This is a genomic window from Zhongshania sp., assembly GCF_047636175.1.
In the GTDB taxonomy this organism is placed as follows: domain Bacteria; phylum Pseudomonadota; class Gammaproteobacteria; order Pseudomonadales; family Spongiibacteraceae; genus Spongiibacter.
The window spans coordinates 57,672-142,964 of record NZ_JBLIKC010000010.1 but is presented as its reverse complement, the minus strand read 5'-3'; the positions used below and the strand labels follow the sequence as shown (position 1 = coordinate 142,964).

Here is an 85,293-nt window from a genome sequence, read left to right as displayed (position 1 = left end):
TAGTGGTCAAGTAAAACTGGCCACGTTTAGTGGCTAATCCAAAGCTTCCCCTCGGCGGTATTTGGGCTTAAGTCACGGTAATATTGATGCGGTCTTGTTTGGCTGTCATCACCAACAAGGTATTGCGAAATAGATTACTGGGTATTGATAATATGCCAATAACCCAACGCTTTGAACTACGCTGTTTTTAAGCGCCAAACATTGCGCCATCGGCGTATTGTTCCAACGTTTATCTCGACGACGTCTTACTTAATGAGTTAGGCGATAAAAGACCGCTCATCATTATAAAAAATATAAGTATAGTGGTCGGCCTTGTTGCTGAAAAACTAAATAAAAGATAATTAGAATCGCTAGAATATAGCTGCGCTTTTTTATGCTTCATTAAGTCACGAGCAAATTTTAGCGTTTATCTAGAGTGAGAAGTGCAGTGATAATACGCGAATTTATATTCCGTGTAGAACGCCGAATATCAAACTTCAGCAAGCATTGCGAAATGGACGGCCAGTCCCGCGTAGAGTAAAGCCAAGACCATTGTGCCCCAGCCGTAGGCCGCCTGACGCTGGGTGAAATTGGTTTGGCAGGTGCCAATCATTGCGGCGGTAAGCAGGCTTGCACCCAATGCAGCGAAGATTAGCTGCCAGAATCCGGCTAATAATAGTGGGGTGGCGATAAGCTTCAATGTGTCGGCAACGCGCATAAGCTAGGGGTAGCCAAAGTTATCGAATTCATCGCGCATGTGAGGGTGGCCGAATACTTTCATTGCGCCCGCAATACTAAAAAAAAAATAAATACGATCTGCATGATGCTTGCTGCGATATCCATTAGACAGCACCCTTATAGGCTGTTTTGCTAAGCGAGCGCCCGTGAGTTTGAACCCAAGTTCTATTTAAATATGTTAAGTGCGCCAATATGCGTGTGGCTCAAAAGTAAGATGGCGATGAAAATTCCAGTGAAAAGCTTGGCATCACTGGAGTAGGCGCCGGGGATATCTTCTTTAGTACAAATGCGGCCCTTTATTATTATTTTGAAGCGATCTTAAAGACTGACACTGAGCTCTGCGGTGATCATTCTGGGAGGCATTAAAAATCCCATATGTGAACCTTCGAAGATGGGTAGGTCAGCGGTGAATTGGCGGATGAGTTTATTTTCTAGGTTTTTAATATGAATCATAAAGCGCCAACGTTCCTGAGGATCGACCAAGCCAATATGTAAATTCACTAGCGAGTAGGCGGTTTGGGTATCGATGGGGTCGAGGTCTAGGTCAAAGAAAATATCGTCGCGCCAGCTGTAATCGGCGCCCAAGACCAGCGCTAATTTATTATCTATGAGCGGTACTGCAGTGTGGAAGCCAAAATTGGCGCTGTATTTTGGCGCTCTGGGTAGTTGCTTGCCGGTGAGGTCGCAGGTGTCATCTGATGATCCAGCCTAACAGGGGCCATCGGTATATTCATCAAATAAGGCATTGGTATAGCCAGCACTGGCGTAGATCATGGTGCCGCGCCAAGGTTGGAAGTTAATGTCGAACTCCAGCCCTTCGGTAGTTGCTTTGGCCGCGTTGCTGACTAGAAAGCCATTGCCAATGAATGCTTGAATCTGCATGTCGCTAAACAGGGTTTGAAAGGCTGCCGCATTGGCCGTTAGCGCGCCATCTAGGGCGGTAATTTTATAGCCAAGTTCGTAGGCGATGGCGGTCTCTTGATCAAAACCGGATTCGTCGGCAGTGCGGGCTAAAGGATTGTAACCGCCTGCTTTAAAGCCTTCGGAGTAAGACGCATAGATCATCCGATCGTCCCATGCGTACTTTAGCGACAACTTGGGGGCGACGTTGGATTCATTTCGCTTGTCGCGCAAGGTGTACTCGGTGACGCCAAAGGCGCTCTGTAGCAGCAGGCCGGTTTGCTCGTAGTCCTGTACCAGATCAACCGTTTTGATTTCTTTGGAGGCGCGCAGTCCGGCAATGGCGCTGAGTCGATCACTGATATTCCAGCTTAGTTGAGTGAATAGGGCCAGTGTGCTGGTGTCTTGCTGAAAGGTTTGGATTAAGGCGTCGGTGGTAGCGCTATAAAGCAGGGGGTCAAGAATATTGCCAAGTGGGCCGGTGATGGGTGCAAGCTGATCAGCCAGTGTCGACGATAGAGCATTTAACAGCACCGCGCTGACAGCGGGATTGGGTAGCATACGCAGATCACCATCTAGGTGATTGTCTGAACGAAAGCCAAAAGCGCCCACTATGTATTCTAGTTTTCCCGGTGCTGAGGTGAAGCGAATTTCCAGCATTTGTTGATCGTATTCGGTTTGCCGATCCCAGTCGGCAATGGGGGCAGGGCCGGTATCTGCGTCAACGTACAAAGATTCGGTCATTTGTGCATGACTGACGATGATCGTCAGTAATTGCTCACCGAAATCCCAGTTAGTATCTAGGTTAATAACCGTCGATTCGCTGCTGCTGGCGTTGTCGCTATTGCTGTGGCCAACATAATCAAAGCGATCTTCTAGGGTGGCGTCGAACAGTCCGTGGACGGTGGCCGCGTCTGGCTGTAACACAAAGGGTTCCCAGCCTTGGCCGTTGTCTTTAGCTTCACCGCGATACAGGGTTAGGACAAAATTAAGATCGTCGCTGGCGTCGAATAGTAGTTTGCCGCGAAGCCCCTGTTTATTGACTTGCTTCTCATCGACAGTACGGACTGAATTATAAACATAGCCATCTTTGGTATGGCTGGTGGCGGCTAAGCGAAGCGCGAGTTTGTCTTCGATGACAGGGGCATTCACGGTGGCGCTAATTTCCTGATTGCCAAACTCGCCGCCGGTGATTGTCGCCCCGGCCTGCCACTCGTGCTGCGGATTTACGCTGGTCACGCTTATGGCGCCTGCCACGGTGTTTTTGCCGAACAATGTGCCCTGCGGGCCCTTTAATAATTCGACGCGTGAGAGGTCAAGAAAGGCGTCTTGTAGAAAGGCGAGCTTGCCGTAGTAAATGCCATCTACATAGAAACCAACGGATTGCTCCATGCCATCATTTATCGGCGAATTCAGGCCGCGCATACCCACTTGTACATAGCCTGGGGTCATATTGATATCGGTGTTGGGGCTGGCGAGGGCGACGTCTTCAAAAGACTTTATAGCGGAGGCCTGCATGCGCTCCGCGCTTATTACCGATACCGAGAGTGGAACATCTTGTGCCGATTCAGCACGTTTTTGCGCAGTAACAATGACTTCTTCTATATAGTCTCTGCGTTTTTTTTCTTTGATGTCTGTCCAAGCGCTGCCGGACGCGATCAGAATAGCTAACAGTAGAATTATTTTCATTATTATGGTCCGCGTTAGTAGTTTTATTCTGCAGTTTGCTCGATTTTTTCTAACTCGATTTTCCCAAACTGGATGTTCTCAAACTGGGTGTTCTTAAACAAAGTCGCGCCATTTGCCAGTAGGCGTAGAGCGAAAACACAATGGCGGTGGCGGCAACGTATATTCCCCTTTGCAGTGAAAACGCCATTGGGTCGGCCGCCAATAACAGACGGCAGAGATCAAAGACGGGCCACATAATCAGCAAAATATATAAGCCCATCGCGATCGCAATAAGGCGAATTTGATATGAGCTTACTGCAAAGTGATGCGACAGGGCTTGTTTGTCATTAGTCATATTAGGTCTTATCTACATAGGTTTAACAATAGCGAGATACAGCACGGTCATACCGCCAATGGCGATGACTGGCGTAGTGATAATCAGGAACCACCAGTGGCGGTGAATGGCTAGCTCATAGCGCGGTGAATTAAAACTGTCGCCGTCAGGAAGGCTGCGGCGTATTTTGGCTTTATTGCCGCCAAAGTGAGAGAGCCAATAGTCAAAGCCTTCAATGGGTAAAAAAACCAGAACGACAATGGTGAGCTTCATAGCAAGCCAATAAGATTGTGGCCCCCAGCCACTAATAAGTAATAGCGCTAAACCTGAAATGAGTACCGCAGGGAAGGCGGTGTGCTCAAGTATCACGCCGTCATCGAAACGCTCCATTGCCCAATTTCGTTTCTTTATATGGTCTATATCGTCGGGGTTTGCCTGCCACGCGCGCAGCACAGGCACTAAATAATTTAAATACGCGACCGAGGTACTCCACAGCCAGAGTGTGGCAAAGCTGATATGTATAAATTTGATGTGTATATAGTGGCCAGCCAGCCATTGGCTCAGTGTATCCATGCTCGTATTAGCGTCCGGGTTTTTATTGTTATGGTATTTACTGTTAATCTTTAAGACCGTACCATACGGTATGGTGTGCAATATAGTCAAGAGTGTTGACAATTTTGAGGTCCGCATGAATACGAGTGTTACAAAGCCGTCAAACAGGCGTAAATCGATACAGGATTTTGTCACCGAGGCCTTTGAGATTCTTGCAGAGGGGGGAACGGCTGACGCCTTAACAATAGACGGCTTATGTTCGCGTCTGGGTGTTTCTAAGGGCAGTTTTTACTGGCACTTTAAAGGCCGTGGTCCGCTAATTGATGCCTTGGTCGACGCATGGTCAGGTAATTTCCACGTTGCCATTCACAGAGCGATTAAGGCGCAGACCGCCGGCAATGGACGCACGGTTATCGAGGAAATCAGTCATTATTGGCTAAGCAGCAATATGTCTAGGCTCGACCAAGTGATGCGCCATTGGGCGCAACACGATGAAGGTGTTTATAAGGCCGTATGTCGGGCTGATGAGCTGCTGCTTAATTTCTTAAAGAGCAATATTGAAACCCTTGCTTATAGTGAGGAGGAGGCGCATCGCCGGGCAAGATTGATGATGGCTATTGGGATTGCCGAACCCTTGCTTACCCATTTGCCCAAAGCGGGCGCCGACGACAAAGAGCTACAGTGGATACTTGATCGCGTACTTGGCTTAAAAAAATAGCAGGCGGGGCTTACGCAAGCACCGTATTAAGGCTGCGATGACTTTAAATAACTTAGGGCTTTTCAATGCAGATTGTGCGGAAGCTAGCTGATTTGACGGAATTAATTGAAGTGAGCCATCAACGCAATCGCCGTAGTTTTACGTAGTCGTTTTTTTGACCTGTGGTATGTGTGAGCACTTTGCCACCTTCTGAGTTATCAGAAAGTATCTACCAAGGTGGCGGCGCTGCAATTTGCTAGGGGTGTTACTTGTTTCTATCTATCCTAGGTCTTGATGCTAGGCCTTAGCACCAAGGTTTTAAACTACTAGGCCTTTTTTGCTTCAGGCTGTTTAGTCGGGGGAGGAACGATCTGGCCACTGACGCCTTTGACGACATATTGAACCGCGCCACCAGACTTTAAAAAGGCAGCCGTTTGTTCCTCAATAGTGGCAGTAGTAACGATATCTTTTGCGGGTGTCTTACTCATTCTATATTCCTTGTTAAATATTGGCTTGTTTACCCGCTTTGATAATCGCTACTATCTGAATTAGGGCAAATCTCGTTGTAGTGAATAATGAAGTTCTATTCCCGCTGTCACCATTACGAAAATACTGTGTGAACCTAGTTTGACCACAGCGAATGTAGCGATATTCGCTTCGATCGTTGTTATTTCGCGTATCGTTTATGCTGCCGATATGAGATGCATTGGTATATCTGGCGTGTATTAACGCTGTCCTTGTCATACTTCGTTGATACAGTATACAGTTTTTTCGGTGTCTCTATCGGGAAATTTTTAGTTGTCCCTTCTGTAATCGCCTTATGTCAACTGCCAACACGGCCTTCATTATTTTTTAATAATGTGCTCCGCAGCTCTATTCATGCGCTACGAGCGTCCTAGAATTGGATGGCTGCGATACCAATTTTGTGTGGTGAGTGTTTGCGACGATGCTGGGCTATTGCTGAAGAGGGAGAGATTAGATGACGGTTTTTCTCATCGGGCGGGATGTGATCCAAGCGCCACTGACACAATTCACCTATACAAATGTTTGGCGTCGCCTCCCTTTGTCGCTGCGGCTTATTTTGAGCTTGCCCGGCCGCCTAGCAGCGATACTATTAATTTGTGTCCAAATGCAGCTTGGCTTTTCCAGTAGCCATTAAACTTTGCTAGACCATCGTCAACGTCCGACACGCGACTGTTGTAGAACATATGCAGGGCCGGATCGACTACACAGTCTTGATGAAGAGTATTCGTTGGGATAATAATTAACTTAGCTAGCAGCGGAATTTGTAGGAATTCTACCGCCGGGCTTCCACAGGATTTGCACTTTCCTCGCTGTACCGCTGGCGGTGGCCGATAGGCTTTGTACTCTAAAGACTCGGGGCTCGGTAGAACCACATTTTTAGCCATGTAAATACTGATGTCGGCGAAGGCGGCTTGATTGAATTCTTGGCAAATAGTGCAGTGGCAGTAACAACGTAGTAGCGGCGAACCTTGAACCGAAAAGGTGGTTTCCCCACACGAGCACTGACAAACATACTTGTTTTCTGGCATGTACTACCTCCGTTATCTTTAACTTATGGCCACCACCGATTAGTTATTAACGCGGTTTAGACTCTGGGTAATTACCCGCAGTACAACGTCGCGGGTCTTCACGTTTAATTCCTTTACTCGCTTTATTCTTTAAGTATTAACTGGTTTTTTCAATATCTACAGATCAACTTTTTAAGGTGATTGCCGGCGACTTCTCTCACGGGTTTTGCTTTTTCTAGTGCTGCTGCTGTTTTTGCGGGTGAAACTCAAAGCCAGAAAGACGTGTGTTAGCAAATACTGACTGGCAACTTGCCCATATCGGCCCGCAGCAAAATCGTCAGCTCCGTTGATAGATCAAGCGCTGATGTGGTGACTCTTTCTTTGTCGCCAGCGACGCTTGGCGCTGGCGCGATGCAAAGGGCTATGATGGTCGCCAGCACCGCTAAGCCAGATTTTCGAAATATCGCGTCAGACGTCGCTTTCAGACGCTAACAAATAATACCTTATTGCAACGGCATTATATGTGGCCGGCGCTTATCTTGCTTAAATTAGTCGGGACCTTAAAAGTCCACAGCAATGACTTTTGAAAATATCGGGATCACTGCACTCTATCTTTAAATAATCGCAAAGCATACTGGCCGGCGCTATGCGCTCTGAATTTTTCCACATCGGCTCTAGCATCGACAGGCAGTTCTTCGAGGGTAGGTAATCTTATTCCGTATTCTGGCGGTAGCAGTATCGCGGCCGCCATACTCGCAAACGCAAGATCAGCGGCGGTGAATTGCGAGCCACATAAAAATGGCCGACCATCACTCAGTAATTTTTCGACCCTATCGAAGGCTTGCTCAATGATCTCGCGACCGGCAATAATATTGCGTTCAGATATTTTTCGATGCCTACTCAAGTAGATGCGTAATACCGGAAAATATAAGGTGCCAGTGCACGCTGCTAAGAGGGTGTCATTTGAGCCGCAGTGCGCAAGACGTCCTTGTTAGGTACTTTTAACCAGTGGAAGTACACCCATCTTCAAGACTCAATGCCCAGACTCTCGTTAAAAAAATGTTTTAAGGCGTCAGCCTCTGCAATGATTTCTGGCGGATATAGTTTTTGCTCTGGGGCAAGCCTCTGATCTAGGTATTTAAGAATGTCGGTGGAATCTGCGGTAACTTGGGAGCCACCGACTAATAATGGAACCATACCCTTTGATTTGAGGCCGCGCACCGCCCAGCAGTGAAAAACTTGTAGGTGTGCTTCTTCAGAATAGGCAATCTCAGCCGGCTCTAAACCCCATCGCGCTTTCTCGCAGTAATGGCTCATGGGAATAGCGATTAGGCGCATGGTTCAACTCCGCCAGAAGAATAATGTGATAAGGAAGATGCGGGTGGACGCTGCAGTCTTGCGCTATACCTCTACATTGCCGCTCCCTTTTGATATGCTTTTTATTAAGATTTTTACGGTGCTATCTTTGCGAATGCCGTTTCTAGTATCGCCTGGTAGCTCTTAGGACTGGTTTTATGCAAGCTGAGCTGCCTACAGTGATTGAATTGCATAAAGCTGGGTAATTTTCTGCACAGTGCGCGCGCGAGTCCGTCGATATTTTCCAGTGACGACTCCGCGGCGAGATGAAGAATATGTAAGTGTGACTCGCGTCTGTCCGCCTTGCAGTCCATTCGGGCCACAAGTTTTCCATTCCATAATATCGGTAGCGAGAAGTAACCGTACTGACGTTTATTCTCCGGCACATAGCATTCTATCAAGTAGTTAAAATTGAACAGTGTTTGCATACGCTTGCGCTGAATAAGCAAATTATCGAAGGGTGACAATATAGATAGTTTGTTGCGCGCTAGCGGTGTATTTAGCAGGGCTAGCGACTGGGGCAAAGCGACGTATTGATGGCCGCTGACGTCGAGCTGCACTAACTCACCGTCCGCCAGCATACTCTGCAGGGAAGTGGCGATAAGCGGTTTAGTGTTTTTTCTTAGGTAGCTTATTTCGGCAGGCTGGCCCAAGCCATTAGCCTGTAGATAGCGGCTAACCAGAAAACGGCCATATTCTTCTGAAGTGGGCGCCGTGGTGTTAACAGTGGGGCCTAATACGCGCTCGGTGAGATCGTATACTTTATGAAAACTCCGCCGCTCTGAGATCATCAGGTCACCGCGCATATAAAGACACTCGAGTGCACGTTTGGCGGGTTTACTTCGCCACTCACCTAGCTTCTCACCGCGATATTCGAAGTCCTTTGCCATCAGTGGGCCCTCGCTAGCAATACGTTTTAAGACTGCTTTCATCAGTGGCTTGTCAGGTTCGTACCAGTGGCCTTGCTCGCCACTCACGATGGCGTGCTTTCGCGGCAAACTGTAGCGATAGTCTCGCATTGGCAGGTATGCGGCCGCATGAGACCAGTATTCAAAGACCTGCTTGCTGGCGAGCAGCTGATCGAGTTGATTCGCATTGTAACGGGAGTTTCGGTTCCACAGCGTGTGGTGATGGGCGCGTTGAATGGCTGAAATAGTGTCGATCTGAATGTAGCCAAGATGTTCGATAGCCGACAAGGTAGCGGCGATTGCGCTGCCGCTTGGCGCAGCCGTCGCTAGTTGCTGAGAATGTAAAACCAGTTTTCTGGCCTGTTGAACAGAGAGTGAAGCGCTCATGCAGTAAGACTTTATAAGGGTGGTGAGTAGGGTGGATGTTTAGTCTGGATATAAAACCTCAGGGCTTAGGTCTACGTCGCCATTATTCGGCTGATATTTGCGATGCCGTTGTGCCCTCCAACGGGCGATAACTATACCCTGATAGCGCTTGTTATCAGATCTTATTTTTGGTGCTTGGTGGCGCTGTTTGGAGGTTATTGATGTCCGGTAATCATATTGTCTATGCACCGAGGAATGGTACTATGCGACTGAAATAATGTTTCTAGTGCGCGTTGCAGACGCCACCGTCGATATTGAGAATAGCTATTTATGCGTTTGCCCGCTTTTCTATTGCGCCGCTTACAGGCCAAAGCTGAACAAATTACCCATCGCATACCCAGTAAAATCATTGGTACTGATTACCTGACCCGCTGGTATGTGATGCCGCGTAATCGTCTGTTTAATGTCTACCTCCACCATGTGACAGGTGACGATCCAGATATTAATTTACACGACCACCCCTGGGTGTTTAATTCGTCGATAGTTTTGCGTGGGCGAATACTGGAAGAAATGCCAGGCAGAGATCGAGTATTAGAAACAGGCAGTTTTACGACGCGTCTGGGGCGTGCGCCACACCGTTTGTTGTTGGACACTCCAGATAGCTTGACCCTCTTTATTACCGGCCCCAAAATTCGCAAATGGGGTTTCTACACACCAACTGGCTGGACCAATAGCAAGGCGTATTTGCGAGCAGATGGCAACGGCCGAAATGTGACCGCATTGTTCGCGGTAGCGGGCACGCCGGCAGTGACGGTGCCGGCTTCTGGTGCTGAAAAACGTTCGGCCTAGCGTGTGGCAGCCACTCGGATTGAGTGGTTATAGGACTCCTTTTAATAATAAGCGTGGTGTATGAAAACACAACTCAAAGCCGCTGTGATACGCAGTGCAGTAAAAGTAGACACCCGATTACGCTGGCTTGGGAAAACTGCGAAACATATTGTGGTTAAAAAGTCGGATATCGAAACCGCCCACGGTCGCATTCGACTGCGTATATACCAGCCGCCGGGAGAGGGCCCATTTCCAGTGGTGGTTTACTACCATGGTGGCGGTTGGGTGATTGGCGATCTGGTTGTGTATGATCCTCTGTGCCGGGATTTGTGCGACCGCAGTGATTGTATTGTTGTCGCGGTGGATTATCGTCTGGCGCCTGAGCATCCCTTTCCAGCAGCGCCCGAAGATTGTCTAGCGGCTTTAAAATGGACCTACGAGCATATTTCGCTGTACCGCGGGCAGCCAAATGCCATTGCTGTGGCCGGTGATAGTGCGGGGGGTAATCTCGCAGCAGTCACCGCCCTGCAAGCGAGGCAGTGTTTGCCGGGTGTGGTGAAGGGGCAGGTATTAATTTATCCGGTAACAGATCATTACGAGCCGGGCACGCCATCTTATGAGGAGAATGCGAAAGGTCCGGTACTCACCCGCAAGTTAATGATGTGGTTTTGGGATACTTATCTTAAGGGCAGTCCTTTACTTGATGCTGGGCAAACCCGTCACCCCCGCGCCACACCGTTAATTCGTGATGATTTAGATAATTTACCACCGACCTTATTACTGACGGCGGAACGCGATCCCCTGCGGGATGATGGCGCGAGTTACGCTGAGCGTCTGCAGCGGCATGATAATCAGGTGCAATACAGCTTGTATGCAGGCGCCTGCCATGGTTTTGTCGGTTTGCAGGGGCCGAAGCCAGATCACAATAAGGCGATGGGCGAAATTAGTAGGTGGTTGGCCAAGCTATTTGCGGCCTAGCACCCGTCATGATTTTTACTGCTGTGATGAGTCTTTGCCAGCAGCTCAGAAATACCGCCGTTAATCTTCCATTCTTTATTCATTTAATATGCGGCACCCCAAGGTCTTCTTCAGAATTCTCCCAGGCGGCTTGCGGGGCCGGGCGTCGTAAATTTCCAAGCGCCGTCGCATTTTGAATCCAGTCAGTTTTTTCCGATACCAGGCCATTAACTCGTTGCGGCTGAGTGGGACTCCCCGCATAACCTTGTAGTTAGGGTGTGCACTCGATTATCTTGTCCTCAGCGGCGTGGACCAGAGTAAAGAATGAGAATCGCGGGCTGCCTTTTGCTTTTATGGCTTGAGGTGTGGCATGGGCTAATACTTGTTATGATTCCACCCGTAAGCTCTTTTGAGAAAGCGTATCAATGATCTAAATTGCGCTTTATTACGCTATTTTAAAGCTTAAATAAACGAGGTGGGATCTTGCGTACACCAACAGTGTGCTCTGAATATTTGGTTGATTTGCTGCAGTACATCGAAAATCGCGGTGTTGATGCGCAGAGCTTCATTGCGGCGGTGGGTTTTAATCCGGAGCAGCACCTAACCTTGCAGGGGCGCTTTCCTCTGCGTTTGTTTGAGGTCATTTTAGATGTCGCCAGTGCGATGCTGGACGATCCATTTTTGGGTGCCAATGCTGGCGCACATTCGTCGCCAGCAGCGTGGGGAATGGTGAGTTATCTCGGTATGAGTGCGCCAAACTCCCGCGCCGCCTTCGATGCGGTGGTGCATTTCTCGCGTTTGCTGATCGACCACGGTGACGTTATGTACAGTGAAACCGACGACGAATGGACGCACTTAACGTGGGTGGTGCCAGAGCGTAAACCGGTGTCGCGGCAGTTAACCGAGTTCTTTTTTACAAGTTGGTATCATGCCCATAAAATCATATTAGACCGTTGGTGTAATCAACGGGAAGTCTATTTTAGCCATGCGGGACCGGTGGACAAGAGCGAAATTGAGCGAATATTGGAATCGCCGGTCAAATACCAGTGCGACGCGAATGTGGTGAAATTTGATAGCCATTTTCTGGATCGGCCGACCCGCTTTCCCCATACCGGCATCTATAATTCGCTGTTGCAAACGGCGCGGTCGGAGCTGGCAAAATTGCAGATGGAAGATCGCATCGTGAAAGATGTGATTGCCTGCGTGGTAAGGCAATTGCCGGAGGGGGTTCCCAAACTTGATGATGTCGCGGCGGAGCTTGGCTTGGCGCCACGTACCTTGCAGCGTCGTCTGAACAATACTGATACCAATTTTAAATGTTTGGTGGACGACGCCCGCAAGCAGCGTTCAAAGCAGCTTGTGGATGATGGTGATATGCCCTTGCTGGATATTTCTGCTGAACTGGGGTTTAGCGACCAAAGCTCGTTTCAAAAAGCCTTTAAGCGCTGGTTTGGTTTGGCACCGGGTCGCTATCGCATGAGTCAGCAGTTATCAAATAACGCGAGCAATTAATGCTCCTGCGCCAATTTCATCGTAAATTCACGGAGCCAAAGTACCGCGGGATCGTGCTCCACGCTTTTATGCCAGAATAATTGCAGTTCTAGTTTTGGAGTATCGAAGGGCAGTGACTGCTTGGATAAATGCCAGTGACTTGCCATGGTGGCGGGTACAGCTGCTATAAGGTCAGATTCTGCGAGCAAGGTTGGCAGCGCCGCGTAGTGCTGCAAACGAAGGCCGATACGGCGTTTTTGGCCAATGGAGCGCAGCGCTAAATCAATATGCCCGGCTCCCTTTATACGACTAGAGATATGAATGTGCTCATGTTCTAGAAACGCCTCTAGCGTCATTGCCTTGTTGCACAGCGGGTGATTGGGGCGCATGACACAAACATAGTGATCAGTTTGCAGAGGTTGGCTAATAAGCTCAGGGTGACTTAGCAGCGGCGCATCAACTGCGAGGTGCACATTGCCACTGGCCATTTGATAGGCCACTTCTCGGCGATCAAAAAACACCACTTCCAAATTTACCTTGGGCGCATGCCGTTTAAGCTGTTTTAACAGCGCTGGCAATAATATGAGCTCGGCATTTTCGCTTGCATGTATACGGAAGGTGCGGCTTGCGGTGCTGGCCTCAAAGGGAATTCTGGCGGCAACGCAGCTATCCAGATTTTTTAAGGATTCTCTCACCGTGCCGACGAGTTGCCTCGCAAGAGGTGTTGGCACCATGCCGGCGCTGGTGCGCACAAACAGTGGGTCATCGAAAATACTGCGCAATTTAGCCAGTGAACCGCTAACGGCGGGCTGGCTAACGTGCAGTACGCCGGCCGCGCGGGTCAGGCTTTGCTGTGAGTAAATCGCATCAAAGACAATGAATAAATTTAAGTCTATCTTTATGGTGTTCATATATTCCGCTCGATGAACAAATGGCATTAAACAATAATAAGCTGTGCTTATTATGCTTGATAACAATAATAAATTTCAATAATGATTCTGCTGCCGTTACTATGGTCGGGAAATACCGTACTTGTCGAGTTATGGCATATGGTCTTGCGCGTAAATTTTACAGTTTAGAGCTTAGGGGGAGTAGTGGCAGAAGTCGTTGTAGTCAGGCATGGTCAGGCTGCCTTTGGGACGGATGATTATGATCGTTTGACCGATCTAGGCTGGCAGCAAGCTCGCCTATTGGGTGAACACTTTGCCGAAGCGGAACAATATTTTGACGCCGTGTATACCGGCACGCTGCGTCGTCACCGCGAAACCTTGACGGGAATTAGGGAGGGGGCAAGTGAAGCACGTATTGCCGCCCCCGACGCAATAGAGCTGCCGGGTTTGAATGAATACGACTCTGATATCTTGTTAGAGCGCTATATTGCGCTTAGCGGTGACATGCTTGATGGTGAGGCGATAGATCTTAGTAATTCACGGACCTTCTATCGCTTGCTGCGTTCGGCTTTGTTGGCTTGGAGTCGCAATGAGTTATCAGAGGTGACCGAGTCTTGGGGCGATTTTGAACAGCGAGTGCGTGACAGCTTAGCGACCTTGTCGGCGGCAAAGGGCCGGGTGCTAGTGGTCACCTCAGGCGGGCCAGTGAGCGCCATGTTGCGAGAGGTTCTAAGGCTGGATGTGGACACGATGGTGAATACTAATTTGCAGGCTAAAAATACGGGGGTGACCCGGTATTTTAGCCGTGGAATAAATTTTAATTTGAATATGTTTAATGCGCTGCCCCACCTTGAAAGTGCAGCGCATCGTCACTTAATTACTTATACCTGATCGAATGTCATTGTTTACATTGGCGCAACGTCGCCGCAAACCGCAATTGAGGATTGAATAATGGATCTTACTCCCAGCCTGAAAGCGCAAACCTTACTAAAGAAACTCAGTACGTTTATGGATGAGCATATCTACCCCAACGAAAAAGCCTATGCGGAACAATTGCACGCTGCCAAGGACCGTTTTGCTATTCTGCCTTTGATGAATGAACTTAAAGACAAGGCCAAGAAAGCGGGTTTGTGGAATTTATTTTGTCCAGAGGAGTTCCCACAGTATTGTGAACATGGCGGCTTGAGCTTTGTCGATTACGCGCCGCTAGCTGAACTGATGGGCCGGGTGTTGTGGGCGCCAGAGGTGTTTAATTGTAATGCGCCCGACACCGGCAATATGGAAGTGTTTATGAAGTACGCCACTGACGCCCAGCGTGACACATGGTTAACGCCGCTGTTAAGTGGCGATATTCGTTCTTCCTACGCTATGACTGAGCCGCAAGTGGCGTCTAGTGATGCGACTAATATTGAATTGAGTATTGTAAAAGACGGCGGCGACTGGGTATTGAATGGTCGCAAGTGGTTTATCACCGGTGCCATGAATGAGCGCACCAAGATCTTTATTGTGATGGGCAAGTCTGATCCAGAGAACGCCAGTCGTCACATGCAGCAAACGCAAGTATTGGTGCCCAAGGACACAGCGGGATTGTCAATTATTCGCCCACTGACAACCCTGGGTTACGATGATGCGCCGATTGGTCATGCCGAAATTGTATTTGAAAATGTACGAGTGCCTCTGGAAAACGTCTTGCTGGGCGAGGGGCGGGGTTTTGAAATTGCCCAAGGTCGCTTAGCTCCCGGCCGTATGCATCATTGCATGCGGCTGATTGGCGCTGCCCAGCGTTCACTGGAATTAGCCTGCAAGCGCGCGGTGTCTCGTACTACCTTCGGCAAACCGCTTAGCAAACATCAGTCAGTGCGTGAGGAGATTTCTCGCAGCTTCTCTGAAATTGAAATGGCGCGCTTGCTAGTGCTGAAAACCTGTAAACAAATTGATGAGCAGGGCCCGATGCAAACTACCGATATGATTGCGGCGACTAAAACCACCGTGCCCCTGCTGGTGCAAAATGTGATTGACCGCTGTATGCAATTACACGGCGCGGGTGGTTTGACCGAAGATTACTTTATGGCTGAAGCGTTTAACTATGCACGCTGGTGTCGTCAGGCCGACGGCCCAGACCAAGTGCATCAAATGGCGCTGGGTAAGCAAATCATTAATCGTTACGCTAGCTAAGGAGGCCTTATGGCAGATGCATTTGATCTAGATATTGCCGCTTTAACGGCGTATCTCGAAGCCCATATCGACGGCTTTAAAGGCCCGTTAACGGCAGAGAAGTTTGCTGGCGGGCAGTCTAATCCCACCTATTTGATTGCGGCCGCTAGTGGCAAATATGTGCTGCGACGCAAGCCGCCGGGTGAGTTACTTAAATCTGCTCATGCGGTAGATCGTGAATTTCGGGTCATGCAGGCCTTGGCGACTACTGAGGTGCCAGTGCCTAAAATGCGAGTCTTATGTGATGACAGCAGCGTTATCGGCTCAATGTTTTATGTGATGGACTACCTTGATGGCCGCATTTTTTGGGACGCGGCCCTGCCAGAGCAAACACCTGCAGAGCGCGGTGCAATTTACGATGCGATGAACAAGGTGTTAGCAGATTTACACAATGTAGATGTCGACAAAGTTGGCTTGAGCGATTACGGCAAACCCGGTAATTATTTTGAGCGCCAAATCGGTCGCTGGACCAAGCAGTACCGCGCCAGCGAGACTGAAACACTGCCCGCTATGGAAGAGCTAATAGTGTGGCTGAATGATAATTTGCCTGCTGACGATGGCTTGGTGTGTATCAATCATGGTGATTTTCGCTTGGACAATATGATGTTCTCTCACCACGGCAGTGAGGTCTTGGCATTGTTGGACTGGGAGCTTTCTACTCTTGGACATCCATATGCCGATTTGGCCTACCAGTGTATGCAGCTGCGCATTCCCAGCGGTGCGGCCATTCCGGGTTTGGGCGGTGCAGATCGCGGTGCTTTGGGTATCCCGACTGAGCAGGCCTATGTCAGACAATATTGTGAGCGCCGGGGTATTGCTGGCATCGATAATTGGGTGTTCTATTTGGCTTTTGCGTTTTTCCGCTTAAGCGCAATTTTGCAGGGCGTATACAAGCGTGCCTTAGATGGCAATGCCTCTAGTCAAAAAGCACTGGATTACGGTGGCTTAGCCGCACCGTTAGCTGAATTAGGTTTGGCCTTGATTGAGAAGGGCGAGTAAATGTTAAAGAGTCAAAAGATATGAACACAGCAATATTCAGTAGCCTAGATCTGTCTGGGGAAGTCGCTTTGGTGACTGGTGCGTCCAGTGGTTTGGGTGCCCATTTTGCGACGGTGTTGGCGCAGGCAGGGGCGACTGTAGTGGCGGCGGCGAGACGGGTAGACCGACTTGAGCGTCTGGTGGCAGACATTAGCGAGGCTGGGGGCAAGGCGATTGCGGTGGCTATGGATGTGAACGATGCTGGCTCAGTGGTAGCGGCGTTTGATCACGTAGAAGCTAGCGTTGGCACTGTGACAATTCTTGTTAACAATGCGGGTGTGGCCGATCCTAGCCGCTTTGTCGACAGTACCGAGCAAAAATGGGACTTCACCGTAGATACCAATTTGAAAGCGGTGTGGCGGGTGTCTCGAGATGCGTCTGAGCGGATGATCAAGGCTGGTGTCACCGGAAACATTATCAATATCGCGTCTATTCTCGGATTGCAGCCAAGTGCAAATAATGCGCTGTATGCAACGGCCAAAGCCGGGGTTATTCAACTGACTAAAAATAGTGCGCAAGAATTATGGCGGCACAATATTAGAGTTAACGCCCTGTGTCCCGGCTATTTTGAAACTGAAATTAATGCCGATTTTTTCCGCTCGGAAAAAGGTAGCCAGTATCTCAATAAAATTCCGCCACGGCGCTTAGGCAATATGGATGAATTAACAATGCCGCTGCTAATGTTGGCGAGCCAAGCGGGCTCGTTTATTACCGGTGTCGCCCTGCCAGTAGATGGTGGTCATCTGCTGCAGTCGCTATAGCGATACGCCCACGGCAACTCGGCGCCGTGGGTATTAACATATTCCTGATTATTTTTGCAGTTTAGCTGGATCCGGGCCGCAGGCATATACGGGATCCTTTGTTAGCAAGGCATATGCAATGTGTAAAGCTGAAGCAAACGCAAAGTATGGGTCGGGAGACGAGCTGGTGCTAACCAAATTTAAAGGCGTCACGGGCAGTCAAGTAAAGCTAACGATCTCGCTGCAGGTTTTCGCGCCCGCCGCCGATTCTTTTAAAGTTATGTGCAATATTGATGGGCGAGCGCGTCAGGTGGTGTCTATTGAAGGCAAGGACCGCTTAGGTAATATGCGTATTGTTGGCGCGCACAACAATAATATGGCGCCCTAGTGCTTGGAATACGGGCTGGCAGTCGGTCATAATTGGATCGGATGAAAAGTTAACGTTTACAGGTGTGGCATTAGCTTTGAGCTTGGCTCAAGGTTGATGCCAAACCTGTTTTTTCGTTTAAAGTGAACAATAATAGCAATATCATCAGCGCGCAATATCGATGACAAGAGGCTTAAAACGCGCTGCTCGACGATGTATTTAAGGCCGTTTCACACCTTAAGGGGCTGGCTGAGATACCATAGCACATGGTTTAGGCCGCCAATTCGCTTTGCGTGATTGAGCGCGACACCACCTATAAATAATGATTAATGAGGAAGCTTTGTGGCTAATACAACTCCAATTCTGATAGCGTCTGGGCAATATGTTTTTCGCGATGAAGTGACCGCGGAAACGGTAATGTCGCCACTTGATATTGCTGCCAAGGCAGCCAATGTGGCAATAGCGGCGGCCAACGCGCAAGGTGAATTGGCCTCTCAAATTGATACCATTGCCTTTGTTCGCGGTTTTACGGACTCAGTACCTGGCGGTCAGGGCCCGTTTGGCTCTAGTAATAATATGCCGCGCTCTCTAGCCAAACGCATTGGCGCCGATCCACAGCGCGCAATCTATGGCCGAGAAGGTGGTCATTCGCCGCAGCGCTTTGTGAACGAATTTGCCGAGAAAATTGCCGCTGGCGAAATGTCGCTAGGTTTAATTGCCGGAGCTGAAGCTATCGGTATTGTTAAGCAAGTCACTAAGGCAGGGCTGGCGGTAGACTGGAGTGAAACCGTTGACGGTGACCTTGATAACCGCGGCTGTCACTGGTTATTCACCGAGCATGAAATTGCCCATGGGATTACTTTTCCCACTCAGGTCTACCCTCTGTTTGAACACGCTTGGCGTGTGCGCCATAAACTTAGCGTCACCGAGCATCGCCAGCTCGCGTCTGAATTGTTTGCGAAGTTCTCGGGTGTTGCCGCCAATAATCCTTATTCCCAATTCCCTGTCGCACGTAGCGCTGAGTTTTTAAACACGGTCTCAGCTGATAATTACTGGGTGGCGTCTCCGTATACGAAATGGATGGTGGCGCAGGATGCTGTCAACCAGGGCGCGGCACTGCTGATGTGCTCGGTCGATAAGGCACTGGAGCTAGGTATTCCAGAGTCGCAGTGGATCTATTTGCATAGCTATGCCGACGTCGATGACCGCTGGGTGTCTTCACGCCCAGATTTGTCGCTTTCAGAATCTATGAATTTAACGCTTAGCGGCGTGCTTGCCGCAGCGGGTAAATCGATTAGCGACATTGATGTGATGGATATTTACAGCTGCTTTCCTGTCGCGGTGTTGGCAGCGTGCGAGGCCATGGGACTGGATTGGAATACTGATAAAGCGTTAACCGTTACCGGCGGATTGCCCTTCTTTGGTGGTGCAGGAAATAATTACAGCACCCACGCTATTGCCAGTCTGACTGATCAGTTGCGTGAGTCACCGTCGGCGTTTGGCTTGGTGACAGCGAACGGCGGATTTTTGTCTAAGCAATCAGTAGGCTTATATTCAGCACAGGCGCCGCAAACGCCCTGCAAGAATGCAGATCCTAGTATGCAGGCGCAGTTTAATAGTTTGCCGCTTGTTGAGGTGGTAGAGCAAGCCAACGGCCTTGGCACAGTGGAAACCTACACCGTTGTCTATAAACGCGACAAACCTAGTTTAGGTATTGTGATTGGTCGGCTGACTGATGGTCGACGTTTTCTGGCCAATACGGCGGCAGATGACGAAGGAGCGTTTGCAATACTAGCCGGCGATGAGGAAGTGATTGGTAGGCAAGTGGAGGTCAGTCACCAGGCACCGCAAAATATTGCGCGCTTTATATAAAAACGCATTTATATCGTCAACAGCGTGCTTGATGTGAGGCACGGTTATTCCTCATTACATCCGGCGCCGGTAGTGCTGTGGCGTCATACCTGTCCAACTTTTAAACGCGCGGGTAAATGCACTGGATTCTGAGAATCCCGTGCGCTGCGCGATGCTCTCTATAGAAAGATTTGAACGGCCGAGGTGGTATAGCGCGGTGTCGTGACGACACTGGGTTTTAAGCTCGTTAAAGGTCGACCCTTCCTGAGCCAGTCTTCTGCGCAAGGTTTGCGGGTGTAAATGCAATTGTTCTGCGATTTCTTCAATTCCCGGGGTATCAATCAGGCGTTTGTTTACAATCATTCTGACCTGTGCGGTCCAGCTCTTTTCTTGGTATTGCTGGATTAACATCACGAGGGTGGGGTGCTGCAAAAATCGCTGTAGAGATTGTTCTGTTTGTTCAATTGGCAATTCAGTCAGGCTGCGATGGAAGATAATTTCGCTGCGTGGTTTGTCAAAAAATACCGCCTGCCCTAAAAATAGATGCCGGTACTCCTCGGCGTGTGCGGGAGCGGAATATTCGAGATTGACGGCAATAAGAGGAAGATGTCGTCGTACCATCCAGCTGCAAAAGCGATGAAGATTGAACATAATCAGTTCAAAGCCATAGAGTCCAACAGCATGGTCGGTATTGCCGTGCTCAATAACGAATTTGGCTTCGTCACCGTTGATTTCAAACCGCGGTTGTAATCCCCATTCAAACATTTGATAAAAACGGCAGTATCTCGCCATCATGTGACCCAGGGTGGCGCAATGAATCACCGAGTGGCACATATTCGTCCACGTGCCGATGACATAGCGGGAGGGACCGTAACCTAAAAACTCATCCTCCATTTCACGCATCACAATCGACTGCAAACGACCGAAGTTAACCGCTGATACCCGGGCATTGGTTTTGCTTAATAGTTCTGGTGAAATTCCTGCTGCATTGAGTAGTTGGCTGCTATTTAGGCCCTGCGCCTCGGCATTGTGAAGCACTGCGTGAATAAAATAGTTGCCCACTGAAATATTGCGCATTGATGAAATGCTGCTCATGTGCTCGTTCGTTCCTTTATTAGCGGACTTTTTGATTCTCTATCGTTCACATAATGATATCAGGGGACCAGTATCAGGGATAAGGCTATATACGTAAAAGAAGCTATATTGTAGAAAGAGGAAATAGTCTAATGTCGCGTAAGAACAGGCTAGTTAGGTGATGAAATATAATAAGCGTTGATTGCCCCTGCGCGCTAATAACTGAGTTGAGAGAGTATGTCTAAGCATCTTTTTAAGGCCCTAGATACATTTTGTAAGAAACCCGCGCGAAGTGGTCTGTCTATTTTGGCGGTTTTTATTAGTGTCGTAAACAGTAGCTATGCAGCTAACTCCGAGCCTATATTACTGGCCAGTGCGGATGACTTGGCCGGTATGAGTCTAGAGTCATTGATGAATATTGATGTGGTGTCGGTGTCTAAGCGCAGTGAACCGCTACAGCAATCGCCCGCCGCCGTTTTTGTCTTGGACGGCCGCACGATTGTTCGTTCCGGGGTTAAGAGTATTCCTGAGGCCCTGCGCCTTGTCCCCGGCATTCAGGTTGCGCGACTGGATTCGCATAGCTGGGCAATAACCGCAAGGGGCTTTAATGCCACAACGGCTGACAAGCTAGAAGTGCTGATGGATGGTCGCAGTTTGTATACTCCACTGTATTCCGGCGTATTTTGGGATGCTCAAGACACTCTATTGGAAGATATAGCACGAATTGAAGTCATTCGAGGGCCTGGCGCTGCCCTGTGGGGTGCCAACGCGGTAAACGGTGTTGTGAATATTGTGACTAAATCTGCTGCCGAGACTCAAGGTAGTTTTCACCAAATTGGCGGAGGTAGCGAATTTTCGGGCTTTGCGGCATGGCGCTACGGTGGTGAAGTGGGTGATTTGGGCCACTATCGAGTTTATGCAAAAACCACTCACTATAATGCTCAGGAAACGCCTCGTAACGGCGATGCCCAAGATCCTGGTAAAAATAATCAACTGGGGTTTCGCAGTGATCTTAAGCTCTCTGATACCGACACATTAACGGTGCAGGGCGATTATTATACTGGCTCGATCCAAAGTCCGGCGACCAGCAAGGATGAACTTGCTTCTGGCTATAATGTCATTTCGCGCTGGACGCGTCGTTATGATGACAGTTCTGAAACTGAAATTCAGTTTATTTATGACCAGACTAGCCGTGATAACAGGGTCAATTTTGCCGAGGATCGCAATATCTATGACCTCGATATAAAACATCGCTTCGCTGTGGGAGAGCTGCAAAGTTTTGTAGTGGGTGCCGGTTACCACGTTACCGATGACGATATTGAAAATATTGATCCAGCGTTCATTGCATTTAATCCGCAGAAACGCCGAGATCAAACCTTGGGTATTTTTGTACAGGATCAGATCTCTCTAATTGCAGACACTTTGCATCTGACCTTAGGTGCAAAGTATGAAAGAAACGATTATACCGATGACGAGTTCCAGCCCAGTATTCGGCTTGGCTACATTTTAGATGATAGGAATACGTTATGGGGCGCGGTCTCACGGGCAGTGAGAATACCAAATCGTCTCGATCACACCGTAGAAATTTTCGGTGGTGTTATAGTCGGCGATGAGAATTTTAAGTCTGAAGAAGTGGTCGCTTACGAAATGGGCTATCGGGCTATTTTTAAGTCGACATTGTCGGCAGATATTGCCGTTTTTTATAATGAATATGATAATCTTCGGGCTGTGTCAGATGATATGTTGCAGCCACAAACATTGCCAATTCGTATTGTGAATGAGGGTTCTGGTACAAGCAAAGGATTGGAGTTGGTCATGCGTTGGGAGCCAAAGCCAGCGGTGAAAATACTGGCGAGCTTTATTTATTTTGATATGGATGTGGCTGCAGATGCAGGTAGCCGCGATACCAGTATTGCCGAGAATGATGAGAACGACCCCAATAGTCAGGTGTCTTTGCAGCTCGATTGGGATATCGCCGATAAGTGGTCGTTGCAGGCTAGGGCGCGCTGGGTAGACAGTCTTGATAGTGTCGGGGTGGATTCCTATTCGGCCTTAGATATAAGTGCTATTTGGCGATTGAGTCCAAAAGTGGATTTTGCAATTATTGGGAGTAACTTGTTAGACCCTCAGCATGCTGAGTTTAGTGGTGATATTGAAATAAGCCGCAGTCTGAATGGACAGTTTACATGGCACTTCTGATGCAAAGCTCCCAAAATTTGTGGCCAATATTGGGGCTAAAGCTCCGTATGTTGTTGGTCTTTTTGTTGCCGCTTATCTGTTCGACAACCTATGTCTACGCGGATAATATTGAGTTGGAGTACCGGGTTAAATCCGCTTTTTTATACAATTTTACTAAATTTATTGAGTGGCCCGTTCCGGAAGTAACTCGCAGTGATTTTGTTATGTGTGTGGCGGGAAATAGTCAATTCCATGCGAACTTAATGGATACGATAGGTAATAAGAAAAACCATAATCAGCAAATAATTTTTAATTTTATCCGGAACCCCAGTGAAGCTCGCAATTGCCAGTTGGTGTTTTTAGACTTCGCTAATCGCGAGAGCCTTAGAGGTTGGATTAGTTCTATGGCCGAGCTAGCAGTTCTGACGGTAAGCGATAAGCAAGAATTTATTACTATGGGGGGAATGATTCAGTTTGTTATTGTGGACGGTAAAATTCGCTTTGATATCAATCAGTCTGCAGCAAAAAGTTCAAACATAAAAGTGAGTTCAAAGTTATTGGGGTTGGCGCGTAATGTTAACTAGTAAGGAGTACTCTTGAGCTTATGATACGCGGCGCTGACATTCCTATTCGAGTAAAATTGTTGACTGCAATTGTAGGTACAACGTCGCTATGTTTAATTGTGACGGCCTCGGTATTTCTGGTGTCTAATTGGTTCAGCGTCCGCACTACCTTGGCCAATAACCTCACTGCTGTTGCAGAAGTTTTTACTATGAACACAACCGCCGCGCTGAGTTTTAATGACGCGCGAGCGGCGACTGAAATACTATCTTCACTACAAGCCAAGCGTGAAGTTTTGCAGGCCTGTATTTACAGAGTTGAAGCTGACGGGGAAGAAAAACTATTTGCGCGTTATCAGAGTTTGGAAAATAAGACCTTACGATGTCCGCAAGTTCCACCTACAGAAAACTTTTATACTAAAAAACATCTGGTTGTGGTGAGTCCGGTAAACTTGGGTGATGACAGGATAGGGAGCGTGTATATTGAGCGCGGACTCAATGATTTGTGGGACTCTATTCGGCTCGACGGGATGATTGTTGGGTTAATGGTTTTAGTAAGTATTGCCATAGCAACCATGCTGTCACTGCATGTACAAAAGCTGATTTCGAATCCTATTTTGGCGTTGCTGGGCGCCACCAAGGCGGTGTCTAATTCGAGTGACTATTCCATTCGGGCAATTCCGACAGGCAAAGACGAAATTGGCGGTTTGATTTCTGGTTTTAACAATATGTTGGCACAAATTGAAGGTCGGGATATTGATCTGGCGGCCACCAGAGCTGAATTAGAACTTAGGATTGAACAGGCAGATAAAGCCAATAACGAGCTTGAGAATGCTTTAGTGGAGCTCAGAGATACCCAAGACCAGCTGGTCAATAATGAAAAAATGGCTTCTCTTGGCGGCCTTGTTGCAGGTGTCGCCCATGAGATTAACACCCCAGTCGGTGTTGGGGTGACCGCAGCGAGTACATTGCGAGAAGATACCAAGGCGACTTTCGCACTCTATGAAACAGGAGAGCTGACAAATTCTTCATTGAAGCGTTATTTTTCTATTTGCATGCAGGCGTCAGAAATTATATTGGGAAATTTACAGCGAGCAGCCGACCTGATTCATAGTTTTAAACAGGTGGCGGTAGATCAGAGCAGTACCGAGTATCGCACTTTTGAGCTTAAACGCTATATTGAGGAGACCTTACTCAGCCTTAAACCTAAGTTGCGCCTCACTGAATTAAACGTTGTGGTGGAATGCGATCCTAATCTGATTATTAATTCTGCGCCCGGTGCGATGTCACAAATTATCACTAATCTGGTAATGAACTCGGTGCAACACGGCTATGAAGAAGGGGAGGCGGGCTGTTTGCGTATTATTGCTGAGGAACAGCTCGATGAGATACATATTAACTACAGTGACGATGGTAAAGGTATGTCTGCCGATGTCCTTAAAAAAGTGTTTGAGCCATTTTTCACCACGCGCCGCGGTTCCGGTGGGAGTGGCTTGGGTATGCATATTGTCTTCAATCTGGTGAATCAGCAGCTTAAAGGCGTAGTTACTCTACGCAGCACTTTGGGAGAGGGAAGTTCGGTAGATATTGTATTTCCAAAAAGGCTATGACCTGCGCAGTTGGTGATATTTCTAGCTCGCTCGATATGGTTTTTCTTAGACAAGCGGCTAGCTGAAATACTTTCCTGCGCACAATATGGAATCGTGAGCTAGCTCTTTACTCTCGACTTGATAACAAGCGCGTGAATGATGGTGTCCCCGATGCGATTCGAACGCATGACCTTTCACTTCATACCACTATGACTTTCATCACCAGCACAAGGCTGTTTGTGGTCTGGACTTTCTCTTCACCGTAGACACACCGCAAAAGGTGTTTGTCCGTAGGCGCTACCCGTCAAGTCTCTGCACGTTCCACCGGTTCAAGGGTGGCTTCGCTCAGGATTGCCACCGATGTCAATAAATGACTCGCTGAGGTTTCCCTGAGTTTGAGTAGATTCACTCCCAATGTTTCCAGCGGGGTGCCCAATTTTTATACAACTAGGAGGCGAATGCTCTATCCAGCTGAGCTACGAGGACGTATGCGTGAATGATACCATGTGATGAAATTAAATTGAACGCAGTCAACTAGTTGGCGCTGTCTGTTTGAGCAAATTTAAGAAAAAATCTTGGTGGCTTAGCTTTTCGCAGATCTTGATACTCAGCAAAAAATAACAGCATGAAAATGGCGCAAAGACCGCTTTTAAGAAACGGGCCGTCGGCAACGCTGGCGCCCAAGCAAAGATCCCCCGCTAATAATGGAATGGCAATAAGACGCGCTATTCAGGCGCCTGCCCCGCGCTGGGTGGCTATAGCTCGGACCATAAGGCTAATTTTGACAGCTATAAATTACACCATAAATCACCCCGTAATTTATCCATTAAGGGGCCTTAGCGCCACGGTTCGTCGCCTAGAGGGCTATTTTAAAAATATGGTCGATGGTGGCCGTTTCGCTGATGAAGACCGTCAAGCCATAGCGGCGCGTTTTCTTTGGGATATCAACGATGATCTTAAGCTTGATACTTTTTGATTTTAGAGTGCGCAGGATGAGGAGGGGCAGGCGAATAACTGCCAGGTGATTAATGCCGAGGCTGCGGCGGCCACATTTTTCGTCCCAGGCCAGCCTGATAATTATGCCCAGTGCTTAAGCAACAAGAAAACTTGGCGGAAAATCGCGAGGTCGCCATCAATACCGACGCCAGCTTTTACCGGTAGCAGTCGCAGTTGCACGGGGTAAAGCTAATCTGGGGATTGGCGCCGCTGGATTTGGAATCTATTACCGCTTATAGCCGCCAGTATGATTTGGGTAAACAGGAAGACGTCGACGGCAGTGATTTCAGTCTAGTACTCAATGGCGAGCGACTTGCCTTGCGGACGCTCGATGCCGCTGGTATCGAACATGATCAGGAGGAGCGCTACCAGATTAGTCAAGAGTTGAAGTTTAACGGTCGATTTCTGGATGACAAATTAGATCTAACCTTTGGCACGTTTTACGCCGCTGAACGAGTTGATGGCTTCGCCTATCCACAAATTATTGGTGCCAACGGCGTTCTCGGTATACCACCAAGTTTTCTTCTTGCTAGCACCGCGGGCATAAGCCTGCCGAGTGCGGATCTGGTGGCTGCCGCAGCCAATACCTTGGTCTTGCCCTTGCTCGCTGCGTCGGTCAATTTGAGTTTCATAGAGAACGATACCCGTGCAGTCTTTATTCAGGGAAGCTACGACTTAAGTCGGGATCTTCAGCTCACCTTAGGTATTCGATACACCGAGGACGACAAGCAGCGGGAGGTCGTCTTATACAATGCTGATTTCGATGCATTTGGGCAGCGTGAGGGCTTAATTCTTGCGCAGGGCGGAATCTATAATCCCGTGCCCAGGCCGGTCTTTGACAATATTAATTTCGCCTTGCCTATTCCGTTGTTGGCGCCGGTGAGCACAAAAGCTGAGCGCTCTTTCGATCAACTTTCTCCGGCATTTACCTTGAGTTATGACTGGGGCAGTCATGGTATCGATAGCGTGTCTGTGGACAGTTTGATGACCTATCTGACCATCAGCGAAGGTTATAAGTCGGGAGGTTTGGGGTTGCGCGGTCGCAGGCTTAACGAATTTGAGCCAGGGACTGTTGAGAATAGCGAAATCGGTTTCAAGCTCGAGGCGCTGTCCTCTCGGTTGCGGCTAATACCGTATGGATTACGACCACATTCAAGTGCAGCAGGCTGAAACGGGGCCTAAAAAGCACAAGGTCTGCCGCGCCCTTACGGCTTCGAAGTGTCGTATAGCTGGGATTGATTTATGGTCTTGCTACAAAAGGATGAGATCGCAGTCAGTGGTGCTGTTCAGGAGGCGCGGGCAAGCGCCCTTGAGCTGACGGCCATGGCAAAAATACATCGACATAACCATAGGGCCCTGGATCACTGCAGTATTGAACGCAGCTGGCTGGCCAGTGCGGGCATCTATATATATCACAGCCATATTGCCATCACCGAGCAATCAGTGGATCGTTTTACGTGGCTAACTAAGACGTTTTTTCATTCGGCCGCGCTGCCCACTCAGCCCTGGTATAGCGAATTTCAGGGCGGCCAATGTCTTGCCCTTTGCTTGCCACCGCAAGACGGGATTGATGATCATTAGCTGTGTTGGGGGCGAGTTGATGCAGACATGCCGGCTACTAGATATTATCGACAGCTGGTGCCTTTGCTGCGGCCGATAGCGAGCACTGCCGTCATTGTTGCTCGGTCGGTTAACGAAGGCCCACCGCTGCCTGATGGCGCTCGACTTGCCTACACAGTAAGTCCAAATGGCGAAGTGTTATTTTGGGAAAATAACTGTCTGCACTGGCACCATATTTGTTGTACACCTGGCGCCGGTATTCTTGCTGGGCGACTTGATAGCTACTTTATCAATATGCTTCGCTGCTTACGTCTGGATCAACTTGAGCGCAATACCTATCGAAGGGAAACAGAGCAATTGCGGGATTGGCTGCAATCACCAAACCCGCAATATGACTTAGGCTAGCTGGCCGGCGAGAGTTTGGTTTGAGAGGGGTGTGAAAAAGCTGAGGCGGGTATCGCTAGCTATGAGATTATTAGCAGTGCAATTTACGACGCATCTTATGATACTAGAGGCTGGCTATATGTGGGCTCTATATCCCAAGGGAAATGAATCCAAGTGTCTTGGCTAAACTCTCGCACAAAGTGTTCGGTCAGTGCCTTGGCCTGGGGTTTGGCGTAAATCGTCACAAAGCAGGCTTTGGGGAGTAATTCTTTGGCAATTTTAGCGGTGCCGCCGGTATCAACCAGGTCATCTACTAGTAGGTAGCCATCACCATCGCCGTCCACTGTCTTAAGGATGCTCATTTGGCCTTGCTGGTCGTGGTCGTAGCTGGCGATACACAGAGTATCCACAACGCGCAAATTTAATTCTCTGGCCAAGATGGCGCCGGGGACTAGACCACCGCGGGCAATACTAATAATGCCTTTCCAGCGCTGCGTGGTGAGCTTGCGGGCTAACTCGCGGGTGTCGCGGTGGAGTTCATCCCATGATAAATAATAAACGGGGGGCTTACCGTCTGACATGCTGCTAGCCTTCTACGGTGTCAAAGGTGGCAGATTGTGCCGCATGGATGCCGTTATCGCAAGGCTTTAGGGTAGTTGCTGTTGTGGCTCAAGATTAGTCTAGGAATTAGGTTTTATTGTGAGCTATATCTTCTTAGATCGCCGTGGTCAATATTTTGACTTGTTGCGATTTTTAGGGAGGCTGGCGTCCTTGCGTGGCCCCTGCCGAAAAATACAATCTCGCGCTTAGAAGCTGAGTGTCAAATCCATACCATAACTTTTGGGTTCGCCGAAGTATCCTGCCTGATAAGCGCCCAAGCTAATCGAGTGCACTTTATACTCCTCATCGGCTAAGTTGCGTCCCCACAGCGCAAGGCTTAGGTTGGTAAAACCAAGCGCAATATCAGATAGTGCTACCCGCGTATTCAATAGACCATAGTCATCGAGGAAAAACCCGGACATATCATCATTAAACGCCGTGCCGTAACGCTCGTCTGTCCACTGATAATCTAGGCTCGCAGTCAGTATTATCGGTCCGGCTCCGAGGCCGCGCTGATATTCAAAACCCAAGGTGTAGTTGTGTTCTGGGGCGTAGGGCATCTCAGCTTGATCTGCAACATTTTCACCTTCGGTGGCGCTGCCGCTGCGCTGATCAATGTATTCAACAAAGTCTGCATCGGTGTAGCCGTAGGACAATTGCATGGTCAAGCCCGGTAGTAACACCGCCATAACATCCAGTTCAAAGCCGTCTATTTGGGCCTCACCCACATTAAATACGTCGGTTAAAAAGATGGTAGCGTTATTGGTTATCTGCTGAAGCTGCATGTCTTGGTAGTCGGCGTGGAATAGCGCGGCATTCACACTGACGCGATTGTTTAGCCAGCTGGATTTAAGTCCCAGCTCATACGACACCATATGTTCTTCATCAAAAGGTGGGGTAAAGCCATCCTCGGTGCTGCGCACATTATAGCCGCCGGATTTATAGGCGGTAACGACTTTGGCAAAGGTGTTAATGTTGTCATTCCAGCTGTAATCCGCTGTCAAGCTAGGATTAAAGTTGCTCCACTCGGCGCTATCTGACTGCTCGCCATTAGTGAAATACACTGCACTGTCTTTGCGTGCCGCGCGCTTATCTGCGGTGTAGCGTCCGCCCAAGGTTATGTCTAAATCGTGATTCAGTTGCGCGGGCGACCAAGTGACTTGCCCATAGGCCGCATAGGCCTCGGAGTTTGAGTAAATCTGCCTATCTTCTAAGGTTACGGTTATAAAGGAGGGGGGCACTAGAGGATTTGGTGGAATAGGCGCCGGCGCTGGAATCGGCACAGTGTCTGTTTCTTTCTCGATACCGTGTTCTTTGAAGTAGTAGAGTCCTGCAACATAGCGCCAAGATTCGCCAGCGTCGCCGAGAAATTGGAATTCCTGCGAAACCTGGTCCTGTTCTATGCCGACCCGGATTTTAAAACCGGGCAAGCCGCCACCGTAATCCTGTACAGTATCTTCAGCCAATTCACGATAGGCAGTGATTGACTTCAGTTGTCCCCAGGTGGTGTCTAAACTGGCAATTAAACTATGGCCACTCAGCTCGGTATTACTGGGTTCAACGCCGCCATTCCAGCTTCCGCTATCGCTGCGTTGTTCACTTGCCGGTATGGCATTTCCGTTTGATGATGTGGTTTGATAAAAATGCTGCGGCCCATCAATATTTGAAAAATCATAAGCGTAATCAATAACAAGGCGCTCGCTGGCATCCCAGCGTAAGACCGCCCGACCAGCCTGTTTTTCTTCCTCGCCGAAATTCTTGCCTGCACCCGTATTTTCAACCCAGCCGTCATGGCCAGACTCTAGATAACTTAATTTACCGGTAAACTGACCGACTCTGCCGCTCTGTATTTTACTTAGCGAGCGCCAATAATCGCGGTTGCCCACGCTAAATTGCTGGCTTATAGCAAAGTCTTCCGCCGGTTTTGCGGTGATTAAATTTATTGCTCCGCCGGTGGTGTTGCGGCCGTACAGCGTGCCCTGGGGCCCGCGTAACACTTCGATGCGCTCCAGATCGGCGACATCGCTGGTCAAACCAATACTCCGCGCTACGTATACACCGTCAAGGTAGATACCAACGGCAGGATCCTGGGTCGACTGGCTGTCGTTATTGCCCACCCCACGCATGAACACCACTAGGGAGCTGCGGCTATTAGGAAAGGGGGTAATGGTGACATTGGGCGCCAAGCCGGCGACATCGCCTAAGTCACTAATACCGAAACGCGCCAGCCGTTCGCTGGAAAAGGCCAGCATAGAAATAGGGGTATCCTGAAGCGAGTTCTCGCGCTTCTCAGCGGTAACCAGAATCTCTTCTAAGGTCAAATCACCGGCAGCTATGGATGTGAGCGGCATGGCGCCGAGGATTGCTGCCGTTAACACCGACATATAACGGATCGACTTGGACATTTTACACTCTCTTGTTGTTTAAATTTAACGGCAGCAAAAGTCTAGCAGGCCAATTAGCGGGGGAGTATCGCAAGCTATCTAGGGCTTCGCCTATCGTTCGTTTGAGTGGGAAGTGAAGTGGTTATCCCTGTGACAGGACGCGAACATGCACGCCCCGTCATTAAGGTGTCATGCCGACTCAGGCTATAGGGCCGCTGCAACGCTGCCGTAAATACTTCCCAAGACCAGTACGATAGTTGCCAGCCCGCCAATAGCAAAGCCTGCACCGCGCTTTTCTGCCGCGGCTAAATAGCCTTTGCAGTACAGGGCGCGCCCCAGTACAAAGACCAAGCCCAAGCCCGCAGCAACCGCCGCACTGACATAGGTAGCAAAAATCCACATGGCAGGTATTACCACCACTATTTGCTCAAGGGTATTTAGCTGCACACGCAGCATACGCTCAAGCTTGGGATCGCCCGTCATAGCGGGGGCTTGAATGCCAGATTTGCCACGGGTAGCACCGACCATCATGATAAAAACCAAGTACTCCAATAATATAATGCCGATTACTGCCGCCACGATTGCCATTTTTATTATCCTCATCATTATAAAAGTGAATCATCCTAGCCCTGATGGCGATTAAACAACAGCACTGACGACTTGTTTAGCAAGTATCGCGCGGCAGCAGTAAATCGCTGATAGTGGAGTGGCAAAACGGGCTTAACGAATAGTGATAATAAGTGAGCATTGCCGTCGCTGCTGCTATAGTCAATAAAATGACACTTTATGTTAATAACTAAATGTGGGTGATAGCTTGGCCTCTGCTCGACATATTCTTAAATTTGCGGTGTTTGCACCGGAGCCCCTAGCAGGGCGCCTGCAAAGTATTCTGATGTCATTGGGCGATTACCATATATGCACCGACATCGCTGGACTGAAGCCAGGGGACTGCGCGGCTATTTTTACATGTGGCCTTAACGCCGCCCAAAATCGTTGGCTGGGCGCCGCGTCGCCACCGGTGGTGGCTTTGCTGCCAAGTGATAAGCTGGCCACCAAACCGGCTGAAGAGCTGGTATTGGGAAGTGATTTTTACTATCAAGATGTGCTCGAAGTCTTATACCGACTGCGGCTAGGTAGGGATGTGCCTCAGCGTGGCGGCGTTGCCAAAAAAGATCGTTTGGTTGGTATTAGCTCGGCGGTTGCGGAGTTGCGACGCTTGTCCGCGCAGGTGGCAGATAAGGCGGTGACGGTCCTGATAACTGGGCCCTCAGGCGCAGGTAAAGAAGTGGTTGCCCGCTCCCTACACGACTTATCCTGCCGCCGAGACGCTCCCTTTGTCCCAATTAATTGCGGCGCCATTCCGCGTGAGTTATTAGAAAGCGAGCTGTTCGGTCACGAGCGGGGTGCATTTACCGGGGCAATATCCAGCAGGGCTGGGCGATTTGAACTGGCCGAGGGCGGAACCTTATTTCTGGATGAAATTGGAGATATGCCCCTGGACATGCAGGTGAAGATTCTGCGGGTAATTCAGGAGCGGACGTTTGAGCGGGTGGGTTCGGATAAAACGCGCAGCGCCGATGTAAGGATAATTGCGGCAACGCATCGCAATTTAGAGGCGATGATTGAGTCGGGTCAATTTCGTGAAGATCTCTATTACCGGATAAATGTATTTCCCTTGAGTGTGCCCGGGCTTGCCGAGCGGCCAGAGGATATTCCTCACCTGATTCGCGCCTTGGCGAAACAATTAGAAACCGAGGGTTTGGGGCGTTTGCGCCTTGCAGACTCGGCTATACGCTCTTTATGCGCTCATGGCTGGTCGGGCAATATTCGCGAGTTAGCAAATTTATTGGAACGGCTGGTGATTATGTACCCCTATCAGGTGGTTGGGTTTATCGATTTACCTGAAAACTACCGCTATGGTGATGACGGTTGGCGACCGCCAATATTAGCGGAGTCTGACACGGCGGCGGAAGCCGGCATCAGCGTGCCGGCGTTACCTGCAGCGGGAATAGATATGAAAGACTATTTTCAGGACGTCGAGCGGCAGTGGATATCGCAGGCCCTGAGTGTCCACGAGGGCGTGGTGAGCAAGGCGGCCCTGCATTTGGGGCTGAGAAGAACTACGCTGATTGAAAAAATGCGCAAACTAGGTATTCAGCCTTAGCTTAAAGGACGCCAAACACTTCGATCCAATTGCCGTCAGGGTCGGCAATAAAACCAAAGCCGATGCCATCTGCAAATACGGTTACGTCTACAGGGATCTCGACGCCACTGGCTTTTAGCTCTGTAAACCAGGCGGACAAGCCGTTTACACCCATCGATATATAGCGGTAGCCTTTGGCGCTGAACCCGCCGCCGGCGATAACGTCAGCTGCTGGGGCTTGGTCGTAGTTAACGAGTTTTATGATGGCGCCGCCAAGATGGTAGCGATGCATAATGCCACCGGGAAACGATAGCTCAGACTCATATTTCAGGCCAAGTGTCTCACCATAGAAGGCCCGCATTGTGGCCATATTGGTGGTGACAATACCAACTTCTATGCTGTCACTGAGTAGCTGCGGAGGCATGCTGAGATCCTTTTGTTTGTTATTTTTAGCTGCTGTGAATTTAGCCAAGCAATAGATGGTAATTGAAGCGTGGGCTAAGTGTGAAGCCTAATAGCGATGCGCGAGCTAACATGGCGCTAGATGCCAAATTATTGAACTACTTGCTACTAAGCACCCGACAATTTGACGTTATAGCCTTTGCTTTCTAGCAAGGTTTTGAGTACTTGACGCTGATCGCCTTGGAACTCCATTTCATTATCCTTAATTGCGCCGCCGGTGCTAAGTTTTTGGCGAAGCTCTTTGCCCAAGGTCTTAAGTTCGTCAGCGCTTATCAATACGCCGCTCACAATGCTCACGCCTTTTCCTTTACGGCCCTTAGTTTCGCGGCGAATGCGCACGATACCGTCACCGCTGGGGGCGGTATTATCCGTGTTTTTACAGACGCACTCGGTGCTGGCTTGGCCACAATCGGGGCAGCGGCGGCCAAGATCGGTTGAGTAAACAAGTCTAGACACGATTTTCTCCTATTTTGTGCTGCGATGATTATAATGGCTCCGCCCGCTTAAGGGTGATTTGAGTCTTAGTTTTTAAGGGAGCCTTAAATGGCCGATGATGTATCTGCTCAGCTTATCGACGTACAAACCCAATTGACGTTCCAAGAAGATTTACTTAACGCGCTGAATGACCGCGTAGTGGCCCAAGATCTTGAAATAAGGAACTTGCGACGTACCCTAGAATTGCTCCACGAACAGATGAAACAAAAAAACACTTCGGGTGAAGATGCCCAACTTGTCGATTCTGAGCGGCCGCCTCATTACTAAGCAGCGTATAGCGTGTTAAAAAATAGCGGGGCGTATATTTAGAAGAGAGGCGAGAAGCGTGGAATTCCTGTGACAAGACCTATTTAGTCTTGTCACAGGATGTGTCGCGGTGGTGTTACTTAATCATTGTGACTTCTTCCGCCTGCGGCCCTTTTTCACCCTCAGTAAGAATGAATTCCACAGTTTGCCCTTCATTTAGACTGCGACGCCCTCGGCCTTGGCCGCGGATTGAGCGAAAGTGAACAAAGACATCACCACCGGCATCGCGGGTGATAAAGCCATAGCCCTTGCTAACGTTAAACCATTTAACTGTTCCGCGCTCGCGCTGACTTTTAAATTTGTCGGCAAGCGTTGGCAGTTTGGGTGATAGTAGCATTCCGAGTAATATTGCGATTGTGATGATGGCGGCAGAGAGTGGGTTGCCTGCATCGACGCCTGTTAACTGCAGCGCTGCAATACTTGAAAAGCTTAAGATGGCCAAAAATATAATTCTAATTATCAGTAACATATAAATCCAAAAATAGCTGAAAGTGGAAAGAACCTAATCGTATTTAGCGAGTGGTGTTTTACCCGCGCGCCATTATAGCACTCGTATACGATGGCGTCGCGGCTACCGGGGTTTGTGAGGTTAGCCCAGCAATCATCGTGATTTCACTAGGTAATAGTGCAAATGCGTGCTCAACGCTGCATTGCGCTAAGGGAAATTACGAATAGTTCTCGACCGCGTCAAATCGCATTATAAAAGGCCCTTCAATGATGGGGTTAGGCAGTGTACTCGTGTCATTAAAAGGGGGCATGTTGATGCGTGACTGGATTGATTCCAGAGAGAGTAAGCTAAGCGCCAGAAAGCATCGTCTCATACTCACTGTTGCTATTGCAGTGCTCTGTGTATTGATACTCATATTGGCAGTATCTCAAACATATCTTCTCAGTAGGGCTGAGTCGGGCACCAACTCGACTTTATCCCAATTACAGCTGAGAGAGGCGTCGCTATTTGAGCTTGAAACGGTGCTCGCTCGGGGCAATGTCTTTCATGAGTTCGCAGCCGCTGATCTTATGAATGACCTACCTCAAGCCAATATCATTCGACGTCGTTTTACCGCAGGACGCGATATACTGCTGAGTGATGTTTTTGCATCGTTTCCCCAGCTCATCGTGCGGGACTTAGTTCGCCTGCTCGATATGCATTCTTCTTATCAATCTGGGGCCTCCGAATCTTTAATTAGCGTTTCCCCGCCTTTAAATCCTCAGGTCGCTGCCCAAAAATTAGTCACTGGCTTGCAGGCTTTGCGGGCGTATGAGCAAGAGTGGGTGTCGGCCTTGGCGATATCTGTACTTGACCAGCGAGTGCGCTGGCATCAACAGAGCCAATTTATATTTATCTTGCTACTGCTATGCTTGTTGCCATTGGCTGTGGGTATTTACTTTGCGAGGAAATTCGTCAAAGAGCATCAGTGCATGCTCGATACGAGCGAGTATTTTTATCGCCTTATCAACACCTTACCGGGCATTGTGATGTTAACGGATCGCAGTGGGCACATTCTGTTGGCCAGCGAATCTACAGCAAAATTTTTAATGTACCCCCGTGAGCAATTATCACGCATGGATATGCTGAGCTTGTTGCCAAAGCGTTTTCGGCAGCAATACAAGTTGTTTAGTAACAACTATATGGACGGCAGTGCTGAGCGAGGTGGTCAGCGGGTCAAGGGTCGCGAACTGTTAATTTTGAACTCGGAAGGGGTCGAGATACCAGTCGAGCTTCATTTTGGCGATTTTGATACCTTGGATGGTGAGGTGGTGGTGGTGTGTCTTCAAGATGTTTCTGAGCGCCGAGACTTATATCAAAAATATCAGCATTCTCAAAAGCGTTTTGAGATGGCAATGATGGCATCGCGAGACGGTCTGTGGGACTGGGATATGATAAACGGCTCGGTATTTTTTAGCCCTTCATGGCTAAGTATGATTGGTATTAAAGGCGGCCAGCCGCTCGATGGCCGTGCGGTGTTTGATGCCAGTATTCACCCAGATGACCGAGTACGTGTTAGGCAAGCTATTCAAGATTTTTTAAAAAGCGATAATACAGTGTTCCGTGATGAGCACCGTTTACGACGTATAGATGGCAGTGTCTGTGATGCAGTGACTCGTGCTTGTGCTCAACGTGACAGCTCCGGTGAGGTTATTCGTATTGTAGGGATGCATTCCGACGTTACCCACTTCAAAGATGTGGAGCGTGAAGTACGACGCTTAAACCGCAACCTTGAAGACAGAGTACGCTTGCGCACTCAACAATTGGAGTCTGCGGTGATGCAAGCCGAGAAGGCTAGCCGCACTAAAGCGACCTTCTTGAGTGTTATGGGGCATGAAGTACGCACGCCCATGAACGGCGTTATTGGCATGGCTGATTTGTTAAGTAAAACAAAGCTAGATCGTGAACAGTGGATGATGGTTGATACGGTGCGGCGCTCGTCCATGAGTTTACTGGCCACTCTCGATAATATATTGGATTACTCCGCATTGGATTCTGGTGATGTGGAGCTGGAAGTAGAAAGTATCCAATTAGCTGAATTTGTTGAGGGCGTGGCCGACGAATTTGCCGGTAGCGCAGCTAAGAATAAAATTCGCTTTATTCTATATATTAACCCCGCCGTACCCGCGGCGGTCTTCGCTGATGCTACTCGGCTGCGTAAAATTTTGGTGAACCTATTAGGTAATGCCATAAAATTTACCAAGTCTCGGTCTGGCGGCGGGCTGCTTCAGTTGCGCCTGAGTACTGCAGAGACAGAAGCTGCGACTTGTCAAAACATCACTTTTGAAGTGATAGACAATGGCGTAGGCGTATCGGAAGAGATGCGCTTGCAGTTATTCAGTCCCTTCATGCTAGAAGAGAATAGCCGAGCCCGTCGCTTTGGTGGCACGGGGCTTGGTTTAGCAATTACCACCCGATTGCTGGATTTAATGGGAGGTGAAATAGCGTTAGACGAAGATCACCTTGAAGGCAGTCGCTTTGTGTTTTCCATTCCTTTTACGGTTGATGCCTCGTCGAAACGCATTGTGGTTGGCGGGGGCATAGTCGTATTTGCCAGCATAGGCGATGATTTATTAAAAGAATCGGTAAAGGCCGCATTAGCGCTGGGAGGACAAGAGGTCTCTTGGGTGAGTTCTGCGGCAGATCTGGCTGAGCAATTGTCGACAATAAAGCAGGACAATGTGGTACTTATTTTAGCTCATGATGCCGATAGCGACTTGCTTGAATACTGTAAAACTCAGATGGTGAGGACGATTTGCATTGCCCCCAGGCCAAGTCGGCTTAACTCACGCGACCCAAGAACAGTATATAGCGACCCACTGTTACCATCTGCTTTGGCTAGGGCAGTTGAGTATCGGCCGCGACTGATGCTAGAAAAATTTTAGCGGTATCCGCGCTAGATACAACACAACTTGCCGCGTGGCCAGCAGTGATGGATTTGTCCGCTATCAGACTTTAGTCACGTCTTCGGCCTGAAGCCCCTTTGGTCCGTTAATTAGGTTGAATTCAACAGCTTGCCCTTCGTCCAGAGTGCGATAGCCTTCGCCGCGAATAGAGCGAAAATGGACGAAGACGTCATTGTCTTCGCTGTGGCTAATAAACCCGAAGCCTTTGGCGTTGTTGAACCACTTAACCGTACCGGAAACTCGGTCGCTCATTGCTCTTCCTCATTGCGTTGTTAAACAAATAGGTGGGGTGAAAGACGGACAGATTTGTGAAGATCGAAATTTTGCTGTTTAAGGTTAATAAAACGGTCTGGGTGCTGGGGGAAGTGGGGGGATTGGCCACAATGCAGTGATTACTGCTTGGCCCGGGCGCTGTATTTATCAGCGAGTTGTCTCTGCTTGCGACCATTACATTACAGCGGATATCAGACTTGTTATGAGCTCTACTATAGCGCCTTTAGGTGTTTTGTCTATGCCTTAGGGTTTTATAGTAGAGCGCCGCGAGCAGGATGATATTCGAGCTGCTTGGCCCTTGTGCCTTGAAAGCTGGCAAGAATAAGGTATTTATGTCTAATAAATAATCCATTCCAGCCAGCTATGGGCTTGGCCTAGTGCCCGCGCTAATACTGACATGGCGCATCAATAGCGCTCAGTGGATGCTTACAGTGCTTTAATCGTTTGCATTTGATCACTTAGCTTTGTCATTGCAGCTTGCTGGCCAGCTAGTTTCTCCTGCTCTTTAGCCACAACATCGGCTGGTGCCTTATCTAAGAATCCAGCGTTGCTGAGCTTGCCTTGTAGGCGTTGGATATCTTTGTTTAGCTTTTGGATTTCTTTCTCTAGGCGGATAATTTCTGCCGCTTTATCGATTAGGCCCGACATTGGAACCAGTACTTCCATGGTCCCTACTAACTGAGTCGCAGACATCGGCGCTTCGTCATTGACTGCCAGCCATTGAATGTCATCGAGTTTGGCGAGCTTGGCAAGAGATTGGCGATGACTGTTTAAGCGTCGCAGATCCTCATCGCTGCCATTCTTTAACAGTAAAGTCAGTGCTTTTGAGGGGGGCACATTCATCTCGCCGCGAATATTGCGGATGGCGAGAATAACGTGCTTCAGCCATTCGACATCGGCTATGGCGTCGTCGTCTATTTTCTCACTGACGGCCAAGGGATAGGCTTGCAGCATAATGGTGTCGCTGCCGGCACTGAATGCAACACCTGCGATGGGGGCAACCCGCTGCCAGATTTCCTCAGTGATGAAGGGCATAAATGGGTGGGTCATTCTCAGGGTGGCTTCCAGCACCCGGATTAGTGTTTGGCGAGTGCCACGTTTGGCGTCAGCGCTGGCGTTGTCATCCCACAGCACCGGTTTAGACAGCTCTAGATACCAATCGCAATAGTCATTCCAAATGAATTCATAAATCGCTTGGGACGCGTGATCGAGCCGATAAGCTGCCATTGCATTGGCAATGGTTTGCTCGGTTTGTTGCAGGCGCGAAATAATCCAGCGGTCGGCGAGACTCAGTTCCACGCTTTCGCCATTCACACCGCAGTCTTGCTCTTCGGTATTCATGAGCACGTAGCGGGCGGCGTTCCAAATTTTATTGCAGAAATTGCGATAACCTTCTAAGCGACGCATATCCCAGTTGATATCGCGGCCGGTTGAGGCCAGCGAAAATAGCGTGAAGCGCAGAGCGTCGGTACCGTGGGCGCCAATACCCTCGGGGAATGTGCTGCGGGTGGCCTTGGCGATTTTTTCAGCCAGCTGCGGCTGCATCATATTACCGCAGCGCTTCTCCAATAGTGCGTCCAGTTCAATACCGTCAATCATATCTAGTGGGTCTAGTACGTTACCCTTGGACTTAGACATTTTTTGGCCCTGTTCGTCGCGAATTAGGCCGGTGATGTAAACGGTTTTAAACGGTACTTGAGCATCACCGTTTTCGTCTTTATTGAAATGCATGGTCATCATTATCATTCTGGCAACCCAGAAGAAAATGATGTCAAAGCCGGTGACTAATACGTCGGTAGGGTGGAAATTTTTGAGGCGCTCAGTTTGCTCCGGCCAGCCCAGAGTGCCAAAGGTCCATAGTGCGGAGCTGAACCAGGTATCGAGTACATCGTCGTCTTGCTTGAGTTCTAAGCTCGCCGGTAGTTGGTATTTTGCCCGGGCTTCCGCTTCATCGCGAGCGACGTAGATATTGCCTTCAGCGTCATACCATGCGGGAATGCGATGTCCCCACCATAGCTGGCGAGAAATACACCAGTCTTGAATGCCGCGCATCCAGCTGAAATACATATTCTCGTATTGCTTGGGCACAAACTCGATGCGACCGTCTTCAACCGCCTCAATGGCGGGCTTGGCCAATGCGGCGGTGGCGACAAACCACTGGTCGGTGAGCAAAGGCTCAATAACTAGACCTGAACGGTCTCCGCGCGGAACCTTGAGGGCATGATCGTCTACTTTTTCGAGCAGGCCAAGGGTGTCAAAATCGGCGACAATGGCTTTGCGGGCCACATAGCGATCTAGCGTGGCATAGCTTGCGGGCAGCATTTTATCGAGATCGGTATTTTCTGAGCTGTCGCTATTGAAAATCTCGGCTTCGCTGCGAATGGCGGCGTCTTTGTCGAGGATATTAATCATCGGCAATTTGTGGCGCTGGCCTACGGCATAATCATTGAAGTCATGGGCGGGCGTGATCTTGACGCAGCCGGTGCCAAATTCGCGATCAACGTAGTCGTCTGCAACGATGGGAATTTTGCGGCCTACTAACGGCAGGGTAATGAACTTGCCGATCAGTGAGGCATAGCGTTCGTCTTTGGGGTTAACCGCAACAGCGGTATCGCCAAGCATGGTTTCTGGTCTGGTGGTGGCAACCACTAAGTAGGTTTTACCGTCTGCGGTCGTTTCACCGTCGGCCAATGGGTAGCGGAAATACCACATAAAGCCTTTTTCATCGGTGTTTTCGACTTCAAGGTCCGAGATGGCGGTGTGGAGTTTTGGGTCCCAGTTAACCAGGCGCTTGCCGCGGTAAATGAGCTTGTCGTCATATAGCCGCACAAACACTTCTTGTACTGCTTTGTAGAAGCCATCATCCATAGTGAAGCGTTCATGGTTCCAGTCTACTGATGCGCCTAGACGACGAAGCTGCCGAGTTATGGTGCCGCCAGATTCTTCCTTCCATTCCCACACTTTATCTAGAAATGCGTCGCGGCCGAGATCATGACGAGTTTGGCCAGTTTCAGCGGCGAGTTTGCGCTCGACTAACATCTGGGTAGCGATACCTGCGTGATCGGTGCCAACCTGCCAAAGGGTGTTGCGCCCCTGCATGCGGTGGTAGCGGGTGAGGGCGTCCATGATCGAGTCTTGGAAAGCATGCCCCATATGCAAACTGCCGGTGACGTTCGGCGGCGGGATCATGATGCTGTAAGAGTCGCCCTTGCCCTGAGGCGAGAAATAGCCTTTTTCTTCCCAGTTTTGGTACCACTTGGTTTCGATGTCTGCGGGCTGAAATGTCTTGTCCATTGAGTCTCTGTGGCGTGTTAGCCTGATGTTTTAGGTGGTGTTAATGGCGCCGCGCGTGCTGATCTAAATTATAGGTCGGCGGGGAGGCTTGGCGATTTTAAAAGTCGATAAGTATACTTAGTTTCGGGCGGGCTGGCTAAAAAGAAAGTCTCATCTTCGGTGTTAGTTGTCGCCATGAAGTTGAGAGTGCCAGCGCTGTAAAATCACATTGTCCAAGCTCAGTAGTCGCTTGCGCAGCTCGGTTTCTATTTCTGGCATCATCGAGTCGATGACTTCCTGCATAAATATTTCGCGTCCGTAGTCGTCGTCGCCTGAATAGCTGCTATCAAAGCTTGACGTTGATTTTCTTGCATCAACATTAACGTCAGTGTCGTTAGGGGAGTAGAGTGGTGAATGGTCGATTAGGGTATTTCCATATTTATTAAATATGGTGTCGGCGGTGAAAACTCCAGGGCCTGCATTGTCAGCCTCAATATTCTCAGCTTCTAGATCATTAGCTTCTAGAGCCACAGACTCTTGAACGCCAGGATTTACAAACCCTTCATCTACATCGTCCTCAATAATGTCATCAAGCAGTGGGATCGCGGCCAAGTCGACACCGTGTTGCTTATGTAATACCGCTTTAAGTTCTTCCAGTTCACCCAGCAGTGGGCCTTTTTCCGTTGCCATTGGGAATTAACCTGTGATGGTGTGAGTTTTTAATGGATAGCCGCGGTCTTTATAAAAACTATAACGCTCGCGCGATGCGCTCAGACTGTCGTCCTGCTGGCTGACAATTTCGGCTAGGCGTTTAAAACGGCTGAAAAAAGTAGGAATTTCCTTGGCGAGATTGACCAGCACGTCGCAGTGCTCACCGGCGTGCTCACCGCAACCTATCAGCACGGGATTCAGGTCTGCGGGGTGACCGCTGTGGGGAATGAAACTCTCGTCGCGATACTGCCAAAGCATGGCGTCTAGGGCTTCGGTGGCGTCGACATCATCGCAGTGTAAATAGACCTGATGACCCGCGCGCCAGGCTTTCTCGGTGAGGCGGCAAGCATAATGCATTGCCGCTTCAGCACCCAAAAGACTGAGTATGTGGAAGTCGATTCGCGTCATTTCTCAGCGCCTATTAGCCGGCCTTACTTGCAAGATACTGGCATAGCAGACCAACGGGACGTCCAGTGGCGCCTTTGTTTGCACCGCCGATCCAGGCCGCACCGGCAATGTCGAGATGCGCCCAACGGTAATCTTTGGCGAAGCGAGACAAGAAACAAGCTGCGGTGATACTGCCGGCTTCGGCCCCGCCAATATTGGCCATATCGGCAAAGTTACTGTCTAGTTGTCCTTGGTAATCATCCCACAGGGGCATATGCCATGCACGGTCTTGGGCGAGTCGACCTTGCTCCAATAACTCTGCGGCAAAGCCGTCGTCATTACTGAACAAGCCGCTAGCATGTTTGCCTAATGCCACCACGCAGGCGCCGGTTAGGGTGGCGATATCGATGACCGAGGCAGGCTTAAACCTGCCGGCATAGGTGAGGGCATCGCACAGAACGAGGCGACCTTCGGCGTCAGTATTGAGGACCTCAATCGTCTGTCCCGACATACTAGTGACAACATCGCCGGGCTTGGTGGCGCTGCCGCTAGGCATGTTTTCCGCTGCGGCGATAATACCGATGACATTTAGTTTGATATCCATGTTGGCCACCGCGTTTAAGGTGCCAAGAACACTGGCGGCGCCACACATATCGTATTTCATTTCATCCATTTTCGAGCCAGCCTTGAGGCTTATGCCACCGGTGTCGAAGGTGACGCCTTTGCCGACTAAGACATGGGGTTTGTCCGATTTTTTGCCGCCCTTATATTCCATTACAATAAGTCGCGCGGGCTGATCAGAGCCAGCTGAAACTGATAGCAAGGAGTGCATGCCCAATTGCGCCATTTTCTTTTCGTCAAGCACGCTAACAGTGACCGATTCGAACTTGCGACCCAACGCTCGCGCTTCACTGGCGAGATAGCTTGGTGTACAAATATTGCCGGGCAGGTCGCCCAAGTCACAGGCTATATTAATACCCTTGCCAATACTGGCGCCGCAGTGAACTGCACGACGATTGGCGTCGGTGTTCGCGCCCTGTAATGTGAGGCGGCGAATAGATAGGGCGGGCTTGGGTTTGCTAACGGTGGCAGTGTAGCGATAGCCAGCGGTGGTGATGAGTTGAGCGATGCGCTGTAACTGCCAAGGCGCTTTGCGATCAGCTACGCTGATACTGTCGAGCATTATGCTGATGTCTTTGCAGCCTGCACTGGCTGTAGCATTAATCGCAGCAGTGATGATTTTGTCAAACTCACCGTCTTTGAGATCAGCGTTATCGCCTTTGCCAATAATTAATAAGCGTGGCGCTTTTAGCCCGCTAACCGCGGGTAAGTAAAGCGATTCAGCGATTTTGCCATTAAAGTCGCCGCGATTGATGATTTCAGTGATGGCGCCGCCCGTGGCGGAGTCTGCGGCCTTGGCGATATCTGTGCTCAGCGAGCGATCAACGATGAGGATTAGGCAATCGGTGTTTACAGTAGTGACATCTTTACAGGGCTTTAGACTAATTTGCATGGATATACTCGCAGACAGTGGGCAGATTGGTGATAATGCAAGCCGTTATATTATGACGTGATCGTTGAGGCGTTACACGCCGCGTTATATAACGCTTACTCGCAAGTCAGTATAAGGCTGTATTCTGGCCTTAGTGTAAAGGGTATCATCTTGGCGTGAAATAGTTAGTGCTGGTCTGATTAATGACAAGGCTCGGTATTTTTAGCGTCGGCGATGGATGGATTTGCCTTTTATTTTCTTGATAAGCCTGTGTCTGGCGCTTTGGCGGGATTTAAATTAGCTGCGGACAAGGTGTTAATTAGAATTTACGAGAATATAAAGTTACGGTGCTGTCGTTGTGATTGATTACCGTCAGGGGTGGTGGAGATATGGTTGATTTTATTTAGGTACCTCACTAGCGAAATGCTAAAGACGGTTTTCGCCGTTACGCTAACTTTGCTTGTTATTATTATGAGCGGACGGTTTGTAAAATACCTTGGTCAGGTAGCGTCGGGAGACTTTGCCCCAGACGTGCTGTTTTTGGTAATGATGTACCGCCTGCCAAACTTTCTTGAAGTGGTGCTGCCCTTGGGGTTGTTTATCGGCATCCTACTCTCATACGGTCGTCTACACGTCGACAGTGAGATGACCGTCATGAGCGCCTGCGGCTTGAGTCGCCGGCGCTTACTGACCTATACCTTAATCCCCAGCTTGATTGTTGCCGGTATCGTGGCGTACATCAGTTTGGTGGTAACTCCCTCTGGTATTCAGGCCTATGTGGAGCTATTGGCAAAAAGTCGTTCTGAGTTAGGTGTAAAGGCGGCGGTAGAGGGCCGCTTTCGATTAGATAAAGCCAGTGGCCGGGTGACGTATATTGAAAGAGCCGATCGCGATGATCAGACGATGCAGGGGGTGTTTATCGCCCAGCCTGAGCCCATTGTCGATGGCGGCCGGCCGCTAATATCGCTAGTCACCGCGGCGCAGGGTCGTTTTGAGATCGACGAAAAATCGGGCCAGCGCTACTTAGTTTTAGATGACGGTGTGCGCTATGTGGGTCAATCTGGGTTTATGGATTATCAGGTCACCAGCTTTGGTCAACTTGATCAGTTGATCCGAGATTCTGAGGCAAAAACCTATAGGCAAGAATTAGACGGCAAGGATTCGTCCGAGCTGTGGGGGTCATCAGAACTTGAAGATATCGCGGCTATACAGTGGCGGATTTCTTTGGGCTTATTGGTGCCTATAGCGGCGCTTATTGCGGTGTCGCTAAGTAAAACCAATCATCGCCGTGGTCGCTACGGCAAGATGTTTCCTGCCTTTATGATTTATATGGTGTATCTGGTCTGCTTAAATGCGATTCGCGATTCTATTGCTAAAGGGGTTTGGCCGGTATTCCCCGGTATGTGGATTGTTCATGCCGCGTTCTTATTGCTGGGTTTGGTTTTGCTTTACTGGGATAGCATGTTGCGACACTGGTGGCTGAACTGGAGGCGTCATCGTGGCTAAACTCAACCGCTATATAGGGAGAACGGTTGCCGGTGCCATTATTATGGTGTTGTTTGTTATCGTTGGTTTAGATCTTCTGTCAGAGCTCATCGATGGATTGAAAGAGGTGCGGGGTGACTACACTTTTGTAGCAGTACTTAAATATGTGGGTCTTACTTCACCGGGAAGTTTTTACGATTATTTACCCTTTGCGGCCTTGATAGGCTGTTTGGCGGGTTTGGGGTCACTGGCCAGCAGCAGTGAATTAATTGTGATGCGCGCCGCCGGCGTTTCTACCCGTCAGCTGGTATTTGCGGTTATTAAACCGACCTTGGCAATCACCTTGTTGGGCCTGGTCGTGGCCGAATATGTTGCGCCGGTGTCACAGCAAATTGCCGAAAGTCAGCGCGCCGTTGCCTTGCAAAAAACACATTCTATTCACTCTCGGCACGGCATGTGGCATCGCGAGGGCCAGCAGTTTATGCATTTTAATGCGGTGCAGCCCAATGGCGTATTGTTTGGTGTGAGTATTTTTAGTTTTAACCAAGAGCGCCAATTAGAGCGCAATATCTTTGCCGAGCGGGCGCATTATATAGACGGCGACTGGACATTAGAGGCGGTAAAAGTTGTCGACCTGGGGCCTAAGGGTGCCACCTATGAGTTTATTCCGCAGCTGCCCTGGGACACCGGTTTGTCGCCGGAACTATTGAATATTTTGGTCTTGGATCCCAAGGATTTGTCGATAAGCGGTCTGTGGCGATACGCTCAATATTTGAATAAGCAGGGCTTGAACGCGGGCGATTATGAGCTGGCATTTTGGAATAAATTATTACAACCCCTCACCATTATGGGCATGGTCTTAATAGCGATTTCCTTTATCTTTGGCCCCTTGCGCAATGTCACCATGGGGTTTCGAGTGTTTGTCGGGGTGATGGTGGGAATTGTATTTAGAACTCTACAAGATATTCTTGGGCCGTCCAGTATGGTCTATGGCTTTGATCCGATTTACGCCAGTTTATTGCCCATCGTTCTATGTTTTATTGCGGGCACCTATATGTTAATCAAAAAGGCCTAGGTTTTTTTGGCCTTGTTTTTTTCTTTGGGGATTGAGCGCAAGACGGTTTTAGACGCGCGGTCATGCCAAGCGCGACTGTCGCGATCTAGCCAGATCCACCAGAAGCCCAAGCCGCCGGCGGCAAGAGATATACCCGCGACTAATACTCGAATAACGCACTGCGTCCAGCTCGGTTGGTCGCCATTAAGGTTTTCTAATTTAATTCTCCACGCTTGCATACCCAGTGTTTGGCCACTTTTTCGCCAGAACCAGCCGTAAAAAACAATAATCAACATCATCAAGTATCCACGGTAAATCCATCCCTGCAGGGGGACGTCGAGTTCGTGGACAACGCTATTATTGGCAGGGTTAGCAACAAAGGATTCTGGACTTAGGAAATAAGCTGGAATCAGGGTCGCAATAAATAGCACCGCAAATAGCAAAAATACGTCGTAGATAATCGCGGCGATACGTCGAAATACCCCCGGTGGGCCTTCTGTAAGCGCAGAAAGAGAGTCTTTGGCCGCCATAGGCGCGGAGCTTTTTTTTGATACAGGCTTAGTATGTTGATATTTTGGCGGCATTAGCGGTAGGTCCAGTGCAGAAACCTACGCATTGTAACAGGGCTGTCATTGCTAGGTGTAGTGCGATTAGAAGGCGAGTGCAACACCTAAAGTCAGCGAATCACTGCGCACATGAACTTGGTAGTCTGTTTGGTAGCGGTCGAACCTCGACATGGCGACGCGACCTTCTTCGTCCGGTAAATAACGTTTGGCGCCTGCGCTTCTGTCGTGAAAAGATTTATACAGTGCTTTCAAACCCATTTTAATTAAGGTTTTAGTGGCATCACTGCCTCGTTTGGCGGTGTTTTGGTCCATCCATATGCGGTTAAAACGGGCCTGATTGGCGTTAAATGCTTGGAATTGACCGGTGGTTTGATTGCGCTCGATACAAAAGCTGATGGTGGGCCGATATGTTAGTTGCTCATCCTTAGGTGGGGTGATGTCGTTAACGGATTCGGAGGCCCAGTTATCACCAACAGCGGTGCCTGGTATTAGCCCGCAGGTCAGCAAAAGTAAACAATGGTATTTACTAATCCAATGGTTAAGGCAGGCATAAGCATTTTTTATATTATTCATTGCTGTTAGTCTCCCTAAGCTGAGTTGAAGCTGTTGGAAAAAAGTGTACGCGCCCGCATACTAAGGGTGAATAAGTAGATGTACTTCACATACCAAGGTCTTTCACGGATTACTGTTTCGCGAGTGAAAGACGTTTAAGTGACGAAGCCAAGATAAAAGTGCAAGGGATTACTGTAGATGCGGGTCTTATTGATAGAAGATGATGCGAGCGTAGCCGAATATATTGTGAAGGGCCTACGTGAAAGCGGGTATCAAGTTGAGCACGCTGCCGATGGAAAAACCGGTTTGGTCAAGGCGACCACTGAAGATTACGACGCGCTTATTGTCGATCGCATGTTGCCCCATGTTGATGGACTCACCATTATTCAAACGTTGCGGGCGTCAAATGACAGCACACCGGCATTGATTTTAAGCGCATTGGGTGAAGTGGAAGATCGTGTTAAAGGTTTAAAGGCCGGTGGTGACGATTATCTTGTGAAGCCATTTGCGTTTGCTGAATTATTGGCCCGTATTGAGGTCATGTTGCGTCGCCAAGAAGCGGGCTCGGCTGTTACGCGTTTGAAAGTGGCTGACTTGGAGATGGATCTGCTGGCGCACAAGGTGTCTCGCGCAGGCCAGCCTTTCAATTTGCAGCCCAGAGAATATAAATTATTGGAATACTTGATGCGTCACGCCGGTCAGGTTGTTACCCGTACCATGTTGCTTGAAAACGTGTGGGACTATCATTTCGATCCACAGACCAATGTGATTGATGTGCATATTAGCCGCCTGCGCCAGAAAATCGATAAAGGCTTTGATAAACCCCTGCTGAACACAGTTCGCGGTGCTGGATATATGTTGGATGATTCTCAGTAAAATCTTTAGTAGTTTCACCTTTCGATTTCTGGTCAGTTATGTCGCCTGGCTCAGCGTTGCGGTATTTATGGTGCTGGCGCTGATCTATGCCTTCATTGCATATGACTTTTTTGCCGAAGTTCATCTCTCTGTGGAAAGCGAACTGGGGGATTTAAGTCAGTCTTATGAGACCGGTGGCGCCGCTGCGGTTGATGAGTTTGTAAAAGACCATAGTGGTCCAGATCGTCTTATTCGGTTTTTCTATTACGTGGGTGATGAGAATCTCAATAAAATTGCGGGCAATCTCGATCAATGGCCCGACAGTCAAGAGTATCGCAACGGCTGGCTGGGCTTTAGTTTTGAGTCTTTAACGAATCCTTCTGATTATATTGGCACCGAGTTTGTGGCTCGGTCACGGCAATTGGCTGGCGGCGAACATGTGCTGGTAGCCCGGCATTACGCCGACGTACTTAATAGCACTAAATTAGTCGGCGGCGCTTTAACCCGTAGTATGGTCGCGACTATTTTATTAGGGACTATTGGTGGTGCCATTGTCACGGTATTAACGCTTAGACGTGTCGAACATATCAATGTCACCTTGCGACGGATTATGACCGGTGATCTGTCCGAGCGTATCGACACCAACGCCAGTAGCGGCGACTTTTTACGCTTGTCTGAAAGCGTGAATCAGATGCTCGACCGAATAGAAGTCTTAATGGCGGGGGTCAGGCAGGTATCGGACAATATCGCCCATGATTTGCGCACACCCTTAACGCGGCTAAGAAACAAACTCAGTGATCTGCATGAAAATTGTGAAGACTCAGCAAGTCGAGATCAGTTGGAAATGTTAATTGAAGAGGCCGACGGTTTATTAGGTACCTTCAGCGCCCTGCTGCGTATTGCGCAGGTCGAGACCGGTCATCGGCGTTCGGGCTTTGCTGAGGTCGATTTATGCACTTTAGTAACGGACGTCATCGAGCTATACGAACCGCTATCCTCAGAGAAAAATCAGACTTTTCATACTGGCTTGGCGAAAGTCGGCAGTTTTCACGGTGATCGGAATCTGCTATTCCAAGCGGTGGCGAATTTAGTCGACAATGCGATTAAATATACTCCCGAGGGTGGTCGGGTGCAGGTCAATCTGGCGGTTGAAGGCAGTATTGTTAGAATTGAAGTCGCCGATAGCGGTGTGGGTATTCCCGAAGAAGATCGAGAGCGGGTATTCCAGCGCTTTTTCAGGGTGGAGCACAGCCGCAGTCGACACCCTGGTAACGGCTTGGGGCTGAGTCTAGTGCAAGCGGTTGTCCGCTTACATGATGGCTATATTGAATTAAAAGATAATAATCCCGGTTTGCGGATTGTGTTGCGCTTTCCACGATGACGACTGGGGTTTTGGCGAGGATAACGGCCGCTATTTTAAACTGAGGTGCTCTGTATTCGGCACTCGATAAGCCGTTTTCGGTTTTTGGTCTAGCAGTGGGGTGCCTGCGCCACACAGACTCAGATTGCTGCTTGACGCTACTGCAACTTTCGATTCCGCGGGAGGCATTATTGTCTCCCCTGCAGGCGCAAGGCTAATATGGTCGGTGTCTGGCGCGGGCAGCGGTATCGCTTCATTCTGAGTTAGCGTTTCGCCGGCAGCGGCAACACTTAAATGCCCAGTGTCGGGAACGGCGATAGGCGGATAATAGTGCTCATCGTCGCTTAATACTGGCGTACCGTTAGGACACAAGGACAGCGTCGCCGGGTGCGATGATTGCTTGGCGGCGGCCTCAGGGGATTCTTGGTCAGCATGTGGTTCAGTCGCCGTGGGCACCACTTCGGTAATCACCCCAATACGGCTAAAAGCTTCCTGGAAGCGCTTTAGCTCGGTGTGGTCGAGATCTTTGCGAACGCGGCTGGGTTTGCCTGTGAGTAGCTTGCCTACTTTCTCGGCAGGGCACTTGAATAGAGTGGCGAGTTTATTGATGGCGGCATCACGCGATACCCCGGGGGCGACGTTACCAGTCAAAATCAGGTCGAAGCGGGTATTAGCCATGTGGTTATTATGGCTAGCTTATTGGATCTATTCAACTGTGCAGAGAATTGAGCTAGATGGCGATGAAACTGCCGAAGTGCGGCAAGCGAGTGTTAAGATGTGCCGAATAAATATAGACGTGCTGGAGAAGTCTGCTGAGTAATATCGACTTAGAAACCGTGCCGACCAAATTCGCGCGTTCACTGCTTAATCTTGCCGCTGAAAGAGGCTACGACCACAGTGGCATATTAACGGTGGCGGGGATTGGCTTCAATCCTCTGAATAGTCGTTCGGCAGGTTATCAGGCCAATATCTCAGCTATGCAATACACTAAAGTGTATCAGCAGGTCATGAGTCTTTTGCAGGATGAAGCCTTTGGCTTAATGCTGGGCCAGAGCGTCAGTCCCGGGGCTTTTCGGATGATGTGCTACTGCATTATCGGTTGCGAAAATCTGGGCGCGGCGATCAAACGCGCCTGTGAATTCTTTCGCACATTTTACGATGCCGATGCGCAGATCTACTTAGATACCCGTAAAGATAGTGCCATCGTTGGATATGGCAGTATAAAAAAAGGCTTTGCCGGCGAGAAAGTGGATGCCGCTGATCTCTACGGTTTATCTATCTGGCATCGCTTCTTTTGTTGGCTGGTCGGCAGCAATATTGAATTGAAAGAGGTGCGCTTCGCCGGGCAAGCGCCCTCAGGGAAAAGTCGCGTAGAGAAGTATCAGCAGTTGTTTTCCTGCCCCGTATATTACGGCCAGCTCCGTGACGAGTTTGTGTTTGATACCCGTTATTTAGCCTATCCTCTGGTTCATAACGAACGAACCTTAAAAGAGTTTTTACGTGCCGCACCTTATCCCTTAATGGTGATGAGCGGCGCGCGTGACGACGGCAGTTTAGTCGCACGAGTCCGGGCCATGATTGGCCATGATTTTTCTCAGGGTTTTCCGAGTTTTGAACGCATCACAGACGCCTTAAATATGTCGGCGCCAACCTTGCGTCGCCGTTTGAAAAAAGAGGGTACAACCTTTCAGCAACTGAAAGATGAAAGCCGTCGAGACGCGGCAATGGCGTACCTTGGAAACTCCGAATTATCTATTAATGCGGTTGCAGCGTTAATGGGCTTTACGGACCCATCGGCTTTTCACCGCTGCTTTAAAAAGTGGACGGGCACCACGCCAGGTGAATATCGTCAGAAAGAGCGTGAAAACAACCGCTAAACGCCAGAATACAGAGACGGATTATAATCGCAGCTAGTAACTGCGGGCTGTTTTCTTCTTTGTCCCTCCTACTGCTGTTTTTTAAGCCTATGTTTTATATCGTTTTTTAAAAAATCTGTCAGTGTGTTGACCGAAAATGCCATTGTCTTAAACCGCCGTGACAGTTCATTGTGCTCGCCGCGGCCACCTCACTGGCCCCATGACTTTCATTCCTCGTTCGGCAGGACATACCATGGCAGAAGCATTTATTTATGATGCGATTCGTACCCCGCGTGGCAAAGGCAAACGCAGCGGTTCGCTCTATGAGGTTAAACCAATTGACTTGGTGATCAATCTTTTAGAAGCACTTAAAGATCGCAATGACTTAGATACCACAAAGGTGGAAGATTTAATTCTAGCCTGTGGCGAGCCGGTTAAAGAACAGGGCCAAAACATTGCCAAAGCGGCACTGGTATATTCGAGCTGGGATGATGTTACTACCGGCGCACAATTACATCGTTTTTGTGCGGGCGGTTTAGACGCCGTTAATATGGCGGCGGCCAAAGTCGCTGCAGGCTATGAGGACTTAGTCGCCGCAGGTGGCGTTGAGTCTATGTCGCGCCTGGGTATTGGCGCGAGTGGCGGCGCAACGGGCGACCCCTGGGTCGCAATGAAAAGCTATTTTATTTCCCAGGGTTTGGGCGCAGATATGATTGCGACCATGGACGGTTTTAGTCGCGAAGATGTTGACCGCTATGCGGTAATGTCCCAGCAGCGGGCAGCGCGGGCGCGTGACGAGGGTTACTTTAAATCTATCGTGCCGGTAAGGGATTTAAACGGCGTCACCGTTCTAGATCACGATGAGTTTATTCGTGGTGATTCATCTTTAGAGGGTTTATCTAAACTCAAGCCCGCGTTTCAAATGTTTGATGATTTTGGCCATGGCGGTGTTGCAAGGTTGAAGTATCCGCAATTGGAAAATATTAATTGCGTGCATACGCCGGGCAATTCCTCGGGCATCGTCGATGGTGCTGGACTAGTGCTGGTTGGCAGCGAACGTGCAGGCAAAGAGCAAAACTTAACACCAAGAGCCCGCATTCTAAGTTGTGCTCTAGTCGGTACTGAACCCACTATCATGTTAACCGGTCCGGCGCCGGCGACCGAAAAAGCGCTTAAGAAAGCCGGTCTCACAGTCGATGATATCGACTTGTTTGAGCTTAATGAGGCCTTTGCCTCCGTCGTATTACGCTATCAAAAAGTACTCAATATCCCCGATGAAAAAATCAACGTGAATGGCGGCGCCATTGCCATGGGCCATCCTATTGGTGCTACCGGCGCGATGATTCTCGGGACTTTATTGGACGAGCTTGAGCGTCGAAATTTGAAGCGTGGTGTGGTCACGCTGTGCGCGGGTGGCGGTATTGGTATTGCCACCGTGATAGAGCGTGTTTAAGGCGCCATTTTAGGACCACAGAATATGTTTGTAGGTGTTACTGCAAACGTGAACGGGTATAAGAATTAGCGGTGGGCTAGCAAGCTAAATAGCGGCCACCGAATAGAGAGAGACAAATATCATGGCATATATTCGCTTGGAAAAAGACAGCGACGGTATTGTAGAGCTGATTTTTGATCAGCCAGGTAAAGCCGTCAATACCATGGGTCGTGAATACGATGAGGCTATGCGCGCAGCGGTTACCGAATTGGTTGCGATGGTTGCCGAAGGCGGTGTAAGCGGTGTTTATGTGCGCAGTGGCAAACCGAAGCAATTTTTTGCTGGCGGTGATATTAATGAAATGTTGAATATGGATTTAAATCCTGCTGCTGAGGAAAAAGCGGCAATGTACAGCGGTATCATGGCAACAAAAGCATCCTTGCGCCAGCTTGAGACTCTGGGTGTTCCGGTGGCCGTTGGCTTAAATGGCCCCGCATTAGGCGGCGGTTTTGAGATTGCCCTGGCGTGTCATTACCGCGTTGCAATAGCTGGAATTCAAGTTGGTTTGCCAGAGGCGATGATTGGCCTGATGCCTGGCGCCGGTGGCGTAGTGCGCATGACCTATTTGCTGGGTATGCAAGAAGCGATCGCCCTGATCAGTCAGGGTCGCCGACTTAAGGCAGATAAGGCCTTAGAAAAAGGACTGTTGCACGAATTGGCGGGCGATGAAGCCGACATGCATGCCAAGGCAAAAGCCTGGATAAAAGCCAATGCGGGCGCTGTGCAGCCCTGGGATCAGGAGGGCTATATTATTCCCGGAGGTGGTCCGGATGAGGTCGCTAATCAGGGGCTGATCTTTTTTGGTCCTGCTAATGTGATGGTGCAAACCAAAAACTTGATGCCGGCTCAGAACGCGATTTTTGCCTGTGTTGTTGATTGCGCGCGAGTAGATTTTGATACCGCACAAAAAATTGAAGGTCGATATTTCCTAAGTTTGTTATTAGATCAAACTGCTAGGAATATGATGACCACCTTTTTTGTACAGATGGAAGCGCTGAATAAGGGCGCTAATCGTCCGGATGTCAGCGAGCGATTTAAGTGTAAGAAGCTCGGTATTATCGGCGCAGGACAAATGGGTGCAGGTATCGCCACAGTCGCCGCTCAAAAGGGCATTCAGGTTGTGCTTAAAGATATTAGTCAGCAAAACGCCGATCGTGGTCGGGCTTATGCTGAAGCCTTTTTTACTAAGGGCGTTTCAAAGGGCAAGATGACAAAAGACTCAATGCATGCCTGTATGGCTCTCATTCATGCGACGGCCGACTACGCTGATTTAGCAGACTGCGATATGGTAATTGAAGCCGTATTTGAAGATCGTGTTATCAAGGCGGCGGTGACTACTGACTGCGAAGCGGCGATGGCAAGTGACAGCGTGTTTGCATCTAATACCTCGGCTTTACCGATTTCAGACTTGGCTCAAGCCAGTGTGCGGGCGTCAAATTTTATTGGTATGCATTTCTTTTCGCCGGCAGAAAAAATGCCTTTGGTGGAGATCGTTCGCGGCAAGCAAACCTCGGATGAAACTCTAGCTAAGGCCTTTGATTTAGCGCAACAGCTTGGGAAAACCCCCATTGTGGTCAATGATGCACCGGGCTTTTTCACCACTCGTGTTATCAGTAAAACCGTGACCCAAGGCGCCATCATGCTGGAAGAAGGGGTCAATCCGGTACTGATTGAGTCTGCCGCCCGAGACAATGGTTCACCGGTTGGGCCGCTGGCAGCGATTGACGAGATCAGCCAAGAGACGGCGTATAAAAATGGACAGCAATCCAAAGCAGACACTATTGCTCAAGGGCGTGAGTGGCAAGATAATGCCGCGTCACGAATTTTAGATCTTATGGTCAATGACTTCGGTCGCAAGGGTAAAGTGCACGGCGGCGGTTATTATGAATATCCCGCTGGTGGTAAGAAATACATATGGCCCGGCCTGAAAGATGCGTTTGCAGCACAGGGTTACGTTGATATTCCCTACCAAGATATTAAAGATCGACTTACTTTCAGTCAGTGTCTTGAGGCAGTGAGAGCAATGGAAGAAGGCGTAATCGATGTTGTCGGTGACGGTAATATTGGCTCCATTATGGGTATTGGTTTTCCAGCCCAAACCGGTGGTGTATTTCAGGCAATAAATGCCTATGGTCTCAAAGCATTCGTAACGCGGGCGCAGGATTTAGAGGCGCATTATGGTAATGATTTTACGGTACCTGCACTATTGCTGAGTAGAGCTGAGAGTGGTGAGTTGTTTCACTGAGAGGCTATCTGCAAAGTTTATAATCAAGGCCAGCGCAATGCTGGCTTTTTTTGCCATGATAGTTAGCTCGGAAGCGCTTACTTAAAATTAGATATTATTATTTTCGGCCACGTGTAAAAGGGTATTCGCTTAGTTATTTTAGCAACTCTTAAGACTGTTGTGTTGTCGGAATACAAATGGCGTATTTCTGGTGTTTTCAGCCAACTATTGATATCAATCGGATGGCAATTGCGGGGTATGAAGCGCTTGCCCGCGAACGACCAGCTGACCTCTATCGGCGCGCTGTTTAGTGATCTCAGTTTCAATTGTGCGGAACTGCTTGCCATAGACCGCAGTGTACGTAAATAAGCCTCGGCTTACTTTGCCAAAAGTGGGAAAAATGTTTTCCTGTCACTAAATTTATCTCCTGCATGGACGGATCATCTTAGCGATGATCTGCTGGTGCCGACCATTGAGATGCCGCAATCCCTGAATATTAACCCAACAAGGGTTTTGATTGAATTTGTTGAGGGCGCGGGGACGGACGCCAATATGCAGAAGCTGCTGGCGCGATACTGTGTCGCAGGGATGAAGATTTCTATCAAGGATTTTGGTTCTGGACCTTCCCATTTAGATCGTATTATTACTCGCGAACCCGACATTATTAAACTGAACATGAGTCTGTTAAACGCGCTATGGCCGGTGGTGTGTCCCAGCAAGTTGTGCAAAGTATTTCTCATTTAGCGCGTCGCACCGGAAGTCATTTATTGTGCGAAGGCGTGGCAACGGAGCAAGAGTTTTACTTTCCATTAGAGTGTGGTGCGCGTTATGTGCAGGGCTACTTCTTTTAGCCGGCGTTGCCGGAATTTATAGACCCTAATTCGCCAAGTGATATTATTCGCAGTGGTCGCCTGTGTCAGACAATAGCAAAGGTATTGTCTGACGATAGAATATTGTTTGCAGATGTTTTTTGTTTTAGTGAAGAAGATAGAGACAGCCATGGCGATAGTTTTTACCTACGGTAGTTTGATGTGTGCTGACATTATGGCTGCGATAACAGGAGTCGATTTGCATAGCGACGTTGTAGTCATCTCGAACTTCGCTCGCTACGCTCTGCGCGGACAGACCTTTCCAGCTATGGTTGCAGAAGAGTCGGCGAGGGTAGAGGGGCGCTTGTATTATGACGTCGATGAGTCGGCGCTGGCGCGCTTAGATGTGTTTGAAGGTGATTGCTACCGGCGTTGTACGGTGTCAGTAAAGACCTCAAATGGGACGGATCTTCGGGCCCAAGCCTATGTTTTGCGCGACTTTTACCGCAGTCTGTTAGCCGATTGGGATTGGGATTTTGATCATTTTTTAGCGCATGGCAAAAAGGACTTTACAAATCGGTATCTGAGCTAGCAACGTCTGCCTTAGACGCAAAGTTAATAAATTCTTCAGTAATTATATTTCGTGGTGATGCGCCGAGCATAAAGCACTTTTTCCGAATGCTTTTTACAAATTCATCGCCACCGCAAATATAGATTTTTTGACCTCGTAAATTTGAAAACTCGGTGGAGAGGGTTTTTTCGATATTATCTATGTCGCTAGTCTGATAGGTAAACGTCGGTGCGCTATTTTGCAGCGCTGTGAGCGACGGCTCTGCATAGCTTGTATCAGTTTTGGCGGCGGCCAGTAAGTGGATGTTGGCAGTATGTTGATGATCAACAGCGTCGCGTGCAATGCCGATTAACGGCGCGATACCAGTGCCCGCGCCAATCAGTAATAGTTTTTGCTCGGCGTGATCTTGCAGGTAAAAAAAACGTCCTAAGGGGCCTTGCAGTTGCAGGCTGTCGCCGACTTTTACAGTGTCAGATAATGGTTTGCTCAAGGCGCCATTTGGATAGACACGGATGTGTAGTTCAATAAAGGGATCGAGGCGGGCAACACTAGCTATCGAGTAGCAGCGGGCGGTGTTATTTATCCAAAGCGTAATATATTGGCCCGCTCGCCAACGCAGACGGCAGTTTAAGCGCAGACATAAGGTGTGCTCATCGAGCAAAAATGATTCGCTGACAGTTGCCGGTATCTTCTGCGCCTGCAAATCAACTTGCTGTAATTGCATGTCCTGATCTGGAATACAGCGGCATGCTAGAAAATAGCCTTGGCGCGTTTGCTCCGCGCTTAAGCCTTGCTGGCAATCTTCTGGGATTAGCTTGGGTTCGGCTTGCAAGATACAGGCCTGGCATGCTCCGGCCCGGCAGCCGTAGGGAATGGCGACATTATGCTTGAGTAATGTGTCGAGTACCGATTCATTGTCTGCGTTGGTGTAACTGCATTCTTGATAGTAAATAGCTGGCATAGAGTGTTCGCTGCAGTGTGCTTTGAGTGAGTTATGTGCCCTCTCAATAATGAGACCGAGGTCTTATAGTGAGGGGTATTGGCAAGCTTATCAAACAAAGTGCTTGTGTGGACGTGATCAAGTGAGCAATAGCGATCGCTGAGACCTAGTATGGCGACGGTATAGCTTGCCGATATATTGGCGCCGTAGATTCCGCAAAATTAATTATTTTATGATGCTAGCGTGAGCAAATATAGCTTAATCTAGATTGGGAGTTATCAGAGGGGCACGGCGTGAACGACAAAGCTTATGAGGATGCCATTGTTAAATCCTGGTATAAAAATGTTGATGCGTGGACAAATGCAGTACGCGACGCCCAAATTAGCAGTCGCGTTACCGTTACCGATGCGGCTATTGTCAACGCTGTGGTAGCGCGGTCACCGGCATCGGTTTTGGATCTCGGTTGTGGGGAAGGCTGGTTGGCGCGGGCGCTGACAGACCTTGGTCTGTCGACTGTGGGTCTAGACGTGGTGCCAGACTTGATTGCCAAGGCCAGCGCGCGCGGTGGTAAATTTAAGGTCCTGTCATATCAGGAGTTTGCCGCAGGAAAGTGGTCGCAGCAAGTTGACTGTGTGGTGTGTAATTTCTCTCTTCTTGGTAAGGAGCTTGTTGGGGGCGTACTGCGAGCTATGCCTGCGGTAATGGGTGCTAGCGGTCACTGCATTATTCAAACGCTGCACCCAGCGTATGTTGGCGAGCCCTACTGCGACGGTTGGCGGCAAGGAAGTTGGGCGGGTTTTAGCAGTGATTTTGTTGAGCCGCCACCGTGGTATTTTCGTACCCTATCATCGTGGCTATCGCTGTTTGCAGATTGCGGGTTGCATTTAAAGGAGTTTATTGAGCCTTTGAATACCGACACAGGACAGCCGGCCTCCCTGATATTTGTGTTGGCCAGCGCAGGCAAAGCTTAAAGATTTACTGTTATTGTATATACCTTTGGCGTAGTAGCCGCCACAGAGGCTATTTTTCTGCACTTTAGCTCTTCGCCATAATCCCCTACACTTTGGGTCCTTAGTTTTTCGATTGATCGTTACTTAATACGCTTGCGAGTACACAGGAGCCCAAAGCAGTGAATAATACCCATAGCATAGTAGTTGGTTATATTTTGTGGATATTTGGTTTTATGGGTGCACACCGTTTTTATTATGGTCGACCTATCAGTGCGACGATTTATTTCTTTACCCTCGGCCTGTTTTTAATAGGTTGGTTTGTCGATTTATTTCTTATTCCAAGTATGGATCGTGATGCCGATGCCAGTTACACCACCGGTTCCACCAGTTACACCCTCGCGTGGATACTGCTAACTTTTCTTGGGATTTTTGGCTTGCATCGATTTTACATGGGTAAATGGGTGACAGGGATACTGTATCTATTGACCGGCGGGGTGTTTTTACTCGGTATCATTTACGACTACTGGACTTTGAACCAACAGCTCAGCGACAAGAATGCGCGTTTGTTTAGTTGATTCCTTAATCCTCACTAACCCTAAGTTCGCGCTCTAAACGGTTGGACTAAGCGTTTGCTAACCTCATGCCTAAGTCTTATTGATCGTCGTAGGGTTTCCAAGTGGACTTCCCTGAGTAATCTAGGCAACTCAGCGCTATTCTGTCCGGAGGCATTTGAAACAGCCTCAAAATCGGCGCGTTAAGTGTCTATGTTAGGCAGGGAAGTCCAGAGGTAAGCTCACAACACGGTTCATATTTAAGTTCCCAAAACTATATTCCCGTGTCTTTGCCGATTAGGTACTATGTTCTTTATGGCAATGACTGGTCTTATCTAGTGGCGGCGTCAGTGTCGAATCTTTGGTCGGGTGAAGATGCACCATATTTGCTAGGTAGCGGTAGTTCGTCCGACGATGCATTTGGCTATGCACTTGAGGCCGCTGTTGAAAAACGAGTCAGTAAGCGCTGGTATGTCGGCTTGGCAGCAGATATTCAGCGAGCAGATTTTTTCGAGCCCAACTATGTGGTGATTTACGTGAAATATACTTTTAATGAACGCTGGCAGGCGATGTGGACCCCGCCTGAGCCGCCTATTCCATATAGTCGTTTTGACTGAATGCGCACCGACACGCCGTCCTTAACATCTGAGTTTTCTCTTTACCGTAAATCCAAACCAATAGGCTAATCTGCTATGAGTAAGGTTCTGATACTCCACCACTATGAAATGTCGCCGTTTTCGGAAAAAGTGCGGGCTATGTTTGGCTACTGTAACTTAGAGTGGCAATCGGTGTTAACAAGCGCAATGCCCCCACGATCGTTTTTATTGCCTTTGGCAGGTGGATACCGACGAATTCCTGTTGCTCAAATTGGCGCCGATATATTTTGCGATACGCGAATTATTTCCGCTGAAGTGGCGACATTAACCCAGCGACCTGAATTTGCGATGGCGAGTTTAAGTGGCGATGAACAAACATATATAGAATATTTAGATGGTGATACTTTTAGCGCCGCCTTCAGCGCCATTTCGCCGCTGACGCTGATGTCGTCTTTGCTTAGGCGTATGTCTCCCCTTAAAGTTTTCGCTTTGATTCGTGACCGGCTATCTATGGCAAAGGGTGGCAACTTGCGCAGACCCTCGGCTAAGAAAGCATTGACGATTATTCAGAAACATATGCGGGACTTGGATCAGCGGGTGTCGAATGCGCAATACTTGCAGGGTGATAGTCCCGCTCTAGCAGATTTTGCTGCCTTCCACAGCTTATGGTTTTATTTTTCAATGACTCGTACAAAGCCGCCATCAGAATTAAGTAACTTTGCGGCTTGGTACGGACGCATTGCAAACTTTGGTCACGGTAAGCGCAAAGAGATTAGTCCAGAAAATGCTTTAGATATCGCCAAAAAAGCGCTACCTCGTGCTGTACCAGATAGCATGCGGCAGGATGAGAATGTGGGTAGACGTGTGCAAATTTCGCCGTCTGACTATGGCCTGATCGCGGTTGAGGGAATGCTCGTTGGTGCCGATTCTGAGCGCTTGATTCTTGCTAGGCAGAGTGAGGGGTTGGGTGAGGTGAATATCCATTTCCCAAGGCACGGCTATACACTTAATGTGGTCTAAGCTCCTTAGCCTTTATGGTCATATTCAGGTTTCTGATGTTTTCAAATTTTTCGCCGCTACAGGACCCCTATGCAGGTTTTAGTGATTGGCTATGTTTGGCCCGAGCCAAACTCCTCAGCCGCTGGCCGGCGGATGATGGATTTACTGGGTGTCTTTCTCAGTCGCGGTGACACCGTAACATTCGTTAGCGCCGCGCAGCGTGGAGAGCATAGCGTCGACCTCGAAGGCATGAATATCAGGATCGCTGAGGTCAGCTTAAATTGTTCAAGTTTTGATGAGTTTGTGGCGGACCTAAGCCCCGCCATTGTGGTGTTTGACCGATTCTTCACCGAGGAACAATTTGGTTGGCGAGTTGAGCGCAGTTGCGAAACTGCATTGCGCATACTCGACACAGAAGATCTTCATTGTTTGCGTCACGCTCGTCATCAGGCCTTAAAACAGGGGCGTGAAGTGCAGCGCGGTGATCTTTTTAGTGAGTTGGCGCAGCGTGAAATTGCAGCGATATGGCGCTGTGATATTAGCTTAATTATTTCTGAGTACGAGATGAGCCTTTTGCAGGGTACTTACGGCGTGGCTGCTGATGTCTTGCACTATCTGCCTTTGCTGTCGGATACGAATGCACAAGATTGTGTGGGTTGGGCCGGTTTTGATGCCCGTCAACACTGCATTGTCATTGGTAATTTTAGGCATGCACCGAACTGGGATGCCTTGTTGTATTTGCGTTCAGAGATTTGGCCGCAAATTCGCAAATCACTTCCCGACGTTGAGTGTCATGTTTACGGGGCATATCCACCGCCCAAGGCGCTTCAGCTTCACAGCGAGACACTCGGATTTCTGGTAAAAGGCTGGGCTAAAAATGCGGTAGACGTTGTGACTTCGGCACGTCTGTGCCTAGCGCCTCTGCGTTTTGGTGCCGGTCAAAAAGGTAAGTTGTTGGAGGCGATGGAGTGTGGGACACCCACGGTAACTAGCGAAGTCGGAGCCGAGGGAATGCAGGGAGATTTGCCCTGGAGTGGTGAGGTTGTCAGTGCGTCAAATTTATTTATTAAAGATTTTATCACAGCTACTTTACGTCTTTATCAAAATAAAAATGAATGGCAAGTAGCGCAAGAAAAAGCAAAGGCACTTCTTGCGTTACGTTACCAAAAAAATGTGTATTTGCCGCTATTTGAGCAGCGAATAGATGCGGTGTTAGGGCAGCTGCATACTCACCGCCAAAGCCATTTTTATGGTCTTATGCTTCGTCACCAAACACTCAAAAGCCATCAATATATGTCGCAGTGGATAGAAGCGAAGAACCGTGTGACGGATATTGATGGGGATACTTTTTGAAGATTGCTTTTACCCTGTAAATCTGCGAGTGTTAAAGTATTTCACTAAGCATATTAATTTTATTAATAATAAAAGTTGCTGATACGCAGGCTTTTAAGTTTAGCCAGCATAGGTGGGAGCGATATGCAGCATATGATTTTTGATGCCCATTTACACATTATAGATCCCGCTTTTCCTTTGGTGAGTAATGATGGCTACTTGCCAGATGAGTTCACGGTTGATGATTATATTGGCCAAACTGCATCCTTGGGTGTTGGCGGAGGTGCGGTTGTTTCTGGTTCGTTTCAACGTTTTGACCAAAGTTACTTAATCGCGGCCTTGGCTGAATTAGGGCCGTCCTTTGTTGGTGTGACGCAACTGCCTTTTTCTGTCAGCGACGAGGACTTGTTGTTACTAGGCAGTCATGGGGTGCGCGCTGTGCGATTTAACTTGCGCCGCGGCGGATCAGAAAGCAGCAAGTATCTTTGGGAATTTGCGCATCGGGTGTACGACTTATTGGGTTGGCATATTGAGATTTATGCAGACTGCAAAACGCTAGTGGATCTTGAGGATAAGTTGTGCCGGCTGCCCGCTGTTAGCATCGACCATCTTGGTTTATCCAAGGAGGGTTTGCCGCTCTTGTACCGCTTGGCCGAAAGTGGTGCTCGAGTGAAAGCAACTGGATTTGGCCGAGTAAATTTTGCAGTTAGCCAAGCGATAAAACGCTTGTTTGAGATCAACCCCGAGGCCTTAATGTTTGGCACCGACCTACCTTCAACCCGTTCGCCTCGAGCCTTTAATCCGGTTGACATTGAAATTATTGGTAATGCCCTTGGCGATGCTGCGACTAAACAAGTGCTGTGGGATAATGCCGCGGCGTTTTATCGACTTGGTGTCTGAGGTCCGATTGATGGCAAGCGTGAGGTAACTACTTTTACCGAGATATTTGCAGTCCCTTCAACAAAGACCCTCGATAGCCCCGCAAGTCCTCTAAGCTGATTTGATATGTGTTGGTGGATTGTTCTACCTTCTTAGCAGAGCGAGATGAGCACCTGCTCCAGTGGGCTTTGAGTGGTGTTGCGCAGCAGTGGCTGGGCGAGCGCGCTGGCAGATCCAGCGTTGTAGCAGTAGATGGTCGCTCAATTAGCTGCTGCGTCTAATGCACCAGCAGAGCTGCTGATGGCGATATTTGAAGATTATGGGGTTCCCTGTGTTGCTAGCGCCCTGTTTGCTACCCTAGTTATACCATTGCAGTGCTTCAGACAGCCTGCTACCGAGCGGGCTTGCTAGTTTGGCTATATCGCTGTGGTGACACGGGCCATATGCCTTGGGGTTTGGTTCTAGACGTTACTGAGCTATTTCTGCGTCTCAAGTCGGTGAATTTGAGTTACTTGGCAGCATAGCGGGGTTAAAAATGGCATCTGATTCAGCGTTTACTCATTACCTTATTGAGCAGCTTCAGTGGGTTGGCCCTGTTAAGTGTCGAAGAATGTTCGGCGGCTACGGTGTGTTTTTAGAGGGCTTGATGTTCGGCTTAGTGTTTGAAAACACGCTGTATTTGAAGGTCGATACTGACAGTAGGCAAGATTTTGACGCCTTGGGCTTGCCACCCTTTACCTATGCGCGTGGCGCTAGGGAAGTTGCGCTTTCGTATTATCAAACCCCGGACGAGGCACTCGACGACACCGAGATATTGTTGGTTTGGGCTAATCGTGCTTACGTAGCTGCTATGCGCTGTGCGGCAGAAAAGGGTAAGAAACGAGCTAGCGGTGTATAATGTAGGCCGATTTATGATAGCGGAGTTAACAGAGTATATTATGTCAGTCATTCAACAGAGTATTACCGATAAGCTTGCAGCTGCCTTAAGGCCCCAGCATCTTGAGGTTGTTAACGAAAGTCATATGCACAGCGTGCCCGCGAACTCAGAAACCCACTTTAAACTCGTCATCGTCGCCGACGTATTTAGTACTAAGCGTAAAGTTGCACGTCAGCAAAGTGTTTATCACCTATTGGCTGAAGAGTTAGCTGGGCCGGTTCATGCCTTGGCAATGCACACTTATAGTCCGCAAGAGTGGCAAGACCGAACCGCGCCGGCGCCGGCGTCACCCAACTGTTTGGGTGGTAGTAAAAAGGATCAAGGTTAAATAAGGTATGGATCAGTTTGTTGTAGCGGCCCTATATAAATTTGTCAGTCTTCCCGATTACCACGAGATGCGCGAACCCCTGCTAGATGTTTGTCTGCAAGCCGGCGTCAAGGGGACCATATTGCTCGCTGCTGAGGGCGTGAATGGCACCATTGCGGGCTCTCGTCAGGGCGTAGACACTGTGCTTACCTATATGCGTGCAGATAGCCGCTTAGCCGATCTTAGTCACAAAGAGTCCTTCGATAAATCGCAACCTTTTTATCGCACCAAAGTGAAGTTAAAGAAAGAGATTGTGACAATGGGGGTCGACGGTATTGACCCCAATGATGTGGTGGGGAGTTATGTAAAACCCGCTGATTGGAATGCACTTATTTCTGACCCCGAGGTGTTGCTGATAGACACCCGCAATGATTACGAAGTGGAAATCGGTAGTTTTCGTGGTGCTGTGGATCCGAAAACCACCAGCTTTAGGGAGTTTCCGGAATACGTTCGCGAACACTATGACCCGCAGAAACATAAGAAGGTGGCGATGTTTTGCACCGGCGGTATTCGTTGTGAGAAAGCGTCTGCCTTTATGAAGCACGAGGGTTTCGAAGAGGTTTATCATCTTGAGGGAGGCATTCTAAAGTATTTAGAGGAGGTGCCTGAGCCTGAAAGCTTGTGGCAAGGCGAATGCTTTGTATTTGATAACCGAGTTTCTGTAACTCACGGTTTAGCAAACGGAGAGCACGAGCTCTGTCACGGCTGTCGTCGGCCGATAAATAGCATGGATAAGCAAAGTGACTGTTATGAAGCAGGGGTGACGTGTCCGGCTTGTTTCGATGTGGTGACCGAAGATCAGAAGAAGCGTTTTCGTGACCGTCAAAAGCAGGTTGAACTTGCGCGGTTACGCAATGAGGATCATGTCGGTGCGGCGCCGCCAGCTCGTCAACGCAAGGCTCGAATCGACAATCTTTAAGGAGTGGCGTGCAGGATTTTAGACAAGCTGCTTGCAGGTTTTCGGTTTTTTATTTCGTTTATTGGTAGATTCAAGCGATTATTTCACAGATTGAAATCGCTATGTGGCGGTCAGGCAATGTTGGACTCTATCTTTCGACGTTATCTATCCCATTTGAATTACTTTGATCCTTTAAAAATTGATGTAATATGTTGGTAGTTACCTGCTCGCGCGGACTTAAAAGCGGGAGTGGGGCCAATATAATAAGAGGATTTATTGCATGAAGCAGTTAGGCGTCCTAGATACGGCATTTATTAACCTTGAGCACCCTAATACCCCCCAGCATGTGGGTGGGCTCGGTATTTATGACCCTTCAAGCGCCCCCGGTGGTTTTGTGCGATTCAAAGGTGTGATCTCCAATTTTGAGCGCCGCTTGTCAAAACACACTATTTTCCGCTCGCACTTACATAGAGTCCCCGGCAATGTTGATCGGCCGTATTGGGTTGAAGATGCTAATTTCGACGTCGAATTTCATATTCGTCATATAGCGCTGCCGCAGCCCGGCGACTGGCGCCAGCTCTGTATCTTGGTCTCACGGCTCCACGCTAGACCGCTGGATATGAACCGACCGCTTTGGGAGGCCTATATCATTGAAGGCCTAGACAATATTCCGGGTGTACCCAAAGGTGGTTTCGCCATTTATACGAAGATGCATCATTCGCTCGTAGATGGGGCCGGCGGCTCTTCTATTATGTCGGTAATCCATGATCTAGAGCCAGACCCAGCCGCTGTGCCACAGGGTCCTCGTGTTGTGACGGCAGATGTCGCCCCAGGGAACGTTTATCTAGCAACGTCATCAGCGGTCAATAATGTAAAAAACAGTGTGAAAATGCTAACAGGTGGCATCGGTGTGCTGCGTGATTTAGGGAAAATGGCCGTGGGAATGGCACAAAAAAAAATCCCTATACCCTCTATAAACTCGCCGAAAACGCGATTTAATACGCCGGTAGGGCCGTATCGGGTTTTTGAGGCGACAGAGTTTTCGCTGGCGGATGTTAAGTTTTTAAAGGACTTTGCTGGCGTCAAGATTAATGATGTTGTACTCAGCGTGGTTGCCGGTGGTTTGCGGTATTACCTGGATCATCACAATGAATTACCGGATGAAAGTCTATCGGTGACTATTCCGCTGGATATGCGTACCCGCCGTGGAATGACCGATGAAAACAATCAGGTAGGCTCCGTGTTTGTGGAGCTACATACCAATGTCGCCGACCCTTTAGAGCGTCTTGCGGGGATTTATAAGAGTTCTCAAGAAGCCAAGGTATATGGCGAAAACTCGCCGCTAGTTGACGTGCTGAGATTGGCTGGGGTGATGCCACCGGTGTTAACTCGGTCATTGGTGAATAGCTATTCTAACAACCATATGACTCGATATTTGCCGATTGGGATCAGTTCGGTGGTGTCAAACGTTGCTGGCCCGACGTTCCCACTTTTTTCAGCTGGTGCGCGAATGGTGCGTTATTACGGCTTGGGGCTATTAACCCCCGGTGTTGGCTTGTTCCATTTGATTTTTAGTTCTAATGGCATCATGACTATGTCAATTGTGGGTGATCGCGATTCTATGCCGGATCCCGCTTTCTACCGCGAATGTATAGAAAGATCTTTTGCGGAATTGTTAGCTGCGGTAAAGAGCCAGTCCAATGCAAAAACGGCAGATATAAAAACGCCTGAGGTTAGAAAATCGGCGAAGTCATCGACCGCGAGTGCTAGTAAAAAAGCGACAGCCACCACCAGCACGAGTGCATCTGCAAAGACTGCCGCCAAGGCGCCAGCAACTAAAAGGCCAGCGAAGACTTCAGTAGCGACCCCCGTTAAAAAGCCTGTTGCTCGAAAGGCAAAGAGTCCGACGACTAAAGAGACCAAGCCTTTGGACTCCAAGTCTTCAAACGAGCTAGGTACTCAGGAAGACGGCAATGTGGTGCAGATAAACCACAGCAACTCTTAATTCACCTTTCCCATTGTGGCGCGCTTAAGGACCTGCTGTGTAAGAGTGCAGCAGGTACTCGAACGTCTGCTAGGGCACATCGATAGTCTTAGGCCACTGACCTATCTTAGCGTAGCTCAAACGTCTTAGGGCTTGAATGCGAGCGTAGCTGTCGAGCCCTGTGGCCGCAATACTATCGTTTGCCGCTATATCCACAAAGCCATCATCGCCTAGTACCTTAGCTGGTAATTCAATGAGTTGGATTTCCCCGATAATCATATGGGTATTATTTATTGTTAGTTTGTGATCCTCCCTCAGCTTGAGGCCCAGGGCAATCGTCGATTGCTCTACGAAGGGGGCGGCAAAGTCGCGCAGGTACTTTTTGGACAAACCAACGGCCTTAAACTCACACTGATCCTCTGGGTAGCGGGCGGATGTTTGGTGAGCCGCCTCGATATATTGGGGGGGCACGTGGTTGATGGTGTAATAACCAGTGGCAAGAATATTGTTGAGTGTGTGTCTTGGGCTTTCACTGGGACGAATGATAAGGCCGACGAGTGGTGGATTGGCGCCAAGATGGAAAGCCGATGACATTACGGCTAAATTAGAATCCCCATTGATGCTGTTAGTGCCAACTAGGAGCGCGGGTTTCGCACCGAGTACACTGTTAATAAATAGGCCTCGATACCGCTGCGCCATTTGCTCAATATCGTCGCGATTAATAATCATAAGTTGGCATCTCTTTTTCGCTTCGCGGAATGTCTTGGTATTAGAGCCGCGCTTAGGCGAGGTTCATGAGCGCAAGCATACTTAGCGAGTATAGAAGTTGCCAGTACGCTGGTATTATCTTTTCGGATCGCCCTCGTGGGGCGGTTTTAATTTAAAGAATTGCTGGCGGCGCTGACGGCAACTTAAATTACCGTTAGGTGATGGTGATATACCCCATTAGTCCCGTTTTCATGTGCTCAATGACGTGGCAATGGAACATCCAACTCCCTGGATTATCTGCGACAAAGGCGATTTTGGCGCGTTCGTTTTTTTCCAATAATATGGTGTCGGTATGGAAGGGCGTGATGTCCTTTTTGTCTGATTCTAGGACTGTAAATATCAAGCCGTGGAGATGAATGGGGTGATGGTGGGGCGTTGCGTTGTGGAGTTCGAATATATAGCTTTTACCGAGTGTAAGTTCGGCTAGCGGCGCGGGCAAGTTCTGGTGGCTGTGGTCACTCCACGCGCGACGATTGATTAACCAAAAGTTGTGGTCAACTTTACCTTTTGCATCGCTTGGCGACATGGCGCCAGCCCATTCAAAGACAAAGCTTAGCGAGTCTGCTGATTTTAAATCTGGCACCGGAATCGGATTGCTTGGCAGGGCGGGAATGCCTGTTTTAATCGCCGTTTTGGTCTTTGGCGGGATGATTCTTAATCGACAAATTTCAACACCAAAACGGCCCTTCATATCAAAGATAGGGATTTCTTGACCTATTTCAGTGGGGCTTATAAAGCCCACGTCGAGTCGCATTCCGGCGCCAGTGGGGTGAACGCTCAGTGGCAGCGGTGTTGCGATGGGGCTGCCATCAATGGCGATAATCTGTGCAGCGTCAGTGCGCATGCTAAGGTTAAAGACCCGAGTGCTGTCCATATTCAGAAAGCGCAGACGGAGTCTCTCCCCTGCGGGTACGTCTATGGTCGGCTTTTGCTGTCCATTGATGGTTGCGACTGTGCCGAGGGTGCCATCGCGAAAGGCTTCTCTGGGTATGGAAAGAGGTAAATAGCTGCCGTCTTTTTTAAGGCGCCAGTCTTTCAGCCCGAGAATGACATCGTAATAATCTTGTGGTGTGTCTTCCTCAACAATTAAGGCCCCGACCAAGCCCTTGCCTAGTTGTTCAACGCTGTTCATATGCGGGTGATACCAAAAGGTGCCGGCATCCGGGCAGGTAAACTCATATAAAAAGTTAGCCCCAGCTGCTACTGGCGGCTGGGTTAAGTAGGGCACGCCGTCCATGCTGTTTTCGATACGAATGCCGTGCCAGTGTACGGTGGTCGCTTCGTCTAGCTTGTTAATGAACATGACCCTTAGCGGTCGGCCCTGCTTAGCGCGGATCACTGGCGCGGGGAACTGACCATTAAAGCCAAGGATATCGCTATCGCCATCGGCGGCAATACGAGCTTTGGCGTGCTCGGCGGTAAGTATGTAGTCGTATTGTTCTTTATCGCCTCTGCCGGCCGAACTCATTGCGAGTGTTAAGGTTGGCAGATTGGCGCCAATGAGACCCGCAGCGGCGGTCTTTAATAGAGTTCTGCGTTTCATGTGTTCTCCTGCTGTGCGTCTACTTTTTAAACGCGCAGCGTCAAATGGTTGTCCCATTGCGTGCCAGCACTGTAGGCAAGTTGACGGAGCTTGTCCTCACCGGGCACTAGGGCCAGTAATTGGCCGTCTCCGTTACTTAGGATGAATTGCTGGAAGGCGGTATCATAAACTGCACCAGCAGAGTCTCGTAGCATCCAAACTTGCGACAGTGTTTTACTGTGCATATTCCAAAGACAGACCAGATTGTCGCGAGGGCAGCTGGTGACTGCCCATTGGCCGGTATCATCAATGCAGACACTGGCGATGTAGTCGCGCTTAAAATACAGAGGTAAGTCGCCTGTATTCATGGCGCTTAATGTGTGGCCGCGACGGTGGTAGTAGACCAGAGCTTTGTCTGAGGGCAGGCGACCTTGAAATTGCGCGCCGACTAATATACCGCCGTCTGGGCTAACGTCTAAATGACGGAGGCTGAGTTGGTAATGTGGTGCTGCGACTTTTTCAAGGACTCGCTGGGTTTGCAGGTCGAGGTAGTGCAGGCCTGGCGCCAAGGTGGCGGGGTTTAGGGTTTCGCGTCCGCTGGACGGTAAGGTCTTAATACCGCCAATTGCAATCACTAATGTTTTGCCGTCGGGCATGAGGGCAAGATCGTGGGGGCCAATACCTTCGCAGTCCATATGGCCAATGCAGTTGTAGCTATTTTCACAATCGTAGATGCCGATGCAGCCGGCGCCATCTTTGTCGATATTGTTTTCTGTGGTATACAAATAGCGGCCATCATTGCTAAGGCAGCCATGGCCGTAGTAGTGGTAGCCGTCTTCGCATTTTATATTGTGTCGCAATGTTCCGCTGTTTTCGTCGACAACGTATAGCTCACGGCCGGGGCGTCTTGAAAAAAATAATAGCTCTTGGCGTTGGCGGTGGTAAAGGCTGTCGTGTCCGCGGTGGGGAATCGTTTGTGAACACTGCCAGCTGTTTTCTTGCCAAACGCCAATACGATTGCCGGCGGCGTCAGTCGCGGCGCTCAAAATGGGGCTAAAGCTGGGATTTTCTGCGTCCGCGCTTAGTGCATTCGACTTTGAAATTAGCGCCAGCGGCGCACATATCAGTGCGCTGCTAGTAAACAAAAATTGACGTCTTTGCATATCGACACACCCCTAATTTCGCGTTAATTTAATCGCCGTCCTTGGAGTTGAAACCAAGGCTCGCACCTAGGGCTGTGGGCAAGTCATTTCGCAGCAGGGCAAGTAAAGTACCCAATTCGCTATGTAGATTGAGAATGGCTTGCCGGCCTGTCGCTTCATTCGCGATAGCGAATAAGCTACCGTCTATGGCTGATGCCGCCACGATGCTGCGCTTGAAACCCTCGTTAATTTTATCGCTTAGTTCTGTTTGTCCTTTGACTTCACGCAAATAGTCGTCAATACCATAGGCGGAATTGGCATTGAATATGTCTTTGAGCGCGCTTAAATTAGTGATGATGGCTTCTTTAGAATACTGGCTGCGCCACCATTCCAACTGGTAAATTTGGGTTTGGAGGGTATCGGTTTTGAGTTCCGTATCCGCCAGACCGATACCAAGCGGTCGTTCAAGTTTGTCGCGTTTTATTAATTCAATACCTGATACTAAGGTGTCTAAAAGATAGCCGATGGCGACATTATCATCCGGAAACTCTGGATTGTTCTCGCCCGTTTGACTGAACGTAGCCAGGTAGTTGCCAGCGTCTTTGCGCCAGCTATTGTGTAAGCCGCTGGCCACATTGTGGAGGTGAGCGCTGACGGCAACAAGCAACTCGCAACGGCGTTGGCCGCCGTCGCCGCTATACCGCAATTGATTGCCAGCCTTGGCGTCAAACAATAGGTATTCTAGCGATGACAATCCTTGTACAACCACACTTGCGTCGTCGACACGTTGAATTGTGATGGCCTCATCGCCTTTTAACAATGCCTCCACTTTACGGGCAATCAGGTTTTTCTTGTCTGGCCAAAATTGAATTTTCCAGGCTTGGTTGTCTACCATTAAGGGCCCGAATTGAATGTTTTGAACCACCGACCACTGGTTAACGGTTTTCTTCCAAGCGGTTCGAATAGTCTCGAATTGAGCGATATTACTGGGGATTTCACAATAATTTACGGCGGAGTCTGTAAGTGTTTTACTGGCAATATTGAAGGCTTGATAGCCACTTACGATACTTTGATTTGCGGTATCCATAAGTACTTTACTGCTCGGCAGCGGTGGGCTGCAGGCTAGCAGCGTTGCTAGGCTGCAGCCAACAATTAGTACTCGGGCAGGGGGTTTGCTTAGGAATAGTGTTATCGCTGCAAAATTCATTAAAGTGCCTTTAAAAAATACAGGAGCGCAGTTTGCTCTGGGTTTGAAAGTTGTGTGAAACCTACCTTACTCGCCTTGGCTTCGCCGCCGTGCCAGAGTATCGCCTCGGTAATAGAGCGCGCCCGACCGTCGTGAAGCAGGCGGGTATTGTTGGAGTTACTGGCGCGAATACCAAGCCCCCAGAGAGGTGCAGTGCGCCACTCTTTGGCGGCTGCATTATCAGTGGGATACTGATCCGCTAGACCTATGCCCATATCATGCAGCAGTAGATCGCTATACGGGTAAATGGTTTCGATCACGGCACCGATATTTGAAAATTTTTCTGGGTCGGGGCTTTTAGCAAACTGGCCAGCAGGCAGGCTAGTGTTGAATGCGGGAATGTGACATGCCGCGCAACCGAGCTGGGTGAAAATCGCAGCGCCTTGCTGGCTTGCGTCGTCTTGGACTGCGGCCGGCACTGCTAAGTTGGCAATATAATCGCTGACCGCGACCAGTAGTTTGTTGCTGATCTCCGGTTCTGGGTTTGTATTGGTTTGTGCTACACAAGGTTTTTCAGCGCAAGGCTTAGCTGGGTGTAAAGAAGAGGTGATTCCCATATCTTCAAAAAACGCGAGGGCAACCTGCTCATGTAAGCTAACTTGGCTCGCCTTCCAGCCAAAACGGCCCGGGCGCGCCTGTTCATCGGTTTTATTTTTGCGCAGATTAACCCGACCAGATATGCCATCACCATCGCGGTCTTGGGGGTCGCTATTGGCAATAATGTCAGCGTCGCTGATATTGTCGATTAAGCCCATGCCGATTAAGGCGGGCGCAAGTCTAGCGGAAGCGGCTATTTGGCTGACGTGACCAAGGCTTTCAAACCTGTAATCGCGCTGCTTTAATTGATAGTGCCTACCATCGGCCATAGCAACATTGCTACTAATGGATTGCCAATTGACACTCCCCTCCGGCTTGGCACCCGGTATGGCCATGTCTTGCAGCTGCTCGCCAAGCTCGGGTGATGAACTTCCCAGTCGCAATATCAGACCGACGCCATTCTCGGGTAGTTGGCCTTGGCCATTGCGCACATGACAGCCTGTGCAGCTATTGGTGTTAAATAATGGCCCTAGGCCATCTCTGGCCTTTGTGGTGGCCGGCGCCGCCACCCAAGCCTGGGTAGCAAAGCTTTTGCCGACAGCCCATTCGAGTTGCTGCTCAGGTGAGAGGTTTGGCTGAGGTCGCTGCAAGCTTTGTTGGCCTCGGCTGGCGATAGTAAAGCTCCCTCCAGATTGATTACTTGTCAGGCTAAGTTTAGTTTTGTTTGCAGTATTTTGATCATCATTTATGTCCCTCGGTGACTTGCTATTGCAGGCGCTGCTGAACAGCACAATAATGACTGTCAAGGTCAGCAACACGCGCAACGGTAAACCGTGAGCGGCGTTGCTGGCGCGTAGTGCTAACAACAATTAAAGCCCGGTGGCATTGGGGTCAATATTGATTGCGCTGGCGGCTTGTTCAATACTGCGAGTTTGGTCAACTAGAGCACTGAGAATGTTGCTTAGAATTTCTTCGCCGTGTTTATTGCCTTCGGCGATCATCATGTCGAATTTCATCGGCTTGTCTTTGGCTTCGGCGGTATTGATTAATACCGTCAGTGTTGTCATGGTTTTGTTTAATGCCTGCCGAGTTTGTTGGTCAGTATCCGCGTCTGCCTTTGCCACCAAGCGGCTTAGCGATGGCCCTGACAACACCGTGCCATCTAGACGTCGGTATTTTCCTAAGTAGATGTTCTGGATGCCGAGGCCGTCGTAGTAGTGCGACCAATGGGTGTTATCACTAAAACAGTCGTGCTCATCTTCGGTAGAATTTGCTTCAAGCGATACTTTTATACGTTCGCCACCAAGCTCTCCTAGTGAGAGCGAGCCCATACCATAGAACATCCGCGCCAGAGTCACTTCGTCGTTCATGGTAAGTAATTCGGCGCGATAATTATTCGTGACCTCAGGTGCCCACTGTTGACTCATGTACTCAAGGTCTTCCACTAACACCGCGCTAGCGGCTCGAAGGTAGTCGGCGCGACGGTCGCAATTTCCGTGGGTGCATTTATCGCCGCTTACGTAATCGGTGTAGGGGCGCTCTCCAGCGCCCAGTTGGTGACCGTTGAGGTCCTGTCCCCAAAGTAAAAACTCTATGGCGTGGTAACCGGTGGTGACATTGGCGGCTGAGCCACCTAACTCGTGCAAGCTGCGGAGTAATTTGATATTAATTTGACTGGCGTCAACCACGTCACTACCTATGCTTAGCGACGGGCTGGCAATAATATTGAGCTCTGCACCAATGTTTCCAAGGGCATAAAAATAATCGTCGGCTACGTAGTCAATTAAGCCTTCGTCCAAGGGCCAGTTATTTAATTTCCCCTCCCAGTCGTCTACGACCGGATTGCCAAAGCGGAATACTTCGCTTTGCAGATAAGCTTTACGCGCAGTTTTCCATGCACCCCTAGCGGCGATTAGCCCCGCCTGACTAGGCGCGTTCAAAAAAGCATCAATACTGGCTTGGAGCGCGATTCCGCTTTTTTCGGCGTCGCTATATATGGCGTGGGCTAACTCGGTGTAGTGGATGGCGACTGCGCGCATATCACTTAGGCTTTCCTCTTTGGAGGCGGCAACTGCGTTGAGGATGATTGCGCTAAGACTGATAAGGAGAATGAATTGGCGTAACAGAACTGACATGGATGATCTCCGCAGATCGCTATCAATGCGGGCACGAGGCCGGGGTCGGTATTCTACTCGTAATTGATAATTATTCGCAATTAAAAGCTAGCGATAATCGAAATCGCTAGGGCTTGGTAGAGCCTCTATGCGCTAGCATGCTGTGGTAAACTTTTATCTTTGCCTTGGAGACGCCCTACATGGCCACAAACCCTCGCCGCTCAATTCTGTATATGCCCGGTTCTAATAGCCGAGCCTTGGAGAAAGCGCGCAGTCTTGATGCCGATGTACTCATTCTCGATTTAGAAGATGCGGTCGCCCCATCGCAAAAAATCTATGCACGCGAACAGGTATTGGCCGCGGTGAATGCCGGCGGCTATGGCCGTCGGGAATTGGTGGTGCGCGTAAATGCCTTTGATACGGCATGGGGCCGCAAAGATATAGAGGCTTTTGCCAATGCGCCTATTTCTGCGCTGTGCTTGCCTAAGGTTGAATCTGCAGCAGAAATTCATGCGGTGGTGCAGGTGTTAAAGCAGGCAGGTGCTAGTCCTAGTCTTAAACTGTGGGCAATGGCGGAAACGCCACGTGGAATTTTAGCCGTCAGTGAAATCGCCGGCTCGCATCCGCTTATGGATGGCATTGTATTAGGGACTTCAGATCTTGCCAAAGACTTGCGTGTTCCCCATACACCGCAGCGCTTGGGGATGTTAACGTCACTGGGAATGTGCGTGCTCGCGGCGCGTGCCTATGGAATAGATGTCTTCGATGGCGTGCATTTGAATCTAGATGACGAAGAAGGCCTGCGGCTCGCCTGTCAGCAAGGTGTCGAAATGGGGTTTGACGGTAAAACCCTCATTCATCCCAAGCAAATTTTGGTCGCAAATCAGGCTTTTTCGCCCGCAGAGGACACCCTGATCCGCGCGCAAAAAATTCGTGTGGCTTGGCAAGAGGCCGAAGCCGAGGGTAAGGGTGTGGCCTTGCTTGACGGCCGATTAGTCGAGGCGCTGCACGTGGAAGAAGCAGTGCGAGTGTTGGCTATAGCGGAGCAAATCGCGACCCGAGATGCGCAAAGTTAAGCTAACTATCGAGTCTGGCGAAAGCGCCTGTTGGCGCTATTGTGAAAGCCCGGCTTTCCCAGGTTGACCACCGGGGTAGCGGCTTAAGTTAATGATGTCTAATAGGCGGCCGTCTAGCCAACTATCCAGTTGATAGTTCTTAACAAAGCCGCAGTGGCCACCATATTGCTTGGTTTCAATGTGTAAATGGGGATTCTTGGCCAGTCGGCACAAGTCTTCCGAGAGTATAATAGGATCATCTGCAGCGGCGATTATATGAGCCGGGGATGAGAGTGTTGCCAAGACTTCGCCGGCAATACTGTAAGCTTCGAAGTAGTCTGCAGGGCTTGCAAACGGGGTGTGATTGGGAACGAAGTAGCTGTTCATTTCCCTCAAGCTTTTAAGCTTAAGCAACTTATCTTTATAGCCCAGCTCAGGGTAAAACCGAATTTTTTTCTGCAGTGATTTCTGCCATTTTCTAACGAAATATTTTTCGTAGCCCCACCAGCCCGTTTCCAGTGCCACCATCGTTTTTGCAGGATCTACGACGGGACATATTCCCAACGTCTGACGGATACTTAAGCCAACTTCTTCTGCTTTAGCCGCCACCCGCAAGGCAAAATTACCGCCCAGTGAAAACCCCACTAAGAATTGCCAATCATGGGGATAGGTTGCGTGGATGGTTTTTATTGCGCCTATAACCTCGTCCAGTCTGGCCGAGTTAAATAGCTCGCGGTTGAGGTGGTGACTAGGGCCGTGATCGCGCAGGTTTAAGCGGAACACATCGTAGCCCGCATTGAAGAGCGTGCCCCCGGCAGAGAGCAAATAGCTGGATTGTGAATTACCTTCCCAGCCGTGAATAAGTGTGACTAGGCCCTTGCTGCGCTTTGTTTGGGTGGCGAACTCACCGAGTAATTGATGGCCATCACCACAATCTAATATCACCGTTTTACTTGCTGCTAGCATTGCTCTGGCGCGGGGATAAATACGCAGTCGTCTCAGCTTGGTAGACGAAAGCAGCGTTTGCGCGTGGGGGTTTTGCAAAAGCCCAGTGGGGGCAAAGTCAGTCATTTGGCTACGGTATATCCTTTTCTATCGATTTGTTGATTGTTTGGGCAGGACCCACTGTTTCGATGTGTTGTAGTATATCTACCTCAGCATGAGCTACACCGAATCGACGATGTTTCCTGTGTCCGTTTCGTTGCAACTACCGGTGAGCATTCAATAGCACTGTAATTGCTGATTTACTATATAAATATAAGACTTTGAATAGGTCGAAGATAACAATAATGACGGCAGTATGACATGAGCAACCTAAATGACCAATCTAGCGAAAACTGCACCGGCATTGACTGTTCGCCGTATTTTCGGTGGGGCGCTTAGGGTTATATTTTGATCCGGGCTGGGCTGGCTCTGACTACTGTTTAGGTATTTGCACCGTTTTTAGTGATATAACAATATGCGTTGATATCTGAGCCGCCGTTTTTCTTTGGTAAACATAGCAATAGGTTGATTTATGGGAAATGCACAATTGGCATTAGCTGCCAGCCGTTTGTCAGGGCAATTTGTGGAGCAGGGCAATAAATCTGCATGGCTGGATTTGTTCGCAGACGATGCCTGTGTTCAAGATCCAGTGGGTAAATCGCCGCTGGACCCGATGGGTAACGGCCATATTGGTAAAACTGCGATCGGCAATTTTTGGGATATGATTATTGCTGCGGGCGATATTCAATTTACTATTGTGGCTTCGCACCCCGCCGGGGATGAATGCGCGAATGTTGTCAACATGGTAAATACGCTGCCGGGCGATATCAAAATGCAGCTCGATATGGTGGTTGTTTATGCAGCCAATGCAGACGGCAAAATTATATCGCTCAAGGCCTACTGGGATTTTGAGGCAGTTCAACAGCAATTGAAATAAGTTTTTGCCTGCGGGAGCTAATGCTTGAATCGTAAGATATTAGTCTTTTAGCTCATTTTTTTGATTAAGCGGGCATTTTGCCTATTTGTTCTGCTCAGTTGTGTTTGATAGTTGTGTAAAATCTGGTGGTTGCTGCCCCGCATATGTGGCTGGCGCGCGCGGTTTCAGCTATGCAACACTGTTAGTATGGTCAGTGTCAGCTTGCAGAGCTAAGGAATTGATTTTATTAAGGTCTATAATACTAATTACAGTGCCGGTGGATGAGTAAATAGTTTGGTTTTATTGACGCGGTGTTTAAGTTTTATTTTGCTAGTCACAGCGTTTGCTGGGGCTTCGATCGCGCGTGCCCAATTAATTAATATTGAATTACTCGGTGCCTCGATTACCGCGCCAGCGAATGATGTATTAGCAGATGTTAATTTGCTGGGTGGTGTTACCGGCGGCGGGGAGCTACTTGGCGTCGACGCGCTGGGCTCAGACGCGAGTGTGAGTGGCCAGGATATATTGTTGCTGGGGGCCCCGGTGGGAGGCACAAGCGATGTCGGCGATCTTTCTGTTTTAACCGGCACTATAGATAGCTCGGAGGGAGCGGTGCTTGAATTTTTGCAAGAGACCGCCATGGGCGATATTAATCCTACGGTGCTCACGCTCTCGCTGCCGGGCTCTGATGAGCAGGGGTCGCCAGAAGTTGGTACAAGTAAAGATAAAGAAGCGGCATCGACGGCCGAGATTTTAGCAGGTGTTGCAAACACCAAACTTAGTGGCTGTGTCGATACAGACCGAGACAGTGTTTGTGACAGCGACGATCAGTGTTTGAATTCACCAGTGGGCGCGATGGTGCTGCCATCAGGCTGTCATTTTGACCGCGGCCAGGTGCTTGCCCTTCAGGGTGTTAGTTTCGGTGTAGGTACTGCGGTGCTTGCCGATTCTTCTACCGTGGTCTTACGTAAAGTGGCGCAGATGATTCAATTTACGCCGCGTGTCATGATTGAGGTTGCTGGTCATACCGATGATGTTGGCAGTAGTGCTAATAATCAGTTGTTGTCTGAGCGACGTGCACTGGTAGTAAAAAACTATTTGGTAGCAGCGGGAGTGTCCCCGCAACAGTTAGTCGTAAAGGGTTACGGTGAGTCACGGCCCTTGGTTTTGACTAGCAGGCTGTCCGCGAAGGCGCTGACCGATGCTCGCAGCCGCAATCGTCGGGTGGAGCTGCAAGTACTCGACGGACGTCCTAAGCCCTGAGATCGGGGCCACGATAATAGATATTTTTTGGAGTAAGCATGGCAATCGACCTACCTCCCGTAATTCCGCCACAGGCCGCTACTGCAGAGCGCATTGAGCAATACGCGGCGGCCCAGTCAGCTTCCATTATTGATCTCAAGATTGGAGAATACGATCTGCGGATCTCCGGTAACCGCTATCTTAGCCGTGAGCAGATCGACCTGATTATGACGGTTGCCAAAACCCCCGCCCAGGCTATTAATGCCTTGACCCAAGCCTACTATCAGCTTGGCCATTTACTCGTCACCGTCTATTTCGCGCATCGCGACAACACTATTTTCGCCCACGTCATCAATGGCCATCTGGCAGAGATTAAAGCGCCAGACAGTATCTCCCCATATTTCTCGGGCTTGATTGGTGATCAGGATCTTACGCGTTCTGAATTTGAAACAAAGCGAGTGTTGGCAAATCTGAAAAGTGAGCGTGCAGGTTTAAATTACGGGGTGACTTATCAGCTGTCAGAAGATCCCACGGCCTTTACGATCGTGCTGACTGAGTCCAAAAAAGAAGATCACGACAGCACCGATTTAAGCCTCAGTACAAATAATTACGGCAATCGCTTTTTAGGCCGCTACTTTGCTAATGCGACGTTAAAACATGATTTTAATAGTGGTGTTCAGGCATCGCTTTCCTATGATCGCGCTTTGATCGAGCTTGGGGAGGTAAATGGTGGTGATTATTATGACGGCTATAGTTTTCGTTTAAATTACCCTAGTAGCTTTGGCTTATATGGCATAGAAGCCCGCTACACAGAAGATCAGCGTCGCAGCGATGGCTTCGTGACCAGCGAGGGACCTAGCCCTATAGATAGTTTTTTATGCGTTATTCCAACGGTCTGCGAAGTGACTAGCGGTATTGGTAGCGGTGGGACAACGGAGGCAACGCGCCTGCGTTTGGTGTCCAAAGTCCGTAGCGTTGCACTCACTGGTGAGCAGGTGATAAGTAGCGATGCCGTGCACCGCTTTACGGTGTCACAGCGTTTGGAAAATATGGATAGCGTTATTGATATTGATGGCTTTGGTAAGGCCTTAGATGAGCCGCATACAAGCCTTGAGCTGGGGCTAAAATATAATAAATTAATACGTTTATTTGGTATTGGTAGCCAATTAACCGCGCAGGGGTTTATAGAGGCCGGGTTGGAATCTGATGCCGGTACGCTGGGCATAGATACCCGCGAGGGAGAGGTGGCAACGGGGCGACGGACAGGTGAGTTTTTAGTATTTAAACCCCGTGTGGCGTTAAAAATGGCGGTAAGCGATTGGGCGACCTTGAAAACTGATGTAATTGGTCAATTCTCAAACGATCAACAGTTACCACTTCAACAGCAGTTTTTCTTGGGTGGCGCAGCAGGTCTGAGTGCCTATTTGCCGGGTGTATTGGTTGGCGATTCGGGAAGTTATGCGAAGCTGACGCTGGAAAGTAATGGTTTGCCCTTGTTCGGTCTGATGTTTAAACCCACCGTTTTTGTCGAGCATGGTCAGGCATGGTATGAGGATGCCAGCGGAGAGGCCGGAGATACTCGTGCGATTGCCGATGTGGGGTTTAGCCTGAAGGCGGAGCTAGGTAAGCAATTTGTGACGGAGATACTCGCTGCTACGCCGGTATATGATAACAACCTCAATGAAGAGGCTTTATCGCAGGTTGAAATCGATTTTTTTTGGCGACTCTCCATTACTTTTTAAGATCATTTTCAAGGCATAAATCATTTTTTAAGGACTATCAGAAGCAGCCGACAGTGGCTGCTTTTTTTATGGTTAGGATTGTCGATCTATCTCTGGCGGCGAATAGTGCCGGTGTTCCAAAGTAGCGGTAGAGTTGCCTATTCTTTATCTTGGCAGCGATATTTCCGCACAAACCCCTCCAAGGCTAGAGTCTTTAAAACTGATGGCGCCCTGATAGCTTTCTATAATATCGCCGACAATGGCAAGTCCTAGGCCTTGTCCTTCGCCATACTGGTCACCTCGTATGCCGCGGCCCAGTAAATTTTCACGGGATTCTGTTGACATACCCGGGCCGTCATCATCAATGCAAATGACGGTCTGATCTCCGTTGTTCTGACAGTGGATGGCAATCGTGTTGCGGCACGCTTTGCAGGCGTTATCGAGCAGATTGCCGAATAGCTCCATGGCGTCTTGTTCGTCAATCGCAACAGTCTGCTCGGCATCTAGCGATAATTGGAAGTTTAGCGTCTTGTCTCGATATACTTTTGTCAGGGTATTATTGAGCCGTGTTATGAGCGGCTGCAATTGTATACGGCCGCTAAGATTTTGTTGGCCACTGCTTACTGCCCGCTTAAGTTGATAATTAATAATGTTGTCCATGCGGTTTATTTGTTCAATGGTAACAGTGTCTTTAGTGCCGCTTCCCTTAAGGATCGCAAGCGGGGTCTTAAGGCTGTGAGCAAGATCTGCCAGGGTGTTTCGATAACGTTCGCGCTGCTTTTTTTCTTTTTCGAGCAATTGATTTAAGTTGTGGGTAATACCCTGCAGTTCGCGGGGGTAATTGGGATGAAGTTTGCCGGTGTTGCCGTGCTCTAATAGTTTTAAATCTACGGCTAAGTCACGTAGGGGCCGCAAACCCCAATATAAAATAAGTGCGGTCACTATTAGCGATATAGTGAGCACTAGCCCAAGCCACAGGGTTAGTTGGTTTTGAAATTTCTTGAGCTCGTTGAGAAGTACAGTTTGGCTGGAATAGAGCGAGAAGAGGAGGGGGACCTCGCGTTTGTCTTCCGTCTCCCAAATGGCGTGATACTGGAAAACAAAAAAGGCTTCTTTATCGATGTTAATTTCGCTAAATAATTCTTGTCCGCTGCGCGGTGCGCTCTCCGGGGGTGGCAGCGGTATGGTTTCGCTAGAGACTGACTGCCACAGCGGTGTGCCGTCGCGAAGCCTAATTTGCGCATAGAGCCCGGAACGAAACTGCCAAAATCGCGGTTCCTTTAGGCGATCGCCCATATCAATCGCGCCGTCTTGCCACTCGATGGCGCCTAGTAGACCAAAGAATTGCAGCCCAAGTTGCTCTTGTTCTGCACTGATCAAACTCGCTTTGTGGGCACTATTTATTGCAATGCCGGTAGCACTCAGCAGTAATGCCAACAGACTAAGACTGGCAATGATGAGTCTTCTAGTAATAGATTGACTGCCTTGGGCCGACATTTCAGTGTTGTGTTTCGTTTAGTTCAAAGCGATAGCCGCGGCCACGCAGTGTAGAAATGGGCTTAAGAGTATTAGCGGGGTCGAGTTTTTTCCGCAGACGAGCAATGAATACTTCGATGACATTGCTGTCGCGATCGAAATCTTGATCGTAGAGATGTTCAGTGAGATCCGTTTTAGACACCACTTGGCCGCTGCGCATCGCAAGGTATTCAAGCGCATTGTACTCGTAAGCAGTCAGCTCGACGGAGGTGTTGTTGAGTAGCGCCCGTTTGGCTCCGGTATCAATTGTGATACAGCCAAATTGTAATTGTGGGCTGGCAAAACCTGCCGAGCGCCGAATTAAAGCATTCGCCCGTGCCATGACTTCTTCGATTTGGAATGGCTTGGCGACGTAGTCATCGGCGCCCGCTTCAAGTCCTTCTACTTTGTCCTGCCAGCGGTCTCTTGCAGTGAGAATCAAAACGGGAAATTTACGCCCCTCTTGGCGCCACTGCTTTATGACATTAATACCGTCAATGCCTGGCAACCCTAAGTCAACAACAGCTAGGTCATAGGGGTTTTCTTGGCCAAGATACAAGCCTTCGTTACCGTCTGCCGCAGTATCACAAGCATAGCCGGCGCGCTCAAAATTACGATGTAACTGCTCTAGCAGCAGGCTTTCGTCTTCGACTAGCAGAATACGCATAGTGAACTTCGCTCAATCATTGATGATGACATTTTTAATTTTGCCGTTATCTTGCAGTATTCGAACGCTGTAACTACCTCCGTTACCGCCACGTATTTTTTTTGCGCCAACGGCTCTGCCACCGTAGCGTTGCTCGGCGATAGAGATCGCCTCGTTAACACTCAGTGTGCTGCGAGCGCGGTCGTCTAAGCGTTGCTCAAGCGGTGAGCGGTCGGGCAGAGTCAGGCGACCACCACTAACATTACCTAGCGGATTGGCCTCGCCGTGTATTGCGAAGCTTGTGGCAGTCAGCAAAATAACGATTTGCAGCTGCGCGCAAAGGTGTGAAGTACGGTACATAGAACTCCTAAACATCTACTTTAGCCACGCGGGGTGACTTTGACCTCAATTTCAATTTCTCTACCGGGATTATAGGGCAAGCGGGTGTGATAAATCTCGCCTTGGTAGCGATAGCTTATATCATAGCCCACCACTTCATCTCGCCAGTCTCTATGTTGTTGGATTTCGCAGCGCTCGACTGTTTCATAATGGTTTGATCCCCGTTGACGCGAGATGTCAGCCGCAACCGTGGCTCCCAGTACGGCGCCTACTACCGTGCCAGCGCGCTTATTACTTTTGTGATGGCCAAGCTGATTGCCGAGTGCGCCGCCAATGATGGCGCCCAAAATGGGCGCCGAGCTACTGCTGTGGTGAGAGATGGTTTCCTCCCAGCATTGCTCTACCGGCGCATTAAAAGCAACACGCTCGTAAACCGCCTGCACCTGAGTAACCCGTGCATATTGAGTGTGCTTAACGCTGTTGTTCCGGTGGTCCGCGAACGCTGGGCTAGAGCAGGCAAAGATAAGCGGGATAACGCGATACTTGAACATAGCTTATACTCCAAGACTATTGCTAGTATCTAGGATAGTGGTCTCTGCCTTAACTAAAGCTGAACCATGTGCAAATCGAGACAACTTTAATAAGTTTAAGGAGAATCTGGTGAAACTATATACATACGCTCTAGCGCCAAATCCACGCCGAGTGGGACTGTTGATGAAATACAAGGGTATCGAATTAGAGACCCAAGAAGTCGATATGATGGCAAAAGAGCAGCTTTCCCCAGCGTTTAGTGCGGTCAATCCCCGCTTGACCTTGCCGACCTTGGTGTTGAACGACGGTACGACCTTGTCTGATACCATCGCAATTTGTGCTTATTTGGATGACGCTTTTCCAGATAAACCCGTTTTTGGGAAAACGGGTTTACAGCGCGCCCAAATTATTGGTTATTGTCACAGTATATTCTTTGAGGGGTTTACTGCTGTTGCCGAAGTGATTAGAAACAAGGGTAAGGCCTTCAAAGACAGTCCGCTTCCCGGGCCCCTGAAAATGCCGCAAATTGCGGAGTTAGTTGAACGGGGCAACCTCCGCATTACAGCCTTCTTTGAGACCATGAATACCGAGGTAGAAGGTAAAGAATACTTAGTCGGTGAGACAGTATCGCAGGCCGATATCGACCTTTATGTGGTACTCGGATTTTGTGGCTGGGTACGACGTGCAATTCCAGAGGATTGCGTCGCATTGCAGACCTGGTTCGATGCTATGAAGTTGAAGTTGGGCGAGTAGGCATCGCAAGGATACTCAAACAGAGCGAAATCTCGCAGAGTTCGCCCTGTTTGTTAGCTACTAAAGACCAAAAACGACTTTAACTCGGCTATTAAACACCGGTTGGTAGCGATGACCGCAACGGCGGCTATGCTCGTGGCGTGCATAGTAATGCTTATCGTAGCGCTGCTTATTGTAGTGATGTTTACTGTAGCGGTGCTTATCGTAGCTATGGTTGTTGTAGCCTTGATAGTAGTCATTGTCGTGGCCTTGCTTGTGGTATGTTTTATAATGCTTGTCATGGCCGTGGCGAGACCCGCTGTCATGGTATTGATAGCGGGCCTCAAATTGATTGCCGCCGCGATGGTCGGCATAGGCACCGCTTGCGAAAAAGCCTAAACCAGCAAGCAGAATTAACGCTTTTGTCAGTTTCATAATGATGCTCCTTTTGTTGAATACGCAGTCATAATCACACGCGGTGGCTTAACGACTCCTGAATAGGATTGGGATTGTAAAAAGGCGGGTCTTAAATAATAATAGTGGCACTATAAAAACAAAAGGTGATATTGCAATGACTGCGTGTTTCTCGGCAGTTTTCAACGGATTTTTAAGAACGTTACGGTTTGTCCTGTTCGCCTCTTTAGCCTTGGTTTTGGTGACTGTGGTATATGCAGAGGAGTTGGTTAGTGAAAATTCTTCTGAAGATCAGGGTGGCTATCGCGAGTCGCGACAACCTTGCTTAAACCGTGATCCGCAGCGTCAGGTTTTTTTTGGTGATACTCATGTTCATACTAAATATTCTTTAGATGCTAGTACCCAAGGTACCCGCACCTCGCCGGCAGATGCCTATGGTTTTGCCCGTGGTGCAGAAATTGGGGTACAGCCCTGGACGGCTGATGGTAAACCCCTGCGGCGCTTGCGCTTAGAGCGGCCCTTAGATTTTGCGGTGGTGACCGATCACGCAGAATTATTTGGGGAAGTGGAAATGTGCCAAACACCGAGTTTTGAGACTTACACTAGCTGGCAATGTAATGTTTATCGAAACTTTCCTCGCGCTGCTTTTTTTCTTTTTAACACCCAATCTTCCCGGGGCAAACGCCTAGGTATGTGTGGCGAAGATGGGGAGTTCTGCCGCGACGCGGGATTACGTCCTTGGCAGGAAATCCAGCATGCCGCGGAAGCTGCTTATGACAGAAGCGAAGATTGCGAATTTACCAGTTTTGTTGCTTATGAATGGACGGGAGCGTCTGACAATCTCGCCAATTTGCACCGTAATATATTATTTAAAAATAAACAGGTTCCCGCTTTGCCTCTCAGTTTTATCGATACCCCGTCAGCGCCCTTGTTGTGGGATGCCCTA

At 49.2% G+C, this 85,293-nt stretch carries 87 protein-coding genes (1 of these 87 cut by a window edge); 48 read left to right on the top strand and 39 right to left on the bottom strand.

All coding sequences use genetic code 11. The features are described from left to right. Window positions 1-469 precede the first annotated feature (469 nt). The 5 genes from ACI955_RS08225 to ACI955_RS08205 all read right to left on the bottom strand — a co-directional run bounded on the left by ACI955_RS08225 (window position 470) and on the right by ACI955_RS08205 (window position 4,192). Complete coding sequence (locus ACI955_RS08225) at window positions 470-697, bottom strand: hypothetical protein (RefSeq protein ID WP_415243255.1); 228 nt, start codon at window positions 695-697, stop codon at window positions 470-472. A 338-nt stretch (window positions 698-1,035) separates the two neighbouring features. Beyond that, entirely contained in the window at window positions 1,036-1,302 is a 267-nt protein-coding gene (locus tag ACI955_RS08220) for a hypothetical protein (protein ID WP_415243254.1), read from the bottom strand. 123 nt (window positions 1,303-1,425) lie between these two features. Then, window positions 1,426-3,306 (bottom strand): TonB-dependent receptor, encoded by a 1,881-nt coding sequence (locus ACI955_RS08215; RefSeq protein WP_415243253.1) that lies wholly within the window; start codon window positions 3,304-3,306, stop codon window positions 1,426-1,428. 49 nt (window positions 3,307-3,355) lie between these two features. Beyond that, window positions 3,356-3,640: a hypothetical protein gene (locus ACI955_RS08210; protein WP_415243252.1), complete on the bottom strand. Its 285-nt coding sequence runs from the start codon at window positions 3,638-3,640 to the stop codon at window positions 3,356-3,358. Window positions 3,641-3,652: 12 nt separating this feature from the next. Next, complete coding sequence (locus ACI955_RS08205; RefSeq protein WP_415243251.1) at window positions 3,653-4,192, bottom strand: hypothetical protein; 540 nt, start codon at window positions 4,190-4,192, stop codon at window positions 3,653-3,655. Between the two features lie 115 nt (window positions 4,193-4,307). On the opposite strand from ACI955_RS08205, the gene ACI955_RS08200 reads away from it, so the two are divergent. Then, entirely contained in the window at window positions 4,308-4,889 is a 582-nt protein-coding gene (locus ACI955_RS08200; protein WP_415243250.1) for a TetR/AcrR family transcriptional regulator, read from the top strand. 305 nt (window positions 4,890-5,194) lie between these two features. Here ACI955_RS08200 and ACI955_RS08195 read toward each other — a convergent pair whose 3' ends face one another. The 5 genes from ACI955_RS08195 to ACI955_RS08175 form a co-directional block, all read right to left on the bottom strand. Beyond that, complete coding sequence (locus tag ACI955_RS08195) at window positions 5,195-5,356, bottom strand: hypothetical protein (RefSeq protein ID WP_368375669.1); 162 nt, start codon at window positions 5,354-5,356, stop codon at window positions 5,195-5,197. 588 nt (window positions 5,357-5,944) lie between these two features. Continuing rightward, window positions 5,945-6,421: a GFA family protein gene (locus ACI955_RS08190; protein ID WP_415243249.1), complete on the bottom strand. Its 477-nt coding sequence runs from the start codon at window positions 6,419-6,421 to the stop codon at window positions 5,945-5,947. A 577-nt stretch (window positions 6,422-6,998) separates the two neighbouring features. Continuing rightward, window positions 6,999-7,304, bottom strand: coding sequence for a glutathione S-transferase family protein (locus ACI955_RS08185; RefSeq protein WP_415243248.1), 306 nt, complete (start codon window positions 7,302-7,304; stop codon window positions 6,999-7,001). A 122-nt stretch (window positions 7,305-7,426) separates the two neighbouring features. Then, complete coding sequence (locus ACI955_RS08180; RefSeq protein WP_415243247.1) at window positions 7,427-7,738, bottom strand: glutathione S-transferase N-terminal domain-containing protein; 312 nt, start codon at window positions 7,736-7,738, stop codon at window positions 7,427-7,429. 113 nt (window positions 7,739-7,851) lie between these two features. Then, on the bottom strand, window positions 7,852-9,051 hold the full coding sequence (locus ACI955_RS08175) for a winged helix-turn-helix domain-containing protein (protein ID WP_415243246.1): 1,200 nt from the start codon (window positions 9,049-9,051) through the stop codon (window positions 7,852-7,854). A gap of 309 nt (window positions 9,052-9,360) precedes the next feature. Here ACI955_RS08175 and ACI955_RS08170 point away from each other — a divergent pair, with 309 nt between their 5' ends. The 3 genes from ACI955_RS08170 to ACI955_RS08160 all read left to right on the top strand — a co-directional run bounded on the left by ACI955_RS08170 (window position 9,361) and on the right by ACI955_RS08160 (window position 12,327). After that, window positions 9,361-9,879 (top strand): hypothetical protein, encoded by a 519-nt coding sequence (locus tag ACI955_RS08170; protein WP_415243245.1) that lies wholly within the window; start codon window positions 9,361-9,363, stop codon window positions 9,877-9,879. Window positions 9,880-9,939: 60 nt separating this feature from the next. Continuing rightward, the gene (locus tag ACI955_RS08165; RefSeq protein ID WP_415243244.1) at window positions 9,940-10,836 is read left to right on the top strand and encodes an alpha/beta hydrolase; all 897 of its coding nucleotides are present in this window, start codon (window positions 9,940-9,942) and stop codon (window positions 10,834-10,836) included. Window positions 10,837-11,298: 462 nt separating this feature from the next. Next, window positions 11,299-12,327, top strand: coding sequence for an AraC family transcriptional regulator (locus ACI955_RS08160; RefSeq protein ID WP_415243243.1), 1,029 nt, complete (start codon window positions 11,299-11,301; stop codon window positions 12,325-12,327). On the opposite strand, the gene ACI955_RS08155 is transcribed toward ACI955_RS08160, so the two are convergent. Next, a complete protein-coding gene (locus ACI955_RS08155; RefSeq protein ID WP_415243242.1) occupies window positions 12,324-13,217 on the bottom strand; it encodes a LysR substrate-binding domain-containing protein in 894 nt (297 codons plus the stop codon). The genes ACI955_RS08160 and ACI955_RS08155 overlap by 4 nt on opposite strands. Window positions 13,218-13,400: 183 nt before the next feature. Here ACI955_RS08155 and ACI955_RS08150 point away from each other — a divergent pair, with 183 nt between their 5' ends. From ACI955_RS08150 to ACI955_RS08125, 6 genes are all read left to right on the top strand, one after another. Next, a complete protein-coding gene (locus ACI955_RS08150; protein ID WP_415243241.1) occupies window positions 13,401-14,087 on the top strand; it encodes a histidine phosphatase family protein in 687 nt (228 codons plus the stop codon). 60 nt (window positions 14,088-14,147) lie between these two features. Then, window positions 14,148-15,371 (top strand): acyl-CoA dehydrogenase family protein, encoded by a 1,224-nt coding sequence (locus tag ACI955_RS08145; protein ID WP_415243240.1) that lies wholly within the window; start codon window positions 14,148-14,150, stop codon window positions 15,369-15,371. Window positions 15,372-15,380: 9 nt separating this feature from the next. Next, entirely contained in the window at window positions 15,381-16,409 is a 1,029-nt protein-coding gene (locus ACI955_RS08140; protein WP_415243239.1) for a phosphotransferase, read from the top strand. Between the two features lie 20 nt (window positions 16,410-16,429). Continuing rightward, window positions 16,430-17,209, top strand: a complete 780-nt coding sequence (locus tag ACI955_RS08135; protein WP_415243238.1) for an SDR family NAD(P)-dependent oxidoreductase — start codon at window positions 16,430-16,432, stop codon at window positions 17,207-17,209. 166 nt (window positions 17,210-17,375) lie between these two features. Then, on the top strand, window positions 17,376-17,576 hold the full coding sequence (locus ACI955_RS08130) for a hypothetical protein (RefSeq protein WP_415243237.1): 201 nt from the start codon (window positions 17,376-17,378) through the stop codon (window positions 17,574-17,576). Window positions 17,577-17,897: 321 nt separating this feature from the next. Next, the gene (locus ACI955_RS08125; protein WP_415243236.1) at window positions 17,898-19,427 is read left to right on the top strand and encodes an acetyl-CoA acetyltransferase; all 1,530 of its coding nucleotides are present in this window, start codon (window positions 17,898-17,900) and stop codon (window positions 19,425-19,427) included. Between the two features lie 54 nt (window positions 19,428-19,481). Here the strand turns inward: ACI955_RS08125 and ACI955_RS08120 are convergent, their stop codons facing one another. Beyond that, window positions 19,482-20,501, bottom strand: a complete 1,020-nt coding sequence (locus tag ACI955_RS08120; protein WP_415243235.1) for an AraC family transcriptional regulator — start codon at window positions 20,499-20,501, stop codon at window positions 19,482-19,484. A gap of 216 nt (window positions 20,502-20,717) precedes the next feature. Here ACI955_RS08120 and ACI955_RS08115 point away from each other — a divergent pair, with 216 nt between their 5' ends. The 7 genes from ACI955_RS08115 to ACI955_RS08085 all read left to right on the top strand — a co-directional run bounded on the left by ACI955_RS08115 (window position 20,718) and on the right by ACI955_RS08085 (window position 27,768). Next, window positions 20,718-22,679: a TonB-dependent receptor plug domain-containing protein gene (locus tag ACI955_RS08115; protein ID WP_415243234.1), complete on the top strand. Its 1,962-nt coding sequence runs from the start codon at window positions 20,718-20,720 to the stop codon at window positions 22,677-22,679. Further along, on the top strand, window positions 22,667-23,242 hold the full coding sequence (locus ACI955_RS08110; protein ID WP_415243233.1) for a YfiR family protein: 576 nt from the start codon (window positions 22,667-22,669) through the stop codon (window positions 23,240-23,242). The genes ACI955_RS08115 and ACI955_RS08110 overlap by 13 nt, the downstream gene beginning before the upstream one ends. A gap of 20 nt (window positions 23,243-23,262) precedes the next feature. After that, on the top strand, window positions 23,263-24,828 hold the full coding sequence (locus tag ACI955_RS08105) for an ATP-binding protein (RefSeq protein WP_415243232.1): 1,566 nt from the start codon (window positions 23,263-23,265) through the stop codon (window positions 24,826-24,828). Between the two features lie 760 nt (window positions 24,829-25,588). Next, a complete protein-coding gene (locus ACI955_RS08100) occupies window positions 25,589-25,783 on the top strand; it encodes a hypothetical protein (RefSeq protein WP_415243231.1) in 195 nt (64 codons plus the stop codon). Between the two features lie 194 nt (window positions 25,784-25,977). After that, window positions 25,978-26,973 carry a TonB-dependent receptor domain-containing protein gene (locus tag ACI955_RS08095; protein ID WP_415243230.1) on the top strand — a complete coding sequence of 332 codons (996 nt, stop codon included), beginning with the start codon at window positions 25,978-25,980 and terminating at the stop codon, window positions 26,971-26,973. A gap of 72 nt (window positions 26,974-27,045) precedes the next feature. Continuing rightward, window positions 27,046-27,384: a hypothetical protein gene (locus ACI955_RS08090; RefSeq protein WP_415243229.1), complete on the top strand. Its 339-nt coding sequence runs from the start codon at window positions 27,046-27,048 to the stop codon at window positions 27,382-27,384. A 27-nt stretch (window positions 27,385-27,411) separates the two neighbouring features. Further along, on the top strand, window positions 27,412-27,768 hold the full coding sequence (locus ACI955_RS08085) for a hypothetical protein (protein ID WP_415243228.1): 357 nt from the start codon (window positions 27,412-27,414) through the stop codon (window positions 27,766-27,768). A 95-nt stretch (window positions 27,769-27,863) separates the two neighbouring features. Here the strand turns inward: ACI955_RS08085 and gpt are convergent, their stop codons facing one another. The 3 genes from gpt to ACI955_RS08070 form a co-directional block, all read right to left on the bottom strand. Next, complete coding sequence (gpt, locus tag ACI955_RS08080; protein WP_415243227.1) at window positions 27,864-28,328, bottom strand: xanthine phosphoribosyltransferase; 465 nt, start codon at window positions 28,326-28,328, stop codon at window positions 27,864-27,866. 225 nt (window positions 28,329-28,553) lie between these two features. After that, window positions 28,554-30,752, bottom strand: coding sequence for a TonB-dependent receptor (locus tag ACI955_RS08075; protein WP_415243226.1), 2,199 nt, complete (start codon window positions 30,750-30,752; stop codon window positions 28,554-28,556). A 183-nt stretch (window positions 30,753-30,935) separates the two neighbouring features. Continuing rightward, window positions 30,936-31,319, bottom strand: coding sequence for an MAPEG family protein (locus tag ACI955_RS08070; RefSeq protein WP_415243225.1), 384 nt, complete (start codon window positions 31,317-31,319; stop codon window positions 30,936-30,938). 226 nt (window positions 31,320-31,545) lie between these two features. Between ACI955_RS08070 and ACI955_RS08065 the strand changes: the two genes are divergently transcribed. After that, on the top strand, window positions 31,546-32,895 hold the full coding sequence (locus ACI955_RS08065; RefSeq protein WP_415243224.1) for a sigma-54 interaction domain-containing protein: 1,350 nt from the start codon (window positions 31,546-31,548) through the stop codon (window positions 32,893-32,895). A 1-nt stretch (window position 32,896) separates the two neighbouring features. Here the strand turns inward: ACI955_RS08065 and ACI955_RS08060 are convergent, their stop codons facing one another. Next, complete coding sequence (locus tag ACI955_RS08060; protein ID WP_415243223.1) at window positions 32,897-33,298, bottom strand: VOC family protein; 402 nt, start codon at window positions 33,296-33,298, stop codon at window positions 32,897-32,899. Between the two features lie 146 nt (window positions 33,299-33,444). After that, on the bottom strand, window positions 33,445-33,792 hold the full coding sequence (locus ACI955_RS08055) for a stress response translation initiation inhibitor YciH (protein ID WP_415243222.1): 348 nt from the start codon (window positions 33,790-33,792) through the stop codon (window positions 33,445-33,447). Between the two features lie 87 nt (window positions 33,793-33,879). Between ACI955_RS08055 and ACI955_RS08050 the strand changes: the two genes are divergently transcribed. Beyond that, window positions 33,880-34,098 (top strand): SlyX family protein, encoded by a 219-nt coding sequence (locus ACI955_RS08050; RefSeq protein WP_415243221.1) that lies wholly within the window; start codon window positions 33,880-33,882, stop codon window positions 34,096-34,098. Window positions 34,099-34,213: 115 nt separating this feature from the next. Here ACI955_RS08050 and ACI955_RS08045 read toward each other — a convergent pair whose 3' ends face one another. Next, a complete protein-coding gene (locus tag ACI955_RS08045; RefSeq protein WP_368377061.1) occupies window positions 34,214-34,474 on the bottom strand; it encodes a cold-shock protein in 261 nt (86 codons plus the stop codon). 425 nt (window positions 34,475-34,899) lie between these two features. Here ACI955_RS08045 and ACI955_RS08040 point away from each other — a divergent pair, with 425 nt between their 5' ends. Beyond that, window positions 34,900-37,509, top strand: a complete 2,610-nt coding sequence (locus tag ACI955_RS08040) for a PAS domain-containing sensor histidine kinase (RefSeq protein WP_415243220.1) — start codon at window positions 34,900-34,902, stop codon at window positions 37,507-37,509. Window positions 37,510-37,572: 63 nt separating this feature from the next. Here ACI955_RS08040 and ACI955_RS08035 read toward each other — a convergent pair whose 3' ends face one another. The 5 genes from ACI955_RS08035 to ACI955_RS08015 form a co-directional block, all read right to left on the bottom strand. Further along, window positions 37,573-37,782, bottom strand: coding sequence for a cold-shock protein (locus ACI955_RS08035; RefSeq protein ID WP_415243219.1), 210 nt, complete (start codon window positions 37,780-37,782; stop codon window positions 37,573-37,575). A gap of 447 nt (window positions 37,783-38,229) precedes the next feature. After that, entirely contained in the window at window positions 38,230-41,097 is a 2,868-nt protein-coding gene (locus ACI955_RS08030; protein WP_415243218.1) for a valine--tRNA ligase, read from the bottom strand. A 162-nt stretch (window positions 41,098-41,259) separates the two neighbouring features. Beyond that, a complete protein-coding gene (locus ACI955_RS08025; RefSeq protein WP_415243217.1) occupies window positions 41,260-41,766 on the bottom strand; it encodes a hypothetical protein in 507 nt (168 codons plus the stop codon). Window positions 41,767-41,772: 6 nt separating this feature from the next. Next, window positions 41,773-42,195, bottom strand: a complete 423-nt coding sequence (locus ACI955_RS08020) for a DNA polymerase III subunit chi (protein WP_415243216.1) — start codon at window positions 42,193-42,195, stop codon at window positions 41,773-41,775. 13 nt (window positions 42,196-42,208) lie between these two features. Beyond that, window positions 42,209-43,687, bottom strand: coding sequence for a leucyl aminopeptidase (locus ACI955_RS08015; RefSeq protein WP_415243215.1), 1,479 nt, complete (start codon window positions 43,685-43,687; stop codon window positions 42,209-42,211). A 372-nt stretch (window positions 43,688-44,059) separates the two neighbouring features. Between ACI955_RS08015 and lptF the strand changes: the two genes are divergently transcribed. Both lptF and lptG read left to right on the top strand, forming a co-directional pair. Next, window positions 44,060-45,172, top strand: coding sequence for an LPS export ABC transporter permease LptF (lptF, locus tag ACI955_RS08010; RefSeq protein ID WP_415243214.1), 1,113 nt, complete (start codon window positions 44,060-44,062; stop codon window positions 45,170-45,172). Next, a complete protein-coding gene (lptG, locus tag ACI955_RS08005) occupies window positions 45,165-46,226 on the top strand; it encodes an LPS export ABC transporter permease LptG (RefSeq protein WP_415243213.1) in 1,062 nt (353 codons plus the stop codon). The genes lptF and lptG overlap by 8 nt, the downstream gene beginning before the upstream one ends. On the opposite strand, the gene ACI955_RS08000 is transcribed toward lptG, so the two are convergent. Continuing rightward, window positions 46,223-46,735, bottom strand: coding sequence for an RDD family protein (locus tag ACI955_RS08000; protein WP_415243212.1), 513 nt, complete (start codon window positions 46,733-46,735; stop codon window positions 46,223-46,225). The two genes, lptG and ACI955_RS08000, sit on opposite strands and share 4 nt — an antisense overlap. Before the next feature lie 120 nt (window positions 46,736-46,855). Further along, complete coding sequence (locus ACI955_RS07995; protein ID WP_415243211.1) at window positions 46,856-47,344, bottom strand: hypothetical protein; 489 nt, start codon at window positions 47,342-47,344, stop codon at window positions 46,856-46,858. A gap of 177 nt (window positions 47,345-47,521) precedes the next feature. Between ACI955_RS07995 and ACI955_RS07990 the strand changes: the two genes are divergently transcribed. Continuing rightward, entirely contained in the window at window positions 47,522-48,199 is a 678-nt protein-coding gene (locus ACI955_RS07990) for a winged helix-turn-helix domain-containing protein (RefSeq protein ID WP_368375708.1), read from the top strand. After that, a complete protein-coding gene (locus tag ACI955_RS07985; protein WP_415243210.1) occupies window positions 48,186-49,559 on the top strand; it encodes an ATP-binding protein in 1,374 nt (457 codons plus the stop codon). Before ACI955_RS07990 ends, ACI955_RS07985 begins: the two co-directional genes overlap by 14 nt. Before the next feature lie 30 nt (window positions 49,560-49,589). On the opposite strand, the gene ACI955_RS07980 is transcribed toward ACI955_RS07985, so the two are convergent. Continuing rightward, complete coding sequence (locus ACI955_RS07980) at window positions 49,590-50,216, bottom strand: hypothetical protein (protein WP_415243209.1); 627 nt, start codon at window positions 50,214-50,216, stop codon at window positions 49,590-49,592. On the opposite strand from ACI955_RS07980, the gene ACI955_RS07975 reads away from it, so the two are divergent. The 8 genes from ACI955_RS07975 (at window position 50,215) to ACI955_RS07940 (ending at window position 56,511) form a co-directional block, all read left to right on the top strand. After that, window positions 50,215-50,358 (top strand): hypothetical protein, encoded by a 144-nt coding sequence (locus ACI955_RS07975; RefSeq protein ID WP_415243208.1) that lies wholly within the window; start codon window positions 50,215-50,217, stop codon window positions 50,356-50,358. The genes ACI955_RS07980 and ACI955_RS07975 overlap by 2 nt on opposite strands. 16 nt (window positions 50,359-50,374) lie before the next feature. Next, entirely contained in the window at window positions 50,375-51,415 is a 1,041-nt protein-coding gene (locus ACI955_RS07970; protein ID WP_415243207.1) for an AraC family transcriptional regulator, read from the top strand. A 232-nt stretch (window positions 51,416-51,647) separates the two neighbouring features. Then, window positions 51,648-52,847 carry an acetyl-CoA C-acetyltransferase gene (locus ACI955_RS07965; RefSeq protein ID WP_415243206.1) on the top strand — a complete coding sequence of 400 codons (1,200 nt, stop codon included), beginning with the start codon at window positions 51,648-51,650 and terminating at the stop codon, window positions 52,845-52,847. A 121-nt stretch (window positions 52,848-52,968) separates the two neighbouring features. Continuing rightward, on the top strand, window positions 52,969-55,131 hold the full coding sequence (locus ACI955_RS07960; protein ID WP_415243205.1) for a 3-hydroxyacyl-CoA dehydrogenase NAD-binding domain-containing protein: 2,163 nt from the start codon (window positions 52,969-52,971) through the stop codon (window positions 55,129-55,131). 162 nt (window positions 55,132-55,293) lie between these two features. Beyond that, the gene (locus tag ACI955_RS07955) at window positions 55,294-55,479 is read left to right on the top strand and encodes a hypothetical protein (protein WP_415243204.1); all 186 of its coding nucleotides are present in this window, start codon (window positions 55,294-55,296) and stop codon (window positions 55,477-55,479) included. Between the two features lie 39 nt (window positions 55,480-55,518). Beyond that, window positions 55,519-55,854, top strand: a complete 336-nt coding sequence (locus ACI955_RS07950; RefSeq protein WP_415243261.1) for an EAL domain-containing protein — start codon at window positions 55,519-55,521, stop codon at window positions 55,852-55,854. After that, the gene (locus ACI955_RS07945) at window positions 55,806-55,961 is read left to right on the top strand and encodes an EAL domain-containing protein (RefSeq protein WP_415243203.1); all 156 of its coding nucleotides are present in this window, start codon (window positions 55,806-55,808) and stop codon (window positions 55,959-55,961) included. Before ACI955_RS07950 ends, ACI955_RS07945 begins: the two co-directional genes overlap by 49 nt. A gap of 148 nt (window positions 55,962-56,109) precedes the next feature. After that, window positions 56,110-56,511, top strand: a complete 402-nt coding sequence (locus ACI955_RS07940) for a gamma-glutamylcyclotransferase family protein (RefSeq protein WP_415243202.1) — start codon at window positions 56,110-56,112, stop codon at window positions 56,509-56,511. Here ACI955_RS07940 and ACI955_RS07935 read toward each other — a convergent pair. Beyond that, a complete protein-coding gene (locus ACI955_RS07935) occupies window positions 56,489-57,451 on the bottom strand; it encodes an FAD-binding oxidoreductase (RefSeq protein ID WP_415243201.1) in 963 nt (320 codons plus the stop codon). The genes ACI955_RS07940 and ACI955_RS07935 overlap by 23 nt on opposite strands. Window positions 57,452-57,723: 272 nt before the next feature. Between ACI955_RS07935 and ACI955_RS07930 the strand changes: the two genes are divergently transcribed. From ACI955_RS07930 to ACI955_RS07885, 10 genes are all read left to right on the top strand, one after another. Continuing rightward, window positions 57,724-58,401 (top strand): class I SAM-dependent methyltransferase, encoded by a 678-nt coding sequence (locus ACI955_RS07930; protein WP_415243200.1) that lies wholly within the window; start codon window positions 57,724-57,726, stop codon window positions 58,399-58,401. Window positions 58,402-58,559: 158 nt separating this feature from the next. Further along, complete coding sequence (locus ACI955_RS07925; RefSeq protein WP_415243199.1) at window positions 58,560-58,955, top strand: NINE protein; 396 nt, start codon at window positions 58,560-58,562, stop codon at window positions 58,953-58,955. Between the two features lie 170 nt (window positions 58,956-59,125). Then, window positions 59,126-59,548, top strand: a complete 423-nt coding sequence (locus ACI955_RS07920; protein WP_415243260.1) for a cellulose synthase subunit BcsC-related outer membrane protein — start codon at window positions 59,126-59,128, stop codon at window positions 59,546-59,548. Window positions 59,549-59,623: 75 nt separating this feature from the next. Beyond that, window positions 59,624-60,547 (top strand): glutathione S-transferase family protein, encoded by a 924-nt coding sequence (locus ACI955_RS07915; RefSeq protein ID WP_415243198.1) that lies wholly within the window; start codon window positions 59,624-59,626, stop codon window positions 60,545-60,547. A 69-nt stretch (window positions 60,548-60,616) separates the two neighbouring features. After that, window positions 60,617-61,879, top strand: coding sequence for a glycosyltransferase (locus ACI955_RS07910; protein WP_415243197.1), 1,263 nt, complete (start codon window positions 60,617-60,619; stop codon window positions 61,877-61,879). Between the two features lie 123 nt (window positions 61,880-62,002). Further along, window positions 62,003-62,758, top strand: coding sequence for an amidohydrolase family protein (locus tag ACI955_RS07905; RefSeq protein WP_415243196.1), 756 nt, complete (start codon window positions 62,003-62,005; stop codon window positions 62,756-62,758). A gap of 514 nt (window positions 62,759-63,272) precedes the next feature. Further along, on the top strand, window positions 63,273-63,635 hold the full coding sequence (locus tag ACI955_RS07900; protein ID WP_415243195.1) for a TfoX/Sxy family protein: 363 nt from the start codon (window positions 63,273-63,275) through the stop codon (window positions 63,633-63,635). A gap of 40 nt (window positions 63,636-63,675) precedes the next feature. Beyond that, on the top strand, window positions 63,676-64,002 hold the full coding sequence (locus tag ACI955_RS07895) for a BolA family protein (protein ID WP_415243194.1): 327 nt from the start codon (window positions 63,676-63,678) through the stop codon (window positions 64,000-64,002). Window positions 64,003-64,009: 7 nt separating this feature from the next. Further along, entirely contained in the window at window positions 64,010-64,960 is a 951-nt protein-coding gene (locus ACI955_RS07890) for a rhodanese-related sulfurtransferase (RefSeq protein WP_415243193.1), read from the top strand. Window positions 64,961-65,219: 259 nt separating this feature from the next. Then, complete coding sequence (locus ACI955_RS07885; protein WP_415243192.1) at window positions 65,220-66,944, top strand: WS/DGAT/MGAT family O-acyltransferase; 1,725 nt, start codon at window positions 65,220-65,222, stop codon at window positions 66,942-66,944. Between the two features lie 69 nt (window positions 66,945-67,013). Here the strand turns inward: ACI955_RS07885 and ACI955_RS07880 are convergent, their stop codons facing one another. From ACI955_RS07880 to ACI955_RS07855, 6 genes are all read right to left on the bottom strand, one after another. Next, window positions 67,014-67,652 (bottom strand): flavin reductase family protein, encoded by a 639-nt coding sequence (locus tag ACI955_RS07880; protein WP_415243191.1) that lies wholly within the window; start codon window positions 67,650-67,652, stop codon window positions 67,014-67,016. Window positions 67,653-67,845: 193 nt separating this feature from the next. Beyond that, on the bottom strand, window positions 67,846-69,234 hold the full coding sequence (locus tag ACI955_RS07875) for a multicopper oxidase family protein (protein WP_415243190.1): 1,389 nt from the start codon (window positions 69,232-69,234) through the stop codon (window positions 67,846-67,848). Between the two features lie 26 nt (window positions 69,235-69,260). Continuing rightward, window positions 69,261-70,376, bottom strand: coding sequence for a DUF1513 domain-containing protein (locus ACI955_RS07870; RefSeq protein ID WP_415243189.1), 1,116 nt, complete (start codon window positions 70,374-70,376; stop codon window positions 69,261-69,263). Window positions 70,377-70,404: 28 nt separating this feature from the next. After that, window positions 70,405-71,562, bottom strand: coding sequence for an imelysin family protein (locus ACI955_RS07865; RefSeq protein WP_415243188.1), 1,158 nt, complete (start codon window positions 71,560-71,562; stop codon window positions 70,405-70,407). Next, window positions 71,562-73,007 carry a di-heme oxidoredictase family protein gene (locus ACI955_RS07860; RefSeq protein WP_415243187.1) on the bottom strand — a complete coding sequence of 482 codons (1,446 nt, stop codon included), beginning with the start codon at window positions 73,005-73,007 and terminating at the stop codon, window positions 71,562-71,564. Before ACI955_RS07860 ends, ACI955_RS07865 begins: the two co-directional genes overlap by 1 nt. Beyond that, the gene (locus ACI955_RS07855; protein WP_415243186.1) at window positions 73,008-74,273 is read right to left on the bottom strand and encodes an imelysin family protein; all 1,266 of its coding nucleotides are present in this window, start codon (window positions 74,271-74,273) and stop codon (window positions 73,008-73,010) included. It abuts the gene before it with no gap. Window positions 74,274-74,452: 179 nt separating this feature from the next. On the opposite strand from ACI955_RS07855, the gene ACI955_RS07850 reads away from it, so the two are divergent. Beyond that, a complete protein-coding gene (locus ACI955_RS07850) occupies window positions 74,453-75,328 on the top strand; it encodes an HpcH/HpaI aldolase/citrate lyase family protein (protein WP_415243185.1) in 876 nt (291 codons plus the stop codon). Between the two features lie 36 nt (window positions 75,329-75,364). Here ACI955_RS07850 and ACI955_RS07845 read toward each other — a convergent pair whose 3' ends face one another. Beyond that, a complete protein-coding gene (locus ACI955_RS07845) occupies window positions 75,365-76,378 on the bottom strand; it encodes a YheT family hydrolase (protein ID WP_415243184.1) in 1,014 nt (337 codons plus the stop codon). 445 nt (window positions 76,379-76,823) lie between these two features. On the opposite strand from ACI955_RS07845, the gene ACI955_RS07840 reads away from it, so the two are divergent. From ACI955_RS07840 to ACI955_RS07830, 3 genes are all read left to right on the top strand, one after another. Beyond that, window positions 76,824-77,228, top strand: coding sequence for a nuclear transport factor 2 family protein (locus ACI955_RS07840; RefSeq protein WP_415243183.1), 405 nt, complete (start codon window positions 76,824-76,826; stop codon window positions 77,226-77,228). Between the two features lie 273 nt (window positions 77,229-77,501). Then, window positions 77,502-78,470 carry an OmpA family protein gene (locus ACI955_RS07835; RefSeq protein WP_415243182.1) on the top strand — a complete coding sequence of 323 codons (969 nt, stop codon included), beginning with the start codon at window positions 77,502-77,504 and terminating at the stop codon, window positions 78,468-78,470. Window positions 78,471-78,508: 38 nt separating this feature from the next. Further along, window positions 78,509-80,191 carry a hypothetical protein gene (locus ACI955_RS07830; protein ID WP_415243181.1) on the top strand — a complete coding sequence of 561 codons (1,683 nt, stop codon included), beginning with the start codon at window positions 78,509-78,511 and terminating at the stop codon, window positions 80,189-80,191. 144 nt (window positions 80,192-80,335) lie between these two features. Here the strand turns inward: ACI955_RS07830 and ACI955_RS07825 are convergent, their stop codons facing one another. Genes ACI955_RS07825 through ACI955_RS07810 form a run of 4 tightly spaced genes read right to left on the bottom strand, consistent with a single transcriptional unit; the run spans window position 80,336 to window position 83,221 of the window. Continuing rightward, complete coding sequence (locus ACI955_RS07825; RefSeq protein ID WP_415243180.1) at window positions 80,336-81,667, bottom strand: ATP-binding protein; 1,332 nt, start codon at window positions 81,665-81,667, stop codon at window positions 80,336-80,338. A gap of 1 nt (window position 81,668) precedes the next feature. Next, window positions 81,669-82,352, bottom strand: a complete 684-nt coding sequence (locus ACI955_RS07820) for a response regulator transcription factor (RefSeq protein WP_415243179.1) — start codon at window positions 82,350-82,352, stop codon at window positions 81,669-81,671. A 12-nt stretch (window positions 82,353-82,364) separates the two neighbouring features. Beyond that, a complete protein-coding gene (locus ACI955_RS07815) occupies window positions 82,365-82,691 on the bottom strand; it encodes a PepSY domain-containing protein (protein ID WP_415243178.1) in 327 nt (108 codons plus the stop codon). 20 nt (window positions 82,692-82,711) lie between these two features. Then, window positions 82,712-83,221, bottom strand: a complete 510-nt coding sequence (locus ACI955_RS07810) for a glycine zipper 2TM domain-containing protein (protein WP_415243177.1) — start codon at window positions 83,219-83,221, stop codon at window positions 82,712-82,714. A 109-nt stretch (window positions 83,222-83,330) separates the two neighbouring features. Between ACI955_RS07810 and ACI955_RS07805 the strand changes: the two genes are divergently transcribed. Continuing rightward, window positions 83,331-83,954 (top strand): glutathione S-transferase family protein, encoded by a 624-nt coding sequence (locus ACI955_RS07805; RefSeq protein ID WP_415243176.1) that lies wholly within the window; start codon window positions 83,331-83,333, stop codon window positions 83,952-83,954. 60 nt (window positions 83,955-84,014) lie between these two features. Here the strand turns inward: ACI955_RS07805 and ACI955_RS07800 are convergent, their stop codons facing one another. Further along, entirely contained in the window at window positions 84,015-84,368 is a 354-nt protein-coding gene (locus ACI955_RS07800; RefSeq protein ID WP_415243175.1) for a hypothetical protein, read from the bottom strand. 136 nt (window positions 84,369-84,504) lie between these two features. Here ACI955_RS07800 and ACI955_RS07795 point away from each other — a divergent pair, with 136 nt between their 5' ends. Further along, window positions 84,505-85,293, top strand: the beginning of a protein-coding gene (locus ACI955_RS07795; RefSeq protein WP_415243174.1) for a DUF3604 domain-containing protein. Its footprint extends 1,272 nt past the window's final position; only the first 789 of its 2,061 coding nucleotides appear in the window; it begins with the start codon at window positions 84,505-84,507; its stop codon lies off the right edge, out of view.

What these genes read in the sequence shown, in the direction of transcription:
- ACI955_RS08225 (WP_415243255.1), bottom strand. Translation starts at nt 697, where the DNA reads ATGCGCGTTGCCGACACATTGAAGCTTATCGCCACCCCACTATTATTA.
- ACI955_RS08215 (WP_415243253.1), bottom strand. Translation starts at nt 3,306, where the DNA reads ATGAAAATAATTCTACTGTTAGCTATTCTGATCGCGTCCGGCAGCGCT.
- ACI955_RS08210 (WP_415243252.1), bottom strand. Translation starts at nt 3,640, where the DNA reads ATGACTAATGACAAACAAGCCCTGTCGCATCACTTTGCAGTAAGCTCA.
- ACI955_RS08205 (WP_415243251.1), bottom strand. Translation starts at nt 4,192, where the DNA reads ATGGATACACTGAGCCAATGGCTGGCTGGCCACTATATACACATCAAA.
- ACI955_RS08200 (WP_415243250.1), top strand. Translation starts at nt 4,308, where the DNA reads ATGAATACGAGTGTTACAAAGCCGTCAAACAGGCGTAAATCGATACAG.
- ACI955_RS08195 (WP_368375669.1), bottom strand. Translation starts at nt 5,356, where the DNA reads ATGAGTAAGACACCCGCAAAAGATATCGTTACTACTGCCACTATTGAG.
- ACI955_RS08190 (WP_415243249.1), bottom strand. Translation starts at nt 6,421, where the DNA reads ATGCCAGAAAACAAGTATGTTTGTCAGTGCTCGTGTGGGGAAACCACC.
- ACI955_RS08180 (WP_415243247.1), bottom strand. Translation starts at nt 7,738, where the DNA reads ATGCGCCTAATCGCTATTCCCATGAGCCATTACTGCGAGAAAGCGCGA.
- ACI955_RS08175 (WP_415243246.1), bottom strand. Translation starts at nt 9,051, where the DNA reads ATGAGCGCTTCACTCTCTGTTCAACAGGCCAGAAAACTGGTTTTACAT.
- ACI955_RS08170 (WP_415243245.1), top strand. Translation starts at nt 9,361, where the DNA reads ATGCGTTTGCCCGCTTTTCTATTGCGCCGCTTACAGGCCAAAGCTGAA.
- ACI955_RS08165 (WP_415243244.1), top strand. Translation starts at nt 9,940, where the DNA reads ATGAAAACACAACTCAAAGCCGCTGTGATACGCAGTGCAGTAAAAGTA.
- ACI955_RS08155 (WP_415243242.1), bottom strand. Translation starts at nt 13,217, where the DNA reads ATGAACACCATAAAGATAGACTTAAATTTATTCATTGTCTTTGATGCG.
- ACI955_RS08145 (WP_415243240.1), top strand. Translation starts at nt 14,148, where the DNA reads ATGGATCTTACTCCCAGCCTGAAAGCGCAAACCTTACTAAAGAAACTC.
- ACI955_RS08140 (WP_415243239.1), top strand. Translation starts at nt 15,381, where the DNA reads ATGGCAGATGCATTTGATCTAGATATTGCCGCTTTAACGGCGTATCTC.
- ACI955_RS08135 (WP_415243238.1), top strand. Translation starts at nt 16,430, where the DNA reads ATGAACACAGCAATATTCAGTAGCCTAGATCTGTCTGGGGAAGTCGCT.
- ACI955_RS08120 (WP_415243235.1), bottom strand. Translation starts at nt 20,501, where the DNA reads ATGAGCAGCATTTCATCAATGCGCAATATTTCAGTGGGCAACTATTTT.
- ACI955_RS08115 (WP_415243234.1), top strand. Translation starts at nt 20,718, where the DNA reads ATGTCTAAGCATCTTTTTAAGGCCCTAGATACATTTTGTAAGAAACCC.
- ACI955_RS08110 (WP_415243233.1), top strand. Translation starts at nt 22,667, where the DNA reads ATGGCACTTCTGATGCAAAGCTCCCAAAATTTGTGGCCAATATTGGGG.
- ACI955_RS08105 (WP_415243232.1), top strand. Translation starts at nt 23,263, where the DNA reads ATGATACGCGGCGCTGACATTCCTATTCGAGTAAAATTGTTGACTGCA.
- ACI955_RS08090 (WP_415243229.1), top strand. Translation starts at nt 27,046, where the DNA reads ATGGTCTTGCTACAAAAGGATGAGATCGCAGTCAGTGGTGCTGTTCAG.
- ACI955_RS08085 (WP_415243228.1), top strand. Translation starts at nt 27,412, where the DNA reads ATGCCGGCTACTAGATATTATCGACAGCTGGTGCCTTTGCTGCGGCCG.
- gpt (WP_415243227.1), bottom strand. Translation starts at nt 28,328, where the DNA reads ATGTCAGACGGTAAGCCCCCCGTTTATTATTTATCATGGGATGAACTC.
- ACI955_RS08075 (WP_415243226.1), bottom strand. Translation starts at nt 30,752, where the DNA reads ATGTCCAAGTCGATCCGTTATATGTCGGTGTTAACGGCAGCAATCCTC.
- ACI955_RS08070 (WP_415243225.1), bottom strand. Translation starts at nt 31,319, where the DNA reads ATGGCAATCGTGGCGGCAGTAATCGGCATTATATTATTGGAGTACTTG.
- ACI955_RS08060 (WP_415243223.1), bottom strand. Translation starts at nt 33,298, where the DNA reads ATGCCTCCGCAGCTACTCAGTGACAGCATAGAAGTTGGTATTGTCACC.
- ACI955_RS08050 (WP_415243221.1), top strand. Translation starts at nt 33,880, where the DNA reads ATGGCCGATGATGTATCTGCTCAGCTTATCGACGTACAAACCCAATTG.
- ACI955_RS08045 (WP_368377061.1), bottom strand. Translation starts at nt 34,474, where the DNA reads ATGCTACTATCACCCAAACTGCCAACGCTTGCCGACAAATTTAAAAGT.
- ACI955_RS08040 (WP_415243220.1), top strand. Translation starts at nt 34,900, where the DNA reads ATGCGTGACTGGATTGATTCCAGAGAGAGTAAGCTAAGCGCCAGAAAG.
- ACI955_RS08035 (WP_415243219.1), bottom strand. Translation starts at nt 37,782, where the DNA reads ATGAGCGACCGAGTTTCCGGTACGGTTAAGTGGTTCAACAACGCCAAA.
- ACI955_RS08030 (WP_415243218.1), bottom strand. Translation starts at nt 41,097, where the DNA reads ATGGACAAGACATTTCAGCCCGCAGACATCGAAACCAAGTGGTACCAA.
- ACI955_RS08025 (WP_415243217.1), bottom strand. Translation starts at nt 41,766, where the DNA reads ATGGCAACGGAAAAAGGCCCACTGCTGGGTGAACTGGAAGAACTTAAA.
- ACI955_RS08020 (WP_415243216.1), bottom strand. Translation starts at nt 42,195, where the DNA reads ATGACGCGAATCGACTTCCACATACTCAGTCTTTTGGGTGCTGAAGCG.
- ACI955_RS08015 (WP_415243215.1), bottom strand. Translation starts at nt 43,687, where the DNA reads ATGCAAATTAGTCTAAAGCCCTGTAAAGATGTCACTACTGTAAACACC.
- ACI955_RS08000 (WP_415243212.1), bottom strand. Translation starts at nt 46,735, where the DNA reads ATGGCGGCCAAAGACTCTCTTTCTGCGCTTACAGAAGGCCCACCGGGG.
- ACI955_RS07995 (WP_415243211.1), bottom strand. Translation starts at nt 47,344, where the DNA reads ATGAATAATATAAAAAATGCTTATGCCTGCCTTAACCATTGGATTAGT.
- ACI955_RS07990 (WP_368375708.1), top strand. Translation starts at nt 47,522, where the DNA reads ATGCGGGTCTTATTGATAGAAGATGATGCGAGCGTAGCCGAATATATT.
- ACI955_RS07985 (WP_415243210.1), top strand. Translation starts at nt 48,186, where the DNA reads ATGATTCTCAGTAAAATCTTTAGTAGTTTCACCTTTCGATTTCTGGTC.
- ACI955_RS07975 (WP_415243208.1), top strand. Translation starts at nt 50,215, where the DNA reads ATGTGGTTATTATGGCTAGCTTATTGGATCTATTCAACTGTGCAGAGA.
- ACI955_RS07980 (WP_415243209.1), bottom strand. Translation starts at nt 50,216, where the DNA reads ATGGCTAATACCCGCTTCGACCTGATTTTGACTGGTAACGTCGCCCCC.
- ACI955_RS07965 (WP_415243206.1), top strand. Translation starts at nt 51,648, where the DNA reads ATGGCAGAAGCATTTATTTATGATGCGATTCGTACCCCGCGTGGCAAA.
- ACI955_RS07960 (WP_415243205.1), top strand. Translation starts at nt 52,969, where the DNA reads ATGGCATATATTCGCTTGGAAAAAGACAGCGACGGTATTGTAGAGCTG.
- ACI955_RS07945 (WP_415243203.1), top strand. Translation starts at nt 55,806, where the DNA reads ATGGCCGGTGGTGTGTCCCAGCAAGTTGTGCAAAGTATTTCTCATTTA.
- ACI955_RS07940 (WP_415243202.1), top strand. Translation starts at nt 56,110, where the DNA reads ATGGCGATAGTTTTTACCTACGGTAGTTTGATGTGTGCTGACATTATG.
- ACI955_RS07935 (WP_415243201.1), bottom strand. Translation starts at nt 57,451, where the DNA reads ATGCCAGCTATTTACTATCAAGAATGCAGTTACACCAACGCAGACAAT.
- ACI955_RS07915 (WP_415243198.1), top strand. Translation starts at nt 59,624, where the DNA reads ATGAGTAAGGTTCTGATACTCCACCACTATGAAATGTCGCCGTTTTCG.
- ACI955_RS07910 (WP_415243197.1), top strand. Translation starts at nt 60,617, where the DNA reads ATGCAGGTTTTAGTGATTGGCTATGTTTGGCCCGAGCCAAACTCCTCA.
- ACI955_RS07905 (WP_415243196.1), top strand. Translation starts at nt 62,003, where the DNA reads ATGCAGCATATGATTTTTGATGCCCATTTACACATTATAGATCCCGCT.
- ACI955_RS07900 (WP_415243195.1), top strand. Translation starts at nt 63,273, where the DNA reads ATGGCATCTGATTCAGCGTTTACTCATTACCTTATTGAGCAGCTTCAG.
- ACI955_RS07895 (WP_415243194.1), top strand. Translation starts at nt 63,676, where the DNA reads ATGTCAGTCATTCAACAGAGTATTACCGATAAGCTTGCAGCTGCCTTA.
- ACI955_RS07890 (WP_415243193.1), top strand. Translation starts at nt 64,010, where the DNA reads ATGGATCAGTTTGTTGTAGCGGCCCTATATAAATTTGTCAGTCTTCCC.
- ACI955_RS07885 (WP_415243192.1), top strand. Translation starts at nt 65,220, where the DNA reads ATGAAGCAGTTAGGCGTCCTAGATACGGCATTTATTAACCTTGAGCAC.
- ACI955_RS07880 (WP_415243191.1), bottom strand. Translation starts at nt 67,652, where the DNA reads ATGATTATTAATCGCGACGATATTGAGCAAATGGCGCAGCGGTATCGA.
- ACI955_RS07875 (WP_415243190.1), bottom strand. Translation starts at nt 69,234, where the DNA reads ATGAAACGCAGAACTCTATTAAAGACCGCCGCTGCGGGTCTCATTGGC.
- ACI955_RS07870 (WP_415243189.1), bottom strand. Translation starts at nt 70,376, where the DNA reads ATGCAAAGACGTCAATTTTTGTTTACTAGCAGCGCACTGATATGTGCG.
- ACI955_RS07865 (WP_415243188.1), bottom strand. Translation starts at nt 71,562, where the DNA reads ATGAATTTTGCAGCGATAACACTATTCCTAAGCAAACCCCCTGCCCGA.
- ACI955_RS07855 (WP_415243186.1), bottom strand. Translation starts at nt 74,273, where the DNA reads ATGTCAGTTCTGTTACGCCAATTCATTCTCCTTATCAGTCTTAGCGCA.
- ACI955_RS07850 (WP_415243185.1), top strand. Translation starts at nt 74,453, where the DNA reads ATGGCCACAAACCCTCGCCGCTCAATTCTGTATATGCCCGGTTCTAAT.
- ACI955_RS07845 (WP_415243184.1), bottom strand. Translation starts at nt 76,378, where the DNA reads ATGACTGACTTTGCCCCCACTGGGCTTTTGCAAAACCCCCACGCGCAA.
- ACI955_RS07840 (WP_415243183.1), top strand. Translation starts at nt 76,824, where the DNA reads ATGGGAAATGCACAATTGGCATTAGCTGCCAGCCGTTTGTCAGGGCAA.
- ACI955_RS07830 (WP_415243181.1), top strand. Translation starts at nt 78,509, where the DNA reads ATGGCAATCGACCTACCTCCCGTAATTCCGCCACAGGCCGCTACTGCA.
- ACI955_RS07825 (WP_415243180.1), bottom strand. Translation starts at nt 81,667, where the DNA reads ATGTCGGCCCAAGGCAGTCAATCTATTACTAGAAGACTCATCATTGCC.
- ACI955_RS07820 (WP_415243179.1), bottom strand. Translation starts at nt 82,352, where the DNA reads ATGCGTATTCTGCTAGTCGAAGACGAAAGCCTGCTGCTAGAGCAGTTA.
- ACI955_RS07815 (WP_415243178.1), bottom strand. Translation starts at nt 82,691, where the DNA reads ATGTACCGTACTTCACACCTTTGCGCGCAGCTGCAAATCGTTATTTTG.
- ACI955_RS07810 (WP_415243177.1), bottom strand. Translation starts at nt 83,221, where the DNA reads ATGTTCAAGTATCGCGTTATCCCGCTTATCTTTGCCTGCTCTAGCCCA.
- ACI955_RS07800 (WP_415243175.1), bottom strand. Translation starts at nt 84,368, where the DNA reads ATGAAACTGACAAAAGCGTTAATTCTGCTTGCTGGTTTAGGCTTTTTC.